The organism is Tenacibaculum caenipelagi, assembly GCF_004363005.1.
GTDB lineage: Bacteria > Bacteroidota > Bacteroidia > Flavobacteriales > Flavobacteriaceae > Polaribacter > Polaribacter caenipelagi.
On record NZ_SNYH01000004.1, the window covers coordinates 115,344 to 230,686 of the forward strand.

The window sequence follows — 115,343 nt, forward strand, 5'->3', positions numbered from 1 at the left end:
CTAAGCGTCCCGCGTTATTCACTAAAGTAATAGAGGTAACGTCCAGTTCTTTAATTTCATCTAGCAGCATTTTAAACGTATTGTGCGTTACTTTGGTGTCTGATAAATCAACAGGTACCTGTGTAACATTTTGCAAATCAGCAATACTTCTCGATAACGAGTATACTTTGTAGTTTTCTTGTGCATATTTTTCGGCTAAGGCTCTACCAATTCCTTTACTGCCTCCGGTGATGATAATGATGTTCATAACAGTAAAAATAAGGAAATATAAGTAAACGTCATAGCGAGGAGTGATAACGACGTGGCTATCTCAAAGTCGACATAAAGATTGCTTCACTGTGTTCGCAATGACGATTGTGATTTGTCATTACAAGGAATGAAATGACGAAGTAATCTTTTAGTAGGGAGTGAGGTACTCAAAAGAATGAGATTCCTCATTTCATTCGGAATGACGGTTACAAGTTGTCATTTCGAACCAAGCGATAGCGAAGTGTGAGAAAACTCAGGATTCAGCAGAGTTAAATCTTATAAAGGAGTATTTGTAACTCTAAAAGGTATCTGTGACTTCATTGAGATAGATTCCTCCTTTTGGTCGGAATGACGAGGAACGTTATAGCGAGGAGTGGTAACAACGTGGCTATCTCATAGTCGACACAAAGATTGCTTCACTATTGTCCGCAATGACGGTTGCTAGTTGTCATTTCGAAGGAGGTACGACTGAGAAATCTTATAATTGATTGTTTTTGACTTTAAAAGGTATCCGTAACTTCATAGGGAGAGATTCCTCCCTTCGGTCGGAATGACGTATAGATTAGATTATTTGAAGAATTCCTTAGAATTTTCCCAATGTACATCCATTTCAGCGAGGGTCATATCAGAAAGTTGTTTCCCTTCTTTTTTAGCCGCTTCTTCTAAGTATTGAAAGCGATTGATGAATTTTTTGTTGGTTTTTTCCAGTGCATTTTCAGGATTCACTCCAATAAAACGAGCGTAGTTAATCATGGAGAACAAAACGTCTCCAAATTCTTTTTCTATTTTCTCTTGATTGTTGTTTTTGATTTCGTCGTTCAATTCAGAAAGCTCTTCTTGAACCTTTTCCCACACTTGATGTGGCTCTTCCCAATCAAAACCAACGCCAGCAACTTTATCTTGAATGCGGCTTGCTTTTACTACCGCAGGTAAACTTTTAGGAACCCCTTCTAAAACCGACTTTTTTCCTTCTTTTAGTTTTAGTTTTTCCCAGTTTTGTTTTACTTCTTCTTCATTTTCAACAACTACGTCACCATAAATATGTGGATGACGGTCAATTAATTTGTCAGAAATTGAATTGGCAACGTCTGCAATATCAAAAGCCTGTTTTTCGCTACCTATTTTAGCATAAAAGACGATGTGCAAAAGCACATCGCCTAGTTCTTTTTTTATTTCGTCTAAATCGTTGTCTAAAATAGCATCTGCTAATTCGTAAGTTTCTTCAATAGTTAAATGACGCAAACTTTGTAGGGTTTGTTTTTTATCCCACGGACACTTCTCACGAAGGTCATCCATAATGTCTAACAAACGATTAAAGGCGGCTAACTGTTGCTTACGAGTATTCACGATTTAGGCTTCTTCTGCAGTTGTTTCTTCAGCTTCAACTAAGGTACTAAAATCAAAGTTAGCTTTTGCTAACGTGTTGTACCACTGAATTACTTTTTTAATGTTAGAAGCATATACGCGTTCTTGATCAAAATCTGGTAAAACCTCTTCAAAATACTCCGTTAATTTAGCAGCACTTTCTTTGTGAGAGATTGCTTCTTTACCATCTTCTTTATCAGAAATGTTTTTAAATACACGCGCTAAAGATACTTCTTCATCATATGTATAAATAGCAATGTTTTCTAATAAACTTACATTGTGAGTAGCTGTGATAGGAAAGCGTTTACCATCAACAACCGATTTTACGATAACGCCTGTTTTGGTTTGTGATAAAATTTCATATAAACCTGGTTTACCAGTAACAGCTATAATTTTGTTAAATTCCATGTCTTACTGTTTTAGTGTGTGTATTATTATTTCTTAGCATTTGGAAAACGCATACGATACCCCGCATTTACTTTTCCTTTCGAAATGTTCTCTAATTTCTTTTTAATTAATCTTTTCTTTAAAGAAGAAAGTTTGTCGGTAAACAAAATACCCTCAATATGATCGTATTCATGTTGAAAAACACGTGCAGGTAATCCGCTTAAGGTTTCTGTGTGTTTTTCAAAATTTTCATCTTGATATTCAATAGTAACGGTTTCTTGACGAAACACATCTTCATTAATGGTAGGAATACTTAAACATCCCTCGTTAAAAGCCCATTCATCACCTTCTTCTTTAATGATTTTTGCATTGATGAATACACGATTAAAGTCCTTAAAGTAATTTTTCTCTTCTTCACTTAAATCTTCATCTTCAGCAAAAGGAGAAGCATCGATTATAAATAAACGAATATCCTTTCCTATTTGTGGAGCCGCTAAACCAAGACCATTTGCATTGTACATGGTTTCTCTCATATCGGCAATTAGTTTTTCTAACTGCGGATAGTCTTTATCGATTTCTTTTCCTACTTTACGTAACACGGGATCTCCGTATGCAACAATGGGTAAAATCATCTACTTTTAATTTTTAAGAGTGCAAAAATACAAAGAAAGCTCTGTGTTAGAAAATTTATTTGTTGTACAAATACGATTGTAAGATAATTGTAGCGCTAATTTCGTCTACTAAAGCTTTATTTTGTCGTTGTTTTTTCTTTAAACCGCTATCAATCATTGTTTGAAAAGCCATTTTTGAAGTAAAACGCTCATCAACCCGTTTGATAGGAATAGAAGGGATTGCTTTTTCAAGTTTTTCTAGAAAAGGAAGAATAAGAACTTCACTTTCACTATCAGAATTGTCCATTTGCTTAGGCTTACCAACTAAAAAGAGCTCTACATTTTCTTTTTGGGTATAGTCTTTTAAAAATGCTAACAATTCAGAAGTGTTTACTGTAGTTAATCCTGATGCTATGATTTGAAGCTCATCAGTAACAGCAATTCCCGTTCTTTTTTTTCCAAAATCTATGGCTAGTATTCGCCCCATTAAAAAGTTTTTTACAAAGGTAGCTAAATTAAACAAGGAAGAAATATCTGTTTAAAAAATGTATCTTCGCAGTATATTTTGAAAGCAGTTTTATTTTTGCTGAAAATTTAAATTTAAGATGACAGAATTACAATCAATTATAGAAAAAGCGTGGGATAACCGCGATTTGTTAAAGGAAGGAACTACTATAGACGCTATTAGAAAAGTAGTGGATTTATTAGATGCTGGAGATTTACGTGTTGCTGAGCCAACTGACAATGGATGGCAGGTAAATGAATGGGTGAAGAAAGCAGTAGTGTTGTATTTTCCAATTCAAAAAATGGAAACTTTAGAGGCTGGTATTTTTGAATATCACGATAAAATTCCATTAAAAAGAGGTTATGAAGCGAAAGGAATTCGTGTGGTGCCTAATGCAGTAGCACGTCACGGAGCTTATATTTCAGCAGGAACTATTTTAATGCCAAGTTATGTAAATATTGGAGCTTATGTTGATGAAGGAACCATGGTTGATACTTGGGCAACAGTAGGTTCTTGTGCACAGATAGGTAAAAATGTTCACTTATCAGGAGGAGTAGGAATCGGTGGAGTGTTAGAACCTTTACAAGCAGCACCCGTAATTATTGAAGATGGTGCTTTTATAGGATCTCGTTGTATTGTTGTTGAAGGAGTTAGAGTAGAGAAGGAAGCTGTTTTAGGAGCGAATGTGGTATTAACGATGAGTACTAAAATTATTGATGTTACAGGTGATGAACCAGTTGAAATGAAAGGAGTTGTTCCTGCACGTTCTGTGGTAATTCCAGGAAGTTATACTAAAAAGTTTGCAGCAGGAGAATATCAAGTACCTTGTGCTTTGATTATAGGAAAACGTAAGGAAAGTACTAACAAGAAGACTTCGTTAAATGATGCTCTAAGAGAGTATGATGTAGCGGTTTAATAAAATATAAATGAATAAATCAGTGCTACGCTTTTTAAGAAAGCTTACTTTTTTGCCTCAAAAAACGTTTTTACCCTTTTTGTACGAATACTATACAGGGAAAAAATTGAATTTGAAAAATCCGCAAGAGTTTAATGAAAAAATTCAGTGGTTAAAAGCATTTTATCAACCAAAAATATTGAATATTTTGGTTGATAAATATGCCGTTAGAGAATACGTTTCAGAGAAAATAGGAGAGGAATACTTGAATGAACTATATGGTGTTTACGATTCGTTTTCTGAAATAAATTTTGAGGAGTTGCCTGAGAAATTTGTCTTAAAAGCAGTACATGCAAGTAGTTATAATCTTATTTGTACGGATAAAAGCAAGTTAAATTTAAACAAGGTAAAAAAGAAAGTAAAGAAGTGGCAAACCGCAAATCAGTATTATAGAACAGGACAAGAATGGGCCTATAAAGATGTGAAACCTAGGTTGATTGCGGAAAAATACCTTAAAGATGAAGAAAGAGATTCTTTAACAGATTATAAATTTTATTGTTTTAATGGTAAAACAACTTTTCTTGAAGTTCATCTAGACAGGGCAGACAATCACAAAAGAGCCTTTTACGATTTTGATTTTAAACAATTGCCTTTTAGGTATGTTTCTTTAGAAAAATCTATTAACGAAGAAATCCACAAGCCAGCAACATTAGAAAAAATGATAGAACTTTCTGAAAAGCTATCGGTTGGTTTTCCTTTTGTCCGAGTGGATTTTTATTCTGTAAAAAATAAAATTATTTTCGGAGAGATGACTTTTTATCCTTCTGATGGAAGAAAAGATTTTTATCCTGAAGAATACAATAAAAAGATAGGTGATATGATTAAATTACCTGACTTAAAAGGGAGAAAAGTCATTACAGAAATAGAGTAGAGTTAACTTATTTGAAAAGGAATATGCAAATAGATGCAGTAATTACTTGGGTTGATGGTAAAGATGAGCTTCATCAACAAAAAATGTTACCTTATTTAGAAAATAAAGAGGTAGTTAGTAACAAAAATTTTAGAACCAGATTTGACCAAGTAGAAGAGATTAAATTCACAGTTAATTCAATTATAAAGTTTGCACCATTCATTAGAAATATTTTTATCGTAACGGATAATCAAACGCCGAAGTTTCTTAAAAATAAACGAGAAGGAGAATATACCAATGTTTTTGTGGTTGATCACCAGCAGATTTTTAAAGAAGATATTGAGTTTTTACCAGTTTTTAATTGTCGACCTATAGAAACAAAACTCTACGACATTCCAAATTTATCAGAACATTTTATCTATTTTAATGATGATATGTTTTTATTGAAGGAAGTAAAAGTTTCAGATTTTTTTATTGATGGTAAACCAGTAGTTAGAGGAAAATGGTTAAAATTCAATGAAAACATTTTCTACAAACGTTTATTCAATTCAGAAAAGAAAAAGAAACGAGCAGGACATAAAAAAGCACAAGAAATGAGTGCTAAGTTGGTCGGTTTTAAAAAATATTACAAGTTTCATCATACACCTTACCCTTTGAGAGTTTCTACATTCAGAAACTTTTTTAAAGAAAATAAAGAGATTGAAAGACTCAATATAAAACATAAATTCAGAGATTCAGAACAATATACACCACAAGGATTGGCAAATCATATTGAAATTAAAAACAAAACAGCGGTTTTAAAAAATGATTATCAACTAGTGTATTTTCAAAACTATAAAAAATCTTTTGTTTGGTTAAAATATAAATTGAATACGTTAACTAAACGAAAAGATAAGTTGTTTTTAAATATGCAGAGTTTAGATCAATGCCCTAAAGACAAACTAAATTATGTGCTTAATTGGTTAGAAGAAAGGTATACGTTATGAATATATTAGACGATATAATAAATAACTTAAAGGCAAATAAAACGATTCTTTATCCAACTGATACAGTTTGGGGACTAGGTTGTGATGCAACTAATGAAAGTGCTGTTAAGAAAATTTACCAATTAAAAAATAGGGAAGAATCGAAGAGTCTAATTATTCTGGTTGATTCTATTGAGATGTTGCAAAACCATGTTGAAAATATTCCTAAAAAAGCTTTAGAGATTCTAAAAAAAGCAGAAAAACCTACAACTATTATTTATAATAACCCAAAAGGATTGGCAGCCAATACAATTGCGTCTGATAATACGATTGCTATTCGTATTCCAAAGGATGAGTTTTGTATTCAGTTAATTAAAGAATTTGGAAAACCTATTATTTCTACTTCGGCAAATGTAAGTGGAGATCCCACACCAAAATCATTTTCAGAAATTAGTGAAGCAATTTTAAAGAATGTAGATTATGTGGTAAATTTGCACCAAGAAAAAGTAGCAGAAAAGTCTTCAACCATTTTAAAAATTGAAGGTGATGATGTTATTGTGATTAGAGAATAATTGTATGCAAGAACAATATTTTAAGGAAGCAATTTCCGCAGAAATATTTCAATATATATCCCAAGCAGCTAACGAATTACAACTAGAAAGCTATGTAATTGGCGGGTTTGTACGTGATTTTATTTTAGAACGAGGAACAGCCAAAGACGTTGATGTAGTGGCAGTAGGTAGCGGTATAGAGTTAGCTCAAAAGGTAGCAGGATTACTACCTAATAAACCTAAAGTTCAGGTGTTTAAGACATACGGAACAGCAATGTTACGTTTTCAGGACGTAGAAATAGAGTTTGTTGGGGCGCGTAAAGAGTCGTATTCTGAAGATAGTAGAAACCCTGAAGTTTCAGAAGGAACTTTACAAGATGACCAAAACCGAAGAGATTTTACGATTAATGCACTAGCATTGAGTTTAAATAAAGATGATTTTGGATTGTTACTTGATCCTTTTGGGGGAATTGCAGATTTAGAAGCAAAAATTATTAGAACTCCGTTAGATCCAGATATTACTTATTCTGACGATCCGTTACGTATGATGCGTGCTATTCGATTTGCTACTCAATTAAATTTCAAAATAGAAGAACACTCACTAAACGCAATTACAAAAAATGCTTCTAGAATAGATATTATTACTCGCGAGCGTATTGTAGTTGAGCTGAATAAAATTTTAGAATCTCCAGTACCTTCTCTAGGTTTCTTGTTATTAGAAAAAACCGGGTTATTAGAGAGAATTTTACCAGAGTTAATTGCTTTAAAAGGGGTAGAAGAGGTAGAAGGACAAAAACATAAAGATAATTTTTATCATACTTTAGAAGTAGTTGATAACATAGCTAAAAATACTGAAGATGTCTGGCTTCGTTGGTCAGCATTGTTGCACGATATAGGTAAGGCACCAACCAAACGTTATCACAAAAAAATAGGTTGGACTTTTCATTCTCACGAATTTGTAGGTTCAAAAATGGTGCATAAATTGTTTAAACGCTTAAAAATGCCATTGAATAATAAGATGAAATTTGTTCAAAAAATGGTGATGTTAAGCTCTCGTCCGATAGTTTTAGCAAGTGAAGTAACTGATTCTGCTGTTCGTCGATTAATTTTTGATGCAGGTGATGATGTAGAGTCATTGATGACTTTGTGTGAAGCAGATATTACGACTAAAAATCCGAAGAAATTTAAGCGTTATCATAAAAATTTTGAAATTGTTCGTGAAAAAATTAAAGAGGTAGAAGAGCGCGATAGAGTTCGTAATTTCCAACCTCCAATCACTGGAGAAGAAATCATGAAAACTTTCAACTTACAACCTTGTAGAGAAATTGGTCAGATAAAAGAAGCAATAAAAGAAGCTATCTTAGATGGTAAAATTCCAAATGAGCACGATGCTTCGTATCAGTTTATGTTAGAAAAGGGAGCACAATTAGGATTAAAATTGAATCAATAATAAAGAAAGATAATAAATAAATAAAAAAGAGAAGCATTAGCTTCTCTTTTTTATTTATTATCCTAAAGATTGCATTTCTACAAGCTTTTTATAAGTTCCACTTTTAGATATGAGTTCTTCATGAGTTCCTTGCTCAACAATTTTTCCTTTTTGCATAACAACAATCATATCCGCTTTTTGAATAGTAGATAAACGGTGCGCAATAACTACAGAGGTTCTATTCTGCATCATTTTTTCCAATGCATCTTGTACTAACTTTTCAGACTCTGTATCTAAAGCGGAAGTTGCTTCGTCTAAAATCATTATTGGAGGGTTTTTAAGTACTGCACGGGCAATACTCAAACGTTGTTTTTGCCCACCTGAAAGTTTATTTCCGCTATCACCAATATTGGTGTCATAACCATTAGGTAGATCTTTTATAAACTCGTGTGCGTTGGCAATTTTAGCAGCTTCAATAATTTCTTCATCACTCTTACCTTCAATACCTAAAGTGATATTGTTTTTTATAGTGTCGTTAAATAAAATAGAATCTTGAGTAACTAAGCCTTCTAGTTGACGTAGTGAATGTTTTTTAATGTTTGTTATATCTGTTCCATCTATTTTGATAGCCCCTTTATTAACATCGTAAAAGCGAGTTAATAAATTAGCGATAGTAGATTTTCCACTTCCAGATTGTCCAACCAAAGCAACCATTTTTCCTTTAGGAATAGTTAAAGAAAAATCTTTTAAAACATAATTATCTTCGTATTTAAAAGATACATTTTCTATTGCTATTTCAGTATCAAAAGTCTTTTTATCAATAGCATTCGGAGCATCTTTTAAAGGGTTTTCAGTTTCTAAAATTTCTAAAACACGTTCAGCAGCAGCATTTCCTTTTTTAACACTGTAACTAGCTTTTGAAATAGCTTTTGCTGGAGTTAAAATATTATAAGCTAATCCCATATAAGCGATAAAATCTTCACCGTTTAGAGAGCCATCTATTAAAACCAACCTACCTCCATACCAAAGTAATACAGCAATTACTCCAATACCTAAAAATTCGCTGGCGGGGCTTGAGAGATTGGTACGATTAACCAAAGTGTTTGAAAAATGATAAAAACGACTAGTTGAAGCTTCAAACTTTTTTTGAAATTCTTTTTCAGCAGTAAAACCTTTAATAACTTTTAAACCTCCCAAGGTCTCTTCTAGCAATGATAAAAAATACCCTTGTTCTTTTTGAACACTATCAGATTTTCTTTTTAAACTTTTACCTATTAAAGAGATTACATAACCAGATATAGGAATAAAAATAAAAACAAAGATGGTTAGTTTAACGCTAATTAAAACCATAGCAACTATGGTAAATATAATCGTTAAAGGTTCTCTAACAATCATGAGTAATATTGATAAAAAAGAATGCTGAATCTCCAATACATCAGTACCAATACGTGCCATAGTATCTCCTTTCCTCTTTTCAGAAAAATAAGAGATAGGTAACTCTATAGTTTTTTTGTATAAATCGTTTCGAATATCTTTTAAAACACCATTTCTTAAAAAAGTAATAAAGTACATGGCTAAGTAATTAAAGATATTTTTAAAGAAGAAAGTTACAATGACTAAGCCAACAACTACCATTAAGGCTTTTGATTTATCATCTCCAGCTATATTTGTAATATGGTATGAAATAAACTCTTTAAAATAATTTATAGTATCAGCAATTCCTTTAAATGTAGGCTCGGTTGTTACTTTAGGAGCTGTTGGTTTAAATATAACTTCTAGCATTGGCATTAATACCAAAAAAGAAAGTGTAGAAAAAAAGGCATATAAGATATTAAAAAGTATGTTTAAAAATCCATATTTTTTGTACGGAATAGCATATCTAATAATCTTTTTAAAATAGTCCATTATAGGTTTAATTCTTTAATAATACGTTGAATTTTAGTGTCAAGCTCTTTTTCTACTTCTTTAGCATTTGATATATCATTTAATTTACTCTTAACACTAAAGTAAAATTTAATTTTTGGTTCAGTACCGCTTGGTCGAGCAGCAATTTTAGTTCCATCTTCAGTTTGGTAAATTAATACGTTTGATTTAGGGATATCAAGGGTAGTCTCTTCACCAGTTAGTAAATTTTTTCTTATTGAAGATTGATAATCGTATAGGTATTCAACTTTGGCACCATCTATTTCAGTTAATGGGGTGTTACGTAACTCAACCATCATTTGTTTGATTTGTAGCGCACCGTCCATTCCTTTTTTTACTAAAGAAATGAGGTGTTCTTTGTATAAATGATGACGTGTGTATAAGTTCAATAATTCTTCATAGAAAGAACTATTATTGGCTTTTGCATCAGCTGCAATTTCACAAGCAAGTAGGGCAGAGGTAACCGCATCTTTATCACGCACAAAATCACCTACCATATAACCAAAACTTTCTTCACCACCACCAATAAAATCAAGTTCTGGGTGGTCTTTAATCATTTTTGCTATCCATTTGAAACCTGTTAAACCAACTTTGGTTTCAACCCCATAAGAATCTGAAATTTCATTGACTAAATTGGTAGAAACTATCGTGGATCCTACAAATTGTTTTCCGTTTAATTTTCCTTGTTTTTTCCAATCGTTGATTAAAAAATCGGTCATCATGCTCATAGTTTGATTTCCGTTTAACAAGGTCATGTTTTCATCTAAATCTCTAACAGCTATTCCAATTCTATCCGAATCAGGGTCTGTTCCTAATACAATATCAGCATCAATTTTATTAGCTAAATCAACTGCCATTTTAAGAGCTGCTGGTTCTTCAGGGTTTGGAGATTCAACAGTAGGAAAATCACCATCAGGTGTAGCTTGTTCTTCAACAATATGAACCTGTGTATATCCTGCACGTTTTAAAACTTCAGGAATTAACTTGATAGATGTTCCATGTAACGAAGTAAATACAATTTTTAAATCTTCACGTCCTTTTATATCAAAAGTTCCGTTAGCTAAAGAAGCTTTCCAAAAAGCTTCATCAATTTCGTTTCCGATAGAAGTTATCAATTCTTCATTTGCATTGAAATTGATTTCAGAAAAAGCTAACGAGTTTACTTCGTTGATAATTTCAGTGTCTTGTGGAGGTACAATTTGCCCACCATCATTCCAATACACTTTATATCCGTTATATTCTGGTGGGTTATGTGAAGCTGTTAACACAATTCCTGCGTCACACCCTAAATGATTTACTGCAAAAGACAATTCTGGAGTCGGACGCATATCTTCAAATAAAAAGACTTGAATGTTATTTGCGGATAGTACATTAGAAACCACTTTAGCTAACCATTCACTATCGTGACGACAATCGTAACCGATAGCAACTTTTAATTCTTTAGTTGGATATGTTTTGTGTAAATAATTACTCAATCCTTGAGTAGCTTTACCTAAAGTGTATTTATTGATTCGATTGGTGCCTGCACCTACAATACCACGCATTCCACCTGTTCCGAATTCTAAATTTTTATAAAATCGGTCAGCTAAATCTTCAGCATTGGTATTGATTAATTGCTGAATTTCTTGTTGTGTTTCAGAATCAAAGGTGTCAGAAAGCCACTGTTTAGCGTTGTTTAAAATCTCTTTCATGTATCAAATTAAAAAACGTACAAAAGTACGGGTTTAAAAATTCAATTGTTCTCTTATTTTGTAATGTTTCTGTTGTGGATTGCTCTTAATAACCAGTTCACCTAAGAAGCCAGCTAAAAATAATAAAGTACCTAAAATCATAGAGGTTAGAGCTATATAAAACCAAGGGTTACTAGTAACTAATATTGTTTTAACACCTGCTGAAAGATGGTATATTTTCATAACTCCAATGTAGAAGGCAGATAAAAAACCAAAAATAAACATTAAAGTCCCCCATAGGCCAAAAAAGTGCATGGGACGTTTTCCGAATTTTGAAAGAAAGGAAATAGTAATTAAATCAAGAAAACCATTAATAAAACGATCCATACCAAACTTGGTAATTCCATATTTACGAGCTTGGTGTTGTACTATTTTTTCATCAATACGATTGAACCCTTCATTTTTAGCTAATACAGGAATATATCGATGCATTTCTCCACTGACTCTAACTGCTTTAACAACTTCATTTTTGTAGGCTTTTAAACCGCAATTAAAGTCGTGTAATTTTAATCCCGATGTTTTTCGAGCTGCCCAATTGAACAGTTTAGATGGAATATTTTTAGTAACGACATTGTCGTAGCGTTTTCTCTTCCATCCAGAAATTAAATCGAAATTATCTTCAGTGATTAAACGATATAGTTCAGGAATTTCATCAGGACTATCTTGTAAGTCAGCATCCATGGTAATTACCACACGTCCTTGAGCTAAGCCAAAGCCAGCATCTAAAGCTTGAGATTTTCCATAATTTTTTTGAAAGCGAAGTCCTTTAACAGATTTATTTTTTACCGATAATTCTTCAATAACACTCCAGGAAGTGTCTGTACTACCATCATCTATAAAAATAAGTTCATATAAAAACCGATTGGATTGCATAACTTTTGCAATCCAATCGTGTAATTCATGTAAAGATTCTTCTTCGTTAAGAAGTGGTATTACTACCGATATATCCATGATAATATTTTCAATATTAAAAAAGGTAAAGTTACAAAGTATTAAGTTTCCTTGAAACTTTTTATTTTTTTAAATGGTTTTTAATATTGGTTTTCTTCTGTTTTTTTCATAATAGCACCAGTTATAGCTGAGACTACAAATCCTAGAAAAATGTAAAATAAAAAACCTAAAGCATCTCCAATAAGAGTTCCTTGAAATTTAGATTGCATAGCTAGTTGATTATCAGTTTGTTCGTCTGTTAAGCCAGCATCTAATAACTTTTGAGTTTGGAGTTCATTTAATTGGTTATAGAAATCTGGTTCAATAAGACCAGTAAAAATATGACTGTAGACAATACTTATTAAAGCGCCAACAGTAATGACACCAATACCTATTTTTAAAGCTTCTCCCCAAGTTAAAAAAGAATTATTATTCTTTTTAAATTTTTTAATAGCTAAAATTGGGAAGGCAATAATACATACAGCTAATACAACCATGTTAATTATTCCACCTACAGTATCGAAAGTCATTCCTAAAGCGTAAATTATAAGGTTAGTTAAAACTATAGCCCCTCCATAAATTAACCCGTAATTTAAAATAATGTTTTTACTGTTTACTTGATTTTCCATTGTATGAATTTAGTTAGTGATACAAATATATTCTTTTTAATATTACGTTTATTTAATACAGTTAGAAAGTAAAAAATATAAGTAACAAACTATTAGTATTCAAAAACTTAGAAATGTTACAGTTTTTTTATAGAAAAAATGTTGTTTTTTATCAAAAAATGATTGTAAATTTGCATCGGCAAGTCCTACACAACCAGCTCCCTTTGAATCCCCCAGGGCGGGAACGCAGCAAGGGTATTAGGTCGTAGCGGTGTGATGTAGGTAGCTTGCCTTTTTTTGTACCCAATAGTTTCGTTTATTCTTCTTCCTCTTTTAAATTAAAATTACTTCTAGGGTGATGTAATTCAATAACTTTTTTAAGATAGCTGTTATCTAAATGCACATAAATTTCAGTCGTAGTAATACTTTCGTGCCCTAATAATTGTTGAATAACACGTAAATCAGCACCATGTTTTAGCAAGTATGTAGCAAAGGAATGTCTAAGCGTATGTGGACCGATACTTTTTTTAAGGTTAATTTTTAAAGCTAATTCTTTTAGAATAATAAAAATCATTTGACGTGTGAGTCGCTTTCCTCTTCTGTTTAAAAAAACAATATCTTCGTCTTCTTTTTTTGGAGTAATTTCAGATCTAATCTCATCAATATAGAAGTTTAATCTTTGTATAGTTGTAATATGTATTGGAACAAATCGGTATTTATCACCTTTTCCTAGAATACGAATATAACCTTCATCAAAAAATAAATCTGATAGTTGTAAATTAATGAGTTCGCTTACACGAAGTCCACAACTATATATGGTCTCAATAATAGTTTTATTGCGCTCTCCTTGTGGATGACTTAAGTCGATAGCAGCAATTAAATCATCAATTTCTTCCTTTTCTAATGTATCTGGAAGTTTTCGAGTAATGTTAGGGCTTTCAATTAAATCGGTAGGATTATCTTTCCTATAATCTTCAAAAACTAAAAAATCAAAAAAACTACGAAGTCCAGAAATTAATCGAGCTTGACTACGGGCATTGATTTTTTTACTGGTTTCGTAAATAAATTGTTGAACGTTTTCTTGAGTTATGTATATCGGAGAAGGAATGGCATCTAAATTTTCAAGAAACAAAGCTAGTTTTTTTACATCCCTTTGATAGCTATCTATTGAGTTCTTAGAAAGACCTCTTTCAATTTTTAAAAAATTAACATAATCTGATGTAGCTTGTTTCCAGTTCATTATAAAAAAGGCGTGTTTTTTTGGAAAAAAAATAATTAAAAAATAAAAAAATAGAATTATTTTCGCCGCTCAAAAATAAAATTATAAAATTAAAAATTATGAAAAAATTATTATTAGTAATTGCTATGGTTGCTACAGGTTTTACAGCTAATGCACAAGAAGCTAACGGACAAACAGAAAAAGGAAAGTGGTTAATTGAAACTAATACAGGTTTTGGTGCAGGTCATATAGCTAACACAGGATTTTATTTAGCTTCTAGTGATGGAAATACTTCTTGGGGTGTTGGTGCAGAAGGAGGTTATTTTATTGCTGATGATTTGGCTATTAAAGCAGGTTTAGGTTATAATGATAATAGTGAAGCCTTTTCTTATAAGGTTGGAGCTAAGTATTATATCAATAGTATGATTCCTGTACAAGCTGATTTATCTGGATATAGCGTTACTGGGGCTTCGCCAATGTGGTTAGGTATTCAAGGAGGTTATGCTATCTTCTTAGGAGATAATGTAAGTGTAGAGCCAGGTTTAAGATATAATTATGGTATTGGAGATGCTGAAGATAATAATGTGTTCCAATTAAACATTGGTTTTGCATTACACTTCTAAGAAGCACTCAAAAAATAAACTTTAAAAGGAAGCAATTTTGCTTCCTTTTTTTATACAAGAAAATTTAAAAAAAACTATTTTTACCTTGTAGAAACATACCAAATGAAAAAAATAATCATAATCAACGGACCTAATTTAAATTTATTAGGAAAGCGTGAACCAACTATTTACGGATCAAACTCTTTTGAAGATTTTTTTAAAGAGTTAAAAAGTAAACATTCTAATATTGAATTAGAGTATTATCAATCTAATGTTGAAGGAGAGTTGATTAATAAATTACATGAAGTGGGTTTTGATTATGATGGTGTTATATTAAATGCTGCTGCTTATACGCATACCTCTGTAGGAATTGGTGATGCAGTTAAAGCTATTGAAACACCAGTAGTAGAAGTGCATATTTCAAATATACATGCTCGAGAAGAATTTCGTCATGTGAGTTATATAGCACCTAATGCTAAAGGAGTTCTTTTTGGATTTGGGCTACAAGGCTATGAATTAGCACTTCAAAGTTTTTTGTAAATACCAATAACGCATTCCTAATAGTGCAAATAAAGGAATCATAGGATAGGTGTATAGTTGTATTTTGGTAAGCCATACTATTGGAGTCAGAGCTAAAAAAACTAATAAAATTTTGATGTAAAAATGAATCCACTTTGGCGGATTTTTTTTCAATAAGAAGAAAGCTACAAGTATATTTGGAGCGAAAGCCCATAAAAAATTAAAATTATTAGGTGCGGTTGAGTGGTTGGTAAAGAACCATAAAAAAACAATTAACAACCCTAATGTTCCTGTTATAAAAAGTAGAGAGAAATCCAACCATATGGTTCTTTTGGAGTTTTTTATGTCTTTGTAAGTTATACATAACCCTAATAATGAGGATAATAAAATAGCAAGAAAAGGACTAAAAGCATCGCTTTTAGATTGTTTTTCTTCAAAATCTAACAATACATTTGTTTTTTGTACTAGGTTTTCTTCTTTTCCATCTTTAATAATTTTTGAAGCTTTACAGGCTTCAAAAACATAATCAGGTAAGTATAAATATTCTATAGGAGTAGCGGTTTTATCTAACCTACTTCCTAAAGCAATATTTATACCTAAACTCCCCCAAGTATTTGGATTAATTTCTTTATTCATTAATTGTCTTAACGATAAACTTTCAGAAACAAAATCATCTTTAAATATTAAATTATCACCTGCCACTTTTTGAACAATGTCACGAGGTCTGGTAGCACAATTGTCAAAAAAAGGATCATAAAAATAGCTTGCGTTTTCTGGTTCAGCATTTGTTTCTAAAAATTGAAAAAACTCATTTTTTTGTTGTTGCGTTAAATTTAAGATTTGTTCTTTAACCCAACGTTCATCCTCTTGTGAGCTCTTTAAGGATAAATAAAAAGGATAACGAGCCAATTTATATTTCATAAACCCTTTGGTGAAGTTTAAATAAAAATTAGGATCGTCAAAATCGAAAATACCGTAATTATATATTAAATCTAGTTGTAAAACAGGGTCTTTTACTCTAATGGCGGTATGCCCAAATTTTTCGTACAACGCTTCCCCTGGCCCTGAAGTTATAATACTAATTTGAGAAAATTTAGATAAACCCAGTGTATTGGTCTTTTGAGAAAAACTAACATAGATATTCAATAAACAAAGGAAAAATAAAGCGTATTTTTTAATCATCGTATAAATCTAACAAGATTGATATAGGTATTTACAAATATCATAAATCCGATTAATATAACTATGTATTTTTGAGGTTATTGTTTAAGTCTTTATTCCAATAGTTTCTTGAATAAATTTTGAAATACGTTGTTCTAACCATTTATTATCATCGTTAGAAAATGAAGTCAAAAAACCAACATGACCACCATAATTAGGGGTTAATAGATGAAAGTTTTTAACTTCCTTTGCTTCTTTGAAAGGATAACATTCCTCTGATAAAAAAGTGTCATCTAATGCATTTATAAGTAGTGTCGGTACTTTTATTTCAGGAATGAAAGGTTTAGCACTTGCTTTTTCCCAATAATCTTCAGAACTTTTAAAGCCAAAAACAGGAACTGTATATTGTTTTTCTAGGTGTCGAAATTTACTAGCCTTAAATAATAATTCTTTATCGAGTTTAAATTCTGGGAACTTTTCAGCTTTTTGTAAGAGTTTTAACTTCATGGTACGTAAAAACTCATTCATATAAATCTTGTTTTTTAGTTTGTTTAACTCTGCTTGAGAAGATGTTAAGTCAATAGGAACAGAAACAGCGATTCCCCCTTTTACGATAGATGGAATGTTATTAAACTCGCCTAAGTATTTTAATGTTAAGTTACCTCCTAAACTAAAACCAACAATAACAATATTATCATATTGATAATTTTTTTGCAGGTGTTGAATAATAAAATGAACATCATCAGTTTTTCCACTATGATAAGTTTCTAAAAGTAAATTATCTTCTTCGCTACAACCTCTTAAATTCATACAAACAGTATCCAAACCAATTTCATTAAGATAATTAGAGGTGGTGATCATGTAATTTGATTGTGAACTTCCTTCCAGCCCATGAATTAATAGTACTAAAGTTTCCGAACCAATGATAGAAAAATCTAAATCGATAAAATCAGCATCCCATGTAGTAATTCTTTTTCGTAGGTAATTAATCGTGTCTTTCATGAATAAAGGGCGATATACCGTGCTGAAATGTGCATTTTTAAAAGGGAAAATCGGTGAAAATATATCTGAAATAATAGGCATAATATTTCGTTATAGCATTTTAAACAAATATGACAAAAAATAGCGAAAATGTAAAACTCATCAAATGATTTCTTATTTTAGCTGTAAATTATGAGTACTATGAATGTCAAAAAATATATTCCAAATTTATTAACCTTAGGAAACTTATTGTGTGGTACAATTGCTACTATTTTTGCGATTAAAGGAGATTTTTTTGCCACGGCAATTTTGGTGATGACTGGAATTGTTTTTGATTTTTTTGACGGTTTTGCAGCTAGAATGTTACATGTACAAGGCGAATTAGGAAAGCAACTGGATAGTTTAGCAGACATGGTGACAAGTGGAGTAGTACCTGGAATTGTAATGATGCAGCTTTTAATAAACGCTTTAAATGTTGATGCAGTAGGTTATTTTGGAATAGATATGTATGGAGCTACAGGGAGTAACCTACCTTATATTGGATTAATATTAACTTTAGGAGCAGGATATCGTTTAGCAAAGTTTAATATTGATGAACGTCAATCTGAAAGTTTTATTGGGGTGCCAACCCCAGCAATGAGTTTGTTTGTGATTTCATTGCCTTTAATTGTAGAATATGCAAAGGATTCGTTTCTAGTAGGTTTGATTTTAAACCCGTACTTTTTGATTATAATTACAGTACTATTTACTTATTTGATGAATGCCGAAATTCCTTTGTTTTCATTGAAATTTAAAAATTTCTCTTTTAAAGATAATGTCATTAAATATGTGTTTTTAGCATTGTCTGTAGTATTATTAGTGACATTGAAAATAGTAGCTATACCTCTAATTATTCTTTCATATGTGGTGCTATCTATAGTAAATAATTCAGATAAAAGAGTTTCATCGTAATTAGAAAAGAAATTATAATATTTATTTTTAAGGATAAAAATAAAAAACACGCTAATTAGCGTGTTTTTTTATGATGTTATTCGAAAGATTATTCTAATTGAATTTTTTCTTTTTTAGCTCAAAATCTTTACCGAGGTACACACGACGTACAGTTTCATCTTCGGCTAATTCTTCAGGAGTTCCTTCTTTTAAAATGCTACCGTTATACATTAAATAGGTTCTGTCAGTAATAGCTAATGTAGCTTGCACATCGTGATCAGTAATTAAAATTCCGATGTTCTTATTTTTCAATTGGGCAACGATTCCTTGAATGTCCTCAACAGCAATAGGATCTACCCCAGCAAAAGGCTCATCTAATAAAATAAACTTAGGATCAGAAGCTAAACAACGAGCTATTTCAGTTCTACGACGTTCACCACCTGATAATAAATCACCACGGTTTTTACGAACGTGTCCTAGGCTAAATTCATCAATAAGTTCTTCTAAACGTTGTTTTCTTTCAGTTTTGGTTCTATCTGTAAATTCTAAAACCGACATGATATTATCTTCAACCGATAATTTCCTGAAAACTGAAGCTTCTTGTGCTAAATAACCAATTCCTTTCTGAGCACGTTTGTACATTGCATCGGTAGTGATTTCTTCATCATCTAAAAAAATATGCCCATCATTTGGTTTAATCATCCCTACTATCATGTAAAATGAAGTTGTTTTACCAGCTCCGTTAGGACCCAATAATCCGATAATTTCACCTTGTTCTACTTCTAATGAAATACCTTTTACAACTTTTCTACTACCGTAAATTTTTTGTATGTTATCTGCTCTTAATTTCATGTATGTTTTACTAACTGATGCCGCTAAAATAGTACAAAACTGTAAGCTAACGGTTTAATAATTTGTTAACTATTTTCTTCTAGAGCTTCCCAAAATTCTACTGCTCTTCGTAAATGAGGAATAACTATGGTACCGCCAACTAATGTAGCAATACTCATCGTTTCCATCATTTCTTCTTTGGTAACCCCGTTTTTATAGGCAGTTTCCAAATGATATGCGATACAATCATCACAACGTAATACAGCTGAAGCAACTAACCCTAATAGCTCTTTTGTTTTTACTGGTAAATGCCCTTCTGCGTAGGCATTAGTATCTAAATTAAAAATACGTTTTATAACCTTGTTGTCTGCTGCTAAAATTTTCTCGTTCATTTTAGCACGATACTCATTAAACTCTTGGACTTTTTGTGACATTTTTTTGTTGTTTTTTAATTACGAACTTTGAGACATAAATACTCATTTCATATAAAATCATGATGGGTACCGAGACAATAACTTGGCTGGCCACATCTGGAGGTGTAATAATTGCTGATAAAACTAATACTAAAACTAGTGCATGTTTACGGTATTTTCTTAAAAATTCAGGAGAAATCAATCCTATTTTAGAAAGGAAATAAATTACTACAGGAAGCTCAAAAAATATAGCTACTCCAAGTAAAGTATTTGTTATAAGACTAATATATGCTTCTAGTTTAAAATTATTTTCAATAGCATCTGAGATTTCAAAATTATAAAAGAAATATACAGACATAGGTAAAATAACATAATAACTAAATAAGATTCCTAAAAAGAATAAGAAAGAAGAGGTAAAAATAAATCCTTTAGAGTTTCTTTTTTCACTTTCGTGAAGACCAGGAGCTATAAAACGCCAAAACTCCCATAAAATATAAGGAAAGGCAACTACAAAACCTAAGATTAAAGAAGACCAAATTCCTGTCATTAACTGCTGTGTAGGATTTAAAGCTTGTAGTGTTTGCTTAAAAGTAATATTACAAAAATTACTATCTATTCCAATTGCAGAAAAGGTTTTACAAAAGAATTTATAGGTGGCAAAATCAGGCTTTAAATGCGCTAATAAAATCTCGTTAAAAACAAAGTTAATGTTAGCAAAAATAACAATTGCTACAATAAAAATTGCAGCAAAACTTCTTACTAAATGCCATCTCAATTCTTCAAGATGGTCTAAAAAAGACATTTCTTTCTCTGCCATCTTAGAAAATTCCTTCTTTTATTAAATCGTGTAAATGAACCACACCTACATAGTTATTGTCTACATCGGTAACTAAAATTTGTGTGATATTGTTATTCTCCATAGTCTCTAAAGCTTCTACAGCCATTGCATCTACATCAATTGTTTTTGGTGTAGTACTCATAATATCAGCAGCTCTAAGTTCGTCAATTTTCGTAGTTTTACTTAACATTCTACGAATATCACCATCAGTAATAATTCCTGTTATTTTATCATTGTTATCTACAACAGCTGTGACACCTAAACGTTTTTCAGAAATTTCAACAATCACTTTGGTCACCTTATCAGTACTCTTTACTTTTGGTAGTTCGTTGTTTTGGGTTAGGTCAGAGACACGCAAATACAAACGTTTTCCTAAAGCTCCTCCAGGATGATATTTAGCAAAATCACTACTGCTAAATTCTCTAAGGTCTAATAAACAAACAGCTAAAGCATCACCTAATACTAATTGTGCGGTTGTGCTAGTTGTAGGAGCTAAATTGTTAGGGCAAGCCTCTTTTTCAACATATGAGTTCAGTAAAAAGTCAGCATTTTTTCCTAAAAAAGAATCAGGGTTTCCTGTAATAGCAATAATTTTGTTTTTTGAATTCTTAATTAAAGGTACTAAAACTTTAATTTCAGGAGTATTTCCACTTTTTGAAATACAAATAACAACATCATCATCTTGTACATTTCCTAAATCACCATGAATGGCATCTGCTGCATGCATGAAAACTGCAGGGGTTCCTGTCGAATTAAATGTAGCTACCATTTTAGTAGCAATATTTGCACTTTTACCAATACCAGTTACTATAACTCGTCCTTTAGAATTATAAATAAAATTAACAGCCTTAGTAAATGAACTATCTAATAAATTTGCTAAATTAGCAATAGCATTACTTTCTAAAAGTATAGTTTCTTTTGCGGTTGAGAGAATAGCGTTTGCGTCTTTCAAGTTAAAAAAGTTTTTAAGTAAATTTTAAAGTGTAAAAATAGGAATATTTAAGAAGAAATTCTTTTTTAATAAAAAGAAAGTTTCTGCTTTCAAATGTTCGGAATTTTTGTAAATTAGCTAGCATTTTTAATTTTTGATATTAGAAGATGAATAAAGAGCAGACGGATTTATATGGATCATTAAAAAAAATCTTTGGATTTAATCAATTCAAAGGATTGCAAGAGGACGTAGTTAACAGTGTATTAGAGAATAAGAATACATTTGTAATTATGCCAACTGGAGGTGGGAAATCACTTTGTTATCAGTTACCGGCCTTAATGAAAGAGGGAACAGCAATTGTAGTATCGCCTTTAATTGCCTTGATGAAAAATCAAGTTGACGCCATTAGAGGGATTTCTGAACAGCATGGAATAGCTCATGTATTAAATTCTTCGTTGAATAAATCGGAAGTTACGCAAGTAAAATCGGATATAGAGGAAGGAATTACTAAGCTACTATATGTTGCACCAGAATCTCTGATTAAAGAAGAGTATGTTGACTTTTTACGAAAGCAAAAAATATCATTTGTAGCGATTGATGAAGCGCACTGTATTTCTGAATGGGGGCATGATTTTAGGCCTGAATACAGAAATTTGCGTAACATTATTAAGCAAATAGATAATGTGCCTATTATTGGTTTAACTGCCACTGCAACAGAAAAGGTTCAAGAAGATATCTTGAAGACTCTTGGTATGACAGATGCTAATGTGTTTAAAGCATCCTTTAATAGAGCGAACTTATTTTATGAAGTACGCCCTAAAACAAAAGACGTAGAGAAAGATATCATTCGATTTATAAAGCAACGAATAGGGAAATCTGGAATTATCTATTGCTTGAGCCGAAAAAAGGTAGAAGAAATTGCACAAGTTTTACAAGTAAATGGTATTAATGCTGTTCCGTATCACGCAGGGTTAGATGCTAAAACTAGGGTAAAACATCAAGATATGTTTTTGATGGAAGATTGTGACGTAGTTGTAGCAACTATTGCCTTCGGAATGGGAATTGATAAACCAGATGTACGCTACGTAATTCACCATGATATACCTAAAAGTTTAGAAAGCTATTACCAAGAAACAGGAAGAGCTGGGCGAGATGGAGGAGAAGGTTATTGTTTAACATTCTACTCATATAAAGATATTGAAAAGCTCGAAAAATTTATGGCTAATAAGCCTGTTGCTGAGCAAGAAGTAGGGCATGCACTATTACAAGAAGTTGTTGGGTACGCCGAAACGTCAATGAATAGGCGTAAATATTTGTTGCATTACTTTGGAGAAGAATTTGATGAAGTGAATGGAGAAGGTGCTGATATGGATGACAATATGCGTAATCCAAAGAAAAAACATGAAGCTAAGGATGAAGTTGTAACATTATTATCAGTTATAAAAGATACTAATGAGATGTATAAGCCTAAAGAAATAGTGAATACTATTATAGGTAAAGAAAATGCTTTGTTAAATTCTCATAAAACGAATGAACAACCTTATTTTGGTATAGGGAAAGCTAAAGACAACCATTATTGGATGGCTTTAATTCGTCAAGTGTTAGTTGTAGATTTAATAAAAAAAGAGATAGAACAATATGGCGTTTTAAAAATAACACCAGAAGGAGAGGAGTTTCTGAAAAATCCAACTTCTTTTATGATGACAGAAAATCATGTGTATGAAACTTCAGATGACGGTACGATTATCACAAATGAAAAATCTGCTGGTGGAGGTGTAGATGATAAGCTAGTTACGATGTTAAAAGATCTTCGTAAAACAGTAGGAAAACGTTTAGGAGTACCTCCTTTTGCTGTTTTTCAAGATCCTTCATTGGATGATATGGCCCTTAAATATCCAATTACTTTAGATGAATTAGCAAAAGTTCACGGTGTTGGTGAAGGTAAAGCAAAAAAATATGGTAAAGATTTTGTAGCATTAATAGCCAAGTATGTAGAGGAAAATGATGTAATGCGTCCTGATGACTTAATTGTTAAAAGCACAGGGGTTAACTCTGGATTAAAGTTATACATCATCCAAAATACAGATAGAAAATTACCATTAGAAGATATAGCCAGATCTAAAGGTTTAGAGATGCCTGAATTAATTAAGGAAATGGAGGCAATTGTATTTTCTGGAACAAAATTAAATATTGATTATGCAGTTGATGATTTGTTAGATGAAGATCAGCAAGAAGAGATTCATGAGTATTTTATGGAGGCTGAAACCGATAAAATTCAAGATGCTTTAGATGAGTTTGATGGAGATTATGACGATGAAGAGTTGCGTTTAATGCGTATAAAATTCACAAGTGAAATTGCCAACTAAAAACAAACAATATGCAAGCAAGTACGTATTTGCATTTTAATGGAAACTGTAAAGAAGCTATGACTTTTTATGCAGATGTATTAGGAGGTGAAATTACTATGTTATTGCCGTTTAGAGAAGCACCAGAGGAATTGTGTAAAAATTTACCAAAAGAAGCACTAGATTTAACGATGCATTCTACATTAGTAGCTGGGGATATTACAATTCAAGCATCGGATTTTTTTAATGAAAAAGAAACTTTTAATTCCGGGAACAATTTTGCAGTTAGTATAAGTGCAGATGATGAAGAGCAAGCAGTAGCAATTTTTAATGGACTTTCAGATGGAGCCTCAGTTATGATGCCTTTTGAAAAAGTTTTCTGGGGAGGTAAGTTTGGAATGTTAAAAGATAGGTATGGTGTAAGTTGGATGATTTCATTAGACGAAACATAATAAATTCAAAAGCCTGAATATAAAAACGATAAAAATATGGACGCAAGAGGTTTAACTCTTGCGTTCTGTTTTTATTGGAATTACATTAGAATAAGATGTAAAATAGGGGTCACTAGTATATGGTGTACGACAAATACAAAAAATGCTAGTTATCTATTGTAATTTTATCAATGGTAGTAGTAGAATCACATCGTATAACATATAAACTTATATGTTTTAAGCTATCTTTCCCGGTAATAAAATATTCTGCACAAGGTTTTACACGTGGTTTACTCTTTCCAAAATTCACATCACCATGAGTTAATATTGAAGAGATTGTACTAGTGTCAATTTTAGAATTTATTAATATTTGTTGTGCTTCGTCAGAAAACAAACGTTTTTTAATTCTAATAGTTTTTAAGGTACGAGCATCCATACCATAATCAAAAGAAACATCTTTACCTTTCCAAATGAAAAGTACAACAATAGATCCTAAAGCTAAACCAACTAAGTAATACCCAAAACGTTTTAACCACTGCATAATTTATAATTGAGGAGCAAAAGTAAGAAAATGATACTTATAAAATTAATAAATTAATATCTCTGTAAGGAAGGTCAAACCAGTCAGCTACCGTTTTGTTGGTTAAAATTCCATGATAAAAATACATTCCGTTACGCAAACTTTTGTCAAAGCGAGCAGCATTTTCAAAACCGCCTTCTTCAGCTATCTCTAATAAATAAGGAGTAAATATATTGCTAATTGATACCGATGCTGTTCGTGAATACCTTGAAGGAATATTAGGTACACAATAATGAATAATTCCGTGGTTAGTAAAAGTAGGTTTACTATGAGTGGTGATTTTTGAAGTTTCAAAACAACCACCTCTATCTATACTTACATCAACTATAACGGCACCATCTTTCATTTGTTCTATCATTTCTTCGGTAACAATTATAGGTGAACGATCTTTACCTCTTATGGCTCCAATAGCAACATCACAACGCATTAAAGCTTTTAATAAAGTTTTAGGTTGAATTGTTGATGTATATATAGGAGAAGATATACAGTTTTGAAGTTTTCTTAGTTTTGTAATTGAGTTGTCAAAAACTTTCACTCTAGCTCCTAATCCAATTGCAGATCTAGCTGCAAATTCGCCAACTGTACCGGCACCTAAAATAACAACATCACTAGGAGGTACTCCACCAATGTTGCCTAATAACAAACCATTACCTCCATAAGAAGCCGTCATAAGTTCTGCAGCAATATGCATAGAAGCAATTCCAGCAATTTCACTTAATGATTTTACAATAGGGTATACACCATGTTCATCCTTAATATAATCAAAAGCAATCGCAGTAATTCGTCTTTTAGCTAAAGCTTCAAAATACTTTTTATTTTGTGCTTTTAGTTGTAAAGCAGAAATTAAAACTGTTTGAGGGTTTAGCATTTGAATTTCATCCAATGAAGGAGGTTCGACTTTTAATACAATATTACAAGCAAAAGCTTCTTTTACATCGTACGATACTTTTGCTCCAGCATCAGAATATTCTTTGTCACTATAATTAGCGCCATCACCTGCACCAGTTTCAATAACCACTCTATGTCCATGCGCAACTAAAGCAGCAACGGCATCAGGGGTTAAACTAATACGCTTTTCTTCAAAGTGAGTTTCTTTTGGTAACCCTATAAAAAGTTCGCCTTTTTGCTTTTTAATTTCAAGCATTTCGGTTTGTGGCATTAACTGCTCTTTGGTAAAAGGTGAGATAGAACCCATTTAGTTAGTTTGTTTTTAATTGAATGTTTCGTAGACCATTTTCTAGTAAGCTAATTGATATAGCGACAGTATCTAAAGGTAATAAATTTTTAACATTTTCAGGCCATTCTACTAAACACCAATTATTATTGTGTAAATAATCTTCAATACCCATATCGTAGGCTTCCTCTTCATTATTTATACGATAAAAATCAAAATGGTAAACTGTTTCGTTTTTATTGGTTTTGTACTCATTAACTAAAGAAAAAGTAGGAGAGCTGGCAATATCTTCAACCCCTAAAACTTTACATATTTCTTTTATTAAGGTAGTTTTACCAACTCCCATTTCTCCATAAAAAAGTAATATTTTATGAGGAGCAGTAGCAATAATTTCTTTTGCTATTGCGGTTAATTCGTTAAGTGAATAGTTTTTGTTCATAAGTAGCAAAAATAATGAAGAAATGCCTGTTAATAAAATTTACTTTTCGCTTACTTAGGAGAATAAACAGCACAAGGAATAATCATTTCTTCCAAAGAGATTCCGCCATGTTGATAGGTGTTTTTATAGTATTTTACAAAGTGATTATAATTGTTAGGATATGCAAAAAATAAATCTTCTTTTGTGAAGATAAAAGGGCTATTAATAGCTACTGAAGGTAAAAATATTTCTTTTGGATTTTTAACAGCATATACATCTTTATCTTCATAACTTAAACTTCTACCTGTCTTGTAACGAAGATTTGAACTGATATTTTTATCACCAATTACTTTAGTTGGGTGTTTACAGTTTATTGTACCATGATCGGTGGTAATAATTAACTTTTGACCCAATTTTTGTGCTTTTTGAATGATTTCATACAAAGGAGAGTTTTTAAACCAGCTTACGGTTAATGAACGGTATGCTTTGTCGTCACCAGCTAATTCTTTAATAACTTCCATTTCGGTTTTGGCATGTGAAAGCATATCTACAAAATTGTAAACTACAGCAGTCAGATCATTTTGTTTTGTTCCGTTGTAATTATCAGCTAAATCTTTTCCACTTTTTAATGAAACTATTTTGTAATATTCATGCTTGATGTTTAGTCCTAAACGTTTAATTTGACTTTCCAAAAACTCAGCTTCAAATAAGTTTTTCCCACCTTCTTCTGTATCATTTTTCCAGTAATCTGGATGTCTTTTTTCCATTTCAGAGGGCATTAATCCAGAAAATATGGCATTTCGTGCATATTGGGTAGCGGTAGGTAAAATACTGTAATATGAATGCTCTTCTTCTTTCTTATAATAATTATTAATAAAAGGCTCTAAAACTCGATATTGATCATAACGAAGATTATCAATTACAACCCATAGAACTCCTTGCTCTTTTGAAAGGTTAGGAACTATGTAATCTTTAAATAGCGTATGAGAGAAAGTTGGTTTATCGTCACCTGTTAACCAATTTTGATATTTTTTCTTTACGAATTTGAAAAACTGAGAGTTTGCTTCAGATTTTTGAGACTCTAAAATTTCTAGCATTCCGGCATCATTAATGTCTTCTAACTCAAGCTCCCAATGAACTAATTTTTTATATAAATCAATCCATTCTTCATAAGAATTTACCATAGCTAAGTCCATAGAAATTTTTCGAAACTCTTGTTGGTAATTTGAAGTAGTTTTTTCTGAAACTAAACGAGAATGGTCTAAATTCTTTTTTAAACTTAATAATATCTGATTAGGGTTTACTGGTTTAATTAGGTAGTCTGCAATTTTAGAGCCAATGGCCTCTTCCATAATATATTCTTCTTCGCTTTTAGTAATCATTACTACAGGAAGGTTTGCGTTTTTTTGTTTTATGGCAGACAAAGTTTCTAACCCTGAAATACCAGGCATATTCTCATCTAAAAAAACAATATCAAAATTGTTGTTTTCAACTAAATCTATAGCATCAGTACCATTGGTACACGTTGTTACCTGGTAGTTTTTCTTTTCTAAAAATATAATATGAGGTTTTAGTAAATCTATTTCATCATCAACCCACAAAATGTGTATGTTTCTCATCATAATTTTTATCTAATTTTCTACTTAAATAACGGCTAAAAATAGTTTTGTTGTGTTTATAAAAGCTAAAAATACGTTAATTAAACTCTTGTTAATTTGGTTTTGTAGATAAATTATGATTTTTTTGCTTAAAATTCAAGGATTTATACAGTTTACAGATGCCAAAAACAAACAAATTGAAGATTATTAACGATCCTATTTATGGATTTATCTCTATTCCTAACTCATTAATTTTTGATATTATAGAGCATCCGTACTTTCAAAGATTACGTAGAGTGACACAAATGGGGCTATCAAATTTAGTATATCCTGGTGCCAATCACACACGTTTTCACCATGCAATTGGTTGTATGCATTTAATGCAAAAAGCTGTACGTGTTTTAAGAATGAAAAATGTTGAAATTTCAGATGATGAAGCAAATGCTTTATATATTGCAATTTTATTACACGATATAGGACATGGGGCTTTTTCGCATGCATTAGAGCATAGTATTGTAAATGGTATTACACACGAAGAAATTTCGCTAAAGTTTATGAAAGCTTTGAATGAAGAGTTTGATGGAAAGTTAACCTTAGCTATTCAAATTTTTGAAGGTAAATATGATAGAGCGTTTTTATATCAATTAATATCAAGCCAATTAGATATAGATCGTTTAGACTACTTAAAAAGGGATAGTTTTTTTACAGGTGTAGCAGAAGGGAATATTTCTTCAGATCGTTTAATTGCAATGATGAATGTTGTAAATGAAGAGTTAGTTATTGAACAAAAAGGAATTTACTCGGTAGAAAAATTTATTATAGCACGCCGTTTAATGTATTGGCAGGTGTATTTACATAAAACAGGGTTAGTTGCAGAAAATGTTTTAGTAAATATATTAAAAAGAGCTAAAGAGTTGGCCATGAAAAATGTTGAATTGCCAGCAAGTACATCGCTAAAATATTTTTTATATACTCCAATTACAAAAGAGAATTTTTCTAAAAAAACGCTACAAATATTTTCTGAGTTAGATGATTATGATATTCTTTCTGCGATTAAAGAGTGGAAAAATCATGAAGATTTAGTACTTTCTACATTAGCGAGAATGATTATTGATAGAAATCTTTTAAAAGTGGAGATTCAAGAAGAACCGTTTACCAATAAGTATATCGGTAAAAAATGCATGAAGCTTCAGAGTTTACTAAATATTGACGAAAAAGAAGCGGAGTACTTTGTTTTTTCCGATAAGATAGAACATCAAGCATATAACACGAATAAGCCTATAAAAATATATTCTAAAAAAGGCAAATTAAAAGATATAGCTAAAGCGTCAGATCAACTAAACCTTAAAGCTTTAACAAAACCAGTAGTGAAATATTTTTTGTGTTATCCTAAAAAAATAATGTAGTTTATTTTTGAAAACAGACTATAACAAGAGGTAATTAAACAAAAATAATTACTTTTGCACTTAATGAAATTTACAGCAAAACAAATAGCCGATATTTTAGAAGGAGAGATTGTAGGAGATCCAAATGCTGAAGTATCTAAACTTTCTAAGATAGAAGAAGGCACAACAGGTTCTTTAACCTTTTTGTCAAACCCTAAATATAACTCCTTTATATATACAACAGAGGCTTCGGTAACTATTGTTAATAAGAGCTTTGTTCCTGAAAAGGAAATTGCGACAACTTTAATAAAGGTAGAAAATGCATATAAATCATTTTCGAAATTATTAGAGTTTTACAATGAAGTTAAAAATAATAAAGTAGGAAGAGAAAATCCTCATTTTATTGCTGATTCTGTTACTATAGGTGATAATGAATATATAGGAGCTTATGCTTATATAGGAGAAAATGTAGTATTAGGAAATAATGTGAAAATATATCCTAATACTTACATAGGAGACAATGTTACTATTGGTGATAATACCGTTGTTTTTTCTGGTGTAAAATTATATTCAGAAACAGTTATAGGTAAGAATTGTAAAATTCATTCAGGAACAGTAATCGGTGCCGATGGTTTTGGTTTTGCCCCAGATGAAAATGGAGAATACAAAGCAATACCACAAATAGGAAATGTTATAATAGAAGATAATGTTGATGTTGGTTCTAATTCAACTATCGATAGAGCAACTTTAGGTTCAACTATTATTCGTAAAGGAGTAAAGTTAGATAACCAAATACAAATAGCTCATAATGTTGAAATAGGAAAAAATACGGTAATCGCTTCTCAAACAGGAATTGCAGGGTCAACTAAAATAGGAGAAAACTGTATGATTGGTGGACAAGTAGGAATTGTTGGTCATATAACTATAGGAGATAATGTGAAAATACAAGCCCAGTCAGGAATAGGAAAAAGCTTAAAAGACAATGAAGTAGTGCAAGGCTCTCCTGCATTTGGTTATTCAGATTACAGTAAATCATATGTGCTTTTTAAAAACTTACCAAAGTTAGCATCTACAATACATAAAATAGAAAAAGAGTTGAATGCTCAAAAAATAAATGATGAGTAAGAAACAAAAAACAATAAAGAACGAAGTTACGTTATCAGGTGTAGGATTACATACTGGTAATGAAGTTACAATGGTTTTTAAACCAGCACCAGAAAACCACGGATTTGCTTTTAAACGCGTTGATTTAGAAGGTGAACCAGTAATAGAAGCAAAAGCTGAGTATGTAACAAATACACAAAGAGGAACAAACCTTGAAAAAAATGGAGTTCAAATACAAACTTCAGAACATGTATTAGCAGCTGCTGTAGGTTTAGATATTGATAATTTACTTATTGAAATTAATGCTTCTGAGCCGCCAATTATGGATGGTTCATCTAAGTTTTTTGTAGAAGCTTTAGAAAAAGCAGGTATAGTAGAACAAGAAGCTGAAGTAGAAGAGTATGTTATTAAAGAAGTAATTTCATATAAAGATGAAGTAACAGGTAGTGAGATTATTATAATGCCATCTGATGAGTACCAAATTACCACTATGGTAGACTTTGGAACTAAAATTCTTGGAACTCAAAATGCAACATTAAATACAATTTCAGATTTCAAAGAAGAAATATCAGCAGCAAGAACATTTAGTTTTTTACATGAAATTGAAATGCTGCTTGAAAATGATTTGATTAAAGGAGGTGATTTAAACAATGCTATTGTTTATGTTGATAAAGAGTTATCAGACAATACAATGGAAAAACTTAAAGAAGCCTTTAATAAAGATAATATTACCGTAAAACCAAACGGAGTTTTAGATAACTTAACATTACATTGGGCTAACGAAGCTGCACGTCATAAATTGTTAGATGTTGTAGGTGATTTAGCACTGATAGGTACCCGTATCAGAGGTAAGGTAATAGCAAATAAACCAGGACATTTAGTAAATACAACATTTGCAAAGAAGTTGTCTAAAATCATTAAAAAGGAAAAACGAAATAATATTCCTTCTTATGATTTAAATAAACCACCATTAATGGATATCCATAAAATAATGGATATTTTACCTCACAGACCTCCTTTTTTATTGATTGATAGAATTATTGAGTTATCTGATAAGCACGTGGTTGGAATGAAAAATGTTACTATGAATGAAAATTTCTTTGTAGGACATTTTCCTGGAGCACCTGTAATGCCAGGAGTTCTTCAAGTAGAAGCAATGGCACAATGTGGAGGAGTTTTAGTGTTAAATACAGTTCCAGATCCAGAAAATTATTTAACATATTTCATGAAAATGGACAATGTTAAATTCAAACAAAAAGTATTACCTGGAGACACATTAATATTTAAAAGTGAACTAATTACCCCTATAAGAAGAGGTATTGCTCATATGCAAGCTTACGCATACGCAAATGGAAAATTGGTATGTGAAGCTGAATTAATGGCACAAATTTCAAAAGTAAAATAATATGAATCAACCACTTGCGTACGTACACCCTCAAGCAAAAATAGCTAGAAATGTAGTTATTGAGCCTTTTACAACTATTCATGCAAATGTAGAAATTGGCTCAGGAACATGGATTGGTTCTAATGTAACTATAATGGAAGGTGCGCGCATCGGTAAAAATTGTAGAATTTTTCCAGGAGCTGTAATCTCTGCTATTCCTCAAGATTTAAAATTCAATGATGAAGATACTATAGTAGAAATAGGAGACAATGTTACGATAAGAGAATGTGTTACTATTAACAGAGGTACTTCAGATAGAATGAAGACAGTTATTGGCGATAATTGTTTAATTATGGCGTATTGTCATATTGCACATGATTGTAAAGTGGGAGATAATTGTATTTTTTCAAATAATTCAACTTTAGCAGGGCATGTTACAATTGGAGATAATGTGGTATTAGCAGGTATGGTAGCGGTGCATCAATTTGCTTCTGTAGGAAATCATGCTTTTGTTACAGGTGGATCATTGGTTCGTAAAGACGTGCCTCCATTTGTAAAGGCTGCAAGAGAACCATTATCATACGTAGGAATTAATTCGGTTGGATTAAGAAGAAGAGGTTTTACTACTGAAAAGATTAGAGAAGTTCAAGATATATATCGAATTTTATTCCAAAAAAATTATAACAATTCTCAAGCGATAGACATTATTGAGGCTGAGATGGAAGCAACATCAGAGCGTGATGAGATTATCCAGTTTATCAAAGATTCACATCGCGGAATAATGAAAGGATATTTTAAATCAAATTAATTATTAAAATTGCACTGGCTAAAATAGCGCAATATATAAAGATCAAATAAATGGCAACAACATCAGATATTAAAAAAGGATTGTGTATAAAATTTAATCACGATATCTATAAAGTTATTGAGTTTTTACATGTAAAACCTGGTAAAGGTCCAGCTTTTGTGCGTACAAAATTAAAAAGTGTTACCACAGGAAAAATTTTAGATAATACGTTTTCTGCAGGACATAAAATAGAAGACGTTCGTGTTGAAACACATAAATTTCAATATTTATATCCAGAAGGAGATGTGTATCACTTTATGAATACTGAAGATTATAATCAAATTACACTTCAAAAATCAGTATTGGACGCTCCAGATTTAATGAAAGAAGGAGAAGTTGTAACTGTTTTAATTAATACTGAAGATAATATGCCATTATCTGTAGAGATGCCATCACATGTTATTTTAGAAGTAACTCATACTGAGCCAGGAGTTAAAGGTAATACAGCTACAAATGCTACTAAACCAGCCACTGTAGAAACAGGAGCAAGAATTAATGTACCTTTATTTATTAATGAAGGAGATAAGATAAAGATAGATACAGAAAAAAGCGCATATACAGAGCGTATCAAAGAATAAATTTAATATTCCCGCTTTAGCGGGAATTTCTTTTTAAAGATGAAATTCAAACAACCTCAAACATTAGAGCAAATTGCAGCTTTATTAGAAGTAGAATTTGTTGGAGCTAACGATTTCCCTATCACAGGAATTAATGAAATTCATGTGGTAGAAGAAGGAGATATTGTTTTTGTAGATCATCCTAAATATTATAATAAAGCATTAAACTCTGCAGCAACTACGATTTTAATAAATAAAAAAGTAGAATGCCCAAAAGGGAAATCTTTATTAATTTCAGATGATCCATTTAGAGATTTTAATAAGATAACTAAATATTTTAATCCATTTATAGCTTCCAAAAGCAGTATAGCAGATTCTGCTATTATTGGAGAAGGAACCATAGTACAGCCTAATGTATTTATAGGAGAAAATGTAGTAATAGGTAAGAATTGTTTAATTCATGCGAATGTATCAATCAATAATAACTGTGTACTTGGAGATAATGTAACAATCCACGCCAATACAGTTTTAGGAGCAGATGCTTTCTATTATAAAAACAGACCAGAAGGTTTTGATAAACTAATTTCTGGAGGTAGAGTAGTACTTGAAGATAATGTAGATTTAGGAGCTTCTTGTACTATTGATAGAGGTGTTACAGGAGATACATTAATTGGAGAAGGAACAAAAATTGATAATCAAGTTCATATAGGTCACGATACGGTTATTGGTAAAAAATGTTTAATAGCAGCCCAAACTGGTATTGCAGGTTGTACAGTGATAGAAGATGAAGTGACAATTTGGGGGCAAGTAGGTATTACCAGCGGATTAACTATTGAAAAAGGAACGGTTTTAATGGCTCAAACTGGAGTGTCTAAATCTCTTAAAAAAGGTATATATTATGGAACTCCACAACGAGAATACCGTCAAACACTAAGAGAAGTTATCTATTTAAAAAATGTAACAAATCAAGACAAAAAGTAACCTTAAATAAATTGTGAAAACTCAATTAAAAGATTATTTTTGTCTGTCTTAAAAAATAAATAAAAAGCAAACCAATGAGTGTTTTAGTAAATAAAGATTCAAAAATTATAGTTCAAGGTTTTACAGGAAGTGAAGGAACTTTCCATGCTGGTCAAATGATTGACTACGGTACCAATGTTGTTGGAGGAGTAACTCCAGGTAAAGGAGGTCAAGAGCACTTAGGAAAGCCAGTATTCAATACAGTAGCTGATGCCGTTGAAAAAGCTGGAGCTGACACTTCTATTATTTTTGTACCACCAGCATTTGCTGCTGATGCTATAATGGAAGCTGCAGAAGCAGGAATCAAAGTAATCATTTGTATTACTGAAGGAATTCCTACTGCTGATATGGTAAAAGTTAAAGCTTATATTGATCAATTAGATTGTACTTTAGTTGGACCTAACTGTCCAGGTGTAATTACTCCTGAAGAAGCTAAAGTTGGTATTATGCCAGGATTTATTTTCAAGAAAGGTAAAGTAGGTATTGTTTCTAAATCTGGAACTTTAACGTATGAAGCTGCAGATCAAGTTGTAAAACAAGGATTCGGAATTACTACAGCTATTGGTATTGGAGGAGATCCAATTATTGGAACTACTACTAAAGAAGCAGTAGAGTTATTAATGAATGATGATGAAACTGAAGCGATCGTTATGATTGGTGAAATTGGAGGGAATTTAGAAGCTGAAGCTGCTCGTTGGATTAAAGCTGATGGAAATAGGAAACCAGTTGTTGGTTTTATTGCAGGTCAGACTGCTCCAGCTGGTAGAACAATGGGACATGCAGGTGCTATCGTTGGTGGTGCTGATGATACAGCACAAGCAAAAATGAAAATTTTAGCAGAAAATGGAGTACACGTTGTTGAGTCTCCTGCTAAAATTGGAGAAATGGTAGCTAAGGTTTTAGCTTAATTTTCTTCTTTTTAGAAAAAATGTTAAAAATCATTAGTTCATTTTGAACTAATGATTTTTTTTAATAGTATTGTTACTAATATTAATTTAAAAATTGAATAAATGAAATTAAGTAAAGTTAAAAATTTAGGAAAAGAATTATCAAAAAAAGAATTAAAATCATTAAATGGAAAAGGAACATATTATTATCAATGCGCTGATGGTATGACTGGATCCATTAGAAATATTGAAGATGGAGATGTAGTCGCTAACCCTTGTAAAGGACATGGAGGAATTATTAATTAAAAACTACTATTCGTTAATTACCAATTATGTATTTAGCATAGTTTTATAAAAAAATATTATTTAAAAAACCGCTGAATTTTCAAATTCAACGGTTTTTATTTTAATCAAAAAATTATTAATGAAAACGATTAAATTGCTATGTATTAGCGTGTTGTTTATAACTAGTATAAGTTGTAAGCAAACAACAATTTCAGAAAAAGAAGTAAAGACAGAACAACACAAAGATGTGAATGGTTTCAGTTATGAAACCGTAACAAATGACCCAACAGGTTTACGTTTATACACATTAGAAAATGGGCTTAAAGTGTATTTAAGTAAAAATACGGATGAGCCTAAAATTCAAACGTACATAGCTGTTAGAGCAGGTTCAAATTACGATCCTAAAGAATCTACAGGTTTAGCTCATTATTTAGAGCATATGGTGTTTAAAGGAACCCATAAAATTGGAACTTTAGATTGGGAGAAAGAGAAAGAATACTTAACTAAAATTTCCGATTTATACGAACAACATAGAGCAGAGGAAGATCCAGATAAGAAGTTAGCAATCTATAAAGAAGTAGACAAAGTATCTTTAGAAGCTTCTAACTATTCTGTAGCAAATGAGTATGATAAAATGACTGCTTCTTTAGGAGCAGAAAGAACTAATGCTCATACTTCATTTGAAGAAACGGTGTATCATAATAAAATACCAGCAAATGAATTGAATAAGTGGTTAGATTTAGAGAATGAACGTTTTAGCACGTTAGTATTACGTTTATTTCATACAGAATTAGAAGCTGTTTTTGAAGAGTTTAATAGAGGGCAAGATAATGATGGTTGGAAAACTTACTTTGCATCGTTAGATGGCTTATTTCCAAAACATCCTTACGGTCAACAAACTACGATTGGTACTGCTAAACACCTAAAGAATCCTTCGATGGTGGATATACACAACTATTTTGATAAATACTATGTGCCAAATAATATGGCGATAGTATTAGTAGGAGATTTAGATTTTGATGCGACAATTAAAAAAGTTAATGAAACTTTTGGAAAGTTTGAAAAGAAAGAATTAGTTCACCCAACATTGCCAAAAGAAGAACCAATTACAGAACCAGTTGTTAAAGAGGTTTTTGGACCAACTTCTGAATCGATTTCCATAGCATATAGATCTCAAGGTGTTAACACTGAAGAAGAAAAATTTGTAACACTTTGTGATATGATTATGGCTAATGGTAATGCAGGTTTAATAGACTTAAATTTAAATCAAAAGCAAGCAGTACAAAGAGCTAGTTGTTATCCTACTTTTAATAATGATTATGGGTATCATACCTTTACAGGGAGACCAAAATCAGGTCAAACTTTAGATGAAGTTAAAGATTTGTTGTTAGAACAAGTAGAAAAATTAAAGAAAGGAGAGTTTGATGAATGGATGATAGAAGCAGTTGTTAATGATTTAAAATTAAGCCAAACACGTCAGTACGAGAATAATACAGCTTTAGCTAGTGCATATTTTAATGCATTTATCCACCATGAAAATTGGGAAGATAAGGTGAAGTTTTTAGATGATTTGAAGAAAATATCTAAACAAGAGTTAGTTGATTTTGCGAATAAGTTTTATCAAAATAATTATGTTGTTGTTTACAAACGAAAAGGTGAAGATAAAAATATAGTAAAAGTCCAAAATCCAGGGATAACTCCTGTAAATTTAAATAGAGGCAACAGCTCAGAATATGTAAAAGCTTTTAATGAGGTAAAGTCAGCACCTTTACAACCAAAATTTATTGATTATAAAACTGCTATAAAAGAAACTAAAACGGCTAATAATATTACAGTTTCTTATGTTTTAAATGAGAATAATGATTTATTTGATTTGAATATCATTTTTGACATGGGGAAAGACAACGACAAAAAGTTAAGTCTTGCTGCTGGTTATTTAGAATATATAGGAACTGATAAATATTCTGCCGAAGAAATCAAAAAAGAGTTTTACAAGTTAGGTGTAGACTACTATGTAAGTGCTCAAGATGATAAAACTTATGTAGGTTTACGAGGTTTAAAAGAGAATTTACCTAAAGGATTAGAATTGTTAGAACATTTATGGGATAATGCAAAAGCTGACCAAGAAGCATATGACAAGTATGTTGAAAAAATTTACAAAGGTCGTCAGGATGGAAAAACTCAAAAAGGAAATATTCTTTGGAATGGATTATATAGTTTTGGAAAGTATGGAGAAAATTCTCGCTTAAGAGATATTATGCAGGTTGACGAGTTAAAAGCAATCAATCCAGAAGAGCTTATAAATATCATTAAAGAAATGAAAAATTATAAGCAACGCATTTTCTATTATGGTAAAGATGTGGAAGAAGCGGTTACAGCACTAAACAGTCATCATAAAATTTATGGAGAATTAAAAGACTATCCAGAAGCAAAAGAGTATGTAGAAACTAATACTGGTGGAAATGTTTTTTATACTGATTATGATATGGTGCAAACTGAAATGTTATTTTTAGCAAAAGGAGAGCCTTTTAAACCAGAAAATTTAGCAGCTTCAACATTATTTAATACATATTTTGGTAGTGGATTATCATCAATAGTTTTTCAAGAAATTCGTGAATCTAAATCGTTAGCTTATTCAGCTTTCGCAGCTTATAGCAATGCAAAAGAAAAAGATGACCCTAATTATGTAATGGCTTATATTGGTACTCAGGCAAATAAGTTAGAGCAAGCTGTTGATGCTATGATGGATTTAATGAATAATATGCCAGAGGCTGAAGAACAATTTAATGCAGCTAAAGAAGCTACCTTAAAGAAAATAGCCGCTCAAAGAATTACAAAGTCTAATATCTTTTGGTCGTATGAAAGGTTAAAAAAACTAGGTATTGATAATGATAATAGAGAGGAAATGTACAATACCATTAAAGATATGACCATAGAAGATTTGAAAGCATTTTTTGATAAAAATGTAAAAGGAGAATCATATAATGTTATGGTTATTGGAAATAAAAAAGATTTGAATGTAAAATCATTACAAAAACTAGGAAAAATAAAAGAGTTAGATGTAGACTATTTATTTAATTACGTTAATGAGAAGAAAATCAAATCATAAAAAGAATTAAAGTTTAATCGATATAAAATCCTGTTAAAGATTATTTTTTAGCAGGATTTTATTTATATATTTGACCTGATAAAACAACTAATAAATGAAACTTTTAGAAAATAAAACTGCAATTGTTACAGGTGCTACCAGAGGAATTGGTAGAGGAATTGCCTTAGAGTTTGCAAATCAAGGATGTAACGTTGCATTTACTTATAGCTCTTCTGTTGAAGCAGCAACAGCTTTAGAAAATGAGTTAAAAGCATTAGGAGTAAAAGCAAAAGGATACCAATCAAATGCAGCTGAGTTTGATGCTGCACAAGAGTTAGCTAAAAATGTTTTAGAAGAATTCGGAACTATTGATGTATTAGTAAACAACGCAGGTATTACAAAAGACAATTTGTTAATGCGTATTTCTGAAGATGATTTTGATAAAGTAATTGAAGTAAATTTAAAATCTGTTTTCAATTTAACAAAAGCAGTAATTCGCCCGATGATGAAACAACGCGCAGGTTCAATTATCAACATGAGTTCAGTTGTTGGGTTAAAAGGAAATGCGGGTCAAGCAAATTATGCAGCTTCAAAAGCAGGGATTTTAGGATTCTCAAAATCTGTAGCTTTAGAGTTAGGATCTCGTAACATTCGTAGTAATGTTGTTGCTCCTGGTTTTATTGAAACTGAAATGACTGCAAAACTAGATGAAAAAGTTGTTGAAGGTTGGAGAAACGAAATTCCTTTAAAAAGAGGTGGTACTCCTCAAGATATTGCAAATGCTTGTGTATTCTTAGCATCTGATATGAGTTCTTATATTACTGGACAAACATTATCTGTTGACGGAGGAATGTTAACCTAGAAAATATTTATTTTTAATAAAAGCCAAAAGTCCTGTATTTAATTGATACAGGACTTTTTTATTTGAGGGGTCAATTTGGTAACCAAGTTTTTAAGGGGACTTGGTAACACGTAGGGGAAATTTTTAGAAATCTATAATTCGGGGGAGATTTCTAATGGTCGAAATCAAATATAAAGGGGTTTTGATTTCTCGGGTTTGGGGGAATCTTTATATCATTATTTTTTTTTATAATCTTCAAAGGTACCATCGTCATATAGAACCAAAATATTTTTTATTTCTCTAAAAGCGACAGATTCTTTCTGTTTTGAATGACTCTCTGAGAATTGCGTATTTGATTTTTTTTCGGGTTCTTGGTCAAATACAGGATTTTCAGTAAACAGAGAAGGAGCCTCATTTTTCTCTATATTTATCTCTTTCTCTTGACTTTTTGTATTTGGAGGAAAACTACCTTTACCATATACTAACCAATTCAAGTCAACTTCATCAAAAGCCGTTTCAACTTTTATAATAAAATCTAAGCTCGGTTTATTTCTTCCTGATAATAGGTGAGAAATGCTAGATCTTGGTACATCAATTTTATCTGCAAAATTCGACGCCGATAAATTGTAATAATCTAATATCTGTTTTAGTCTTTCTATCATTTGTTTACTTCTGTAAACACTAGGGGTTGTTTACAGTTGTAAATATATGCTGTTTTATAATTGTAAACAAGAAAAAAATGATTTTTTTTCATATAAACCATAAACCAATCCATAAAACACTTCAAATAAATACATGTAAACAACTAAAAAACAAAGAGTTATAATGTTTTGATAAAGAAAAACTATTAAATCGGTAAAAAAGAGTAATCACAAGTGTAAATTGTAAATATTCGCCCTGCTTCTGTTTACTAATGTAAATAAGCTGCCAAAGTAATAGTTAAAATACTTTTTAAACCTATTAATTACTGGTTCTAAGGACCTAGATAACCAAATAATGCTAGATTTATCTAGAATGATTAGTTTCTTTTTAGATTTAGCTTTATTTTTTGATAATCAGCATGTAAAAACCATGAAGTTTATATAATTACTTTAAACTTTATCGGCTTATAAACTCTAATAGTTATAAAACGATGATTTGGGTTATATTAAGATAAGTACTCTTGAAATAGTTCTAATTCTAGGAGTTTATTACAATTGTAACTGATAATTCATTGTTAACAAGTGTAAAATATAGAATTTTAAGTTTACTTTTGTAAAAAAAAGAAAGCACCCTGTTTACAGAGTGCTTTTTTATAGTTGAGAATGTAGTATTCTACTTATTTTTTATTCTCTATCCATTTTCTTGCATTAACAAAAGCTTCTAACCATGGTGAAACTTCATCTTTTCTGTCTTGTGGATAATAAGCCCAGTTCCATTGGAAAGTAGAACGTTCAATATGTGGCATTGTTACTAAATGACGACCAGTTTTATCACACATCATTGCAGTATTATAATCAGAACCATTTGGATTGTTAGGGTATCCTTCATATCCATACTTAGCAACAATGTTATAATTGTCTTCAGTTTCTGGTAAATTGAATTTTCCTTCTCCATGTGAAATCCAAACTCCTAATTCAGTTCCTGCTAAACTAGATAACATTACTGAATTATTTTCTTGAACTTTTACAGATGTAAACGAACTCTCATGTTTTTTAGACTCATTGTGAAGCATCTTACCATGTTCGTTATGCTCTGGATTGATTAATTCCAATTCCATAAACAACTGACATCCGTTACAAATACCAACAGAAAGCGTATCTTCTCTTTTGAAGAAGTTTTTCAAAGCAGTGTTAGCTTTTTCATTATATAAAAATGCTCCGGCCCATCCTTTTGCTGAACCTAAAACATCTGAATTAGAAAAACCTCCAACAGCTCCAATAAATTGAATATCTTCTAAAGTTTCACGACCAGAAATTAAATCTGTCATATGAACATCCTTCACATCAAAACCAGCTAAATACATAGCATTTGCCATTTCACGTTCTGAGTTTGAACCCTTTTCGCGAATGATAGCAGCTTTTGGTCTGTTAGTTACAGTACCAAAAGTATCTGCAAGTTTTCCTGTGAAATGAGTTGGGAATGTATATTTTAATGGTTGGTTTTTATAATTATCAAAACGATCTTTAGCTAAACCATTAGCCGTTTGCTTTTGATCTAATAAATATGAAGTTTTATACCAAGTATCTCTTAATTCAGCAATTGATAAAGCAAAAATATCAGATCCATTCTTAATATTTAATCGATCAGACTCAGTTACCGAACCAATTTTAAAGAATTCAATATTATTATCAGCTAAAGTTTGTTCTACAGAAGTATCAGCTGCTTGGAAAACAATTCCTGAGTTTTCAGCAAATAACAATTTAATACTATCAGCTTCATTTAAAGCAGATAAATCTAAATTGGCACCTACATTTACATCCGCAAAGCACAATTCTAATAGGGTAGTAATCAATCCTCCAGATGCAACATCGTGACCAGCAACGATTTTTCCTTCCTTAATTAAATTTTGTAAAACATTAAATGCCGATTTAAAGAACTCATTATTAGTAATAGTAGGAGCAGAGTTACCTAATTTGTTTACTATCTGTGCAAACGAACTTCCTCCTAATTTAAAATCATCTTGTGATAAGTTGATATAATAAATGTTTCCTTTGTTTGGTTGTAAAACAGGTTCTACTACTTTAGTAATATCATTACAGTTAGCAGCAGCAGAAATAACTACCGTTCCAGGGGAAATTACTTCTTCATTCGGATATTTCTGTTTCATTGATAAAGAATCTTTTCCTGTTGGAACGTTAATTCCTAAATCAATAGAAAAATCAGAAATAGCTTTTACTGCTTTGTATAAACGAGCATCTTCACCTTCATTTTTACAAGGCCACATCCAGTTTGCTGATAATGAAACCGATTGTAAACCTTCTTTTAAAGGAGCCCATACTATATTCGTTAAAGCTTCAGCGATTGAGTTTTTACTTCCAGCTTCAGGATCAATCAATCCAGAAATAGGAGAGTGTCCAATTGTAGTAGCAATTCCTTCTTTACCTTTATAATCTAATGCCATTACACCGACATTATTCAATGGAATTTGTAATGAACCAACACATTGTTGTTTTGCTACTTTTCCACCAACACAACGGTCAACCTTATTAGTCAACCAATCTTTACAGGCAACAGCTTCTAATTGTAAAACTTGCTCTAAATATTGAGTAAAGTTTTCTTTAGAATACTCAACATTAGCATAATTACGATTTACTGCTTTATCAGTCATAATCGTTTTTGGAGAACTTCCAAACATATCTTCTAAAGCTAAATCCATTGGCTTGTTACCATTGGTTTTAGATTCAAAAGTAAAACGGTGGTCACCAGTAACCTCACCAACAGTATACATTGGTGAACGCTCACGTTCAGCAATCTTATTAAGAGTATCAATATGTTTTTCAGCAATCACTAACCCCATACGCTCTTGCGACTCATTTCCAATAATCTCTTTATCAGATAGAGTAGGGTCGCCTACAGGTAATTTATCTAAATCGATTTTTCCACCAGTATCTTCCACTAATTCTGATAAACAGTTTAGGTGTCCACCAGCTCCGTGATCGTGAATAGAAACAATAAAGTTCTCATCACTTTCTACCATACCACGAACCGCATTTGCAGCACGTTTTTGCATTTCAGGGTTTGAACGCTGAATTGCGTTTAATTCAATTCCTGAAGAAAATTCTCCTGTATCAGCAGAAGAAACGGCAGCTCCTCCCATACCAATACGGTAGTTTTCACCACCTAAGATTACTATTTTATCTCCTTCTTGTGGAGTATCTTTTAAAGCTTGTTCTTTTTTACCGTATCCAATACCACCTGCTTGCATAATAACTTTATCGAAACCAAGTTTGCGAGCATCTTCTTCATGTTCAAAAGTTAATACTGAACCACAAATTAATGGCTGTCCGAATTTATTACCAAAATCAGAAGCACCGTTTGAAGCTTTGATTAAGATGTCCATTGGAGTTTGGTATAACCACTTACGCTCATCCATTCCTTTTTCCCAAGGACGGTTCTCTTCTAAACGAGAATAAGAAGTCATGTAAACAGCAGTACCTGCTAAAGGTAACGATCCTTTTCCTCCAGCTAATCTATCACGAATTTCACCACCTGACCCTGTAGCAGCACCGTTAAACGGTTCAACAGTAGTAGGGAAGTTATGTGTTTCAGCTTTTAAAGAAATAACTGATTCAAATTCTTTCGTTTCGTAAAAATCTGGTTTGTCAGCACTTTTCGGAGCAAACTGTTCTACCGTTGGTCCCTTAATAAAAGCTACGTTGTCTTTATAGGCAGAAACAATATCGTTAGGATTTTGTTTAGATGTTTCTTTAATTAATTTGAATAAAGAAGTAGGCATTTCTTCACCATCAATAACAAAAGTTCCGTTAAAAATTTTATGACGACAGTGTTCTGAATTTACTTGAGAGAATCCAAATACTTCAGAATCTGTTAGTTTTCTCCCAATTTTAGTAGCAACTTCTTCTAAATAAGCAATTTCTTCATCATTTAAAGCCAAACCTTCTTGCTCATTATAAGCGGCAATATCATCAATTTCTAAAATTGGTTCTGGTTGAATATCAATGGTAAACGTGTTTTGATGTAAACCATTAAATTTTTGAGAAATCATCGGATCAACATCAGAAAAATCATCAGCTACTGCTTCAAACTCTTCTATTCGGATAATTCCAGAAATTCCCATGTTTTGTGTTATTTCAACAGCATTGGTACTCCATGGAGTAATCATTGCTGCTCTAGGCCCAACAAAAAAGGCGTCAAGAGACACCGCATTTATTTTCGGTTGGTTGCCAAATAACCAAGTTAATTTCGAAATTGTTTCAGATGTTAATTCTTCTGTTGTTTGAACAGCAAAAACCTTGCTGTTTACGTTTCCAAAGAAATGAATCATTATTAGTTGTGTTTGTGTGTGTTTTTGAAAGGTGTAAATTTAATTCTTTTGAATGAATTAGAGGTGTAAAAAAAGCAGCAAAATTTTGCTGCTTTTAACTAATTTCTTTCAGGTGTTCGATTGCGTTCTATTTTCCCCTTTTTTACAGCTTTGTAGTTTTCGTAACAGTTTAGCACTGCTTCAATTATCTGTAAATCACTTGCTTTTTTTATAAAGTATTCAGAATAATTACAATCAGAAAGTAGCTTATTTAGTTCAGCTCTGTCCATTTCTAAGTATTCCATCATTACCTCACGATCAAACTTACCTGCTAACATTTTACGTAAATCATCTTCCTTTTTAAGCTTCTTTAGTTTTTTAAGTTGCTTAGGTTTACTGCCAAAAAGGTTATAGACCATATCTACAGGGTTTAACAACTTAGCAATAGGAGAGGAAATTTTTTGAGGTCTTCCAACTTCGTAAGTTTGTGGTAAACCGTTAATATGTATTCTTGTGAAACGATCTTTAGGAACTTGTTTTACATCCACTTCTAATACGCCAATTAATTTTGTAGATTTAATAACAATTTCTTTTACTTCTTCAGGTTTTTCTTCTAAAGAGATTACAACTTCATTCCCTTTTAAAAGGTCGTTGGTAACTTTTAATTTTATGGAAGCATATCCTAAATAAGAAACTAAAACAGTGTCATTTGTTTTAGCTATCAAATTAAATAAACCATCTTCGTTAGTAATTGTACCAACAACACTATTTAGATTTAATAAATGAGCTGCACTTAAAGGTTTTTTAGACTCTGAGTCTATTATTTGCCCTTTTAGTTTGTCTTGCGCTTGAATAGATATACTAAATACTATTGCTGCTAGGAATAATAATTGTTTCTGCATAGGGCGAAAATAAGAATAATAGGCTTTGGACTCGTTAATATTTTGTGAAATTATTTTTCTTAAAAAAAACTATGTTTTTTTAATGAAAACACAAAAAAAATAATACAAAAAATATAGATAGTTAAAAAAGTAAATAAAAAAGTAGGGAAAACGTATTTAAAGATGTTTAATTACTCCTCGAGGTCTTAATTAAAGCAATGTTAAATTAAAAAACAAATAAATGAAAAATCTAAAAATACTTGGATTAACCCTTTTTTCAATTATTTCATGTCAAAAAGACGATTTATTAAATAATTCCGAAATAAATTCTAGCACAGAACAAATAGCTCAATTTATAACACCAGATGCACCTGATGGTATGCATAATTTAAATATTAGTGAACTACATGATAATATGTCTTCTAATGCTAAAGGAGTAGCTATGGAAGAGAATTGTGTTGATAAAGAAATATCATTTACTCAAACAGATTCAGATTTTTTTATTCTAGACGCCAATAGTTCTTTGTTATGGCCTGGTAACTTGGTAGCTGCAAGATCTATACAAGATGGAGCTCCGGTGTCTATACCTATTTATGGAGAAGACAGGAATCCTGTAGAGGTAAGAGTTAATGTGTTATCAGGAACATCTGCTTCTACTTCAAGAACTATTGAAGCTCCAACACCAGGAAAAGTTCAAGACAATTTAAACGCTATTTTAAATGCATATTATAAAAGTGAGGCTAATTTTCCTGCTAGTTTTGATATTAGTATTCAAAGAATTCATGATGAAAAACAGTTTCAACTTTCTTTAAATGCAGGATATTCTGGACCTAGTGTAAATGTGTCTGGTAGTTTTGGGGTAGATTTTTCTTCTCAAAAAACTAGGTATGCAGTTACTTTGAAACAACGCTTTTTTACAGCTTCAGTATCTCCTAAAGAAGGAATTATAGGTAAAAATGGATGGTTTAATGATAATGTTTCTCCAGATAGATTAAAACCTTATGTTACTGATTATTTAGAGGTAAGTGAAGATCAACAAAATCCGTCTTCGTATATAGAATCAGTAACTTATGGAAAGCTGTATACGTTAATTTATGAATCAAGTAGCAGTGCTAAAGAAGTTGAAGCAGCATTGAATTTTGCTTATAAAACAGTAGGAACACAAGTAAATGCAGAATTAAAAGCACGATATAAATCAATTTTCAGTGAGTCAACTGTTAAAGTAAAACAATTAGGAGGAAATGCTACTTCAGGTATTGCATCATCTTTAGCTGCCATGGCTAATAATTTAGATAGGGTTGTTGACTTTTTGAAAGAAGGAGCGGAGGTATCAGTTGATAATCCAGGATATCCAATTTCTTATAAAGTAAATTACACCTATGATAACAGACCTTTTAAAGTAAGTTCAAATCTAGAGTACGTTATCAGAGAATGTGATTTAGTGTATTATGATAAAATAAGAGTAGACCCAACAGATGTTGCGCTATATGGAAGCGATCATGGAACTAGTGGAGCTGAGCTTTTTGGTAGATTTTATGTAGAAAAGTATGATCAAGAATTAGGATCTTGGTATTTAGCAGGAAAGAAAATTTATTGGGGGTTCGGAATTGAAGAGCATGTAGGTTTAGATTATTATAAGTTTAGCCAAAAAAGAAGCGTAGCCGATGGAGAAGTAATTGACTTTATGGTAAAGGCAAAAGCAGGTGAACGCTTTAGAATAGTTTCTGTAGTAGGAGAGTGTGACTCTGGGTGTTATGTTTATAGAGATGGAGTAAAGGCTTATAATGAGTATGAATATAATCTTAGTTCAAAAAAATGGGAAGATTATACAAAGCATAATCCGTATGTAGATAATTATACAGTAGGAGATGGTTTTCATAATCAAACATGGAATGGTGTAAGAACCATAGTTCAAGGAGATACTTGTTATTTAGATTATAACACATACATTATAAACTAAATAATTCAGTACAAGATTAATGCAAGGAGGCTTCTTAAGCTTCCTTGTTTTTTTATGAAATTGATATTATCTGAGTTTTATAGAAATAGAAAAGCACAATACAAAAATGTATTGTGCTTTTTATTATGTGCACGTAACAGGAGTCGAACCTGCACTTCCGTTGGAAACAAGCCCCTCAAGCCTGCGCGTCTACCAATTCCGCCATACGTGCGTAAACTAAAAAAGTTAAGCAAATGCTTAACTTTTTGTGACCGGGCTGGGGCTCGAACCCAGGACCCTCTCCTTAAAAGGGAGATGCTCTACCAACTGAGCTACCCGGTCATTGCTTCTTTGTGAAAGCGGTTGCAAATATACAACTGTTCTTTAAATCTAAAAAGCTTTTTTATAATATTTTTTACTCATATTTGTAACTGCTTAATTATTAGTTTATGAAAATTGTATTACTAGGGTACATGGCCAGTGGAAAATCTACTATTGGACGATTTTTAGCAGAAAAAATGCAAATTTTGTTCATTGATTTAGATGCTTATATTGAAGAAAAAGAGAATATGTCAGTGTCAGAAGTGTTTAGTGAAAAAGGAGAGATTTATTTTCGAAAGCAAGAACATGTATACTTAAAAGAACTTCTTAATAAAGAAGGAGACTTTGTTTTGTCTTTAGGAGGTGGTACACCTTGTTATGCAGGAAATATGAATGTGTTACAAAGTTTTACAAATGTGAAGTCTGTGTACTTAAAAACATCTATTAATACTGTACTAGAAAGATTAAAAAATGAAAAAGGGCAGCGACCACTTATAGCAGGCTTAGGTAAAGATGAGTTAGCTGAGTTTATTGCCAAACATTTATTTGAACGAAGTTATTACTATAACCAAGCTACCTATACACTAACCGTAGACAATAAAAGTGTTGAAGAAACTACCGTAGCGTTACAAGAATTATTAGCTTAAATATGCTATAGTTTCATCGCTTTTAAATTCAACTACAACGTGTTCTTTAATAGAAGTAGATAAAGAAATGCCTTTAAAATCTGCTTTAACAGGGTATTTTTTGTGATTTCTATTAACTAGTACCGCTGTTTTGAATCGTTTTAAAGGAACTTCTAAGAAATGTTTTACACCATATATTAACGTAGTTCCTGAATTTAAAACATCGTCAACTAATACCAGCGCCTTGTTTTGATATTCATTGTTGCTAATAGAAGTAGTAATAGGACTAATGGGATTCTTTTTATCAATAGAAACTTTACAAAGCGTTACTTTTAAAGGAGAAATTTTATTTAAAGTAGCAGAAATTTTTTCGGCAAGAAAATAACCGTTATCAGCAATACCTGCAATAATAATTTCTTTTTCATCATTATTACTCTCGTAGATTTGGAAAGCTATTCGGCGGATTTTTTGTTCTACTTGTGTGTTGTTTAAGATAACGTTATTAGTATTGGTCATTTTTTCTTTCAGTTTTAATAAAGGAATTACAAATTAACATCATTTTTGTTAGAGTCATCATAATAATCGTCAATATCACGTCGATCTTTTTTGGTAGGTCGCCCAGTTCCTTTTTTACGGTAGTAATCTTTTGAATATTTTAATAACTCTGTTTTTTCAAATTCCTCTTTTGGAGTTAAATCTTTCCTGTATAAATCGACTAGTTTAGCACTCACACGGTTAGAAGGGAGGTCTAGAACCTTTATTTTATAATTGATTTGGTTTTTACGGATGATAATTTCTTCATTTCCAAAAACTTCCTTTGAAGGTTTGAGGTTAGTTCCATCTATCTTTACATGCCCCTTTTTGCAAGCATCTGTGGCAATACTTCTGGTTTTAAATAAGCGAATACACCACAAATATTTGTCAATTCTCATATAAAAAGTTAATTTTTATTGTTTCGTTTTTTACAAAGGTATAAAAATGGTAAATTGCGCGTTAAAATTCCAAAATTAAATGATAAAATTTAAACATCTATTTTATACCGCTATCCTTGGTACTCTTTTGTATTCTTGTGGAAGTGATAGTAACTCTGCAGTTGATAATTTTGACCATGAGGCTCAGGCTGTAATTGATAATGATTCTTTAGTGGCCTTTTTAAAGAATAACTATTACAATGCAGAGTTGGATTCTGTTAAAGTTATAGATAATGGGCAAACATCTTTATTTGATGATAATAAGTTGATTACTAAAGAAGTTGTCGAAAGTGATATTAATTATAAACTATATTATTATGTCAACAGAGTAGGAAGCCCAAGTGTAGATAAAGGTTTTCCTACTGTAATGGATTCTGTTTATGCTAAATACAAAGGGCAAAGAATTAAAAGAAAAGATAGTTTAACTTCTGATTTTGATAAAGGTACTACTTGGTTTTCTTTAAATCAGGTTGTTAGAGGTTGGACTCATGCTTTTATCCATTTTAAAGGAGGAGATAATGTTACTGATAATGGACCTATTAACTATGAAAATGGAGGAAAAGGAATTTTATTTATTCCTTCAGGTTTAGGTTATAGAAATAGTGGAAGTAGAGATGGAGCTATTAAGCCAAATGAAAATTTACTTTTTTATATAGAATTATGGGATTTAGTACAAAATACTGATGATGACCAAGATGGAGTGCCTTCTATTTATGAAGATACAGATGGAGATGGAGATCCTAGGAATGATGATACAGATGAAGATTTTATCCCAAATTATGCAGATACAGATGATGATGGTGATGGTGTTTTAACTAAGAATGAAGATAAAAATGGAGATGGAAATCCTGCAAATGATTTTAATGATCCAAATAATCCAACGATACCTGATTATTTAAATAGAGATATTAGAATTAAATATTAATAATAAAAAAAAACCGAAGTGAAAACTTCGGTTTTTTTTTATTTAAATAATTTTTAGAATCTGTACGAAAGTCCTAAAATAATTTGATTTACACGAGTATCAAAATTTACGTTTTGACTAGCGTTGTTGTCTACAAAATTTGCTTCGGTATCAGATAAAGCTCTTTCCCAACGAACATCAAATCCTAATTTACCTAATTCAACACCAGCACCTAATTGTAAGCCAACAGAGAATCCATCAGAATCAACTTGTTTTAGTTCGTCAATATCGAAATCAGAATCTAGAATATATTGAAAAGAAGGTCCAGCAAAAGCATGTGCTATTTTTAAGAATTTCATTCCTACTAAAACAGGAATATCTATTTTTTGAAATTTATAAGTGGTCGCTTGTGCTTGAAATCCTGTTGGTTCATAGGTAACTTCATTACTTAATTGAGTATATACCAATTCAGGTCTTAAGTATAGATCTGTAACAGGTAAGTTTATACGTAACCAAGCACCAGCATGAAACCCTGTTTTACTCTTAGCTCCACTTAAAGCATCATTTTTTACATCAGAAAAAGAATCTGAGTTGTAGTTGATACCAGCTTTGATACCTCCTTGGATTTGACTTTGTGCAAATTGAGCTCCTCCTATGAAAAGGAAAATCATTAAAACTACTTTTTTCATTTGTTTTAAATTTATTTATTAATAATTGGGGTTAAAATTTACTTGTATAAAAAAATACATCACCTTAAACCTTAAAAGTGATGTATTTATTGTTAACAATATTGAGTTTATTTTCTAGAAATAACTTTCTCTACAGCTTTAACTATAGCTTCGTCATTTAATCCGTATTTCTTCATTAACTCAGCAGGAGTTGCAGATTCACCAAAGCTATCGTTTACAGCAACAAACTCTTGTGGAGTAGGGTTGTTTGTAGCTAAACAACGAGCTACGCTTTCTCCTAAACCTCCATATTTGTTGTGTTCTTCGGCAGTAACTATACAACCTGTTTTAGCAACAGATGTTAAAATAGCTTCTTCATCTAAAGGTTTAATAGTGTGTATATTTATTACTTCAGCAGAAATACCTTTTTCTTCTAGTTGCTCTGCGGCTTGTAAAGCTTCCCAAACTAAATGACCCGTTGCTACAATAGTAACATCAGTACCTTCGGTTAGTTGAATAGCTTTTCCAATTTCAAAAGGTTGGTCTGTCATAAAAACAGGAACGCTAGGTCTACCAAAACGTAAGTATACAGGTCCTTCATGCTCAGCAATTGCTAAGGTAGCTGCTTTGGTTTGGCTATAATCACAAGTATTAATTACTGTCATACCTGGTAGCATTTTCATTAGCCCTATATCTTCTAAAATTTGATGCGTTGCTCCATCTTCACCTAAAGTTAATCCTGCGTGAGAAGCACAAATTTTTACATTTTTATCAGAATACGCGATTGATTGACGAATTTGGTCGTACACACGACCTGTAGAAAAGTTAGCAAATGTACCAGTAAAAGGAATTTTACCTCCTATTGTTAATCCAGCAGCAATTCCCATCATATTCGCTTCAGCAATCCCAACTTGAAAGAAACGTTCAGGATGGTTTTTGGCAAACTCATTCATTTTTAAAGAGCCTGTTAAATCTGCACATAAAGCCACCACATCAGGATTTGTTTTTCCTAATTCGGTTAAACCATCACCAAACCCAGATCGGGTATCTTTTTTTTCAGTATAAGTATATTTTTTCATCAGTTTGTGTTGTATAAATACGTGTCAAAAATAATCTTTTATAAAAAGGTAACCTTATAATTTTGATAATTCTTTATAAAGTTTATGAACAGGAAATCCCATAACATTAAAATAACTTCCTTCTATTTTTGTAATCCCTATTTTACCAATCCATTCTTGAATTCCATATGCTCCTGCTTTATCAAAAGGTTTGTAGTTAGTTATATAGTAATTTATCTCTTCATCAAGTAGTTCTCTAAAAGTAACAGTTGTTGTGTCGTTAAAGACATGTTGAAAGGATTTATTAGTGATGCATATAGAGGTAATTACTTTGTGTGTTGCGTTAGACAATTCTTTAATCATATTGAATGCCTCTTCATAGTTTTTAGGTTTGCCTAAGGCTTTATTGTTTGACCAAACAATAGTATCGGAAGTTATTAAAAGATCATTTTCTTGTAGTTCAGATTTGAAAGGAGAAGCTTTTAAAGTAGAAAGATAATCTGTTATTTCAGCCTGTTTTAATTCTTTAGGGTACACTTCTTTTACTTCTTTTATTTTCACAGTAAAAGGGATGTCTAAACTTTTTATTAATTCTTGTCTTCGTGGAGAGTTTGAAGCAAGTATGATTGTGTATTTTGAGAGTTTATTCGATAACATGTTTAAAGTAATAGCCAACCACAGGAATACTTGCTAAAGCAAGTAAAAATATAAATTGATTTACGGTGTATAAAAACTTATAATTTTTAATATCTGAGGCATTTATTAAAAGGTAAATATAGTATAACTGAGGTATATTGCCTAAAAGGATTATAGTACTAAAAATAAACCTATTTTTAATAAAAGTAATAGCAATAGAAAAAATTAAAACCCAAGTGATAATAGATAATGCCAAAGCAATGTTTTTGGCTCTTTTTCTACCTAATAAAATAGGAAGCGTCTTTTGATTGTGTATGTTATCCTCATTAGTATTAATTATATCAACAATAATTTCTCTTGAAATATTACCTAAAAACGATATTAAAACATAGAGCATCGTTACCATTTGTAGTTTAAAAAACAAATTCCATTGACTAGGGGATAAGTTTGTGGGAAAATCAAACCACCATAATGATAATACAGCAAAAGGTTTAAGAAAGGAAGTAATAATACCGCTAAAAAAGTTTTTGATAGGGTTGTTTTTTGAGTACAGTATTACAGCTATTGGACAAAGAATGAAAATTAATCCATACCAGGGTTTATGAATTTTAAAAGATAGGATAAAACCAACAGAAACTCCCAGAATTAATAAATAAGAAGAGTTTATTTTTACTTTTTCTAAAGGTATTGATATTTTGCTTTTCTTTTGTTGGTTTCTATAAAAAAAACTGATTAAATATCCTGAGGCTAATAATAATGCGCTAGAAATAGAAAGAAGCCCTAAATCGAAAAATGAAAGTGTGGTTTTAAAACTGTAACCACATAAAAAGCAAAACTTAAATAAAAATAAAATGAGAATAAAATATACGATTTTCTTCCATTGAATAATGCTAAAAAAAGTATTATTCATTAATTAAAAGCCTTTTTTATGCGGGCTAAATCACGTTTACTGTCACGCTCTTTAATAGTTTGTCTTTTGTCATGAGTTTTCTTTCCTTTTGCAAGAGCAATTTCTAACTTAGCCCAACCATTTTCATTTATGAACAAGCGTAAGGGTACTATAGTATTCCCTTTTGATTCTACTTCTTTTTCAAGTTTTCTTAATTCTTTTTTATTGAGTAGTAAACGACGCTCACTTTTCGGTTTGTGATTATAATGATGTCCGAAGGCATATTCTTCAATATACATATTTACGACAAAGAGTTCTCCTTTATCGTTAAACTCACAAAAGCTTTCTGTAATTCGAGCTTTACTTTGACGTATTGATTTTATTTCAGTACCAGTAAGTTGAATTCCTGCTGTGTACTTATCAAGTATCTCGTATTCAAAACGAGCTTTTTTATTCTGTATGTTGATGTTTTTTTGCATAAATGGAACACAAATATAACTATAATTTTAAGTTGTTAAATAAAATTATTAAGCTATGATTTAAGTCATATTTTTAGGAGGTGAAGGAAGGTAGTTTTGTTCAAAATTAAAATTTATAATTATGAAGAAAATTATATTAAGTATTGTATTAGGAATGTTATTTTTTAGCAATGTAAATGCTCAGGAAACCAACAAAGTAGAAGACTTTAAAAAATGGCAAACTCGCTTTAGATGGGTGAGTGTTTTACCAAATGAATCTGCAACAATAGGAACCATTGGGGGAAATGTTGAAATAGGTGAAAATTTCATTCCTGAACTTGATTTTACGTATTATTTTACCGAAAACATAGCTGCAGAATTAATTTTAGGAACAACTAATCACGATGTTAAGGTCATAAACACAGCTTTAGGCAATGTAGATTTAGGAGATGTTTGGTTATTACCTCCAACTTTAACCTTACAATATCATTTTAATGTAAACGATTTTAAACCTTATGTGGGAGCGGGGGTAAACTATACTATCTTTTACAATGCAGATCCAGGAGCAGTTGTAGATGTCGATTATAAAAATGGGTTTGGATACGCTCTTCAGTTAGGTTTTGACTATGATTTAGATGATACCTGGTTTTTGAATGTAGATGCAAAATATGTAGGACTAAGTACAGATGTAACTGTTGATGCAGGTATTGCAACTGTTCCTGCTGAAGTAGATATTAATCCTTTATTGATAGGTTTTGGGGTAGGGATAAGATTTTAATTACACTCAAGAGAAAATATTTTAAGAGCCGCAATTTGCGGCTCTTTCTGTGTTTAATTTTCATACGATAAAAACGTGCCTAAAAATGAAATCTACTCAACCTTAATTAGTTTTGCAGGCTTTGGTTTTGCTTCTTCTAACTTAGGAATCGTAATTTTTAATTCGCCATTTTCATAAGCTGCCTTTATTTTTTCACTATCTACAATACCTTTTGGTAGTGTAAAACTTCTTTTAAATGACATGTAGCTATACTCTTTTCGTGTATAATTGTCATTATGGTTCTCTTGACTTTCTTTTTTCTCTGATGAAATTGTTAGAATGTCGTTTTCAAGATGAATCTTAAAATCTTCTTTACTCATTCCAGGTGCTGCAACATTCACCATAAACTCATTTTCAGTTTCTTTAATGTTTACAGCAGGTAATGTGGTGTTGGTGTCAGAGAAGTTAGTAGCCGACCAATCTCTTAAAAATTCATTAAAAACATTAGGAAATGCTGGGAAATCTGTTCTCTTTAATAACATAACTTTACTTTTTTTGGTTAAACATTAATTTTAATGTTATAGTTCAAAAAAAATACCAATTTAAAAAAGCGACATTTTTTCATTGTAGGAAATGAAAAAATGTCACTTTTTACCTGGTTTACAGTGGTTTATGTTAGTTTTTAATTAAGTCGGTTTGATTTCTAAAGACTAATTCATCATCAAATGCGTCTAATAATATAATACTATCGGTAGTTACTTTTCCGGATAAAATTTCTTTAGATAGTTGATTTAAAACTTCTTTTTGAATAACACGTTTTACAGGACGTGCACCAAATTCAGGTTGATATCCTTTAATAGCTAAATAAGCAATGGCTTCATTGGTAGCATCAAAAGTTATGTTTTGTTTTGCAATCATCTTTTTAACGCTATTCAATTGTAGTTTTACAATCTCTTTAATGTTTTCTTCTGATAGCGGAGTAAACATAATAATATCGTCAATTCTGTTTAAAAACTCAGGTCTTACAGATTGTTTTAATAATCCTAAAACCTCTGTTTTGGCTAATTCCATAGTTGTATGGATGTTGCTTTTCATATTATCAAATTTCTCTTGAATAATATGACCTCCCATGTTAGAGGTCATGATAATGATAGTGTTTTTAAAATCAGCAACACGACCTTTATTATCAGTTAGTCTACCTTCATCTAATACTTGTAGTAGAATGTTAAAAGTATCAGGATGTGCTTTTTCAATTTCATCTAATAATACAACAGAATAAGGTTTTCTACGAACCGCTTCTGTTAATTGTCCTCCTTCATCATATCCTACATATCCTGGAGGTGCTCCTACTAATCTACTTACCGAATGACGCTCTTGGTATTCACTCATATCAATACGAGTCATTGCATTTTCATCATCGAATAAATATTCAGCTAATGCCTTGGCTAACTCTGTTTTACCAACTCCAGTAGTACCTAAGAATAAGAATGAGCCTATAGGTTTATTTGGATTTTGTAATCCAGATCTTGAACGACGTACTGCATCAGAAACTGCTTCGATAGCTTCTTCTTGACCTACCACACGTCTGTGTAGCTCATCTTCTAATTTTAGTAATTTTTCACGTTCAGATTGTAGCATTTTAGTTACAGGAATCCCTGTCCATTTTGCTACTACTTCAGCAATGTCATCATAGGTAACCTCTTCTTTAATTAGAGAGTTTTCTTGCTGATTTGCTAAAACTTCCTGTTGTTTATCAAGTTCTTCTTGAGCATCTTTAATTTTACCATAACGTAACTCAGCAACCTTACCATAATCACCATTACGTTCGGCTTTCTCGGCTTCTAGTTTGTAGTTTTCAATATCTATTTTTAAACTTTGAATAGTATCTACAATACTTTTTTCCGATTGCCATTTCGCATTAATTTCATTACGCTCTTCTTTTAGATTTGCTAAATCAGCATTTAAAGATTTTAACTTAGTTTCGTCATTTTCACGTTTAATTGCTTCAATCTCAATTTCTAATTGCATAATCTTACGATCCAGTACATCTAATTCTTCAGGTTTCGAATTGATTTCCATACGTAATTTAGAGGCAGCTTCATCCATTAAATCGATAGCTTTATCAGGTAAAAAACGATTGGTAATATAACGTTGTGATAATTCTACAGCACCAATAATAGCTTCATCTTTAACACGAACTTTGTGGTGTGCTTCGTATTTGTCTTTAATACCACGTAAAATTGAAATAGCGCTTTCAGTATCAGGTTCGTCTACCATCACTTTTTGAAAACGACGCTCTAAAGCTTTGTCTTTTTCAAAGTACTTTTGGTATTCATCTAGCGTAGTTGCTCCAATTGCTCTTAATTCGCCACGAGCTAAAGCAGGTTTTAAAATATTGGCCGCATCCATAGCGCCTTGCCCCCCCCCAGCACCTACTAAAGTGTGGATTTCATCAATAAATAATACAATATCTCCTTCCGATTTAGTTACTTCTTTTACTACTGATTTTAAGCGTTCTTCAAATTCACCTTTATATTTAGCTCCAGCAATTAAAGCTCCCATGTCTAAAGAAAAAATTTGTTTATCCTTTAGGTTTTCAGGAACATCACCACGAATAATACGGTGTGCTAGCCCTTCTGCAATAGCGGTTTTACCAGTACCAGGCTCTCCTACAAGAATAGGGTTGTTTTTTGTTCTACGAGATAAGATTTGTAACAAGCGTCTAATTTCTTCATCACGTCCAATAACAGGGTCTAATTTTCCGTCCTGCGCTAATTGATTTAAATTTTTAGCATATTTATTTAAAGAATTGTAAGTTTCCTCGGCACTTTGAGAAGTAACACGATTCCCTTTACGTAATTCTTCAATTGCTGCTGTTAAGCTTTTTTCTGTAACACCTTGGTCTTTTAAAACTTGTGCTATTTGACTTTTTGACTTAAAAATACCTAAGATTAAGTGTTCAATAGAAACATATTCATCGTTCATTTTTTTTGCGATGATAGCCGCTTCGTTGAGTGCTTTATTAGCTTCACGAGAGAGCATTAATTCAGCACCGGTAACCTTAGAGAAACTTTCTATTTGTTTGTCTAAAACTTGCTGTATAACATCAATATTTATGTTAAGTTTTTTTAATATAAATGGTAATACATTTTCGTCAACTAAAAGTAGTGCTTTAAAAATGTGCTCGTTTTCTATTAAGTTGTTACCATAACTTTGCGCTAATTGTTGCGCCTGTTGTATGGTTTCTTGGGATTTTATTGTATAATTGTTAAAATTCATATCGTTTATTTTTTATCAGAGAAAGTCAAAATCAATACCATCTTTATTTTTTTATTTAAAAACGCCATTTTGTCTTTAAAACACAGGTGATTGCTGACTTTTTGACTGCTTTAACTTGTTTATAATATAACCGATATTAAATTAATAAATATATAGGAATGTTGAATAGTTTTTTTAACTCTATGAAGAGTAATACTTCAAAGAAGGAATCTTTTATAAATTGGATTCCATTAACGGATATAAAACAATTAGGAGAAATTAAAATTCAGTCAGAAAATGAACCTATAGTAATCTTTAAACATTCTACCAGATGTGGTATTAGCAGCATGGTAATAAAACGTTTTGAAAATAGCTTTGATGAAGAGTTGAAAAGTTTTAAAATGTATTACTTAGACTTGCTTAGTTATAGAGAAATATCGAATGAAATAGCTCATTCATTTCATGTAATACATCAATCTCCTCAGTTATTGGTAATTGAAAAAGGAAAGGTGGTAACTCATGCTTCTCATTATGATATAGGTCAAGTAGATTTGAAAAAAATCTAAAAAAACTCCCAATTTTAGTGGGATTTCCTTAAATACCTCGTATTTTTGCATATTTCAAAATTATAGAGATTTGAGTAACGAAACAGCAACTTCACAACCCAAGAAAGGAAAAAATTTATACGATTATCAAAAAGAAGCATTGCACAAAATTTTTAAAAGTTTTGAAGATGCTCCAGAAAACTATCACTTATTATACCAACTTCCAACAGGAGGTGGTAAAACGGTTATTTTCTCTGAAATAACCCGTCAATACTTAAAACATCATCAAAAGAAAGTATTGATAATGACACATCGAATTGAATTATGTAAGCAAACAGCAAGAATGCTTAGTGAATTTGGTGTTGAAAATAAAATTATTGATAGTAAAGCGAGTTTAGATGATCAAGATAGATATGATTGCTTTGTCGCGATGGTAGAAACATTGAATAATCGTTTAAACGACGATATGTTAGATATTTCTGATGTAGGTTTGGTAATTATTGATGAGGCACATTACAATTCATTTACTAAATTATTTAAGTTTTTTGAAAAATCATTCTTACTAGGAGTAACTGCTACACCTTTAAGTTCGAATATAAAGCTTCCAATGAAAGACAATTATGATGAGCTAATTGTTGGTGAAAGTATTGGTTCTTTAATAGAAAATGAATACTTGGCTAAGGCAAGCATATACTCTTATAATGTAGGATTAACTTCGTTAGAAGTAGGTGCAAACGGAGATTATACCGTAAAATCATCTGAAGATTTATATACCAATACTGATATGCTTTCTAAGCTGTTACAAGCTTATGAAGAAAGAGCCAAAGGAACTAAAACCTTGATTTTTAATAATGGTATTAACACATCATTACATGTGTTTGATACTTTTAAAAGAGCAGGGTACCCTATTGCTCATTTAGATAATACAAATACAAAAAAAGAACGCGATTTAATCTTAAAGTGGTTTCATAAAACTCCAAATGCGATTATTACTTCAGTTAGTATTTTGACAACTGGGTTTGATGAGCCATCAGTACAATCAATCATTTTAAATAGAGCTACAAAATCGTTAACTCTGTATTATCAGATGATTGGTCGTGGTTCTCGTATTTTTCCAGGAAAATCAGAATTTAATGTAATTGATTTAGGAAATAACTTTCATCGTTTTGGACCTTGGGGAGCCGATTTAGATTGGCAAAAGATGTTTAGAGCTCCTAATTTCTATTTAGATAATTTATTGTCTGATGAAGAGATTGAAAGTGAGTTCAGATATGAATTACCGGCAGATGTAAAAGCTGAATTCGCGAATTCAGAAGACTTATATTTTGATGTTAAAAAAGTTTATAGAGATACTATACAAGGAGGAGAATCTTCAAAACGAGTATTAGAAAAATCAATCGAGCATCATGCTAAAATGTGCGTAGAAAACAGTGAAGATGTTTTTGATGCATTAATTTTGGCAAAAATGTTAGGAGGAGATATTGATGATAGAATTTATAGATATTCTAAATGTATCTCTAAAAGTACCCATAATTTTATTGATTGGTTACAAGATGACTACCGTAAAAAATTAAATACATATTTACGTAGTAATTTTGATGAAGTGTATGAACAAATTCATGGACATCCACCACCAGAAGAAGAGTAAAATAAATAATGACAAAAAAATCCAGTTCGAAAGAACTGGATTTTTAGTATATACTATTTTGCTAGATTTATTCTTTTGCAGGTAAAACTTTACCAGAACATTCACCAAAACCAATACGAACGTTATCATTCTTGCAATAACCACGCATAATTACGGTGTCATTGTCATTAATAAATTTACGTTCACTACCATCGTTCATCTTTATAGGATTCTGACCTCTCCAAGTTAATTCTAACATAGAACCAAAACTATCTTTTGTAGGACCAGAAATAGTACCACTACCCATCATATCACCAGCATTTACAGGACATCCATTAACAGTATGATGTGTTAATTGTTGTACCATAGTCCAGTACATATATTTAAAGTTAGAATTACAAACTACAGTTTCTTCTTTACCTTCTGGTTGAATAGCCATTTGTAAGTTAATATCGTAACTATCTTTTCCCTCTTTGCGTAAATACGGTAAAGGCTCATATACTTGTTTAGGGTTGTCTACTCTAAAAGGCTCTAAAGCATCTAAGGTTACAATCCAAGGAGAAATAGTAGATGCAAAGTTCTTACCTAAGAAAGGGCCTAAAGGCACATATTCCCAAGCTTGAATATCACGAGCAGACCAGTCATTAAACAACACTAATCCAAAGATATAATCTTCAGCTTCATCAATAGGAATTCTATCTCCTAAATCATTAGCTACAGTAGTTATAAAAGCCATTTCTAATTCAAAATCTAATAATTTTGAAGGACCAAAATTAGGGGTTGTTTCTCCTTCATTTGGTCTTTGTTGTCCAATAGGACGACGGATTGGTGTACCAGATGGAACTATAGAAGAACTTCTACCATGATAACCAATAGGAATTTGTAACCAGTTAGGGAATAAGGCATTTTCAGGATCTCTAAACAAGCTACCTACATTAGTAGCATGTTCTTTACTTGCATAAAAATCGGTATAATCACCAACAGATACAGGAAGTTGCATTTCAACTTCATCCATTCTAAAGATTATTTTGTCTTTATGTTCAGCATTGTCACGTAAATCGGTATTTTCAGCATCAAAGATATCAGCAATTCTATTGCGAACTAAACGCCATGTTTTACGTCCATCGGCAATAAAATCATTTAAAGTATCTTGCAGAAAAATATCATCTGTTAAAGGAATACCTTTAAAGTATCCTAATTGATGTAAAGCACCTAAATCGATAGCGTAATCACCAATCCTTGTACCAATGGTTATTATATCATCTTTTGTAAGAAAAACCCCAAAAGGTATATTTTGAATAGGAAAATCTGAGTTTTCTGCAACAGATAACCAAGATTTTCTATTCGGATTATTAGCAGTTATTTCCATTTATCGTTTTGTTATATTTTCATCAAACCTACATATTTTTTTCAATTTACCCCAAAAAGATGAGTAAAAAAAATGCGAAAGTGTTTTTGTAAATACTTCTTATAAAATCCGTAAAAATTGAAGAATAAAATTAGTACTTTTGACCACTTTATGTAACAACACACAACATGCAAAAAGATCATCAAATATTTGATTTAATTCAAGAAGAAAAAGAGCGTCAGCTACACGGATTAGAGTTGATTGCTTCTGAAAATTTTGTAAGCGACCAAGTAATGGAAGCTCAAGGATCGGTTTTAACTAATAAATATGCTGAAGGATATCCAGGGAAACGTTATTACGGTGGATGTGAAGTAGTAGATATCGTAGAGCAAATAGCAATTGATAGAGCAAAAGAGCTTTTCGGAGCAGAGTATGTAAACGTACAACCACATTCTGGAAGTCAAGCGAATACTGCTGTTTTTGCTGCATGTTTACAACCAGGAGATACTATTTTAGGATTTGATTTATCTCACGGAGGACACTTAACACATGGATCACCAGTAAACTTTTCTGGTAAGTTATACAATCCAGTATTTTATGGTGTAGATAAAGAAACAGGATATATTGATTATAAACATTTAGAGCAACAAGCTAACGAACATAAACCTAAATTAATTATTGCAGGAGCCTCTGCGTATTCTCGTGATATTGATTTTAAAAAGTTCAGAGAGATTGCTGATAGTGTAGGTGCTATTTTAATGGCAGATATTTCACATCCAGCAGGATTAATAGCAAAAGGGATTTTATCAGATCCGTTACCACACTGTCATATTGTTACTACAACAACTCATAAAACCTTACGTGGACCTCGTGGTGGTATGATTATGATTGGAAAAGATTTTGAAAATCCTTTCGGGTTAAAATTAAAATCAGGAAAATTAAAGAAAATGTCAACGTTGATTAATTCTGCGGTTTTCCCAGGAAATCAAGGGGGACCATTAGAACATGTTATTGCTGCTAAAGCAATTGCTTTTGGTGAGGCATTGACAGATGAGTTCTTAGAATATCAAATTCAAGTAAAAGAAAATGCACAAGCAATGGCGAAAGCATTTGTAGCTAAAGGATATGAAATTATTTCTGGAGGTACAGATAACCATTGTATGTTAATTGATTTACGTAACAAAAATATTACAGGAAAAGCTGCTGAAGAAGCGTTAGGAAAAGCTGAAATTACTGTAAACAAAAACATGGTTCCGTTTGATACTGAATCACCATTTGTAACTTCAGGAATTCGTTTAGGTACTGCTGCTGTTACTACTCGTGGTTTAAAAGAAGCTGATATGGAAGTAATCGTTGACTTAATTGATGAAGCGTTAATGAATGCCGATAATGATGATGTATTAGTAGCAATAGGAGAGAAGGTGTACGATTTAATGCATGACAGACGTTTATTTGTAATGTAAGAAGAAGGTAGAACCTTTTGATAAGTATAAAAAAAGGCGTTCTAAATTATTTAGAACGCCTTTTTTGTTATTCGTCATTGTCTTGAGCTCGTTCAAGAATTTTTTCAGGAAGTGCTTTTTTAGCTTTTGCTCCCATTTTCTTAAGTTTTTCTACACTTGTAATTAAGTTTCCTCTACCTTCTACTAGTTTATTCATAGCAGCTGCATAATCGGCTTTAGTACCATCTATTTTCTTACCAATATTCACTAAGTCGGTTAATAAGCCTTGAAATTTATCATATAAAGCACCTGCTTGACGTGCAATTTCTAAAGCATTACGTTGTTGTTTTTCGTTATTCCACATAGTGTCAATGGTACGTAACGTAGCCAATAGCGTGGTTGGAGTAACAATTACAATATTTTTTTCAAAAGCTTTATTATACAACGTATTGTCTTCGTTTAAAGCTACCGCAAAAGCAGGTTCAATTGGCACAAAAAGTAACACAAAATCAGGAGATTCTATTTTGTAAATATCTTCATATTTCTTTTCAGAAAGCTGCTCTACGTGACGTTTTAATGAATTTACATGCTCCTTTAAAAAACGTTCTTTTTCTATATCATCCTCAGTGTTTATAAATTGCTCATAAGCGGTTAGAGATACTTTAGAATCGACAATCATTTTTTTGTTGTCTGGTAAATGAATCACTACATCGGGCATAATACGTTTACCTTCTTCATTAGTAAAAGACTGTTGCACAAAATACTCACGGTCTTTTTCTAAACCAGATTTTTCTAAAACGCGTTCTAAAACCAATTCTCCCCAATTTCCTTGGGTTTTGCTGTCTCCTTTCAAAGCTTTGGTAAGGTTAATGGTTTCTTTACTCATTTGAGCATTTAATTCTTTTAATCCTAATAATTGTTCTTTTAAAGCAGAATGCATCGAAATACTCTCTTTTTGAGAGTCTTCAACTTTCTTTTCGAAGGTTTGTATTTTTTCTTGAAGTGGATTTAAAATATCCTTAATATTCTTTTTATTTTGTTCTGTAAACTTATTCGATTTTTCGTCTAAAATTTTATTGGCTAAATTCTCAAACTCTTTAGTGAACTTATCCTGTAGCTTTTCTACTTCCTCTTTGTTTTCATTCAATTTTAGCTGTAGATTTTTCAACTCTTCATTTTTTCTAGCTAATTCAATAGCCGAAAATTCTTTTTCACGACGAATTTCTTCTGTTTCCTTAGATTTTTCAGTAAAACGTTCTTGTACTTCCTTTTTTTGGAATTCTAAATTCGCTTGATGATTTTGTAGTGTAGCAATTTCTTTTTCTAAATCAGTTGTTTGCTGCTTAAACTTTAATTTAGAAAATAAGTTTCCGATAATAAATCCAATAGCTAGGGTACTAATAGCAATTAAAATAATTAAAAGAGTGGTATTCATTAGGATGTTTATAAGTTTATAGGATGAACAAATATAGGACAAGATAGGTTAAAATTATTTGATTTTTATAAGGAAAACCGTATCATTGACTTTTATAACTATCGAAATGATATCTAAATTTATATTTCACAAAGTTTTAGGCTGGAAGCTGGTGGGCGATTTTCCAAGAGATTTAAAAAAGTATGTGGTTATTGGAGCACCGCATACAAGTTGGAAAGATTTTCCCATCGCTATTTTAGCAAGAAACACATACGGTGTTAAAGTCAATTTTATAGGAAAGGCTTCGTTATTTAAACCGCCATTCGGATTTATTTTTAGAGCGCTAGGAGGTTCTCCTGTAGATAGAAGTAAGAGCACTAATAAGGTAGATGCGATAGTGAATTTGTTTAATCAGCATGACGAATTTCGTTTGGCGTTATCTCCTGAAGGAACTCGAGCGAAAATAACAGAATGGAAAACGGGTTTTTACTATATAGCAAAAGGAGCTAAGGTACCGATTGTAATGTTCGCTTTCGATTTTGAAAACAAACAGATTAAAGTAGCTCCACCATATTATCTCACAGATGATATGAATACGGATATGAACCATATTTACGATTTTTACAGAGGTATTAAAGGGGCAAAACCAGAATTATTCTCAGTACCAGATAACGAGTGAAATAAACGTTAAAGAGCCTTGTTTTTTTGAAAATTTCATAAGATTTGAGTATCTTGTAGAAGGTTTAAAACAAGGAGATATGAGAAAGTATAGTATATTGATTTGTATGGTTTTTATTCTGTTTAGTTGTGCTTCTTCAAAAAATACCACTCAAGCAGAGATAGATAATTTAAAAACTCTTATTCAAAGTAAAACTTTTGAAATAGAGTCAGAGTGGGCTGAACCTCAAGTAACCTATGCAATGACACAAATAGCCAATGCAGGAATGTTACCAACAGGTAGTAATGCTGGGAATATAAGTTTGATAGGAAATAGCAATTTTTTTAGAATGAAAGGGGATACTGTTGCGGCGTATTTGCCTTATTTTGGTGAACGACAAGCAGGTGGTTCTTATGGAGGAAGAGATAGTGGAATTGAATTTGAAGGAGTTCCTAAAGATTTAGTAATATCTGAGGATAAAGAGAACAGTTACAAAATCAATTTTAAAATAAAAGATAAAAATACAACGACTGAAAATTACAATGTTGTAGTTCGAGTATATCCTAGCTTATCTAGTACTATTTATGTAAACAGTACTCAAAAGCGTTCTATAAGTTATAGAGGTAGAGTAATCGCTAGTACAGAAAAATAAACATATTCAATAAAGTTGTGGAAATGTATAGAATACTATATTTTACTACTTCTTAAAACTAGCTATGGAATTACATAATTTTAAAAAGTTTCTTATTGAAAAGGGAGGGTTATTTGAAGAAGATTTTTTTCAGATACAGTCTTTTATACAAACAAAAAAACTCTCAAAAAGCGAATTTTTATTAAAACAAGGAGATATTTGTTCTCATTTCTTTTTTGTAGAACAAGGCTTGCTCCGTATGTATGCTTTAAATGAAGAAGGGAAAGAGAATATTTTACAATTTGCTACCGAAGGTTGGATTGTGAGTGATAGAGGGAGCGTGTATTTTCAAGCACCTTCTACTTACTATATTGATGCCGTAGAAGATACGTTAGTTGTAATGTTAGACGAGCATTTTATAGACCAAGTTTCAAAAGTCAATTCAAGTTTTAGAAAGCAAAATGAACATCTATTACAAAATCATATTCGTCATTTATACAAACGTATTAGTCAATTATTAGGAGCATCAGCCAAAAATCGCTATTTAAATTTTGTAAGCATGTATCCAGATATTATGTTACGAGTTCCACAATGGATGATTGCTTCGTATTTAGGTATTACACCAGAAAGTCTCAGTCGTGTTCGTAAAGCTTTAGCTGAAGAAAACTTCAAACCACACAAATAATACTTCTTACCATAGGTCAATGTATACCTTTTTTTGTTGCCGTAATTTTACAGTAAATAAAAAAGGATTTATTATGAGACATTTAAAAACATTAGTTGTAACAAAAAATACAACAATGCCTAAAATTTTGAATTGGCAAGTTTCAACTGTTAGTAATGTCGAAACAGCCATTGAAAAATTATACCAACAAACATATAAGGTTTTAGCTATTTCAAAAGATACTAAAGAGATAGATAAAAACAAACTGCAAAAAATTATTACGGTATTATTCCCAGAAGCGATTATTGTAGAATACAAAGATGAAGCAGCACTTTCTAAAAGTGTAAAACAAGGATATTGGTCTAAAAACAAACCAGAAATGAAACGTAATTATTTGGATAACTCATTTGAAATGAAGTTGTCCTGTAGTTTAAATTAATTAAAAGAAAGGATTTTAAAATGAAAACAAGAAGTATAGAAAAAGTAGTAAAACCAGGAACTCCACATTTTGTAGGAGATGGATTTAGAGTACATAATTTTATTCCCGGAACCTCAACGATGCAACGTATGGATCCATTTATCATGTTAGATTATAATTCGAAATATAATTTCCCTCCAACAGATAAACCAAAAGGAGTGGGAGTTCACCCTCATAGAGGATTTGAAACCGTAACGATTGCCTATAAAGGACGTGTTGAGCATGGAGATAGCGCAGGAGGTGGAGGAATTATTGGAGAAGGAGATGTACAATGGATGACAGCAGCTTCAGGAGTTTTACATAAAGAGTTTCATGAAACTGAGTGGAGTAAAACAGGAGGAGAGTTTCAAATGGTACAACTATGGGTAAACCTTCCTGCAAAAGATAAAATGAGTCCGCCAAAATATCAAGCAATAGCAAACGCTGAAATGGCTAAAGTACAATTACCTGAAAATATAGGGGAAATAGAGGTAATTGCAGGAGAATATGAAGGTAATAAAGGACCAGCATCAACATTTTCACCAGTAAATATGTTTAATGTAAGGTTGAAAAAAGAAGCGAAAACACAATTGACATTTCCTGCTCATTATACTACTTCAATTTTACCTGTTGAAGGTAGTGTAAGGGTAAATGAAGTGACGGATGTTTTACAAGATCACTTTATACTGTTTGCAAATGATGGAGATACATTTACAATAGAAGCTTTAGAAGATACAATTGTATTGGTATTAAGTGGAGAACCGTTAAATGAACCTATTGCAGCTTATGGACCTTTTGTAATGAATACTCAAGAGGAGTTGGTTAAAGCATTTCAAGACTTTAATACAGGAAAATTTGGGTATTTAGAAGATTAATAAAACCAAAAAGCAGCTAACCTACTAGCTACTTTTTATATTTAATATCATTTATTACTTAAGCACAAGATACTGTAACTGTATGAGTATGTCCACCACCAGAGGTTGAGGTAACATTAATAGAGTTGTTATTTCGTAAAGATGAAAAGTTTGCAGTAGTTACTGTTATTATATGATTATGATTGGCACTACCTTGTATTGAATAGGCTTTATCTATTCCTGCTTGTATATCTTCTTTAGAGACATTTAAGGAATGTCCATGATTACGATCAATAGAGTTATTGGTACCATTATTTAAACAATTACCAGTAGGAATTGGAATTGGATTTTGGCTTGACTCATTACCAGTATCTGATGAGCACCTAACAAATATATAAGCAGGTAATGTTATTAGTATTGTAGCTAATATTTTTTGAATAAATGTTTTTCTATTCATAAGTTAAGTATAATTAGTAAAAGCAAAAACAGCTTTTTTTAAAAAGCTGTTTTTGTTAATGTTATTTAAGCACAAGATACTGTAACTGAATGTGTATGTCCGTCATCGTTAGTAGATCCAACGGTAATAGAATTATTACTTTGTAAAGAAGAAAAGTTAGCGGCTGTTAAAGTTACAGTATGGTTGTGAGAGGAACTCCCTTGAATCGAGTACGATTTTTGTGCTCCTGCTTGAACATCTTCTTTAGAAACTGTTAAAGTATGTCCATGATTAGCGCTAATGGTACTATTGGTTCCATTATCTATACAGTTACCAGATGGAGTTGGATCTGGATCTGGGTTCGGATTTGGGCTTGGATCATTATCTGAACCAGAGGAGCACCCTACAAGCATATAAGCCGGTAATGCTATTAGCATTCCTGCTATAGATTTTTGAATAAAGGTCTTTCTGTCCATGGTGTTAGTGTGTTGATATTTAGTTAAATATACTTAAAATATAAAAGAATTCAAAATAAAGACAAACACAAATTCTAAAGAATGTATAAACAAAATGTTTCGTAAATTACATGAGCAAAGATTAATTAGAATTAAAAAAGAAAATTATAGCATGTCAAATACAAAGTTAATTATAGAAGAACGAGCTGCTAATATTGGTAATTTTATTGTGGGACGTCTATTGCCATTTAGACAAAAACGAATGGTAGGGCCGTTTATTTTTATCGATCATATGGGACCCGTGAGTATGAATAATAAAGAGAATTTAGACATTGCTATGCATCCTCATATAGGAATATCGACCCTAACTTTTTTGTTTGAAGGAGCTATTTTGCATCGTGATAGTTTAGGCACTGAAATAGAAATTACTCCAGGAGCAGTTAATTGGATGACAGCGGGAAAGGGAGTAGTACATACAGAAAGAACCCCTGAACATTTAAGGAATTCAACTAAAAAGCTTCATGGATTACAAATATGGGTAGCTTTACCTATAGAAGAGGAGCAATGTGAACCATCTTTTGCACATGCTTCGGCTTCAGAACTTCCTAGTTGGGAATATGAAGGAATACATTTTAAACTCATAGCAGGAAAAGCTTTTGGAAAACAGTCGCCTATTCCTGTCTATAGTCCATTGTATTTTATAGAAATAAAATCAGATGAAGAGAAAACAGTATCTATAGGGGAGCATTTATTTGGGGAGAGTGCTTTATATATTTTAGAAGGAAGCATTACTAGTGATGGACATACTTATGAAGCGAAACAGCTATTAGTAGCTAAGGATAGTACTTTATGCGCTTTTACTATTTCTGAAAATTCGACTATCTATATTTTTGGAGGAGAACCTTTTTCTGAAGAACGTTTTATCGAATGGAATTTTGTAGCCTCTGATAAAAAACTAATAGAACAAGCAAAAGAAAATTGGGAAAAAGACAAGTTTCCATCAGTACCTAATGAAACAGTTAAGATTCCCTTACCAGAACCAAAGCGTTTTGGGGGATAAATATGTATTAATAACATAAAGTTAAATTATATGAAAACTGGTAGATTAGAAGCATTTAGTGATGGTGTTTTAGCCATTGTAATTACTATTATGGTGTTAGAGATGAAAGCACCAGAAGACACAACATTTAAAGGATTGCTATCGGTAGCTCCTGTATTTATTAGTTATCTATTAAGTTTTATATACTTAGGTATCTATTGGAACAATCATCATCATTTATTGCAAGTTACAAAAAAGGTAAATGGAAGTATACTATGGGCTAATTTGCATTTATTGTTTTGGTTGTCATTAATTCCTTTCACCACAAGTTGGATTGGTGAACATGGTCATTATAATGAGGCTTTACCAGTAGCTACTTACGGATTTGTTTTGCTTATGAGTGGCATAGCTTATTTTATACTAGAACGAGTTTTAATTAAGTATCATGATGACAATTACCCTTTATCAAAATTGTGTAGAAAGGGAACTAAAGATTATATATCCATGATAATATATCTTTTAGCGGTACCAATTTCTTTTGTAAATACTTGGATTTCAATTGCATGTTATATAGCTGTAGCTTTGATGTGGTTAATGCCAGAACGAAAGTTAGAAGAATTAATGGAAGAGTTAGAAAAATAATAGTAAAAAATAAGGTTTTACCGTACTAAAAGTAAGGCTTTTTAGAGGTTGTTTTTTTTTTATAGGGGTACTTTAGAGCCTGATAAAAAAAGATTTTTATTATTAACCCCAAAAAAAAGTTTTACGATGAAAAAAGCAATTTTAAAAGTAGAAGGAGTTCAAGAATTAACAAAAACAACTTTAAAAAACGTTAAAGGTGGAGTAAAACCAACTCAATGTGGAGGAGATGGTTCTTATATCTACCAAAATGGAGTAAAAGTATGTTGTTATCAACCTTCTACTATGAATTATATTTGCTAAAATATAATTTGCTTTAAAAAAGTGATACTATAAAGTTTTCCTTTTATAAAGCTGCTTAAACGATTTAATGTTTAAGCAGCTTTTTTTATTTAAGAGTTATTTTTATTACAATCCTAGTTCATCCATTTTCTTCTTTTCATATCTACTATCTTCAGCAGGATAGCGTAATTTACCTTTGTAGTTTTTAGAATCTTTAGCCAACGCGTATATTAAACTCTCTCCAGCATTATTTGGAGATTCATTATAGATAGGATCTGTATAGGCTTCTTGTGTTGAAATAACCTTCCAACCTTTCTTTTTAAATAGCTGAATTAGATCATCCATAAATAAGGCAGCAGCAAAATTATGATGCAATAACAGGTTATGTTTAATATGTCTTCCTGTAAGTTCAAAAGCTAATTTTTCATAAAATTGAGCACAATTCCAAAGGTGTTCAAGGTAATATTCTTTATACTTGTTGAGGTCGAAAGTAGGATCAGTACGTAGCTTTTTGATTAAACGACTGTCAATATACCAATCAGAAGCATCAATAGTAACGTATCCGTTTTTATAGTTTTGTTCTTTTAAGAAATTACGAAAAGCTTTAATTTTTTCTTTTGTATTGCCTTCCTTAAGATATGGAAATCGAAAGTATTTTTGATAATTAGAATACTGTTTAATAAGGCTATCATTTTTTAGTAATTCATTTTTAAATTGTTCAAAAGTTACTTTAGGACTATTATAATTTGGATGTGTATAGGTGTGATTGGCAATACTATGTCCGTCATTATTCCAAGACTCTAATAAATGTTTTCCTCGTTCACTGTCTTTACCTTTTCCAGTAACAAACAAAGTAGTTTTTACATTGTTATCTTTTAATTTATTTAACAACATGGCATTCCATTTTTCAAAAGAATAGCCAGGTCTGTCACCCAAAGTACCATCATCAAAAGTAAAACAGATAGACTGTGCGTATAATGAATTCTGGAGAAAAATAGCTAGCAGTATACTTACTAACTTAATTCGTAATATGTTTTTAATCATTGTATTGTAATTATTTTAAAAATGTAGCTAAAAAAAACTCCCATAAAATCAATGGGAGAATTGCTTTAATAAAAAGAGTTTGTAGATTATTCTTTGATGAAGTTTATAGGGTTTACTTGTGCTTCTTTATAATGTACTTCATAATGTAAGTGTGCGCCTAAAGATGCACCTGTATTACCAACATATCCAATAATATCTCCCTTTTTGACAGATTGATTTTTGGTAACGTTGAATTTTTGTAGGTGTGCATACCATGTTTGGTACCCATCGCTATGTTCAATTACAATTAAGTTCCCCCATTTGTCTTGGTCAGCAGCTTTGGCAATAACTCCATCCGCAGTAGCAACAACAGGTGTTCCTATAGGCGCTTTAATGTCAATGCCATTATGCATCATTTTTTTTCCATTTTTTAATGGATTTCTTCTCTTTCCATAGGTACTACTGATGTCTTTTTTACTTTTCCCTTGCACAGGAAAAAGAGTGGGAGGATCAAGGACAAACTCCTTAGCTAATTGTGGAGTTGTACTAGGTAAGAGTTTTTCAGTTGTGTTTGGCTTCGTAAATGCCAAACAAAGACTTGCAGCACCCATAATGAATACTGAGTAGGTGAGTTTGTACACCTTAGCCGTAGGCTTCCTTGTGATCATATCTATTCGCTTTTTGATTACTGATTGATTAAAATAACTGTATAAGCTATTTGAAGTTGCTGTTTCTTTTTCAATGTTTTGTAAAAGAACCGCTAAGTAGTTAGATGTTTTGGTAGCTCCATTTAATACCCAACTATCTGCTTGATATTCGTGTACAGCTTTTAACGATTTACGATACCTATACACTAGCGGATTGAACCAAAAGAATACAATATAGATTTCAGCAAGTAGCACATCTATAGAGTGTTTTAATACTACATGTGCTTTTTCGTGTTCAACTATTAATATATTTTCTGAAGGATTTATATGCTTAGAAATGAATATCCAATTAAAGAATGAAAAAGTATTGGTATGATTGGTGTGTATTAATTGAACATTACCGTTATGTGTAACTTTTGATTGCTGTTTTAATTGAAAAAGTAACCAAATTGAATGTAGCATGCGTAAGAATACCAACGAGCTAACTAAGATGTATAAACCGAAAAGGATAGTTTTAAAATTATAGGCTTTTGTACTTGTTTCTTCAATAGTATCTACCAAGACAGTCTCGCTATTTGCTATAAATTCATTGAATTGAGGAATTTGTATTATTGTTGAGGGAGCTTTCAACGTTAGTAAGTATGATAGCGGAGCTAACAAAGCAACAACAGGCATTAAAAGCAATGAGAATCGGTTGATTTGATGAAAAGTAACTTTACTACTAACTATAATATAGAGTACGTATAAACAAGAAAACACAAGGCTACTTTGAACTAAATAGATAAAAAAACTAGTCATTCTTTTCTTTTAAGGTTTCTATTTTATTTTCAATAAGATTTTTTATTTCCTCTAACTCAGTAAGATTAAAATCTTCGTTTTCTGTAAAGAACATGGCAAATTTGCTTTTAGAGCCACTAAAAAAACTACCAATCACATTTTTAAAATGCTTTTTAAAATACTGCTCTTTAGTAATGGTAGGTGAGTACTGTCGTACTTTACCAAAGGTTTCGAAATTGAGAAAACCTTTTTTTACCAAAACACGTACCACTGTAGATATGGTTGTATAGGCTGGTTTAGGTTCAGGAAATTGCTCTACAATATCTTTTAAGAAAGCTTTGTCTAGCTTCCATATATATTGCATTATTTGTTCTTCAGCTTTTGTTAGTTCGTTCATGTAGCAAATATAGTATTATTTGTATTACTACAACTATAGTTATAGTAACAAAACTATTTTTATAGTCGTTAAAATTTTGTTAAGCGATTATGATACTTATCTGTCTTGTAATAAACGAAGAGCTAGAGTATAAGGTAGGTGAAAAGGGATGAAATTTAACTCAACAGTTTATCGATATTCATTTTGTACATTTTTCCAATAGGAATAACATGATCTCCTATCAAAATTCTATTACCTTCTATACTATTAATATACCTTTTGGTTACAGCAAATGATTTATGTACTTGTAAAAAATCACTTTCTGGTAGAGATTGTAATACATCGGATATCTTTTCTCTTATAGTAACCGTATTATTAGTGGTAACTATTTTTGTGTAGTTTCCGGCAGCTTCTATATATTGAATGGTATTAAGTGTAACTTGAATATACTTTTTATTGCTACGAAGAAAAATACTACTGGGGGTTTCAGTATTATTTTTTTGGACGTTTTGTATTTGAGTATTTTGTGGAGTACCAATTACTTTATTTACAGCTTTTAAAAAACGTTCAAAACCAAAGGGTTTAAGTAGATAATCAACTATATTAAGCTCGTAACCTTCAAGGGCAAATTCCTTGTAGGCTGTAGTAACTATTACCTTAGGAGGAGAAGTTAATGTTTTTAAAAACTCAAAACCTTTTAGTTTAGGCATATTTAGGTCAAGGAAAATTAAATCTACTTGATGTTTGTTTAAATACTCTAAAGCTTCAATAGCATCATAACAATGCTTTTTAAATTCCATAGTAGGTAATAAATCGCAATAGCCTTTAATAATATCGTGGGCAATATGCTCATCGTCTACAATAATGTACTTAATCATAGGTTTGTAATATTTAGTTTAGCTAAATAAATATCATCAGTTTTAGAAGTCGTTAATGTATGATTTTTAGGGTACACTAACTCTAATCTTCGCTTTAAGTTTTGCAAACCGATGCCTTCTTCTTGACTTTCTTCAGTCACGTCAAAATTATTCTCAATTTCAAAATTTATCGCATTTTGATGAGCTGTTAAATTTAAATGCACATAAGCGTTCTTTCTCAAGTTTTCTACTCCATGCTTAAAAGCATTTTCTAAAAGAATAATAAAAAGCAAGGGCATTACTTTATAATCGTTATCTGTTATATCAATATTGAATTGTATATCAATAGTTTTATGATAACGCATTTTATGAAGTTCGATATAATTTTGTAGATAGGTTACTTCTTCAGAAAGTAAAACCGTGTCTTTTTCACCATCATAAACACTATAACGCATCATATCGGAAAGCTTTAAAATAAGCTCTTGGGCTTTTTTAGCATCTTTACCTACCAGACCATAAAGGTTGTTAAGTGTATTAAAAAAAAAATGAGGATTGACCTGACTTTTTAGATGCATCAACTCAGTTTTCGTTTTTTCATTTTTTAAACGAATAATCGATTTTATTTGTTTAAACAACCAATAAAAGAAAGTAAAGAATAACACTAAAAAATAGAGCGTTATAAATTCTACAAAGCCTTCTAGCTTACCAAAAGTGTCATTAAAAACAACAATGATAACACCTATTAAGACAAGAGATATTCTATAAACACGCTTTATAATAGCCTTCTTTCTATCCGTAATTCTAAAATTCATAAGTCAATATTAGTCAAATAAAATACGCCTCACAAATTAGTTGACAAACATCTCTTTTGTGTGGATAAAAATGTGGTTAACTGTGATAAAATACTTTTATAGCCTACAGTACCATTTGTATCACATAGCACTGTAGGTTCATCACATAACTTTTAATAGTAGAAAGGGTAAGGCTAGGTTTGTTCAATATCAATTAAACAATTAAAAAATGAACAGTTTAACCATTAAAAATTTAAGTAAAACCTATGCAAATGGTGTAAAAGCACTACAAAATGTATCGTTAGAAATTCCTAAAGGAATGTTTGGTTTACTAGGTCCTAATGGAGCAGGAAAATCAACGTTAATGCGAACGATTGCCACTTTACAAGATGCTGATGAAGGATCTGTATTACTTGATGATCTAAATGTTACAAACAATAAGAATGCAGTGAGAAGAGTACTAGGTTATTTACCACAACAGTTTGGTGTATATCCAAAAGTATCTGCTGAAGCGTTATTAAATCATTTGGCAGTATTAAAAGGAATAACCAATAAAAAGGAGCGAGATGAACTGGTAAAAGCATTATTAAACAAAACAAACTTATATGAGGCAAGAAAACGAAATTTAGATGGTTATTCGGGAGGAATGAAGCAACGTTTTGGTATTGCACAGGCGCTACTTAATAGCCCTAAATTACTTATAGTTGATGAGCCTACTGCGGGATTAGATCCTGCTGAACGTAATAGGTTTTACAACTTGTTAAGTGAAGTTGGTGAAAATACGATTGTCATTTTATCAACACATATTGTAGAGGATGTTAAAGAATTGTGTACCAATATGGCCATCATCAATCAAGGACAAGTGGTATTAAAAGGAAGTCCTTTAAAACTAATAGAAAACTTAGAAGGAAAAGTATACCAAAAAACAATTAAAAAGCAAGAATTACAGCAGTATAAACAAGAGTATAGGGTTATTAATGAAAAGTTATTCCTAGGAAAACCTATCATAAATATTGTAAGTGAATCCGACCCAAAGAATGGATTCACACCAATGTCTGCCGGATTAGAAGATGTGTATTTCTCACAAATTAATAACTATTAATACAGGTAAAATTATGTGGTACGAAATATTCAAATTTGAACTAAAATATAGAGCTAAACGCCCAGAAACGTATGTGTTTTTTGTATTTCTCTTTTTGTTTTCAATCGTTGGTGTCGATTTTGTTTTTCAAGGAGTAGAAATTGGATTGATGAAGAAAAATAGTCCATTAATCATTGCTAAAACCATGGGAGCAATTACAGGGATTTTTATGATTATGGCATCTATGATTATGGGAGTTCCTGTACTTCGCGATTATCAGTATAATATAGAAGCTTTGCTGTTTACAAATCCCATTAAAAAAAGAGATTATTTATTAGGACGATTTTTAGGTTCCTTTACTGTATTGTTTATCATTTTTAGTGGAGTTTTATTTGGTATGATGGTAGGTGAACATATGCCTTGGCATAAAGACATGTTACCCTTTAATGCAGTTACCTATATACGATCGTTTACAATTATAGTCTTTCCCATACTGTTTTTTGGAGCTAGCCTATTTTTTGTATCTGGAATGTTGAGTAGAAAATTGTTAGTTGTTTACACACAAGGAATCATTTTATTTGTTGTCTTCTTACTAACTAAAGCGGTAACAAATGAATTTTTACAAGCTATTTTAGATCCTTTTTCGTTAACTACTTTAACACAAGTAGCTAAAGATTTATCGGCCGTAGAACGCAATGTTTTTGAAATATCATTTAGTGGGGTGGTGTTGTACAATAAATTGTTTTGGAGTTTGTTAGGAGTAGTTGCCTTATTTATTGGTTATCGTAAATTTTCGTTTAGCTTATTAACTAAAATGCCAAAACGAAAAAGAGTAGAGTTAGAGAAAAAGTCAAAAAGCTCTGCAAAAACAAACTACTCAATTCCTAATACAAACATCAATCATAGTTTTAAATCTCAGTGTTTACAGTTGCTAAAGCTTTCTCAATTTTATGTAAAATCATTATTGAAAGAAACATCATTTTGGGCAATTGTGATTTGTGGAATCATCATCATTTTAATTAATTCTGTGAATTTAGGAACTGTTTACGATGTAGATAGTTATCCTGCAACCTATTTTATAGTAGAAGAACTACAAGAAATGTCGATGTATTTTTTTATCATCATTCTGATATTTTACTCGGGAGAACTTATCTGGAAAGAACGCACTGTTAAACTGAATTTGATATACGATGCTACCTCGATTTCAGATGTGGTTGCTTTTACCAGTAAATTTATTGCTCTTATTGTTATTTATATGGTATTGATGTTGAGTTTGATTGCTACAGGAATCTTGTTTCAGGTGGCTAATGAATACTATCAATTTGAATTAGCTATTTATTTTTACGGATTCTTTGTAGAAATTCTACCTTTCTTAATACTATACACCTTTGTAGCCTTTTTCTTCCAAGCAATTAGTAATCATAAATTTGTGGGTATCTTTTTAGTCCTACTATTTTTTATCGCGAATATTGCTTCAGAACACCTAGGATTTCAACACAGTTTATACAAGTTTGGGGGTAAGACTCTAGGTACGTATTCAGAAATGAATGGTTATGGTCATTTTTTACAACCTTATTTGTGGATTAAAGCCTACTGGTTGGTATTTGGTATCATATTGTTAATCATTAGTGCATTATTAATAACAAGAGGAACAGAAGCTCGTCTTATAACACGCTTTAAAGCTTTAAAATACCGTATAACAAAGCCTTTGAAACAGTATTTAATTGTTGCAGGAATGCTTTTCATAGGTATAGGAAGTTATATTTTTTACAATACCAATGTTCTTAACGATTATTGGACCAATTCTGAACAAACAGCTTTTAGAGTTAACTACGAAAAAACCTTAAAACCTTTCGAATACCTTCCGCAACCAAAAATTACAGCAGTAAACTTAAAAGTAGAACTGTACCCTAAAACAAGAACTTACAGTGTTGAAGGTTATTATATGCTGAAAAATACGTTTGATAAGCCTATCAATGAAATTCATATTCAAAAATTAATAGCATCACATGTACAGTTAGACTCTGTAACCTTTGATGGTGCTACGACAAAAAGTACTCCGTACAATCCATTTGAATATACTGTTTACACCTTATCAGAGGGATTACAACCTAACGATTCTATAAAGATGAGTTTCAAACAAACCTATAACCCAAAAGGATTTACCGATGAAAGCATGAAAACTCATATCGTGAACAATGGAACGTTTTTTAACAATGAGGAATTTCCTACAATAGGTTACAATAGAAAGTATGAGCTTCGAGATACAGACGAACGAGCTAAATTTCAGCTAAAACCAAGATTGAATAAGGTTAGGAGGGAAGATACTCATGAACTTGTAAATGCACGTTCAGGAAGTGATTCTGACGGAATATACTTCGAAATGATTATCGGGACAGCTTCAGATCAAACAGCGGTGGTTCCTGGAAATTTAATCAAGCAGTGGAAAGAAGGAGAACGCAACTATTTTCATTATAAAATGAACCAGCCGATGATTAATTTTTATAGCGTTGTTTCCGCTAAATATACTACTGTAAAAGATAAATGGCTGTATAAAGACAATGCGGTAGATTTAGAAATTTATTACCATAAAAAACACAATTACAATCTAGATAGAATGATGCTTTCTATGAAAAAATCGCTCGATTATTTTAGTACTCATTTCAGTCCATATCAGTATAAACAACTACGTATTATGGAATTTCCTAGGTATGCAGAGTTTGCGCAGTCTTTTCCGGGTACGATTCCGTTTTCTGAAGCAATTGGTTTTGTGTTGGATATTGATGACGAGAAAGATGTAGATATGGTATTTTATGTAACGGCACATGAAGTGGCGCACCAATGGTGGGGAATGCAGGTAGAAGCTGCTAATGTGCAAGGAAAACACATGATTTTAGAAACCTTAGCACAATACGGAGCCTTAATCGTGTTAAAAAACAATTATCCGAAGGAAAAAGTAACACAGTTTTTAACATATCAAGAAGAAACCTATAATAGAGAACGAAAGAAAACTAAAATCCAAGAACCTTCTTTAGCATTGGTAGGAAATCAAGACTATGTTTATTACAACAAAGGTGCTTTGGCAATGTACATATTACAAGATAAAATAGGAGAGGATAAGGTGAATTTGGCGTTACAACGATTTATTGAAGATTGGAATACCTACAATGGAAAAATAAAAGCAACTACAAACAAATATGCTACAACGAAGGATTTATTACACTATTTAAAAGAAGTAACTCCTAGTTCGTTGCAATACCTTCTTTATGATTTATTTGAAACAGTAAACAGCAAAGAAATCGTTTTAATGAAAAAAGAATTGATAGCAGAAGAACAATAGTATTAGCTGGCTATTTTTTAAACATGTTCCATTAATGTTTTACAATTTTAATGGAACATTTTTTATGAGATAAAGTTGGTTAGTAGCAAAAAACACACATAATTCACTGAAAACTACGGGTATCCGTAATGTAACACTTGGTGATTTTTATTATATTTAAACTTTCCTCTTTGAATTAAGGAGTAATAATTTCTAAAGAGTATTAGAAAAAGAAAAGGTAATAATATGGAAAATCTATTTTGGAAGATCTACAATGCTAATTCTGAAGAAGAGCTGGCTAAAATTATTGAAAGTGAACCAATTTTTAAGGATAGAAAAAATTGGAGACCTTATGGGGGAATTGAAGGAAATTTTGGAACTTTTGAAGCTCAGCAAAATAATGCTATTCCAGCTTTAGTCGAAAAAATTACTAATTCTATAGATGCAACTTTAATTAAAGAGTGTAGAAGTTTAAAAATAGATCCTAAATCTAAAGATGCTCCTAAAACTATGAATGAGGCTGTAGAAAAGTTTTATGGTGTACCAAATGGGGAGATTAGTGAATTAGGAAATATTAAAAGAAGAGAATTAGCTGAAAATATTCAAATAATTGCAACAGGAGGTAAAAGACAGCCTTGTATTACTATTTATGATTCAGGAGAAGGTCAGATACCCAGTGAGTTTCATAATACTTTTCTTTCGTTACACAAAGGAAATAAAGCGAACATTCATTTTGTACAGGGTAAGTATAATATGGGGTCTACTGGAGCAGTAGTTTTTTGTGGAGAAAAAAAATATCAATTAATAGCCTCTAAAAGAAATAAGGTTATTAATGGAAATAAAAATCCTGAATTCGGTTTTACTATTGTTAGGAGACATCCCTTAGATTCATTTGACAATGATAATAACGTAACTACAACTTGGTATGAATATTTTTGCCCAGACAATAAGATAGCTTCATTTGAAATTGAAACTATAGATTTAGGTTTATTAAATAGAAATTTTGAATATGGATCTATAGTCAAGTTATATTCTTATCAGCTTCCTACAGGGTCTAGAGGTGATATATCTACAGATTTATACCGAGATTTAAATCAGTATTTGTATCATCTACCTATACCTATTGCAGTATATGAAAAAAGAGAGCATTATAAAAGGAAAGGTGTAAATAAAGTGGTTGTTGGAAATAGGACTAGAATAATCAATAATGCAAAAGATAATGTTGAAAGGAATATTCGGTTTGATTTGAAATCAAATCTAGGTGATTTTATTATTCCAATAGATGTAATAATTTTCACCTCTAATGTTGATCACAGAGAATTTATAAAAAATAAATCTATTGTTTATACACAAAATGGTCAAGTTCATGGTTTTTATGGTCAGTCATTTATATCACAAGATTTAGGGTTTCAATTAATTAAAAAGCATACTTTAATTCATGTTGATTGTACTAATATTCCAACTGAAGTTAGACAAGATCTTTTTATGTCCAACAGAACACATCTACGAGAAGGGCTTAAAACAGAATTATTAAAAAATGAGATTGTGTCCCTATTGAGATCTAGTACAGAATTAAAAAGAATAAATAATGATAGAAAAGATTCTCTTTTAAGAGAAAGTAAAACAGATAAAGATTTATTAGAAAATTTTTTATCTAATTTACCTGTTGATAAGGATGTTGTTAATTTATTAAAAAGAAACGGGTCTTTAGATTTTTTAAAGTTGAATGGTAAAAAAACTAATGGTAATCATAGGTCTAAAAAGGTTGCACAAAAGAAACTTAATAGGTTTCCTTCTATTTTCAATCTTAATTTGAAAGAACAAAAGAACGGAAAAGTATATAAAACAATACCTCTAAATTCTAATGGTAGAATTACTATTGAAACTGATGTACAAGATGATTATTTATTTAGACCTGTAGAGAAAGGGCATTTCGAAATTCAAGTTTTACAAAAGAGAAAGAAAACAGATAAACCAGTAAATCCAGTATTAAATCTTTTCCCAAATGATGTTACGGATATTTTAACGGTAAACAAAGAAGGACCTACTGATGGAACAATCAAGTTATTAATAAAACCAAATGAACAAGCTCAAGTAGGAGATGAAGTAGAAATAAAAGCAAAATTAAGTGCTCCAGGAAGAGATTTTCAATGTGTTTTTAATGTTAAAGTTGATGAAAAAATTAGTAAACCAAAGACAAAAGAAAAAACACCAACAGAAACTTTTCCAAATCTTCCAACACCAAAAAAAGCTTATAAGGATCCAATAGATGAGAGTTGTTTGGCTTGGTCTCATGAAGATCTTAATTGGAATGGATATGATATTGTTAAAGTGATCCGAGGTGAGGAAAATAACGAGATGATTGTTGAAGGAATAATAATAAATATGGATTCTTATGTGTTATTAAATTTTATTTCGAAGAATAGTATCAAATCTGAAAAAGAATTAAAATTTATAAAAGATAAATACTTTTTATCTATATACTTACATTCATTATTTTTATTTAGTATAATGCAAAAAATGCAAAGAGAAGATAAGAAGTTAAGTCAAATTGAAATGGAAGATTTTATATCTAATCTAATAAAACCTTATGCAAATTTCCTCTTATATGAAAATTATCAAATTGAAAAACATGCATTTAGTGAATAATTATGATGGCATCTTAAAACTTTAGTTGATATATAAGTATTACTTAAACGACTTAAATACTATATGATTATTAATAAAAAAAAAATTGTCCAAATAGCAGTTTCTAAACTTGAAAAGGTTTTAAGTGAATTAAAAACTTGTGCATTACAAGAGAAAGGTAAACATGTTATTAAAAGTAATGAGTTGTTTAAAGACACAGCTAAATCACAACTGCTAACTAATTTCAATTATGATAAAGACCGTTATGTATATCTTATCAGGTATTTAGCTACTGAAGATACATCTGATAAAATAAAAAAAGCGTTTGAAGATTTTAGTTCAAAAAATACTCCCAAAAGAAAAGGAATAACATTTAATCTTTCAAAGTATAATAAGCATCATAATTCAAAATATCTTTACGTAGGGACGTCTAAAAAGTTAAAAAATAGAATCAAACAACATTTAGGGTTATCATCTAGTAAACAAACCTATTCTCTACATTTAATTCACTGGTTTCCAAAACAAATAGACTTAGAGATAATTATCATTAAAGTATCTTCAGAAAATAAAATGGTTTTTGAATCAATTGAGCAAGCTTATTGGGATAGCTGTAAACCTTTATTTGGTAAAAGAAGTGGTCTTTAATACAACATCTTCACTTTCTCCTTATAGGTTTGCCCAATAGGAATTTCAATAGCGCCAATTTCAATATCAAGGTTGGTATAGGCGGTTATTTTATCAATCGCTACAATATAAGACCTGTGTATCCTAATAAACTGTGAAGTTGGTAGTTGCTGTTCAATACTCCCAATATTTGATTTTACAACCAGTGTTTTTTCTTGGGTATGAATTTTAACATAGTCTTTTAAGCTTTCAATATAAAGAATATCAGCTAACAACACTTTATGTATTTTTTTATTAATGTTTACATGTATATACGCTGTGTTGTTGTGCTTAATAGAGAGAGGCATATGAGCTATACTATCTGATTTTTGATAATACTTTTCAATCGCTTTAAAAAAGCGAGTAAAAGATATAGGCTTTAAGAGATAATCAACCACATCATACTCATAGCTTTCTACCGCATATTCTCTATATGCCGTGGTAAGGATAACTTTTGGGAGCTCTTTTTTTGTTTTTAAAAATTCTAAACCTGTAAGAACTGGCATTTGAATGTCTAAAAAGATCAAATCAACTTTTTGATTTGCTAGTATGCTAGAGGCTTCTATAGCACTATAACAAGTCCCTACAATTTCAACGTCAGGTAGCATACTAATGTGCTTTTTTAATAACTCAATTGCTGGTGGTTCGTCATCTATTAATAAACATCTTATAGCCATAGTTATATTGTTTTTAGTTGAAGTTTTAGGTTGAAATCGTTAGTGGTATCTTCAATTGTTAATGTGTGCTTATTTGGGTATAACAAGTTGAGTTGTCGTTTAATATTGCTCAATCCAATTCCTTCTTTATAAGAATCATTTATCGTTCCTTGTAAATCGTTGTTTTTAGTGTTCCAAACATCAAAATAAATAGCGTCTTGATCGGTATGTATCGCTATTTTAATTGTTGGATTGGTTAAATTACCACTGGCTCCATGTTTAAAAGCATTTTCAATAATAGAAAGTAGTAACAAAGGAGCTATTTGCTTATTAACAATAGCTTCGGGTTTGTGTAATTCAACGTGTAGACGCTCTCCATAGCGTATTTTTTCAAGGCTAATATAGTTTTCAATACATTTTATCTCTTCATTGATATCAATAAAACTAGCCTGACTTTTATAGAGTACGTAATCTAAAATTTCAGATAGTTGTAAAATCATATCACCAGCTTTGGGTGAATTAGTAATAACAAATGAGTAAAGATTATTAAGCGTATTAAATAAGAAATGTGGATTTAATTGCGCTTTTAAATATTTTAATTCGGTGTCTAATTTCTCTTGGCGTAATAACAACAAGCGATCTTTTTCTTGTTGCTGTTTTTGATGTGTTTGATATCCGTAAATTAATAGGGCAGGGGTATAAAACATTAAGGTTTTAGAGAGATAGCTTAATAAGTTGAAAACATGCATTTCATACCCATGTAGAATATTCAAAATTAATTTGAATAAAAATACAAGTGTAAAGGAAGTAAGTACAAACGTTAAGATAAACAAAGCGTATTTTTTTGTACTTAAAAACCGAGGAACTTGCCAATAGTTAAGCGTATAGGCAGCTGCTATATAAAAAGGGAATTTGAGCCCATTATTTTTAGCATAGTATATAAAGTACTCGCTGTTGCCACTATAAGAAAGAATATAAATAGCGAATAATGCTATCCAGAAGGTGAAATGTTGCAGTATTCTGCTTTGAGTATAGATTTTATATAGTTTCATAGGTTTTAAAAATAGGAAATTAAAATTTACAAGTAGTAGTTAATCTCTAAACAAGTAATACCAGTATATAAATAGCTGTAAACGGTATATAAATAAAAACACCGATGAGTTAAGGTTATATAGCGACTAATAGCTTTAGTTCTTCTATTTCCTTACAAAACAAGCTGTTTTGAGGCTTAATTCGTGATATAATTCAAACGAAAATAATATCATGAACTTTATTAAATCGCTAGTATTAGTAATTGTATTGTGCTGCTTTTCTTGTAGCAACGCACAGCAAAAAGAACGATTAACAATCCAAAAACCACATGTTGAGAATAACAACTCAATAATACTTGCTAGTAAGGTAAAATTATATAGCAAACGGCTAGGAGAGGAGAGAGAACTTTTGATTTCTCTACCTGAAAATTACGATCAAGAAATACAGAATTACCCAGTAATTTTTGTGATGGATGCTGATCATGTAGCAATGTTTGAATTAACACGTTCAATTAACAACCTATTAGCGGAAACAGATTTTATGCCCAAGAGTATTATTGTGGGACTTACCAATAATGGGAATTTAAACAATCGCTTTCAAATGACTTCAGGAGCCAATAGAGGTAGCGGGTTTTATGAAAACAAAGCATCTGATTATCTTCATTTTTTACAACATGTTGTGATACCTTATGTAAAAATGAATTACCGAGTAGCAAATCACAAAACTATTATAGGCTTATCACCATCAAACGGTCCTTTACATGAAGCTTTTTATAATCAACCTAATATTTTCGATTCGTATATATTTTTAGCAGCTGATTTATATTTTAATTATAGCAAAAGCCAATCGAAAGGAGAAAAGCTGATGGAGGCGATGAAAGATAAATCGCACCCTAAAGCTACAGTTTATTTAGGAATGGGAAGTAAAGATGTTGATTTCAATCAGAAATGGGGAACGCAATTTTCGGAGTATGAGGCGCAACTAACAGCAGCGAAGAATGAAAATATTCGCTTTAAGTTTGATATTATAGAAGGTGACGGACATTATGAAATGGCTGTTAAAGGAATAAAAAATGCTTTTAAGCATATATATTCAGAAGACATATGGAACAGACAGAATATTTACCATGTAGATAGAGGTAATACTCCCATAGATATCAAAAAACACTTCGACCGTCTTTCTGCACATTACGGTTTTGATATATTTCCTCCAGAATCTAAAATAGAAAGTCAAACACGTGCTTTACTGCGTTGGGGTAGTTCTGAAAACCTTAAAACAGCGAGTACCTTATTAACACAAGCAATTGAATACTACCCTAATTCTGCAAGTTTGCATTTGATTTTAGCTGAAGCATACCAAAAAAGTAATGATACCAATATGGCAAAACGATATTTGAAAAAAGCTATAGAATTAGCAAATAAGTTTACAGTAAAAAACTACCATTGGTTTTCAAAGAAGGTCACAGAATTAAACGAATAGGTAGCAAATGTTTTTCTCAAGAATGTTCCATTAATGTTTTACAATTTTAATGGAACATTTTTATTTGATGAACAGTACTGAGTAAAACTAAAATTACCGAGAACAGTTAAGTTTGTGAAATACCGCATTTTAATAATTAAACAACTATGTAGTTAACTAACTATTTTTTAGTATCTTTACAATACTAATTGTAAAAAATGGAAAGAGATTTTATTAAAGAGCTTGGATATAAAGCGTTAGATAATAGACTTAAACGTATTAGTGATAGAATGACACATGATACGAGAAAATTTTTTAAACAAATAGATATAGATATTGAACCGAGTTGGCATTTAGTATTTAAATTATTAAAAGAGGAGGGCATGCTTACCATGGCAGAAATTGCTCAACAGCTAGGTTATACACATCCATCAATGGTGGTTATGCTTAAAAAGATGACAAGCAAAGGTTATATCGTTTCTGAGAAAGACACTATTGATAAAAGAAAACAAAACATAAAGTTAACTCAAAAATCTCTTGATCTATTTCCTGAATTAAAACAAATATGGGACAGTTGTGAAAATGCTATTTATAAAATGCTTAAAGAAGACCTCTCAATAATTAAACATCTTGATGAAATTGAAGCTTCGTTAAAAGCTTGTTCTTTTAATGAGCGTTTTTATAATGAATATCAAAAATCTAAAAATGAAAACACATAGCAAACCAAAACAAAATGATGCTGAACTATCAAGAAGAGGTATGGTTAAAACTTTAGGATTGGGGTTAACATTTGTTACGCTTCCTTCCTTTATGTCTTCGGCTATGACCGAAGTTTCGGTAGAGGCATTAGATCATGGAGAGCAGATTATTCCCATAACAGAAAGAGAGTTAGTAGATATGCAAAAGTTTATTGAAGATTGTATTGCGGCAAACAAAGAATCTAATCCTCAAGAAGCAGTTAAAGAGGTATTGGCAAGAGGCGTGTCAAATCCGTCAGCAATGTTAAAAGCGATAGGAGCTCCAACTGAAGCTGGGTTAAAAGTATTTCTTCGATCTAAAGAACTAACTATTTTCGCTGCATCATGGACACCTCAAATGAACCTTATGCCACATAATCATCTTATGTGGGCAAACATAGGTATTTATACAGGAAGAGAAGACAATATAATTTGGAAGCGAAGTGAGAATAAGTTAGAGGCTGATGATGTAAGATGTTTATTTGCAGGTGATGTAGCTACGCTAGCTACAAATGCAATTCATTCAGTAACAAATCCGTTGCAAAGATTTACAGGTGGACTTCATATTTATGGTGGAGATTTCTTTGCTACTGAGCGCAGTCAGTGGGATCCAGAAACACTTAAAGAAGAGCCTTCAAATGGAGAAGTTATACGTAATATTTTCAAGAAAGCAAATGAGCAATTGTATAGAATAAAAAACGATTAGTATTATTCAATAAAAAATTATGATGAAAAGAAAGTTAATATCAAGCGGAAGCCCATATGAAGACATTATCGGTTTTAGTCGCGCTGTACGTGTAGGACCTTATATAACAATTGGAGGAACAGCTCCTATAGATGAAAACGGAAACACAGTAGGAGTTGGAGATATTTCATTACAAACCCAACAATGCTTAGAAATTATTAAAAAGGCGTTAGAAAAAGCTGGTTCAAGTTTAGAGGATGTGGTTAGAACTCGATTATTGTTAACGAATATCGATGATTGGAAAAGTGCAGCCGAAGTAAAAGCATCTTATTTTAAAACTATTAAACCTGTTGATACCATTATGCAGGTATCTCGTTTTATAAATCCAGATTGGTTAATAGAAATAGAGGTAGACGCTATTGTATCTTCATAAAACCTCACTTAAAGCATAGTGGTGTGCTATTACACTTTTCTAATTTGTAGGAATGACTATATCTTTTAAGATTTTTCTTCCTGATTCGGTAACATTTCTTCAGGAAAAGGGAATAGGATTGTTGAGTTTTTCTCTGCTGCTATATTTGATAGTGTTTGGTACAAACGTAGTTTAATAGCCGAGGGTGATTGATCTATAAGTTTACCAGCCTCCAAAAGTTTTGCAGCTGCCTGTTCTTCGGCCAAAGCAAGAATAATGCGGGCTCTTCTAGAACGTTCTGCTTCTGCCTGATTTGCCATCATACGACGCATATTTTCAGGTAATTGAATGTCTTTTATTTTAACATCATTTATTTCAATTCCCCATTCTTTAGTTTCCAACTCTACAATTTCCTTGATGTTTTTTCCCATTTCTTCTCGTTTAGAGAGTATGGTATCTAATTCAACTTTACCGCAAACATCCCTAAGTGCTGCCTGTGCTAATTGTGTAATTGCAAACTTGTATTCTTCTACCTCTAAAACGGCACGTTCAGGGTCATAAATTTTAAAGAAAACAACCCCATCAATACTACAAGGCACATTATCTTCAGTCATCACTTCCTGAGAATCTATATTAAAAGTAATCACCCGAACATCAACAATTTGTATGGTTTCAATAAATGGAATAATCCATCTAAATCCAGGATTTAAGATTTTAATGTATTTTCCAAATCTGAATTTAATTGCTCTTTTATATTCAAAAATTATACGGATTCCGGCAAGTAAAAATATGATTAAAATACCGAAAAGGATTGTAAATTTATTCATGACTCTTGAGTGTAGTGAATACTGTTGCATACTTAAATAAAAAGTTTGTAAAACCAAGAGGAACAGGCTTCTACTTTTAGTATCGTGAATTGTACTTACTTAATAAATACAATGAAATGCTCTTTATAAATTTACAAAATTTTAAGAGAACAGAAGAGTATTTTTAATAGTATTAGTTTTTTATATTATTGATAAGTAAGTGATTAGTTTGTGAAAAACACTAAATCAATGCTTATTTGATAGCTTTTGTTAAAGTTTACACGAGTCTAATTTTTTACGGTTTACCCTTACTTTTTTTATGATTTTTAGGGATTCTTCTAGGTTTTAGTGGTTTAAATTTGAAAAAACATAAATTTTATATCATGATAAAAAGCATTTTAAATTTGGGTTCGATTTTAAATAAATCAGAGCAAAAAAACATTAATGGAGGTCTTCAGTATGATTGCGATCCATCTAAACCTGAGCCATGTCAATTGCCAACTTGGGGTAATTTTACTGTTGAATGTATTAATAATAGATGTGTTTATACTGAAATAACTCCTTTTTAAGATATTTCTTTAGATACAACAACAGCAAACATTGTTTGCTGTTGTTGTGTGTTTCTTATTATAAATTTTATAAAGTACTAGACATTAGAATTTCGAGCTAAAAGGATAATATTCTATTGTATAAAGAATGTGGAGATTTATTATTTTGTTGGTTTGCAATCGAATGAGTATTGATAAAAAAAAACAGTATTGTCTTTTTCATAAGTGTTTAATGGTTGAAATCCACATTTCTGCATAACTCTTATAGACCCAATATTATCTCTTTCTATGCCGCCTGATATTGATTTAATATTACCCGAATTTTGGCATTTATACACCAAACCCTTTATTAATTCAGTACCTAAACCTTTTTTCCAAAAGGATTCCGATAGCAAGTAGCCAAATCTTATATCGATTAAATTATTTTCTAAATAGATTGGAAAGAGAAATATAAACCCAATCATTTCAGAAGTGTCTTTTGTCTTAACAATTAAAAAAACACTTTCTTTATTTCTTTCTTTAACCCATTTTTTAGCAGTTGATAATGTATTAATATTTTGCCATCCTTTGGGTAGTGACTTTGTAACATTAGGGGTTAATATTTTAGTCACGTTTATAAAAAAGTCTTTTTCTAAATCATTTTTTGGGTTAGAAAATTTAGAGATGGTTAAACGTTGTGTATCGAAGTTGAAATTTGTTAGTGAGTCAATCATTATTTCCATTTTTCATTTATTATCTGATGCGTAATAGCAGCTCCAACTTCACTACCTTCAGCAACAGAAGAAGCGACACCACTCCATCCTGTTCTTGCATCACCAATAATATAAACCCCTTTAACTTCGGTTTCTTTGTTATCATCCACTTTATAAAGTTCCATTCCAAAATGACCATTTTCAGTTGGAATTTTCATTTTTTTAGCGAAATCGGTACTTTCAATAGATTTGGTATCAGGTAAAAAACCACCTTCGCTTTCAATTATAGTACCATCAATAAGTTCAATACCTGTAAGCTGACCTTTCGTTGAAATAAGTTTTTTAATTTTCTTTTCAACTAGGAGTATTCCATTGTTGTTAAGATCATTTATTAAGTCTTTATCCGTTACTTTTTCGCCATTTGTAAAGACAGTAACATGCTTTGACCAATGCGAGATAGTTTTTGAAAACATTGGAGCCATAACAGCATCGCCAATTACAGCCAACTTTTTGTCGGCCATTTCAAAGCCATCACAAAAAGGACATGGATAAACAGATTTACCATAAACGTCTGTTAAGCCCTCAATACCAATCTCAGCAATGTTGTCTTTATGTCCTGTTGCGATGATAACTCGTTTAGCAGAATACATGTTGTGTTCAGTTTCAACAGAAAAGTTATTGCTTTTATTCTTTACAACATTTATTGCCTTTTCTTTTTTATAATTTACGGCTATATATTTTCTCAATTGTTGTTTGGCTACTTCTAATATTTCAGCAGGATGTTTTCCATCCTGAGTTAAAAATCCGTGAGAATGAGTCGTTACACCGTTTCTAGGTTTTTCGGTATTAAGCACCAATGTTTTTATTCTACTTCTACCTAATACTAAGGCTGCACTCATTCCTGCAGGTCCCCCTCCAATTATTATAACATCGTATTCCATATTTTTTATTTTTTAAACTGTAAATTATTCGTGAAAATCTATCTTCTAGGTATTAAGAATCTAATAGATATTAATATTCTTTGATTGAAAATTTTTCTATATCTCACTTATTTTCAGAGTGATTTGTAATAGCATTGAAATAAGATATCCAAGCCATTTCAGTAACATCTTTTATGTTTGAATCATTTTCATTAATAAGATTTATAGCAGTATTAATTGTAGAAAAATAAAGGTTTTCTATCCAATTAATTGTAAGTTGAGGGTTAAATAAGCCATTGTCATTTAGAGTTTTTAATAAGTCTCTAAAAATTTGCATCATTTTTTTAAATTCAGAAGATTCATCTTCCATTCCTTTATAGTTCTCTCGGAAATTATATAAAAAGCGAAATTGATAACCACTTTTAATATCACACAAAAACATTGTATAAAGTTGAGTCCTTGGGTCAGGAGAAGATTGTATGGATTCTTCAGTTTTTTGTAAACAAAGACCACTTGCATAATCAATTATTTCTGCAATAAGTTCAGATTTACTACTAAAATATCGATGAAGAGTTCTTCTACTTAAGTTGATAGATTCAGCAATTTCTTCCATTGAAGCGTTTGGATCTTTACTAAATGCTTTAATTGCTGCAGCTATAATTTTAGTTTTAGTATCATTCATAATGTCTCAATTATGTGACAAAGATATGTGTGTCTCATTAATGTGACAAATCTATATTGTTAAACTTATTTAAAAAATAACATCAAGTAAATTTATATATGAGAAACTTAATAGGACTTTTATACGATGACTTATGGGTAGGAGATAAGGGAAACACAATATGTATGTGGAAGAAAGGTTTAATATATTGACTTCTTCCAGATTAGCAAAGTGTTTAAAACCACTTCGCTTTTATGTCTTTGTATTTAGTTCTCCCGATAGGAATACGAGTCCCATTTTTCAATTCGGCCATATATTTGCTTCCAGATTCAACAATAATTTCTTTCATCTCAGATACTTTTATCAAGTATGATTTATGAATGCGTTCAAAAGAAGGTGATAACAGCTGTTCTAGTTTTTCGAGTGACTTATCATGCAATTCTTTTTTCCCACCTGCAAGAAAGAGTTCTGTATAAACACCAGCTCCTTTAACATAAAGCACATCTTCAGTAGGTATAAGCTGCATTTTGTGTCGTTTTTTTACAGCTAAAAATTTAATTGCATTTGTAGCTACTTTTTCTTTTGTATTAACCCGATTTAAAGCTTGCTCTAACCGATCTCTATTAAAGGGTTTAGGAACAAAATCTAAAACCCCATATTCAAAAGCAGTAATTGCCTGATCTTTATAGGCAGAAATAATAATTGTATGAAAAGATTCTGAAACTACCGTAGTAAGCAGGTCAAAACCACTGTCACCGTTAAGGTTTAAATCCAGAAGGACAAGATCCAACGAATTATTTTCAATGAACTGTAATGCTTCATGAAGTGTATTCGCATACTTTAACGATTGTAAGGTATCGCCCAAAATATCACGAGTCATTCGTTCGATTCTTTTGGCAATTCTTGATTCATCTTCAACAATTAAAATGTTCATTTTTCTTAAGAGTATATTTTTATAGTGTTTTTCCAACCATGATTTACGGGTTCTGAAGTAAATTCCCATTGCTCTTGATAACTCTCTGTAAGTCGAGCTTTGATATACTTTATCCCAGTACCTTCATTTTTAGTATTCGCTTTTTGTCTCACAGGAGCAGCAAAGGTTAAAAATGTATAACATTTATAATCTTTATTCGATTCAAAAATGAGTTTAAATTGAATACTGTTATCTTCTAGAGGTAAGCTGTGCGTAATTCCATTTTCCAATAGCGTATGAAGAATCCCAGGCGGTATTTTTTGCTCAACATCGATACCTTCTTCTTCCCAAGCATAGTCAATCTCTTTCCGATATTCCATAATTTTAAGATGCGAACGGCAAAGTGCAATCTCTTGGGTAATAGGTATTAATGTTTTATTTTCTATCTGATTAAAAAGATCAAATTCTTTAGCTAATGCTTCTATGAACAAAACACCTTTATCAGGTGCTTCTTCTACCCAATCTATCAATGAGGTTAGCGTATTCATGAGGAAATGAGGTTGAATGTTCTTTTTGAGCAATTCCAAGCGTAAACGAGTAGATTGCACGAGAGAATTCTCATAAGCCAATCGTTGTTCTTTGATTCTGAGAGAAAGTAAATAAAACATTCCAAGAAGGATAAGACTGAAACCTGCAAAAAGACTTTTGTTAAAAGGAGCGAGAAAGGCTATGGGCAATGATAAAAGAAAGGTTAACATTACCAGATGCGCACCTTTCATCTTTTTATAAACTCCAAACGTCACTATCCCAAATGAAAACACCCACATACTAAAAACCATATTATTAGCCGTTAATTCGTAGACATATCTCGATAGGAAAAAAAATAATAAAATAGCACTATAAATAATCAGCAATAGTTTTCGTTTTGGGAATGGAAACTGCATAGAAAAATAGAACGGAATTAAAAAAGAAATACTAAGCATAAGAAAGCTTATAACCCGTAATCGCGTAACATGCATACTGTAATGGATAGGCACATAGGTTTTCATAAACTCTGCTAATATTAAACCAAAAAACAAAAAACAACTGATACTAAATATTAGTGTTGCATACTCCTTTTTATGACCTAAAAATAGAAATAGAAAATATATCGATGCAATAAGAAATGCTCCTGCAAAAATGTGCATGTAAGAAGTTTCAATAAGTCGGTCAGTTAAAAGGTCATCATAATAATCAATATCCATATCCCATATACCTGCGTGATCTCCAAAATAAAGAAGGCTTGCACGAATAGCTAACAAGTGTTCTCCCTGTTGCGTCAGATGCGTCGGAATGCTATGAGTAGTCCACAAACTCCCTTCGGGTCCCAAAATTACTTCTTGTCCCGGATTCCCATTTTTACCGATCAAAACTCCATCCCAAAAAACTTCGTATTCTCCATAGACATGCAATTGAATACCATAAGGATGCAATGATTCAGGAGTCTTTAAAATAGCTATCGGAGTTCTAAACCAGAAAATCTGACCATCTTCCATAAAAGGTTTTCGTGTCTTCCAATCCTGATCATTCCAATTTTTTGTAGCCCACTCTTGTTGATCTCCTACTTTAAATACTGTTTTATGTTTTTTGAAAACAGGCTTTTGAGCGCAAGAGCTCGCTAAAAACAATAAGCATATTAAAAGTAAATTATACCAAGGTCTTAAGTTCATTTATATTGAATTACAGACGCAAGATAATCATTATAACATGTCTTCTTAGAGCTGTTTATTAAACTATAGAGCAGTTCATATAATTTAGATATCATAAGTGAGATAAAAAAGTATTCTTTGTAAGAAACAAAGCCATTTTGATAGTTATAAAAAATATTTGAAGCTAAATATACTTAACGAATAACGTATACACCCAACATTTACATTTAACCTAATTTTTTTTTAAAACTAAATATGCTCAACAGCTAAAAAAAGTATAACTAATGAAAAATATTTTCTCAATTCTTTTAATCATCATTCTTTTTCAATCATGTAAAGGAAAATCAACTACTGAAACTACAATTGACTTGACAAAAAAGGTGGAAAATGGTCTTACAACTCCGGTATACATAGAAGGAGATTCAACATGGTCTATAGAAGAACGTATGAAACACTATGGAATTCCGGGTGCAAGTATAGCAGTAATACATAATGGTAAAATAGTGTGGACAAAAGGCTATGGTGTAACTGATAAAGAAAGTAACACTCCTGTAACAGAGCAAACACTTTTCCAAGCAGCATTAATTAGCATGCCGGTAACTTCATATGGAGCATTAAAGCTTGTAGAACAACATAAAGTAAGCTTGGATGAAAATATTAATAGTTATTTGAAATCATGGAAATTACCAGACAATGAATTTACCAAAGAAAAGAAAGCCACCATACGAAATTTGTTAAATCATTCTGCTGGTATAAACCTCCACGGAATTCCTGGATATAGCACAGACTCAGCTATACCAACACTTATAGAGATACTAAATGGAACTCCTCCAGCTGCAAACGACCCAGTCTTCGCAAATAAAGAACCTGATGAAAGTATTTATGTTTCAGCTGCTGGCTATGAGATTATTCAACAAATGATGATAGATATTGAAGGTAAAACATTCCCAGAAATCATGAATGATTTAGTGTTGCAACCTTTAGAAATGAACAATAGTACGTTTAATCAATCGCTTACCACAAAGCAGTTAACATTGGCAGCAACAGGTTATTTGGCTGATGGATCTATGGTAAAAGGTAAAAGGTATCATTACCCAGGAATGGCTTCAAACGGATTATGGACAACTGCAGAAGACATTGCGAAATTTATAATCCACATACAGCAGACCCTAAAAGGTAATCGTAGCAGAGGATTATCAAAAAATATGACGGAATTAATGGTCACTCCATATGGAAAAAGTAGTTATGGGACATGGTTTCAATATGGGTTGGGAATTCAACAACTTAACAAGAAAGATGATCTTTATTTAAGACATTGGGGATGGAATAGGGGGGTTTATGCTGAAATAATGGCTCATAGAGACAAAGATTATGGTGTTGTTGTACTAACTAATTCTACTTTTCCAGCTTTTAATGCAGAAGTAATACGTGCTGTTGCCCAGGCTTATGAGTGGGATAATTATGTGCCGGTACATAAAAAAGTGGAAATAGAACAATCTCTAGTTGACGAAATCAAAGGTAGGTATGAAGGTGATGATGTGATTGTAGAAGTGTTTCAAAAGGATAATCAATTGTTTGCCAAAAATATACTTGACGAAAAAGCGGAAGAACTAATCAAAGTATCAGACAGCATTTTTGTGAGAAGAAATGCTAGTCGATTGATACAATTTAAACCAGATTCTGAAAATGAAACGGTCAATTTACTTTATTTGGATAGAAATAATGGAACCATTGCTGCATCACTGGTTAAGCGCAATAATTATAATAAAAGACCAGTGGAGTTTCTTCTTGAAGGAGATTTTGAAGAAACTCTTAATGCCTATAAAGTTTTATTGGAACAAAATCCTACCCATCCTACAGTTACTGAGGATTACTTAAATGAGCTTGGTTATCGTTTTTTCCACGAGGATAGAATGGCATTATCACAAAATGCTTTCAAAGTGAATATGATGCTCTATCCAGATAGTTTCAAAGTATATGACAGCTATGCAGAAGCCTGTATGAAAGTAGGGGCAAATGATCTTGCAATTTTAAATTACACTAAATCACTTGAATTAAATCCTCTTAATAACCGTGCGAGGCATAAGCTTAAGGAATTACTAAAAAGTGAATAAAACAAAAGGAGAAAACATGAAAATGAAGCAACTATTAATATTAACAGGGGTTATATCGTTAAACATTGGTTTTGCTCAAGAAAAAAATGATATAACTTTAAAACCTCAAACTATCGAAAGACAATATCTTGGTCAAAAGCCACCAGGCTTAGTTCCAGAAATTTTTGCGCCTGGAATTATTTCAATTGACAGCCTTATTGAAGGTTCAATTACTTTTAATAAGGAAATGAACGAGTTGTTCTTCCAACGTAGAGAACGAGAGGAAAGCCACAATATTTATACAATGAAATTAATCAAAGGTAAATGGTCAACACCCAAACAGGCATTTTTTTCTACTAACAAGAAGTATTTAGACCTGCATCCTCGATTTAGTCCGAATGGAGATCGACTTTATTTTGGAAGTACGAGACCGCTTAACGACTCAGTAAAATCATCAGGGCTACATCAATGGTATATTAAAAAAGGTAAAAGTGGATGGGAAGACCCTGTTCTTTTATCAGAAAAACTCTTTGAAAACGAATGGATTATGTGTGTAAATTCCACAGAACAAGGTAATTTATATTTTAATTCTAAAGAGAAAGAAGAAAAACTAGAGGATGAGGGAATTTATTACTCAGTGAATCAGGGAGGTGAGTATTCAAAATTAAAAAAAATGAGTAACAAAATAAATGCTCCAGGTAAATGGATAGCTCATCCTTACATAGCTCCAGACGAAAGTTATATTATCTATGATGCTGAAAGAACATCTAAATATGAAAATGGTGATTTATATATTAGTTTCAACATAAATGGTAGTTGGACAAAGTCTTATAGTTTAGGTTCAAAGATAAATACAGAGAAGAGTGAAACAGGTGCAACTGTTTCTCCTGATGGAAAATATTTGTTTTTTTCTAGGGGAGTTATAAGAACGAGAGAAGATGGAAGCACTTATTGGCTGACAGATACCTATTGGGTAGATTTTGTTCAACTAAAAAAAGAACTTATGGAAGAAAATATACTTAATAACTAAGTATTAGTTCTAATTAATAACAACCAAAACTTACATAATGAACAAATTATATTTTATTATGGCATTAACATTAATATCATTTTTTAATGCTTGCAATGTTAAAAAACAAGCTTCAAAAGATAGCAATCCACCAACTGTAGAAAGCCCTTATCTAGGTCAAAAACCACCTGGTTTAACACCTGAACCTTTCGCTCCTGGTATTGTTACGACAAACGGATGGGAAGTTAGTGGTGTCTTTACACCAGACCTAAAAGAATTCTATTTTATTAGAGAAGGAGAGAAGGGGGTACAGCAAGAATTTGTTGTGATTCAATACGAAAATAATCAATGGAAAGATTCCGTTATATCGCCTAGGGTTGGTACTCCTTTTATTTCTCCCGATGGTAAAACGATGCATTTGAGTAAACGTTATAAGGAACGCACTACAGATGGTAAATGGTCAGAGGTGAAAACTCTAAATCTTCCTTTTAAAGACTTGCCAATTATGCGTCTTACGGCTTCGACTAAAGGCACTTATTTTTTTGATGAGTTCAAATCAGATTTCACAGGTGATATTCGATATTCACGATTTATGGATGGGAAATATGAAGAACCAAAACTACTTAACAGTAAAATTAATAGCGGAAAAAGCTTTCATCCCTTTATCGCACCAGATGAGTCGTATCTTATATTTGATGGAAAAAGAGAAGATGGATATGGCGATTCTGATATCTATATATGTTTTAAACAACAAGACGATTCATGGGGTGAACCTATTAATATGGGGGATAAGATTAATACAGACGCTTGGGAAGCTCTCGCTTGTGTAACGCCAGATGGTAAATATCTTTTTTTTAATAGAAATATGGGCTCAAAAGACTACGAAAATGTAGATATATTTTGGGTTAGTGCACAAGTTATTGAGAATCTTAAACCCATGAAATAAGTTGAATGTATTATGTTAGATATAAATAAAAAGTATCCATTTAGGATGCTTTTTATTTTGTAATAAATATTTTTAAATTTTTATATCTATTTGGATATTATGAAGTTATGTTAGTATTTATGTTAATAAGATGTTGATAACATGTTATTAATAGGTTAGTAAAAAAAAATAAGTAGTTGTTTATCAGTTTATTAAAAATACTATGTTTGTATAGATACTGAAAACTAATAGTCTAGGGTAATCATTTGCTTGATTTTTATTAATAGGATTAATTTTTAGTTTTGCGAATGATTTTTTTCATGTGTAATTAAAAGTCGGGGGACAACTAATACACATGAACAGAGAGTAAAAACCTTCTTTAAGAAGGTTTTTTTTGTTTTAAAATAACACTCTTTGCACGAAATCGAGAGTATCGAGATTAACGAATTCCTATTTGTTTAAATAGCAAATAATAAGTAAACGACAATGAGAGGGAAGTGAACGTGTGTAAAAATCGTCAGTTTATAGTAAAATTAAAGGTTATTTTATGAAAGCTAACGAATATTTTTTATGCTAGGACGTAGGAGGGAAGCATAATGTATGGAATGGGTTAATTAGCTATAAACCTAATTTTTGTTTTACTTTTTTTAAATAATAATCAAGTTGGTAAGTTTTATCATTTAGTTCTTTGGCTTTATTAAAATTTTTCAAAGCTTTCAGATATTCCTTATTATCATAATGATAAACCCCTAAATTCAAATAACAATAAGAGTTCATACCATCAAGAGTCATTGATTTTTCTAAATCAGCAAGACCATCTTCTTTTAAACCTAGTTTAATTTTTGCGTACCCTCTATTGTTTAATGCGTAAGCAAAATTTTCTTCTAAAGAGATAGCTTTCTCGAAGTCTTTTATTGCATTTTCATAATCTTCCATTAGATTAAAAGTGTAACCTCGATTATTTAAAGCATTACTATTATTAGGTTCAATTTCAATAGCTTTATTATAATCATTTATTGCTTCATCATAATTACCAGAAAAAGATTTTATTAGTCCTGAATTTATATAATCAATTGAGTTATATGTCTTTTTAAACTTACTACTGTATAGGTCATCTACTCTTGATGCATTATCATAATCTTCAATTTGTAAATAAGCACTAATTAATATTTGATAGATAACCTCCTTTTTATAACCTTTATCAAGCACTTTTTCAAAAAACAACACGGCTAAATCATATTCTTTATTATTGTAATGTTTACTTCCAATATTATATTCTTCTGGTAGGTTTTTAAATTGTATTAACTCAAGGATTTGCTTACCATCATTATAAACACTAGTCCCGTTATGAAGCTCAATAGGCTTACTATTTGGTATAATGTTTAAAAAAAAATCATAATAAGTCGAGACATTAAAAAAGAATAAAATAATTTTAGCATTATCATTTATATTACTAAAAAAAACTAAGTAGGTTAAAATTAATGATAATGATAAAGAAGCTAATGGTCCCATTAAAACAATAAATATTTGTTTATTTATTGAAAGTATTTCCTGCTCTAACACGCAAAGTCCAATTTTCCAATCAAAAGTTTTTTTATTAAAGAATAGTTCTATCCTACCAATAGTAACTTTAAAACTTTCTTTTGGATCGCCATAAGAACCTAGATATAAGGTTACTTTCTTGTCAGTAAATAGAAGTGCTGGTATGCCATGACCTAATTCATGTATTAAAGTTGAAAGTGGTCTTAATATTACAGTAAAAAAGAATATGAAAATTAAATAATAAAAAAATAGCATATGTTTTTTAACTTCTTAAATTTCGAATATAGTCTAATTTATTTTGGTATACATAACTTATTGAAAACTACGGAAAACCGTAGTTAAATACTTGTCGTTTTTTGGTATATTTAAACTCTCCCTTTTATTAATTATAGTAATAAAAAATAATTAAAGTTTCTGAATTTAGCTCAGGAATGTAAATAATCTTATACCAATAATTGAAATGAAATTAAAAAAAATCAAACTCAAAAACTTCAAAATGCATGAAAGCAAGGAGTTTGAATTCAACGACGATGTAAACATAATTGTAGGAGACAATGAATGCGGTAAGAGTTCATTACTTGAAGCAATTGAAATATGTCTCAACTTTACTTATAGAGGAAAGCCTTTGAATTCTGAACTGACGACAGATTTGTTTAATGAAAAGTGTATTAAAAAATATTTAGATGGAGATAAATCCCAAAATTCTTTACCTGAAATTAAAATAGAGGCATATTTAGAAGGAGATGCAAACCTAAAAGGGACTAATAATGATGACAAAGATGATACTGAAGGAATCTTTATAAGAATTTTCTTTGATGATGATTTAACAGACTCTTATTCTTCGTTTATTAAAAAGCCTGATGATGTCAAAACATTACCTATTGAATTCTATAAAACTGAATGGTATAGTTTTGCATGGAATAGATTAACTTTTCATAATAAAAAAGTTAATTGTTTATTCGTTGATCCTTCAAGATTGCATCCAACTTATGGACGCTCGAAATATATTAATAGCATTATAAATGCTACTTTGGAAAAGCCAGAAAGATCTATTTTAAATTTAAATTTTAGGCAATTAAAATCTCGATTTGATAACGAAGAGAAAGTTATAGAGATTAATAAAGGATTAGATGTAGAAAATGATATTACAAGTAAGAATTTAAAAATTACTACTGATATTGGCGGAAAATCGAGTTGGGAAAGTAATTTAGAGTTAACAGTCGACGATGTTTCATTTAATCAAATTGGTAAAGGTGAACAGAACCAAATTCAGATAAAATTAGCTTTACAAAATAAAGCAGATGATGTTGATATAATAATGTTGGAAGAACCTGAAAATCATCTTTCACATATAAATTTAGTTAAGTTAATTAGTTATATTGAAAAGAAAAATAATGATAAGCAATTGTTCTTAACAACTCATAGTTCTTATGTGTTAAACAAGTTAAGTATTAATAAGTTATGTCTTTTGTCAAGTGAGTATTCCCGTTTAGGAAATATAGATAAAGAAACTATTAAAACTCTTAAAAGATTTCCAGGTTATGATACTTTAAGAGTTATACTAGCGGAGCATCCTATTTTAGTTGAAGGTCCTTCTGATGAGTTAATACTAAAAAAAATATATTTAAAGAAACATGGATGTTTACCAGAAGAAAATGGTATAGATATTATAGTCGTTCGTGGTATTGGTTTTAAAAGCTATTTAAATGTAGTCAAGCCATTAAAACATAAAATAAGGGTAGTAAAAGATAATGATGGAAACTATAAAAAAAATATTCATGATTGGTCTCTAAATTATAAAGATTGCGATTTCATAACATACTACTCTGACAAATCCAATGATTCAAATTCGTTAGAACCTGCTATTATCAATTCAAATTCAGATTCAGAAACAAATTTAGATAAGCTCGCAAAAGTAATGCTATCCACCCAAACTTATAATAAATACAATAAAATTAATGGATTGGATAAAAAAAAGGAGTTTTTCACTCAATGGTACGATGGAGAAGATAGTGGTAAAAAGAAAGTTGATTCAGCAATAAGGATATTCGATAACAATGAAGAAATAAAGTTTCCAGATTATTTAACTAAGGCCGTTCAATATGAGTAATAAATTAGTTCTCGCAAGTGCTGGAGCTGGTAAATCTCAAATGATAGTTAAAGATGCTTTAGACCTTGTTAAAGACTCAAGCAGCAAAATTTTAATTCTAACTTATACAGAGAATAACCAGAAAGAAATACTAGATAAAATTTGTATAGAGAAAAAATATTTGCCATCTAATATCTACATAAAAGGCTGGTTTTCATTTCTTTTAGAAGATTTAATAAGGCCATATCAAAATTGCATTTTTGAAAACCGAATTTTAGGTGTTTTCTTTAATCCATCAGACCCTCACATGAGAAACGGAAGAATGATTTCAGGACGTGGAGAAAAAGTAGGTAAAATGTATAATGAACTTCATTATTTAACTAAGAATAAAGACAGAGTACACACCACATATATTTCAAAGCTTGCTTCAAGAATTAATAAAGAATCCAAAGGAAAACCAATAGCTCGTTTAGAGCAGATTTATGATTCAATATTGATAGATGAAGTACAAGATTTAGTAGGTTGGGATTTTGACCTAATTGAAAAATTGAGTAAGTTGGAAACATTATCAATTACATGCGTAGGTGATTTTAGGCAAACTATATATACTACTAATATAGGAACAAAACAACCAAAAACTAATATTGAAAAATTAAATAAGTTCAAGAACCTTGGCTTTAGTATAGAAAATTTAAATATTAGTTGGAGATGTGTACAATCTATTTGTGATTTTGCAGATAAGGTACACTCAGCTGAAGGAATTTATAAGAAAACTGAATCGATGAATACAGATATACCAAATGAATATTTAAAGCATTTGGGAGTTTTTGCTATAAAACAAGAGCATGTCAAAAATTATTTAGAATTATATAAACCTGTGATTTTAAGAGTATCAAAGAGTACTCAAAAAGAATTATGCAAGGGAAATTCTAATGTAAATTTTGGAGCATCAAAAGGATTAGGCTTTGAAAGAGTTTTAATTATACCTACAGATAAACAAAAGAAATTTTTATTGGGAAATTATAATGTATTTGATAAAGACAAAACGGAGAAAGCTAAAAGTTCGTTATATGTAGCTATTACTCGAGCTAAATATAGTGTTGCATTTATATATGATGATGAAGATGAGCTTATTGATTTAGAAAGATGGCTACCGAATTAACCTCATAAAACTTTGGTTAAAACAATAGGCGAGTGGAGCGAGCATATTTTAGAGGGTAGTTAAAGTTTTTCTTAGTATTTCTAGAAGTTTAAGAAGTTTTTTTAGTAATCTGGTTAGTTGCAATGTTTCCTAAAATAATAGCATAACGAACCGTTAAATGAGACCTTAAAAAGATCCACGGATTTAATTTCTATTTTACATAATATTTTAAAATAATATTGTTGTGAAAATAAGAAATACAAAGCATTCACATAAAGGTGAATTATTGATACTAAAGGCATTTACTTTTAAGTAACGTGATTATAGCTACAAATGTGTAAATACATTCACGAACATAAAATTTTAAATTAACTCGTGAGTAAATATTTTTCCTTATATTTTAAAATAATATTGTTGTGAAAAAAAGAAATACAAAGCATTCATATAAAGGTGAATTATTGATACTAAAGGCATTTACTTTTAAGTAACGTGATTATAGCTACAAATGTGTAAATACATTCACGAACATAAAATTTTAAATTAACTCGTGAGTAAATATTTTTCCTTATAAATCTAAAATTGTAATCCGTGAGAATCGCGTATTTGAAATTTTAATGAACCAAGTACTAAATATTTTAAAAAATTAAGAAATTCATAAGTCACAATTTCTTTACACACAATATCTGTCGATATAACTCTAAAGACGTTATATCTGATATTATGTGTAAATAGCCTGAAAAACGGCTATACAGAAATTACGATACAAAATGTACTATAATTAATATTATGTTAAATAGTGTGTTTCGAACTCTAAAAAAATAAATAAAATTTAATTCCTTCTATTTCCTTATTACTGTTGCTTTTAGCCAGATAAACTGCCCTGTTTTTTGTTTAGAGAGCAAATTATTGTGGTAGGGTAATTTTTAATATTTCTGTTTAACTAATATATCCGCGGAACAAAGATTAAACAATTATTAAAAATTTAAACATTATGAAAAATATTAAAAGAATATTCATCTTTCTTTTTGTTTGCTTATCAATTTTCGCGGTAAACGTATCGTGTAGTAACGATGATAAAATAGTACCTCCTACCGATTCTACCGATACCTCAGGGTCAGATGGTGATACAGATTCAACTAATGGTCAAGTTGAAGGTAGCGAGGGTGAAATTACTTTATACAAAGTAAATGGAGACGACATCTCTAAAGTACAAGATTACAAGGTAAAAGATAAAGATTTAGAGTATCAAAAAGATGTAGCTAAGCATAAAGAGATCTGGGAGTTGGTTAAGAAAATTGTTCCTGCCGATCAAAGAAAAAAAATGGGAGAATTTTTAATTTACAACGGAGAAGTTACAGGAAGTGCTGGTTTTGTTATTGAAATTAAAAAAGACTTATCTGTTTGGCAAATGGGAATTGCTATCAATTATGCTTACGAAGGTGGTTTTAATGCAGGAGGTGAATTGGCCTACACAATAATTCACGAATTTGGGCATGTACTAACCTTAGATAACACTCAATTAGATGCAGCTGTAACTCAAGAGAATTGTAAAAACTACTTCCCTGGTGAAGGATGTGCTTTAGAAAACTCATATATAAACGAATTACATGCTAAATATTGGAATGACATTTGGAGCGAGTATCAAGATGCTAAAAAAGATGAAGCAGCACAAGCACAATTTTATGAGAAGTATAAAGAAAGATATGTAACTCAATATGCATCAACCAATCCGGGTGAAGATATTGCTGAAGTATTTGCCACTTTCACTACTCAAAAAGACAAACCAGAAGGAAAAACAATTGCAGAGAAAAAAATACTGTTAATGTATAACAGAAGCGAATTGGTTGCTTTTAGAGATCATATTAGAAAGAATTTAGCACTTAGAGGAAAAGGAAATGCGCTAGCGTTTGAATTACCACAACCAGGAATGTGGAAACAAGCAAACACTTTTGGTAATCCGCACAAAACTAAATGCAGAAGACATTAGTTTAATAATCTGGCACTCTTAGATATTCAGTTATAAAACTTCTAAGAGTGCCGTTTTTTTTTAAATAAATTATGAAACACATAGTATTAGTATTAATAGCAATAGCATTAACCAGTTGCTCAAGTTCAAAAAACATTAAAGAAGATGCTCTTTTGTATTTTGGTAAAACCCAGTGTTTAGGAAAATGCCCTGTTTTTGACATGTATCTTTTTGAAGATGGTAAAGTTTTATACGAAGGATTTAAAAATGTGACTTTATTAGGAAAACATGAGTCTAAAATAACAACAGAAGAAATTAAAGACATAAAACAAAGGTTAGAAAAAATAGATTTTTCTGCTAAAGAAAAATTAACAAGAGATATACCCAATACAGTCTTAAAATTCAAAGGAAAGAAGCTAATAGCACAGAATAATGAAGAGATAAAAGACTTATTAATCTTACTAGAAAAAATTAAATTATAATTTTTTTAACAAAAAAGGTAGGGTAAATTCAAAGATTCCTGTTTAAGTATAGTAAGATGATATTAAGCTATAAGACGCTGTTAGGAATAGACCCCTTCACTTTTTATAATTTTCACGTAATAACTTTATTCTAAGCAGCGTCATTTTCATTATACATTCATGATATTGTTTGTTTAAAAAGGCTATTTATAATAGCCTTTTTTTATTGATAATACAGACTTCAAACAAAATAAAGGCAGTACTTTTGCCTAATGCAAAAAAATGATCAGTCGAAATTAGAATTTATAGCTTTAATGGCTTCATTAATGTCATTAGTAGCTTTATCTATAGATGCATTATTACCCGCATTAGAACAAATAGGAATTAGTGTTAATATTCAAAAAGAGTCTAGCAATAATCAACTATTGATTACTATGATTTTTTTAGGATTGGGATTTGGACAGTTAATTTCTGGGCCTATTTCTGATAGTTTAGGACGCAAACCCGTAATTTATGGAGGTTTCATACTCTTTGTAATTGCTAGTTTTATATGTGTAAGTGCTTCAAGCATAGAAATGATGGTTTTAGGAAGAGTTTTACAAGGAGTTGGTCTTTCTGCTCCTCGAACCATAAGCATTGCTATGGTAAGAGATAGTTTTAGTGGTAATTATATGGCTAAAATTATGTCGTTTATTGTAGTAATTTTTATTCTTGTTCCTGTGGTAGCACCAGCTTTAGGAAAACTCATGTTAGACACTTATGGTTGGAAATCTGTATTTTATAGCCAATTGATTTATGGAGTAATAGTAATGATTTGGCTGTGGAAACGTCAACCAGAAACACTTAAAGAAGTCAATAAGGTTACTTTTTCTTTTCATTTATTTACTGACGGATTAAAAGAGTTTATAAAATTTAAGCAAGCCATAGTTTTTACTCTGATTTCAGGATTTATTACTGGTTCATTTATGGTGTACTTAAGTGCTTCTCAGCAAATTTTTCAAGAACAATATTTATTGGTAGATGAGTTTCCTTACATTTTTGCAGGTTTGGCTATTTCGGTAGGATTCGCTACTTTTTTAAACGGATCATTTGTAATGAGATTTGGTATGCATAGACTCGTGTCATTTTTCTTAATCATTTTTACTGTTGTTCCTATAGCATATATCGCCTTCTTTTATCAGCAAGCTAACCCGAGTGTAGAAATATTATTGGTATTTTTTGCTTTACAGTTTTTTGCTCTTGGTTTTTTATTTGGAAATCTTCGTGCTTTGGCAATGCAGCCAGTAGGACATATTGCAGGAATTGGAGCAGCGATTAACGGATTTGTGTCTACTATTATGGCAGTACCTATCGCAACTTTTATAGGTAAATATGTGGTAACCACCACCCTCCCACTTTTTATGGGCTTCTTTGTTTGTGGAGTCTTATCGTTGATATTGTTAAATTTTACAAAATTAAAACCAGTAAATAATTAAAGTAATGAGTGTAGATATTCTTTATGAAGATGATTTTATTCTTTGTGTATCAAAACCGAATAACATAGTAGTACACCACGCACATCATTCTAGAAATGTAGTCGAAGAAGATTCGTTATTACAAATATTACAACGACAGTTTAATCAAAAAATGTATCCCATACATCGTCTTGATAGAAAAACATCTGGAATTATATTACTAGCAAAAGAAAGCGGTTTTGTAGCAAAGTTTCAAGAATTGTTTACAAACAATCAAATACAAAAAACGTATTATGGTATTGTTAGAGGGCATGCTCCAGAAACCAAGGTTATCGATTCTCCAGTAAAAGGAAGAGATGCTAATGTATATAAAGATGCAGAAACACATTTGTGTACGATAAAAACAGTTATAGTTGATATTCCGGTAAAACCATATGATACTTCTAGGTATAGTTTGGTAAAACTGCAGCCAAAAACAGGAAGATTGCATCAGTTGCGTATTCATATGAATAAAATAAGTCACCCATTAATTGGTGATCCAAAGTATGGAGATAAAAATCACAATACGATGTTTATTGAAAATTTTAACTGTGAAAATCTTTTTTTGCATGCGTATTCTTTGGAGTTTGTACATCCGTATTCAAATGAAAAAACAGAGATTATTGCTGATTTTCCTGACGATTGGAAAATTATTTTTAATGAATTTAATTGGAGTTTATAAGAGATTAATTAGTTAACACTCTGTACTTCTACTCTATTTACAGAATATTAACAAGTAAGTAAAAACTGTTAATATTTAAACATCGCAAAATATTTTCGTTTTTTTAACGATTTGTTAATGGATTGCTTAATTAATTAACTTTTCATTATAATTTAATTTAAGAAAATGAAAAATTTAAAACCCTTCATCTTAGCAATTACGGCATCAATGTTAATGGTTAGCTGTAGTGACAACGAAACCAATACTATTGACGACGCAAATGCTAAATTATTTGCATCCCATTCTCATGAAACATGTAGCTATATTGATAGTTACTGGGGATCAAATGCTTACATTAGTTCTACGATTGTAAATCAATCGGAAACTAATTTTATTAAAAACCAGAATGTAAAAATAGCTGACGTTTTTAACATCAGTACTATTCCATTATATTTTGCAAAAGGTTCTGGTACTGCCAATGCCATTTCTTATGGTAGTGGATACATTATTTATGGAGAAGAATTATACAACATGGCTCTAAGCCAAGGAGGTAGAATTTCTTGTGCCATGGTACAAGCCCACGAAGTTGGTCACCAATTACAGTATCAAAACAATTTACCTACAAGAAGAGAAAGTACAGCAAGAGCTACTGAATTAGAGGCAGATGGTTTTGCAGGATACTACATTAAAAAACCTAATGGTTATAATGCTACTTGGACTCAAGCTTCAGCAGCTTATAATTTTGCAGCTTCAATCGGAGACTATAACACAACTAGTTCAGGACACCACGGTACTCCTGCTCAACGTCGTTCTGCTTTCCGTTTAGGGTATTTATTAGGAGATTATAATTTGAGTGTAAGTAGTTTTGATTACAATTTCTTTTACTATTATGATAATTATGTATTGCCTGGAGCTTTGCGCCAACACTTAGAAAAGCCAGCTGATATTGATGAAGATTTACATAACTTTATCTTATCAAAAATGGAAGAGTTGAGAAAAATTAATTCTGGAGAAATTTCAGAAGAAGAATTTGAAAAACTATAAAAATCAATAACTAAAACGAAAAATAAAAGTTAAGTTAATTAATAAGCAATAAAAAAGGGTTACAAATTTTGTAACCCTTTTAATTTTATATGCTATGATTAAGATTAAATATCTTTAAATATAGCATGCATTAAGCGTTTTTTATCATTGATACTTTCTTCAAGAGCAATCATAGTTTCTGTTCTGTTTACTCCATGAATATCATCTATTTTATAAATGATATTTTTAGCATCATTAGTATTGCGAGCTCTTAGCTTACAGAAGATGTTATATTTTCCTGCAGTAACATAAGCTACAGTTACATTAGGGATTAATCTTAAGTTATCTAAAACATGTTGAGTCATTGATGTTTTTTCTAAAAAAACTCCTACATGAGCGATAAACGAATACCCCATTTTTTCATAGTTCAAGGTTAAAGTAGACCCCTGAATAATTCCTTCGTCTTCCATCTTTTTTACACGTACATGAATAGTACCTGCAGACACTAATAATTTTTTTGCAATGTCTGTAAAAGGTGTACGAGCATTCTCTATTAAAATGTCTAAAATTTGATGATCAATTTCATCGAGTATGAACTTCTTCATTATTTTTGTTTTCTTCAAGTAATATTGCTAAAATATAGTTTTTTTCTAAAAAAAATAAGTTTTATTTAAGGAAAAAAGAATTTTTAACTGTTTTTTATGAATTCTTTATGAGCTAAAAATAAAGATAGATCCCCTTCCTTTTCTTTGTTTAAAACCAGTGCAAATTTACCATTTTCTACACTTTCTGCATACTGAAAAGCGACATCTTTTTGATTATTTTTTGAACGATAAATCACATCGTAGAAGTTCTTGATATTGTTAGGAATAGAGAAATATTCTTGATAATTTTTAAAATTTTCGTTGATAGAAATATGGTGTATTCCCTGTAATAACGCGTAAAAATTATATTTTCTTACTACTTCTCTGTCGTAATCATCGGCAAAATGACCCGCTTCAATTAAAATGGTATTATGCCCTAGTTTTTGAAAATTATCTCCTGTAGCAGTAGGATAAAATTCGTCTGTATAACGACCTACTTGGTTAGGTATCATTTTTTGCAGTAATTCATTCATAGAAATGATTACATTCATGGTTTCTTTTCTTCCTTCTGTAATTTTTCGAGTTTCTTCTTCCGAAGGTGCTAAAAAAGATATTGTTGCAGGATTGGTTGTGCCATTTACTCCAAAAATGGTTCTTTGATCATGTAAATTGAAACAAAATACTGGATTAAATTCATCTAAAACCTTACGTAATAGTTTACTTTCTTTCGCTTCTTTTGCTACGGCATCTCTATTTAAGTCTACATCATTAGCATTTACTCGAGTATATGCTTGTGCTCCATCAGGATTTAACATAGGAATAATTGTAATGGTACAATTATCTAAAATTGTTCGAGTAATCTCGTGATTAGGAAAGTGTTGTACAAAATTTAAAAAATCAAAGACAGCTTTGGTTCCTGTACTCTCATTTCCATGCATTTGACTCCAAATAAGGACTTTTTTTGGGCCCTTACCTAGTTTTAACTGATAAATAGCTCTCCCCTCTTCTGATTCTCCAATTACTGTTGTTTGAAGTCCAGATTCTTTCAATTTCATATACAAAGGCTCTATATCTGCTAAGGTTATCCACCTACCAGATATAGAGTTTTCTTTAAATTTTGTATAGTTATCCTCTAAAAAGGAAGTGCTTATGTGTTTCATATTATAATAAAAACCAATCAGCTACGAGTTGTTTTTCAATAGGTTCTACCGTTTTGTGAACATAATCGTTTTTAGCCATGTCGTATTGATAGTCTTTTGCCCATTCTTCAATATTATCGGCTAATGTTCTTAACGAATCGCAAATGAATTCTACTTCTTCATTAGTAATTGTTGGATGTACAGACAAACGTACCCAACCTGGTTTTTCGGTATTACAACCTTCTAAAATCTGTCCTTTTATTTCGTTTGATCTGGTTTGATCTACATTTAATAAGAAGTGTCCGTAAGTTCCTGCACAAGAACAACCGCCTCTGGTTTGAATACCAAAACGATCGTTTAATAATTTTACAACTAAATTGAAATGGTATTTTTCAAAGTAAAAAGAAAAAATACTCAAACGATCTTTATGATTTGGAGCCAAGATTTGTACCCCTTCTAAACTTTCTAAACAATTAAAAATAACAGGATTTATCTCATCTTCACGTTCCTTTATTTTATCAGTGCCCATTTGGTCTTTTACCTGAATGCACAAAGCTATTTTTATAGTTTGTAAAAAAGCAGGTGTACCTCCATCTTCACGGGTTTCTACATCATCAAAATAATCGTGTTGTCCCCAAGGATTGGTATAACTTACAGTCCCTCCTCCTGGGTTGTCAGGAACCATGTTTTTGTATAACTTCTTATTAAAAATTAATACTCCTGAACTTCCTGGTCCTCCTAAAAATTTATGAGGAGAAAAGAAAATAGCATCTAAATATTCATCTTCATTTTCAGGATGCATGTCGATATCAACATACGGAGCAGAACAAGCAAAATCTACAAAACACAACCCACCATATTTGTGAATTAATGAAGCTACTTTGTGATAGTCGGTTTTTATACCCGTTACATTAGATCCGGCTACAATTGAAGCAATTTTAATAGGTCTATCCAAATACTGTTTGATAGTTTCTTCAAACTTATCTAAACATACTAAACCTTCATCGTTACATGGTACAACTACAACATCAGCTATGGTTTCTATCCATGATGTTTGGTTAGAATGGTGTTCCATATGGCTAACGAACACAATAGGTCGTTTTTCATCAGGAACTTGTGTATTCTCTTTTAAGTTTTCTGAAACTTTTAAGCCTAAAATACGTTGAAATTTGTTAACAACTCCTGTCATACCAGAACCTTCAGTAATTAACACATCATCTGCCGATGCATTTACGTGGCGTTTGATAATGTTACGAGCTTCATGATAAGCTAAAGTCATGGCAGCTCCTGAAGTAGAAGTTTCAGTATGTGTATTGGCAACAAAAGGACCAAACTTATTTAAAAGCTGTTCTTCTATTGGGCGATATAATCTTCCACTAGCAGTCCAATCGGTATATATCATTTTCTTTTCACCGTAGGGTGTTTGGAAAGTTTGGTTTATACCTACAATATTTTTTCTAAATTTTTCAAAATACTGTTCTAATTCCATAGTTTAAGTAGTTGTTTGTGGTGCTAAAATTAGCAGTATACCATTAAGTAACCCAAAATAATTACAATATTAACGTATTTATAACATTTGTGTATTACAACCTGAATTTACCTCCTAATAAAATAGTGTTTTCTAAGAAGTAAAAACTTTGAGAAGCCTTATCAGCTGGGTTGTATGTTGTTTTTATATCAGACATATATATGTAGCCTCCTTTTAAATCTGCTTGAACATAAAAATGCTTTAAAAAAGCGATGTTTACACCTGCAGCTATTGAGGTTCCGTAACCTGATAAATGAAACTCATCATGTCTTTCCATACCTAATAAAGTAGTATTTGTTCTAGGATATAAAACACCAAGACCAAGACCTTCGGTTAAGTTGATTTGTAAGTTTTCTAAATTTAACCCAAACCAGTGACTTACATCGTCAAAACGTTTTACTTCTACATTTACGTAGTTTAAACCATCCGTATGCTCAAAACGTAAGAAATCAGCCGCTAAATTGATTGTTTCATTGTTATAATTACCATCATAAGTACTTCCTGTACTTATATATCCATCAATCTTTACATCTTGATCAGCAATCATTACATATTTCATATGATCTACACCAATAGAAACTGTATAATTTTCTTTAAAGAAATATCCTATTCTATAGTTGTTTTGAGGTATGGTAACTCTACTTGGATTAAAGTAATCGTTAAAAGAGAATTTTGTTTGTCTATCTTGAGCTTTTACATTGTATAAAGTGAAATCGTAATTTTCTCCTTTAAAGTGAATGTCTGAGTCAGTGTAACTAGCCCAGTTCCATCCCCAAACTACAAAGAATTTTCCTTTATTGGTTACTTTTTTCTTTTGAACGATTTCTTCGTTTTTATCCTGTGCTACAATTGATGCTGAAGCTATTAGCATCAATAAACTTACGATTTTTAATTTCAAGAGGTTATTGTATTATTTGTTCTATTTCAGTGATAAATCTTTCTGCTAAAGTATCTGCGTTTTCTTGGCTTGTACTTTCTGTATAAATTCTAATAATTGGTTCTGTATTCGATTTGCGTAAGTGTACCCATTCTTCTGCAAAATCTATTTTCACACCATCAATCGTATTTACATCTTCATTTTTGTAGTTATTAGCCATGGTTTCTAAAATCTTATCGACATCTATTTGTGGTGTCAACTGGATTTTATTTTTGCTCATAAAATAACTTGGATATGAGTCTCTTAATTCTTTACACGACATTTTTTTGTGTGCTAAGTGTGATAAAAATAAAGCTACACCTACTAACGAATCACGTCCGTAATGAGATTCTGGATAAATGATTCCTCCATTTCCTTCTCCTCCAATTACCGTATTGGTATCTTTCATCATTTGAACAACGTTCACTTCTCCTACTGCACTTGCCGTATAGGTTCCGCCATGTTTTTCGGTAATATCTCGTAAGGCTCTTGAAGACGATAAATTAGAAACGGTGTTTCCTCCTCCTAATTGCCCTAATACATAATCGGCACAAGCAACCAATGTGTATTCTTCACCAAACATAGAGCCATCTTCAGAGATCAATGCTAAACGATCTACATCTGGATCTACCACTATACCTAAATCAGCTTTTTTCTTTACTACTAATTCAGAAATATCAGTCAAATGCTCTTTTAAAGGCTCTGGATTGTGAGGAAAGTGTCCGTTAGGTTCACAATACAACTCTATACATTTTACCCCTAGCTCTTTTAATAAAGCAGGAATAGCAATTCCTCCAGTTGAATTTACACCATCTACCACTACTTTAAATTTCGCTTTTTTAATGGCTTTTTTATCAACTAAATCAAGGTTTAAAACTTCTTTGATGTGCTTTTTTATGTAGTTTTTCTTTTTTCTATATAAGCCTAAATCGTCAACTTCAGCAAACTCAATAGTCGCATCATTTTCTGCAATTTTTAATATTTCTGCCCCGTCTTCGCCGTTTAAAAACTCTCCTTTTTCATTTAATAATTTTAAAGCATTCCATTGTTTAGGATTGTGAGAAGCAGTTAAGATAATACCTCCATCAGCTTTTTCTAAAGGAACAGCTACTTCAACAGTAGGTGTTGTAGATAAACCTAAGTCAATCACATTAATTCCTAATCCGACTAAAGTATTAGCCACTAAGTTACTTATCATTTTCCCCGAAATACGGGCATCTCTACCAATAACGATGTTTATTTTTTCTTTTTCGGAGTTTTTATTTTTAATAAAAGTTCCGTAAGCTGCTGCGAATTTTACAGCATCTATAGGAGTCAAATTATCACCTGTATTTCCGCCTATGGTACCTCTAATACCTGATATAGATTTAATAAGTGTCATGTTCTTTTTTATTAGACAGCAAATATAAAATTTATGATTCACTTGGTTACTACGAACTTTTAAATACCTTCAAAATATTAATTTCAAAAAGATATATTTGCAGCGTTATATAAAAATGTATTATGGAAAATAAAATTGAAAAAGATGTTATGAATTGCTCTTTTTGTAAAGAGCAAATTGAAAAAGAAGTTGTTTTTTGTTCAAATTGTGGACATCCAGAAAATGGGACAGACAAAGAGAGAGCTCAGTTTTTTGCAAAAAGAGCAATGGAAAAAAGCAAGAATATTGATGCAGGTGAAAAAATTAAGTCTGCTAGGAATACCTTATTTGTTCTATGTGGAATTATGATTGTATATGGTTTTATTTATTATTATTCTACAAAAAGTATTCTTGATTTAGGAGTGAATTTTTTTGTTGCTTTAATTTATTTAGCCTTAGCCTTTTGGTCTGAAAAAAAACCTTTCATTGCTTTATTATCAGGACTATTATTGTACCTAACACTAATAATAATTTCAGCTATTATTGACCCTACATCGATAGTTAAGGGAATACTTTGGAAATTTCTTATCATTTCATACATAGGTAAAGGATTATATTCAGCTTTTGATTTACAAAAGGTTAAAACTGTAAACCCTAACTTGTAGAATGAATCAATGTGGAAACTGTAAAAAAAGATATGAAACTAATGTAAATTTTTGTTCTACTTGTGGAAATCAATTATTAGAAAAGAAAAGTAATGTAATAGATTTTATTATAGCTTTTTATGTATCTATAATTGTATTTATAGGGCTATCTTTTTTTATTTATGATGGTTATAAAGAAAATATTTGGGTTGAAATTCTAGTAGAGAGTTTATTTATCTCTTTAGTTATTGGTTTTTCTTTAGTAAGGAGAAAGGAGATGTTACAGTTATATAAATTTCCTAAAATTAATAAGGGCCTTTTATCTCTGTATATTTTAGTAACTATAGTCAATTCTTTTTTAGTTTATTATGGAGTTGAGTTTGTTAATAGTTTTATTAATGATGTTTCTTTAAATTCCTATGAAAGTTATTTATATTTAGATTACCCATTTTTATGGGCTTTAATATTTATAGCGATACTTCCACCGATATTTGAAGAACTTGCTTTTAGAGGTTTTTTATTTAATTTATTAACCGAAGTAACATCGGTTAAATCAACAATAATAGCAACTTCTTTGTTGTTTGCTCTGGTGCATTTTTCATTTATATCCTTAATTTGGATTTTTCCTTTTGGTTTGTTTTTAGGCTATTTAAGGTTTAAATATGATTCTTTATGGTTACCTATGCTAATTCATTTTATACATAACCTCTGTGTTTTACTAGTTGATTATTATGTTTTTAATTCATAAAAAAAACCGTTAAACTTTACAGCTTAACGGTTTTTAATTTTTAAGAAGTTGTTAGGATTATTTTCCTTCCATTTTCTTCTTTAATTCAGCTAATCCACCGATATCTCCTAAAGTAGTTTTTTCTACTTCTTGAGCTTTAGCAGCAGCTGCTTTAATGTTCTTTTGCTCTTCTTCTCTAAAGATAGATGTGTGAGAAGCAACAATTCTACGGTACTCTTTACTAAACTCAGTTACTTGGAACTTAGCCTCGTCACCTTTAGTTAATTTACCTCCGTCTTCTTTTTCTAAGAAACGAGTTGGAGCGAAAGCTTCAACACCATCAGCAAATACTACAGTTGCACCTTTATCATTTTTCTCTTTAATAGTACCTTCGTGGATAGATCCGATAGCATACGTAGCTT

At 31.2% G+C, this 115,343-nt stretch carries 111 protein-coding genes, 2 tRNA genes and 1 other RNA gene (2 of these 114 cut by a window edge); 56 read left to right on the plus strand and 58 right to left on the minus strand.

Annotated features, from left to right (window positions below; genetic code table 11):
• From DFQ07_RS09305 to ruvX, 5 genes are all read right to left on the minus strand, one after another.
• A protein-coding gene (locus tag DFQ07_RS09305; protein WP_133536135.1) for a (S)-benzoin forming benzil reductase crosses the window boundary here: on the minus strand, positions 1-247 show its start. It extends 479 nt beyond the left edge of the window; only the first 247 of its 726 coding nucleotides appear in the window; the start codon lies at positions 245-247; its stop codon lies off the left edge, out of view.
• A 569-nt stretch (positions 248-816) separates the two neighbouring features.
• Positions 817-1,596 carry a nucleoside triphosphate pyrophosphohydrolase gene (gene mazG / locus DFQ07_RS09310; RefSeq protein WP_133536137.1) on the minus strand — a complete coding sequence of 260 codons (780 nt, stop codon included), beginning with the start codon at positions 1,594-1,596 and terminating at the stop codon, positions 817-819.
• 3 nt (positions 1,597-1,599) lie between these two features.
• Positions 1,600-2,022: a DUF5606 family protein gene (locus DFQ07_RS09315; RefSeq protein WP_133536139.1), complete on the minus strand. Its 423-nt coding sequence runs from the start codon at positions 2,020-2,022 to the stop codon at positions 1,600-1,602.
• Positions 2,023-2,048: 26 nt separating this feature from the next.
• Positions 2,049-2,633: a peptide deformylase gene (gene def / locus DFQ07_RS09320; RefSeq protein WP_133536141.1), complete on the minus strand. Its 585-nt coding sequence runs from the start codon at positions 2,631-2,633 to the stop codon at positions 2,049-2,051.
• Between the two features lie 55 nt (positions 2,634-2,688).
• Positions 2,689-3,099, minus strand: a complete 411-nt coding sequence (gene ruvX, locus DFQ07_RS09325; RefSeq protein WP_133536143.1) for a Holliday junction resolvase RuvX — start codon at positions 3,097-3,099, stop codon at positions 2,689-2,691.
• A gap of 118 nt (positions 3,100-3,217) precedes the next feature.
• Between ruvX and DFQ07_RS09330 the strand changes: the two genes are divergently transcribed.
• The 5 genes from DFQ07_RS09330 to DFQ07_RS09350 are packed head-to-tail and all read left to right on the plus strand — an operon-like array spanning position 3,218 to position 7,888.
• Positions 3,218-4,033, plus strand: a complete 816-nt coding sequence (locus DFQ07_RS09330; protein ID WP_133536145.1) for a 2,3,4,5-tetrahydropyridine-2,6-dicarboxylate N-succinyltransferase — start codon at positions 3,218-3,220, stop codon at positions 4,031-4,033.
• A gap of 10 nt (positions 4,034-4,043) precedes the next feature.
• A complete protein-coding gene (locus DFQ07_RS09335; RefSeq protein ID WP_133536147.1) occupies positions 4,044-4,943 on the plus strand; it encodes an ATP-grasp fold amidoligase family protein in 900 nt (299 codons plus the stop codon).
• Positions 4,944-4,966: 23 nt separating this feature from the next.
• The gene (locus DFQ07_RS09340; RefSeq protein ID WP_133536149.1) at positions 4,967-5,908 is read left to right on the plus strand and encodes a Stealth CR1 domain-containing protein; all 942 of its coding nucleotides are present in this window, start codon (positions 4,967-4,969) and stop codon (positions 5,906-5,908) included.
• Complete coding sequence (locus DFQ07_RS09345; RefSeq protein ID WP_133536151.1) at positions 5,905-6,459, plus strand: L-threonylcarbamoyladenylate synthase; 555 nt, start codon at positions 5,905-5,907, stop codon at positions 6,457-6,459. The genes DFQ07_RS09340 and DFQ07_RS09345 overlap by 4 nt, the downstream gene beginning before the upstream one ends.
• Before the next feature lie 4 nt (positions 6,460-6,463).
• Positions 6,464-7,888 carry a CCA tRNA nucleotidyltransferase gene (locus DFQ07_RS09350; protein WP_133536153.1) on the plus strand — a complete coding sequence of 475 codons (1,425 nt, stop codon included), beginning with the start codon at positions 6,464-6,466 and terminating at the stop codon, positions 7,886-7,888.
• Positions 7,889-7,945: 57 nt separating this feature from the next.
• Here DFQ07_RS09350 and DFQ07_RS09355 read toward each other — a convergent pair whose 3' ends face one another.
• The 4 genes from DFQ07_RS09355 to DFQ07_RS09370 form a co-directional block, all read right to left on the minus strand.
• On the minus strand, positions 7,946-9,772 hold the full coding sequence (locus DFQ07_RS09355) for an ABC transporter ATP-binding protein (RefSeq protein WP_133536155.1): 1,827 nt from the start codon (positions 9,770-9,772) through the stop codon (positions 7,946-7,948).
• A complete protein-coding gene (locus DFQ07_RS09360; RefSeq protein ID WP_133536157.1) occupies positions 9,772-11,481 on the minus strand; it encodes a phospho-sugar mutase in 1,710 nt (569 codons plus the stop codon). Before DFQ07_RS09360 ends, DFQ07_RS09355 begins: the two co-directional genes overlap by 1 nt.
• 33 nt (positions 11,482-11,514) lie before the next feature.
• Positions 11,515-12,471: a glycosyltransferase family 2 protein gene (locus DFQ07_RS09365; protein WP_133536159.1), complete on the minus strand. Its 957-nt coding sequence runs from the start codon at positions 12,469-12,471 to the stop codon at positions 11,515-11,517.
• Positions 12,472-12,551: 80 nt separating this feature from the next.
• Positions 12,552-13,079: a DUF4199 domain-containing protein gene (locus DFQ07_RS09370; RefSeq protein ID WP_133536161.1), complete on the minus strand. Its 528-nt coding sequence runs from the start codon at positions 13,077-13,079 to the stop codon at positions 12,552-12,554.
• A 176-nt stretch (positions 13,080-13,255) separates the two neighbouring features.
• On the opposite strand from DFQ07_RS09370, the gene ffs reads away from it, so the two are divergent.
• Positions 13,256-13,354: signal recognition particle sRNA small type (gene ffs, locus DFQ07_RS09375), an RNA gene on the plus strand.
• Between the two features lie 20 nt (positions 13,355-13,374).
• Here the strand turns inward: ffs and xerA are convergent.
• Entirely contained in the window at positions 13,375-14,298 is a 924-nt protein-coding gene (gene xerA / locus DFQ07_RS09380) for a site-specific tyrosine recombinase/integron integrase (protein WP_133536163.1), read from the minus strand.
• A gap of 98 nt (positions 14,299-14,396) precedes the next feature.
• Here xerA and DFQ07_RS09385 point away from each other — a divergent pair, with 98 nt between their 5' ends.
• A complete protein-coding gene (locus tag DFQ07_RS09385; protein ID WP_133536165.1) occupies positions 14,397-14,900 on the plus strand; it encodes a hypothetical protein in 504 nt (167 codons plus the stop codon).
• Positions 14,901-15,002: 102 nt separating this feature from the next.
• Positions 15,003-15,419, plus strand: a complete 417-nt coding sequence (gene aroQ / locus DFQ07_RS09390; RefSeq protein WP_133536166.1) for a type II 3-dehydroquinate dehydratase — start codon at positions 15,003-15,005, stop codon at positions 15,417-15,419.
• Here the strand turns inward: aroQ and DFQ07_RS09395 are convergent.
• Together DFQ07_RS09395 and DFQ07_RS09400 are read right to left on the minus strand one after the other, a co-directional pair.
• Positions 15,396-16,580, minus strand: a complete 1,185-nt coding sequence (locus DFQ07_RS09395; protein ID WP_133536168.1) for a lipoprotein N-acyltransferase Lnb domain-containing protein — start codon at positions 16,578-16,580, stop codon at positions 15,396-15,398. The two genes, aroQ and DFQ07_RS09395, sit on opposite strands and share 24 nt — an antisense overlap.
• Before the next feature lie 84 nt (positions 16,581-16,664).
• Complete coding sequence (locus tag DFQ07_RS09400; protein WP_133536170.1) at positions 16,665-17,642, minus strand: YheT family hydrolase; 978 nt, start codon at positions 17,640-17,642, stop codon at positions 16,665-16,667.
• A gap of 99 nt (positions 17,643-17,741) precedes the next feature.
• Here DFQ07_RS09400 and DFQ07_RS09405 point away from each other — a divergent pair, with 99 nt between their 5' ends.
• Positions 17,742-18,491 carry a CDP-alcohol phosphatidyltransferase family protein gene (locus DFQ07_RS09405; RefSeq protein WP_133536172.1) on the plus strand — a complete coding sequence of 250 codons (750 nt, stop codon included), beginning with the start codon at positions 17,742-17,744 and terminating at the stop codon, positions 18,489-18,491.
• 93 nt (positions 18,492-18,584) lie between these two features.
• Here DFQ07_RS09405 and lptB read toward each other — a convergent pair whose 3' ends face one another.
• The 4 genes from lptB to DFQ07_RS09425 form a co-directional block, all read right to left on the minus strand.
• Positions 18,585-19,322: an LPS export ABC transporter ATP-binding protein gene (gene lptB / locus DFQ07_RS09410; protein ID WP_133536174.1), complete on the minus strand. Its 738-nt coding sequence runs from the start codon at positions 19,320-19,322 to the stop codon at positions 18,585-18,587.
• Between the two features lie 65 nt (positions 19,323-19,387).
• Positions 19,388-19,735 carry a carboxymuconolactone decarboxylase family protein gene (locus tag DFQ07_RS09415; RefSeq protein ID WP_133536176.1) on the minus strand — a complete coding sequence of 116 codons (348 nt, stop codon included), beginning with the start codon at positions 19,733-19,735 and terminating at the stop codon, positions 19,388-19,390.
• A complete protein-coding gene (gene tatC, locus DFQ07_RS09420; RefSeq protein ID WP_133536178.1) occupies positions 19,710-20,531 on the minus strand; it encodes a twin-arginine translocase subunit TatC in 822 nt (273 codons plus the stop codon). The genes DFQ07_RS09415 and tatC overlap by 26 nt, the downstream gene beginning before the upstream one ends.
• A gap of 1 nt (position 20,532) precedes the next feature.
• On the minus strand, positions 20,533-21,504 hold the full coding sequence (locus tag DFQ07_RS09425) for a KpsF/GutQ family sugar-phosphate isomerase (RefSeq protein WP_133536180.1): 972 nt from the start codon (positions 21,502-21,504) through the stop codon (positions 20,533-20,535).
• Positions 21,505-21,650: 146 nt separating this feature from the next.
• Between DFQ07_RS09425 and DFQ07_RS09430 the strand changes: the two genes are divergently transcribed.
• Positions 21,651-23,849, plus strand: a complete 2,199-nt coding sequence (locus DFQ07_RS09430) for an ATP-dependent DNA helicase RecQ (RefSeq protein WP_133536182.1) — start codon at positions 21,651-21,653, stop codon at positions 23,847-23,849.
• 11 nt (positions 23,850-23,860) lie between these two features.
• Positions 23,861-24,280 carry a VOC family protein gene (locus DFQ07_RS09435; RefSeq protein WP_133536184.1) on the plus strand — a complete coding sequence of 140 codons (420 nt, stop codon included), beginning with the start codon at positions 23,861-23,863 and terminating at the stop codon, positions 24,278-24,280.
• Between the two features lie 145 nt (positions 24,281-24,425).
• On the opposite strand, the gene DFQ07_RS09440 is transcribed toward DFQ07_RS09435, so the two are convergent.
• Genes DFQ07_RS09440 through porX form a run of 4 tightly spaced genes read right to left on the minus strand, consistent with a single transcriptional unit; the run spans position 24,426 to position 28,050 of the window.
• Complete coding sequence (locus DFQ07_RS09440; RefSeq protein WP_133536186.1) at positions 24,426-24,800, minus strand: DUF4258 domain-containing protein; 375 nt, start codon at positions 24,798-24,800, stop codon at positions 24,426-24,428.
• A 37-nt stretch (positions 24,801-24,837) separates the two neighbouring features.
• The gene (locus DFQ07_RS09445; RefSeq protein ID WP_133536188.1) at positions 24,838-26,034 is read right to left on the minus strand and encodes an alanine dehydrogenase; all 1,197 of its coding nucleotides are present in this window, start codon (positions 26,032-26,034) and stop codon (positions 24,838-24,840) included.
• Between the two features lie 4 nt (positions 26,035-26,038).
• Complete coding sequence (tsaE, locus tag DFQ07_RS09450; protein ID WP_133536190.1) at positions 26,039-26,452, minus strand: tRNA (adenosine(37)-N6)-threonylcarbamoyltransferase complex ATPase subunit type 1 TsaE; 414 nt, start codon at positions 26,450-26,452, stop codon at positions 26,039-26,041.
• 50 nt (positions 26,453-26,502) lie between these two features.
• On the minus strand, positions 26,503-28,050 hold the full coding sequence (porX, locus tag DFQ07_RS09455) for a T9SS response regulator signal transducer PorX (RefSeq protein ID WP_133536772.1): 1,548 nt from the start codon (positions 28,048-28,050) through the stop codon (positions 26,503-26,505).
• Positions 28,051-28,208: 158 nt separating this feature from the next.
• Between porX and DFQ07_RS09460 the strand changes: the two genes are divergently transcribed.
• From DFQ07_RS09460 to fabG, 10 genes are all read left to right on the plus strand, one after another.
• A complete protein-coding gene (locus DFQ07_RS09460) occupies positions 28,209-29,435 on the plus strand; it encodes an HD domain-containing protein (RefSeq protein WP_133536192.1) in 1,227 nt (408 codons plus the stop codon).
• 63 nt (positions 29,436-29,498) lie between these two features.
• On the plus strand, positions 29,499-30,539 hold the full coding sequence (lpxD, locus tag DFQ07_RS09465) for a UDP-3-O-(3-hydroxymyristoyl)glucosamine N-acyltransferase (protein ID WP_133536194.1): 1,041 nt from the start codon (positions 29,499-29,501) through the stop codon (positions 30,537-30,539).
• Positions 30,532-31,923 (plus strand): bifunctional UDP-3-O-[3-hydroxymyristoyl] N-acetylglucosamine deacetylase/3-hydroxyacyl-ACP dehydratase, encoded by a 1,392-nt coding sequence (locus DFQ07_RS09470; RefSeq protein WP_133536196.1) that lies wholly within the window; start codon positions 30,532-30,534, stop codon positions 31,921-31,923. Before lpxD ends, DFQ07_RS09470 begins: the two co-directional genes overlap by 8 nt.
• 1 nt (position 31,924) lies before the next feature.
• A complete protein-coding gene (lpxA, locus tag DFQ07_RS09475; protein WP_133536198.1) occupies positions 31,925-32,710 on the plus strand; it encodes an acyl-ACP--UDP-N-acetylglucosamine O-acyltransferase in 786 nt (261 codons plus the stop codon).
• 50 nt (positions 32,711-32,760) lie between these two features.
• Positions 32,761-33,327 (plus strand): elongation factor P, encoded by a 567-nt coding sequence (gene efp / locus DFQ07_RS09480; protein ID WP_133536200.1) that lies wholly within the window; start codon positions 32,761-32,763, stop codon positions 33,325-33,327.
• Positions 33,328-33,366: 39 nt separating this feature from the next.
• The gene (locus DFQ07_RS09485; protein ID WP_133536202.1) at positions 33,367-34,287 is read left to right on the plus strand and encodes a UDP-3-O-(3-hydroxymyristoyl)glucosamine N-acyltransferase; all 921 of its coding nucleotides are present in this window, start codon (positions 33,367-33,369) and stop codon (positions 34,285-34,287) included.
• A gap of 74 nt (positions 34,288-34,361) precedes the next feature.
• Positions 34,362-35,234, plus strand: coding sequence for a succinate--CoA ligase subunit alpha (sucD, locus tag DFQ07_RS09490; protein ID WP_133536204.1), 873 nt, complete (start codon positions 34,362-34,364; stop codon positions 35,232-35,234).
• A gap of 102 nt (positions 35,235-35,336) precedes the next feature.
• Positions 35,337-35,519 carry a hypothetical protein gene (locus DFQ07_RS09495; RefSeq protein ID WP_133536206.1) on the plus strand — a complete coding sequence of 61 codons (183 nt, stop codon included), beginning with the start codon at positions 35,337-35,339 and terminating at the stop codon, positions 35,517-35,519.
• Between the two features lie 118 nt (positions 35,520-35,637).
• A complete protein-coding gene (locus DFQ07_RS09500) occupies positions 35,638-38,607 on the plus strand; it encodes a M16 family metallopeptidase (RefSeq protein WP_133536208.1) in 2,970 nt (989 codons plus the stop codon).
• A 94-nt stretch (positions 38,608-38,701) separates the two neighbouring features.
• Positions 38,702-39,448 (plus strand): 3-oxoacyl-[acyl-carrier-protein] reductase, encoded by a 747-nt coding sequence (gene fabG / locus DFQ07_RS09505; RefSeq protein ID WP_099214341.1) that lies wholly within the window; start codon positions 38,702-38,704, stop codon positions 39,446-39,448.
• Between the two features lie 215 nt (positions 39,449-39,663).
• On the opposite strand, the gene DFQ07_RS09510 is transcribed toward fabG, so the two are convergent.
• From DFQ07_RS09510 to DFQ07_RS09520, 3 genes are all read right to left on the minus strand, one after another.
• A complete protein-coding gene (locus DFQ07_RS09510; protein WP_133536210.1) occupies positions 39,664-40,089 on the minus strand; it encodes a helix-turn-helix domain-containing protein in 426 nt (141 codons plus the stop codon).
• Between the two features lie 656 nt (positions 40,090-40,745).
• Positions 40,746-44,414, minus strand: coding sequence for a phosphoribosylformylglycinamidine synthase (purL, locus tag DFQ07_RS09515; protein ID WP_133536212.1), 3,669 nt, complete (start codon positions 44,412-44,414; stop codon positions 40,746-40,748).
• A gap of 98 nt (positions 44,415-44,512) precedes the next feature.
• On the minus strand, positions 44,513-45,295 hold the full coding sequence (locus DFQ07_RS09520) for a carboxypeptidase-like regulatory domain-containing protein (protein ID WP_133536214.1): 783 nt from the start codon (positions 45,293-45,295) through the stop codon (positions 44,513-44,515).
• A gap of 220 nt (positions 45,296-45,515) precedes the next feature.
• On the opposite strand from DFQ07_RS09520, the gene DFQ07_RS09525 reads away from it, so the two are divergent.
• On the plus strand, positions 45,516-47,234 hold the full coding sequence (locus DFQ07_RS09525; RefSeq protein ID WP_133536216.1) for a thiol-activated cytolysin family protein: 1,719 nt from the start codon (positions 45,516-45,518) through the stop codon (positions 47,232-47,234).
• 128 nt (positions 47,235-47,362) lie between these two features.
• Here DFQ07_RS09525 and DFQ07_RS09530 read toward each other — a convergent pair.
• Positions 47,363-47,445, minus strand: a tRNA-Leu gene (locus tag DFQ07_RS09530).
• A 37-nt stretch (positions 47,446-47,482) separates the two neighbouring features.
• Positions 47,483-47,555 (minus strand) — tRNA-Lys (locus DFQ07_RS09535).
• 107 nt (positions 47,556-47,662) lie between these two features.
• On the opposite strand from DFQ07_RS09535, the gene DFQ07_RS09540 reads away from it, so the two are divergent.
• Positions 47,663-48,181 carry a shikimate kinase gene (locus DFQ07_RS09540; RefSeq protein ID WP_133536218.1) on the plus strand — a complete coding sequence of 173 codons (519 nt, stop codon included), beginning with the start codon at positions 47,663-47,665 and terminating at the stop codon, positions 48,179-48,181.
• Here DFQ07_RS09540 and DFQ07_RS09545 read toward each other — a convergent pair.
• Positions 48,173-48,676, minus strand: coding sequence for a phosphoribosyltransferase domain-containing protein (locus tag DFQ07_RS09545; protein ID WP_133536220.1), 504 nt, complete (start codon positions 48,674-48,676; stop codon positions 48,173-48,175). The two genes, DFQ07_RS09540 and DFQ07_RS09545, sit on opposite strands and share 9 nt — an antisense overlap.
• Before the next feature lie 26 nt (positions 48,677-48,702).
• Positions 48,703-49,092 (minus strand): RNA-binding S4 domain-containing protein, encoded by a 390-nt coding sequence (locus tag DFQ07_RS09550; RefSeq protein ID WP_133536222.1) that lies wholly within the window; start codon positions 49,090-49,092, stop codon positions 48,703-48,705.
• Between the two features lie 79 nt (positions 49,093-49,171).
• Here DFQ07_RS09550 and DFQ07_RS09555 point away from each other — a divergent pair, with 79 nt between their 5' ends.
• Positions 49,172-50,056 carry an FKBP-type peptidyl-prolyl cis-trans isomerase gene (locus DFQ07_RS09555; protein WP_133536224.1) on the plus strand — a complete coding sequence of 295 codons (885 nt, stop codon included), beginning with the start codon at positions 49,172-49,174 and terminating at the stop codon, positions 50,054-50,056.
• A 53-nt stretch (positions 50,057-50,109) separates the two neighbouring features.
• Here DFQ07_RS09555 and DFQ07_RS09560 read toward each other — a convergent pair whose 3' ends face one another.
• From DFQ07_RS09560 to smpB, 5 genes are all read right to left on the minus strand, one after another.
• On the minus strand, positions 50,110-50,724 hold the full coding sequence (locus DFQ07_RS09560) for a porin family protein (protein ID WP_133536226.1): 615 nt from the start codon (positions 50,722-50,724) through the stop codon (positions 50,110-50,112).
• Positions 50,725-50,831: 107 nt separating this feature from the next.
• The gene (locus tag DFQ07_RS09565; protein WP_133536228.1) at positions 50,832-51,782 is read right to left on the minus strand and encodes a transketolase family protein; all 951 of its coding nucleotides are present in this window, start codon (positions 51,780-51,782) and stop codon (positions 50,832-50,834) included.
• A 54-nt stretch (positions 51,783-51,836) separates the two neighbouring features.
• A complete protein-coding gene (locus tag DFQ07_RS09570) occupies positions 51,837-52,418 on the minus strand; it encodes a Maf-like protein (protein WP_133536230.1) in 582 nt (193 codons plus the stop codon).
• Complete coding sequence (locus tag DFQ07_RS09575; protein WP_133536232.1) at positions 52,405-53,307, minus strand: UbiA prenyltransferase family protein; 903 nt, start codon at positions 53,305-53,307, stop codon at positions 52,405-52,407. The genes DFQ07_RS09570 and DFQ07_RS09575 overlap by 14 nt, the downstream gene beginning before the upstream one ends.
• Positions 53,307-53,765 carry an SsrA-binding protein SmpB gene (gene smpB, locus DFQ07_RS09580; protein ID WP_133536234.1) on the minus strand — a complete coding sequence of 153 codons (459 nt, stop codon included), beginning with the start codon at positions 53,763-53,765 and terminating at the stop codon, positions 53,307-53,309. The genes DFQ07_RS09575 and smpB overlap by 1 nt, the downstream gene beginning before the upstream one ends.
• A 121-nt stretch (positions 53,766-53,886) precedes the next feature.
• On the opposite strand from smpB, the gene DFQ07_RS09585 reads away from it, so the two are divergent.
• Positions 53,887-54,522 (plus strand): OmpW/AlkL family protein, encoded by a 636-nt coding sequence (locus tag DFQ07_RS09585; RefSeq protein WP_133536236.1) that lies wholly within the window; start codon positions 53,887-53,889, stop codon positions 54,520-54,522.
• 92 nt (positions 54,523-54,614) lie between these two features.
• Here the strand turns inward: DFQ07_RS09585 and DFQ07_RS09590 are convergent, their stop codons facing one another.
• Complete coding sequence (locus tag DFQ07_RS09590; RefSeq protein ID WP_133536238.1) at positions 54,615-55,043, minus strand: Hsp20/alpha crystallin family protein; 429 nt, start codon at positions 55,041-55,043, stop codon at positions 54,615-54,617.
• Positions 55,044-55,176: 133 nt separating this feature from the next.
• On the minus strand, positions 55,177-57,780 hold the full coding sequence (gene clpB, locus DFQ07_RS09595; protein WP_133536240.1) for an ATP-dependent chaperone ClpB: 2,604 nt from the start codon (positions 57,778-57,780) through the stop codon (positions 55,177-55,179).
• A gap of 182 nt (positions 57,781-57,962) precedes the next feature.
• On the opposite strand from clpB, the gene ytxJ reads away from it, so the two are divergent.
• Both ytxJ and DFQ07_RS09605 read left to right on the plus strand, forming a co-directional pair.
• On the plus strand, positions 57,963-58,325 hold the full coding sequence (ytxJ, locus tag DFQ07_RS09600) for a bacillithiol system redox-active protein YtxJ (protein ID WP_243743957.1): 363 nt from the start codon (positions 57,963-57,965) through the stop codon (positions 58,323-58,325).
• Between the two features lie 70 nt (positions 58,326-58,395).
• Complete coding sequence (locus DFQ07_RS09605) at positions 58,396-59,952, plus strand: DEAD/DEAH box helicase (RefSeq protein WP_133536244.1); 1,557 nt, start codon at positions 58,396-58,398, stop codon at positions 59,950-59,952.
• Positions 59,953-60,019: 67 nt separating this feature from the next.
• Here the strand turns inward: DFQ07_RS09605 and fahA are convergent, their stop codons facing one another.
• Complete coding sequence (gene fahA, locus DFQ07_RS09610; RefSeq protein ID WP_133536246.1) at positions 60,020-61,300, minus strand: fumarylacetoacetase; 1,281 nt, start codon at positions 61,298-61,300, stop codon at positions 60,020-60,022.
• 167 nt (positions 61,301-61,467) lie between these two features.
• Here fahA and glyA point away from each other — a divergent pair, with 167 nt between their 5' ends.
• Positions 61,468-62,742: a serine hydroxymethyltransferase gene (gene glyA, locus DFQ07_RS09615; protein ID WP_133536248.1), complete on the plus strand. Its 1,275-nt coding sequence runs from the start codon at positions 61,468-61,470 to the stop codon at positions 62,740-62,742.
• A gap of 67 nt (positions 62,743-62,809) precedes the next feature.
• Here glyA and rmuC read toward each other — a convergent pair whose 3' ends face one another.
• Positions 62,810-64,156, minus strand: a complete 1,347-nt coding sequence (gene rmuC, locus DFQ07_RS09620) for a DNA recombination protein RmuC (protein WP_133536250.1) — start codon at positions 64,154-64,156, stop codon at positions 62,810-62,812.
• 100 nt (positions 64,157-64,256) lie between these two features.
• Between rmuC and DFQ07_RS09625 the strand changes: the two genes are divergently transcribed.
• The 5 genes from DFQ07_RS09625 (at position 64,257) to DFQ07_RS09645 (ending at position 67,420) form a co-directional block, all read left to right on the plus strand.
• The gene (locus DFQ07_RS09625) at positions 64,257-64,814 is read left to right on the plus strand and encodes a 1-acyl-sn-glycerol-3-phosphate acyltransferase (RefSeq protein ID WP_133536774.1); all 558 of its coding nucleotides are present in this window, start codon (positions 64,257-64,259) and stop codon (positions 64,812-64,814) included.
• 79 nt (positions 64,815-64,893) lie between these two features.
• Entirely contained in the window at positions 64,894-65,445 is a 552-nt protein-coding gene (locus DFQ07_RS09630) for a DUF4251 domain-containing protein (RefSeq protein ID WP_133536252.1), read from the plus strand.
• 64 nt (positions 65,446-65,509) lie between these two features.
• Positions 65,510-66,109: a Crp/Fnr family transcriptional regulator gene (locus DFQ07_RS09635; protein ID WP_133536254.1), complete on the plus strand. Its 600-nt coding sequence runs from the start codon at positions 65,510-65,512 to the stop codon at positions 66,107-66,109.
• Between the two features lie 73 nt (positions 66,110-66,182).
• Entirely contained in the window at positions 66,183-66,527 is a 345-nt protein-coding gene (locus DFQ07_RS09640) for a hypothetical protein (protein WP_133536256.1), read from the plus strand.
• A 20-nt stretch (positions 66,528-66,547) separates the two neighbouring features.
• On the plus strand, positions 66,548-67,420 hold the full coding sequence (locus DFQ07_RS09645) for a pirin family protein (protein ID WP_133536258.1): 873 nt from the start codon (positions 66,548-66,550) through the stop codon (positions 67,418-67,420).
• A 58-nt stretch (positions 67,421-67,478) separates the two neighbouring features.
• Here DFQ07_RS09645 and DFQ07_RS09650 read toward each other — a convergent pair whose 3' ends face one another.
• On the minus strand, positions 67,479-67,856 hold the full coding sequence (locus DFQ07_RS09650; protein WP_133536260.1) for a hypothetical protein: 378 nt from the start codon (positions 67,854-67,856) through the stop codon (positions 67,479-67,481).
• A gap of 65 nt (positions 67,857-67,921) precedes the next feature.
• On the minus strand, positions 67,922-68,311 hold the full coding sequence (locus DFQ07_RS09655; RefSeq protein ID WP_133536262.1) for a hypothetical protein: 390 nt from the start codon (positions 68,309-68,311) through the stop codon (positions 67,922-67,924).
• Between the two features lie 151 nt (positions 68,312-68,462).
• On the opposite strand from DFQ07_RS09655, the gene DFQ07_RS09660 reads away from it, so the two are divergent.
• The 3 genes from DFQ07_RS09660 (at position 68,463) to DFQ07_RS15595 (ending at position 70,271) form a co-directional block, all read left to right on the plus strand.
• Positions 68,463-69,350, plus strand: a complete 888-nt coding sequence (locus DFQ07_RS09660) for a pirin family protein (protein ID WP_133536264.1) — start codon at positions 68,463-68,465, stop codon at positions 69,348-69,350.
• A 30-nt stretch (positions 69,351-69,380) separates the two neighbouring features.
• A complete protein-coding gene (locus tag DFQ07_RS09665; RefSeq protein ID WP_133536266.1) occupies positions 69,381-69,971 on the plus strand; it encodes a TMEM175 family protein in 591 nt (196 codons plus the stop codon).
• Positions 69,972-70,097: 126 nt separating this feature from the next.
• The gene (locus tag DFQ07_RS15595) at positions 70,098-70,271 is read left to right on the plus strand and encodes a hypothetical protein (RefSeq protein ID WP_166627761.1); all 174 of its coding nucleotides are present in this window, start codon (positions 70,098-70,100) and stop codon (positions 70,269-70,271) included.
• Positions 70,272-70,376: 105 nt separating this feature from the next.
• Here DFQ07_RS15595 and DFQ07_RS09670 read toward each other — a convergent pair whose 3' ends face one another.
• The 5 genes from DFQ07_RS09670 to DFQ07_RS09690 form a co-directional block, all read right to left on the minus strand.
• Positions 70,377-71,294, minus strand: a complete 918-nt coding sequence (locus tag DFQ07_RS09670) for a polysaccharide deacetylase family protein (RefSeq protein WP_133536268.1) — start codon at positions 71,292-71,294, stop codon at positions 70,377-70,379.
• 86 nt (positions 71,295-71,380) lie between these two features.
• The gene (locus DFQ07_RS09675; protein ID WP_133536270.1) at positions 71,381-72,718 is read right to left on the minus strand and encodes a M23/M56 family metallopeptidase; all 1,338 of its coding nucleotides are present in this window, start codon (positions 72,716-72,718) and stop codon (positions 71,381-71,383) included.
• Positions 72,711-73,094: a BlaI/MecI/CopY family transcriptional regulator gene (locus DFQ07_RS09680; RefSeq protein ID WP_133536272.1), complete on the minus strand. Its 384-nt coding sequence runs from the start codon at positions 73,092-73,094 to the stop codon at positions 72,711-72,713. Before DFQ07_RS09680 ends, DFQ07_RS09675 begins: the two co-directional genes overlap by 8 nt.
• A 155-nt stretch (positions 73,095-73,249) precedes the next feature.
• The gene (locus DFQ07_RS09685; protein WP_133536274.1) at positions 73,250-73,951 is read right to left on the minus strand and encodes a LytR/AlgR family response regulator transcription factor; all 702 of its coding nucleotides are present in this window, start codon (positions 73,949-73,951) and stop codon (positions 73,250-73,252) included.
• On the minus strand, positions 73,948-74,742 hold the full coding sequence (locus tag DFQ07_RS09690) for a sensor histidine kinase (RefSeq protein WP_133536276.1): 795 nt from the start codon (positions 74,740-74,742) through the stop codon (positions 73,948-73,950). Before DFQ07_RS09690 ends, DFQ07_RS09685 begins: the two co-directional genes overlap by 4 nt.
• 208 nt (positions 74,743-74,950) lie before the next feature.
• Between DFQ07_RS09690 and DFQ07_RS09695 the strand changes: the two genes are divergently transcribed.
• The 4 genes from DFQ07_RS09695 (at position 74,951) to DFQ07_RS09710 (ending at position 82,394) form a co-directional block, all read left to right on the plus strand.
• The gene (locus DFQ07_RS09695; RefSeq protein WP_133536278.1) at positions 74,951-75,823 is read left to right on the plus strand and encodes an ABC transporter ATP-binding protein; all 873 of its coding nucleotides are present in this window, start codon (positions 74,951-74,953) and stop codon (positions 75,821-75,823) included.
• A gap of 13 nt (positions 75,824-75,836) precedes the next feature.
• Entirely contained in the window at positions 75,837-79,142 is a 3,306-nt protein-coding gene (locus DFQ07_RS09700) for a M1 family aminopeptidase (RefSeq protein ID WP_133536280.1), read from the plus strand.
• A 225-nt stretch (positions 79,143-79,367) separates the two neighbouring features.
• Positions 79,368-81,770 carry a hypothetical protein gene (locus DFQ07_RS09705; RefSeq protein WP_133536282.1) on the plus strand — a complete coding sequence of 801 codons (2,403 nt, stop codon included), beginning with the start codon at positions 79,368-79,370 and terminating at the stop codon, positions 81,768-81,770.
• Positions 81,771-81,833: 63 nt separating this feature from the next.
• On the plus strand, positions 81,834-82,394 hold the full coding sequence (locus DFQ07_RS09710) for a GIY-YIG nuclease family protein (RefSeq protein ID WP_133536284.1): 561 nt from the start codon (positions 81,834-81,836) through the stop codon (positions 82,392-82,394).
• Here the strand turns inward: DFQ07_RS09710 and DFQ07_RS09715 are convergent.
• A complete protein-coding gene (locus DFQ07_RS09715) occupies positions 82,391-83,089 on the minus strand; it encodes a LytR/AlgR family response regulator transcription factor (protein WP_133536286.1) in 699 nt (232 codons plus the stop codon). The genes DFQ07_RS09710 and DFQ07_RS09715 overlap by 4 nt on opposite strands.
• A gap of 2 nt (positions 83,090-83,091) precedes the next feature.
• A complete protein-coding gene (locus tag DFQ07_RS09720; RefSeq protein ID WP_133536288.1) occupies positions 83,092-84,120 on the minus strand; it encodes a sensor histidine kinase in 1,029 nt (342 codons plus the stop codon).
• A 211-nt stretch (positions 84,121-84,331) separates the two neighbouring features.
• Here DFQ07_RS09720 and DFQ07_RS09725 point away from each other — a divergent pair, with 211 nt between their 5' ends.
• The 4 genes from DFQ07_RS09725 (at position 84,332) to DFQ07_RS09740 (ending at position 87,413) form a co-directional block, all read left to right on the plus strand.
• Positions 84,332-85,579: an alpha/beta hydrolase-fold protein gene (locus tag DFQ07_RS09725; protein WP_133536290.1), complete on the plus strand. Its 1,248-nt coding sequence runs from the start codon at positions 84,332-84,334 to the stop codon at positions 85,577-85,579.
• A gap of 197 nt (positions 85,580-85,776) precedes the next feature.
• Positions 85,777-86,277 carry a MarR family winged helix-turn-helix transcriptional regulator gene (locus DFQ07_RS09730; protein ID WP_133536292.1) on the plus strand — a complete coding sequence of 167 codons (501 nt, stop codon included), beginning with the start codon at positions 85,777-85,779 and terminating at the stop codon, positions 86,275-86,277.
• Entirely contained in the window at positions 86,264-87,001 is a 738-nt protein-coding gene (locus tag DFQ07_RS09735) for a hypothetical protein (protein ID WP_133536294.1), read from the plus strand. The genes DFQ07_RS09730 and DFQ07_RS09735 overlap by 14 nt, the downstream gene beginning before the upstream one ends.
• A 19-nt stretch (positions 87,002-87,020) precedes the next feature.
• The gene (locus tag DFQ07_RS09740) at positions 87,021-87,413 is read left to right on the plus strand and encodes a RidA family protein (RefSeq protein WP_243743958.1); all 393 of its coding nucleotides are present in this window, start codon (positions 87,021-87,023) and stop codon (positions 87,411-87,413) included.
• Between the two features lie 65 nt (positions 87,414-87,478).
• On the opposite strand, the gene DFQ07_RS09745 is transcribed toward DFQ07_RS09740, so the two are convergent.
• From DFQ07_RS09745 to DFQ07_RS09770, 6 genes are all read right to left on the minus strand, one after another.
• Entirely contained in the window at positions 87,479-88,219 is a 741-nt protein-coding gene (locus tag DFQ07_RS09745) for a slipin family protein (protein WP_133536298.1), read from the minus strand.
• Positions 88,220-88,907: 688 nt separating this feature from the next.
• Complete coding sequence (locus tag DFQ07_RS09750) at positions 88,908-89,459, minus strand: GNAT family N-acetyltransferase (protein ID WP_166627762.1); 552 nt, start codon at positions 89,457-89,459, stop codon at positions 88,908-88,910.
• Positions 89,459-90,379, minus strand: a complete 921-nt coding sequence (locus DFQ07_RS09755; RefSeq protein WP_133536303.1) for an NAD(P)/FAD-dependent oxidoreductase — start codon at positions 90,377-90,379, stop codon at positions 89,459-89,461. The genes DFQ07_RS09750 and DFQ07_RS09755 overlap by 1 nt, the downstream gene beginning before the upstream one ends.
• Before the next feature lie 103 nt (positions 90,380-90,482).
• Complete coding sequence (locus DFQ07_RS09760; protein WP_133536305.1) at positions 90,483-91,040, minus strand: TetR/AcrR family transcriptional regulator; 558 nt, start codon at positions 91,038-91,040, stop codon at positions 90,483-90,485.
• A gap of 214 nt (positions 91,041-91,254) precedes the next feature.
• Positions 91,255-92,022: a LytR/AlgR family response regulator transcription factor gene (locus DFQ07_RS09765; protein ID WP_243743959.1), complete on the minus strand. Its 768-nt coding sequence runs from the start codon at positions 92,020-92,022 to the stop codon at positions 91,255-91,257.
• Positions 91,959-93,641: a histidine kinase gene (locus DFQ07_RS09770; protein WP_133536307.1), complete on the minus strand. Its 1,683-nt coding sequence runs from the start codon at positions 93,639-93,641 to the stop codon at positions 91,959-91,961. The genes DFQ07_RS09765 and DFQ07_RS09770 overlap by 64 nt, the downstream gene beginning before the upstream one ends.
• A 263-nt stretch (positions 93,642-93,904) precedes the next feature.
• On the opposite strand from DFQ07_RS09770, the gene DFQ07_RS09775 reads away from it, so the two are divergent.
• Genes DFQ07_RS09775 through DFQ07_RS09785 form a run of 3 tightly spaced genes read left to right on the plus strand, consistent with a single transcriptional unit; the run spans position 93,905 to position 97,668 of the window.
• On the plus strand, positions 93,905-95,734 hold the full coding sequence (locus DFQ07_RS09775) for a serine hydrolase domain-containing protein (RefSeq protein ID WP_133536309.1): 1,830 nt from the start codon (positions 93,905-93,907) through the stop codon (positions 95,732-95,734).
• Between the two features lie 22 nt (positions 95,735-95,756).
• A complete protein-coding gene (locus tag DFQ07_RS09780; RefSeq protein WP_166627763.1) occupies positions 95,757-96,743 on the plus strand; it encodes a TolB family protein in 987 nt (328 codons plus the stop codon).
• Positions 96,744-96,780: 37 nt separating this feature from the next.
• Positions 96,781-97,668 (plus strand): TolB-like translocation protein, encoded by an 888-nt coding sequence (locus DFQ07_RS09785; RefSeq protein WP_133536313.1) that lies wholly within the window; start codon positions 96,781-96,783, stop codon positions 97,666-97,668.
• Positions 97,669-98,265: 597 nt separating this feature from the next.
• Here DFQ07_RS09785 and DFQ07_RS09790 read toward each other — a convergent pair.
• Positions 98,266-99,444: a tetratricopeptide repeat protein gene (locus DFQ07_RS09790; RefSeq protein WP_133536315.1), complete on the minus strand. Its 1,179-nt coding sequence runs from the start codon at positions 99,442-99,444 to the stop codon at positions 98,266-98,268.
• 205 nt (positions 99,445-99,649) lie between these two features.
• Between DFQ07_RS09790 and DFQ07_RS09795 the strand changes: the two genes are divergently transcribed.
• From DFQ07_RS09795 to DFQ07_RS09825, 7 genes are all read left to right on the plus strand, one after another.
• Positions 99,650-101,299 carry an ATP-dependent nuclease gene (locus DFQ07_RS09795; RefSeq protein WP_133536317.1) on the plus strand — a complete coding sequence of 550 codons (1,650 nt, stop codon included), beginning with the start codon at positions 99,650-99,652 and terminating at the stop codon, positions 101,297-101,299.
• Positions 101,292-102,440 (plus strand): UvrD-helicase domain-containing protein, encoded by a 1,149-nt coding sequence (locus tag DFQ07_RS09800; protein ID WP_133536319.1) that lies wholly within the window; start codon positions 101,292-101,294, stop codon positions 102,438-102,440. The genes DFQ07_RS09795 and DFQ07_RS09800 overlap by 8 nt, the downstream gene beginning before the upstream one ends.
• 970 nt (positions 102,441-103,410) lie before the next feature.
• Positions 103,411-104,406, plus strand: a complete 996-nt coding sequence (locus tag DFQ07_RS09805) for a zinc-binding metallopeptidase (RefSeq protein WP_133536321.1) — start codon at positions 103,411-103,413, stop codon at positions 104,404-104,406.
• Positions 104,407-104,477: 71 nt separating this feature from the next.
• On the plus strand, positions 104,478-104,867 hold the full coding sequence (locus tag DFQ07_RS09810; RefSeq protein ID WP_133536323.1) for a DUF6438 domain-containing protein: 390 nt from the start codon (positions 104,478-104,480) through the stop codon (positions 104,865-104,867).
• A gap of 251 nt (positions 104,868-105,118) precedes the next feature.
• Positions 105,119-106,321 (plus strand): multidrug effflux MFS transporter, encoded by a 1,203-nt coding sequence (locus DFQ07_RS09815; protein ID WP_133536325.1) that lies wholly within the window; start codon positions 105,119-105,121, stop codon positions 106,319-106,321.
• A gap of 4 nt (positions 106,322-106,325) precedes the next feature.
• Entirely contained in the window at positions 106,326-107,021 is a 696-nt protein-coding gene (locus DFQ07_RS09820) for a pseudouridine synthase (RefSeq protein ID WP_133536327.1), read from the plus strand.
• Positions 107,022-107,186: 165 nt separating this feature from the next.
• Positions 107,187-108,044, plus strand: a complete 858-nt coding sequence (locus DFQ07_RS09825) for a neutral zinc metallopeptidase (protein ID WP_133536329.1) — start codon at positions 107,187-107,189, stop codon at positions 108,042-108,044.
• A 104-nt stretch (positions 108,045-108,148) separates the two neighbouring features.
• Here the strand turns inward: DFQ07_RS09825 and DFQ07_RS09830 are convergent, their stop codons facing one another.
• The 5 genes from DFQ07_RS09830 to glmM all read right to left on the minus strand — a co-directional run bounded on the left by DFQ07_RS09830 (position 108,149) and on the right by glmM (position 113,571).
• Positions 108,149-108,628 carry an Lrp/AsnC family transcriptional regulator gene (locus DFQ07_RS09830; protein WP_133536331.1) on the minus strand — a complete coding sequence of 160 codons (480 nt, stop codon included), beginning with the start codon at positions 108,626-108,628 and terminating at the stop codon, positions 108,149-108,151.
• 83 nt (positions 108,629-108,711) lie between these two features.
• Positions 108,712-109,767 carry a M14 family zinc carboxypeptidase gene (locus DFQ07_RS09835; protein ID WP_133536333.1) on the minus strand — a complete coding sequence of 352 codons (1,056 nt, stop codon included), beginning with the start codon at positions 109,765-109,767 and terminating at the stop codon, positions 108,712-108,714.
• Between the two features lies 1 nt (position 109,768).
• Complete coding sequence (locus tag DFQ07_RS09840; RefSeq protein ID WP_133536335.1) at positions 109,769-111,235, minus strand: aminotransferase class V-fold PLP-dependent enzyme; 1,467 nt, start codon at positions 111,233-111,235, stop codon at positions 109,769-109,771.
• Positions 111,236-111,329: 94 nt separating this feature from the next.
• On the minus strand, positions 111,330-112,145 hold the full coding sequence (locus DFQ07_RS09845; RefSeq protein WP_133536778.1) for a hypothetical protein: 816 nt from the start codon (positions 112,143-112,145) through the stop codon (positions 111,330-111,332).
• Between the two features lie 31 nt (positions 112,146-112,176).
• Positions 112,177-113,571: a phosphoglucosamine mutase gene (gene glmM / locus DFQ07_RS09850; RefSeq protein ID WP_133536337.1), complete on the minus strand. Its 1,395-nt coding sequence runs from the start codon at positions 113,569-113,571 to the stop codon at positions 112,177-112,179.
• A gap of 122 nt (positions 113,572-113,693) precedes the next feature.
• Here glmM and DFQ07_RS09855 point away from each other — a divergent pair, with 122 nt between their 5' ends.
• Both DFQ07_RS09855 and DFQ07_RS09860 read left to right on the plus strand, forming a co-directional pair.
• Positions 113,694-114,215: a zinc ribbon domain-containing protein gene (locus DFQ07_RS09855; protein WP_133536339.1), complete on the plus strand. Its 522-nt coding sequence runs from the start codon at positions 113,694-113,696 to the stop codon at positions 114,213-114,215.
• Position 114,216: 1 nt separating this feature from the next.
• Entirely contained in the window at positions 114,217-114,942 is a 726-nt protein-coding gene (locus DFQ07_RS09860) for a CPBP family intramembrane glutamic endopeptidase (protein ID WP_133536341.1), read from the plus strand.
• A gap of 57 nt (positions 114,943-114,999) precedes the next feature.
• Here DFQ07_RS09860 and rpsA read toward each other — a convergent pair whose 3' ends face one another.
• On the minus strand, positions 115,000-115,343 hold the 3' portion of the coding sequence (rpsA, locus tag DFQ07_RS09865; RefSeq protein WP_133536343.1) for a 30S ribosomal protein S1. Its footprint extends 1,426 nt past the window's final position; 344 of the gene's 1,770 nt are visible here — the last part of the coding sequence; its start codon lies beyond the right edge, outside the window; its stop codon occupies positions 115,000-115,002.

Excerpts from the sequence above, each read along its gene's own strand:
- DFQ07_RS09315 (WP_133536139.1), bottom strand. The coding sequence starts at position 2,022 with ATGGAATTTAACAAAATTATAGCTGTTACTGGTAAACCAGGTTTATAT.
- def (WP_133536141.1), bottom strand. The coding sequence starts at position 2,633 with ATGATTTTACCCATTGTTGCATACGGAGATCCCGTGTTACGTAAAGTA.
- ruvX (WP_133536143.1), bottom strand. The coding sequence starts at position 3,099 with ATGGGGCGAATACTAGCCATAGATTTTGGAAAAAAAAGAACGGGAATT.
- DFQ07_RS09330 (WP_133536145.1), top strand. The coding sequence starts at position 3,218 with ATGACAGAATTACAATCAATTATAGAAAAAGCGTGGGATAACCGCGAT.
- DFQ07_RS09335 (WP_133536147.1), top strand. The coding sequence starts at position 4,044 with ATGAATAAATCAGTGCTACGCTTTTTAAGAAAGCTTACTTTTTTGCCT.
- DFQ07_RS09340 (WP_133536149.1), top strand. The coding sequence starts at position 4,967 with ATGCAAATAGATGCAGTAATTACTTGGGTTGATGGTAAAGATGAGCTT.
- DFQ07_RS09345 (WP_133536151.1), top strand. The coding sequence starts at position 5,905 with ATGAATATATTAGACGATATAATAAATAACTTAAAGGCAAATAAAACG.
- DFQ07_RS09350 (WP_133536153.1), top strand. The coding sequence starts at position 6,464 with ATGCAAGAACAATATTTTAAGGAAGCAATTTCCGCAGAAATATTTCAA.
- DFQ07_RS09355 (WP_133536155.1), bottom strand. The coding sequence starts at position 9,772 with ATGGACTATTTTAAAAAGATTATTAGATATGCTATTCCGTACAAAAAA.
- DFQ07_RS09360 (WP_133536157.1), bottom strand. The coding sequence starts at position 11,481 with ATGAAAGAGATTTTAAACAACGCTAAACAGTGGCTTTCTGACACCTTT.
- DFQ07_RS09365 (WP_133536159.1), bottom strand. The coding sequence starts at position 12,471 with ATGGATATATCGGTAGTAATACCACTTCTTAACGAAGAAGAATCTTTA.
- DFQ07_RS09370 (WP_133536161.1), bottom strand. The coding sequence starts at position 13,079 with ATGGAAAATCAAGTAAACAGTAAAAACATTATTTTAAATTACGGGTTA.
- xerA (WP_133536163.1), bottom strand. The coding sequence starts at position 14,298 with ATGAACTGGAAACAAGCTACATCAGATTATGTTAATTTTTTAAAAATT.
- DFQ07_RS09385 (WP_133536165.1), top strand. The coding sequence starts at position 14,397 with ATGAAAAAATTATTATTAGTAATTGCTATGGTTGCTACAGGTTTTACA.
- aroQ (WP_133536166.1), top strand. The coding sequence starts at position 15,003 with ATGAAAAAAATAATCATAATCAACGGACCTAATTTAAATTTATTAGGA.
- DFQ07_RS09395 (WP_133536168.1), bottom strand. The coding sequence starts at position 16,580 with ATGATTAAAAAATACGCTTTATTTTTCCTTTGTTTATTGAATATCTAT.
- DFQ07_RS09400 (WP_133536170.1), bottom strand. The coding sequence starts at position 17,642 with ATGCCTATTATTTCAGATATATTTTCACCGATTTTCCCTTTTAAAAAT.
- DFQ07_RS09405 (WP_133536172.1), top strand. The coding sequence starts at position 17,742 with ATGAATGTCAAAAAATATATTCCAAATTTATTAACCTTAGGAAACTTA.
- lptB (WP_133536174.1), bottom strand. The coding sequence starts at position 19,322 with ATGAAATTAAGAGCAGATAACATACAAAAAATTTACGGTAGTAGAAAA.
- DFQ07_RS09415 (WP_133536176.1), bottom strand. The coding sequence starts at position 19,735 with ATGTCACAAAAAGTCCAAGAGTTTAATGAGTATCGTGCTAAAATGAAC.
- tatC (WP_133536178.1), bottom strand. The coding sequence starts at position 20,531 with ATGGCAGAGAAAGAAATGTCTTTTTTAGACCATCTTGAAGAATTGAGA.
- DFQ07_RS09430 (WP_133536182.1), top strand. The coding sequence starts at position 21,651 with ATGAATAAAGAGCAGACGGATTTATATGGATCATTAAAAAAAATCTTT.
- DFQ07_RS09435 (WP_133536184.1), top strand. The coding sequence starts at position 23,861 with ATGCAAGCAAGTACGTATTTGCATTTTAATGGAAACTGTAAAGAAGCT.
- DFQ07_RS09440 (WP_133536186.1), bottom strand. The coding sequence starts at position 24,800 with ATGCAGTGGTTAAAACGTTTTGGGTATTACTTAGTTGGTTTAGCTTTA.
- DFQ07_RS09445 (WP_133536188.1), bottom strand. The coding sequence starts at position 26,034 with ATGGGTTCTATCTCACCTTTTACCAAAGAGCAGTTAATGCCACAAACC.
- tsaE (WP_133536190.1), bottom strand. The coding sequence starts at position 26,452 with ATGAACAAAAACTATTCACTTAACGAATTAACCGCAATAGCAAAAGAA.
- porX (WP_133536772.1), bottom strand. The coding sequence starts at position 28,050 with ATGAGAAACATACACATTTTGTGGGTTGATGATGAAATAGATTTACTA.
- DFQ07_RS09460 (WP_133536192.1), top strand. The coding sequence starts at position 28,209 with ATGCCAAAAACAAACAAATTGAAGATTATTAACGATCCTATTTATGGA.
- lpxD (WP_133536194.1), top strand. The coding sequence starts at position 29,499 with ATGAAATTTACAGCAAAACAAATAGCCGATATTTTAGAAGGAGAGATT.
- DFQ07_RS09470 (WP_133536196.1), top strand. The coding sequence starts at position 30,532 with ATGAGTAAGAAACAAAAAACAATAAAGAACGAAGTTACGTTATCAGGT.
- lpxA (WP_133536198.1), top strand. The coding sequence starts at position 31,925 with ATGAATCAACCACTTGCGTACGTACACCCTCAAGCAAAAATAGCTAGA.
- efp (WP_133536200.1), top strand. The coding sequence starts at position 32,761 with ATGGCAACAACATCAGATATTAAAAAAGGATTGTGTATAAAATTTAAT.
- DFQ07_RS09485 (WP_133536202.1), top strand. The coding sequence starts at position 33,367 with ATGAAATTCAAACAACCTCAAACATTAGAGCAAATTGCAGCTTTATTA.
- sucD (WP_133536204.1), top strand. The coding sequence starts at position 34,362 with ATGAGTGTTTTAGTAAATAAAGATTCAAAAATTATAGTTCAAGGTTTT.
- DFQ07_RS09495 (WP_133536206.1), top strand. The coding sequence starts at position 35,337 with ATGAAATTAAGTAAAGTTAAAAATTTAGGAAAAGAATTATCAAAAAAA.
- DFQ07_RS09500 (WP_133536208.1), top strand. The coding sequence starts at position 35,638 with ATGAAAACGATTAAATTGCTATGTATTAGCGTGTTGTTTATAACTAGT.
- fabG (WP_099214341.1), top strand. The coding sequence starts at position 38,702 with ATGAAACTTTTAGAAAATAAAACTGCAATTGTTACAGGTGCTACCAGA.
- DFQ07_RS09510 (WP_133536210.1), bottom strand. The coding sequence starts at position 40,089 with ATGATAGAAAGACTAAAACAGATATTAGATTATTACAATTTATCGGCG.
- purL (WP_133536212.1), bottom strand. The coding sequence starts at position 44,414 with ATGATTCATTTCTTTGGAAACGTAAACAGCAAGGTTTTTGCTGTTCAA.
- DFQ07_RS09520 (WP_133536214.1), bottom strand. The coding sequence starts at position 45,295 with ATGCAGAAACAATTATTATTCCTAGCAGCAATAGTATTTAGTATATCT.
- DFQ07_RS09525 (WP_133536216.1), top strand. The coding sequence starts at position 45,516 with ATGAAAAATCTAAAAATACTTGGATTAACCCTTTTTTCAATTATTTCA.
- DFQ07_RS09540 (WP_133536218.1), top strand. The coding sequence starts at position 47,663 with ATGAAAATTGTATTACTAGGGTACATGGCCAGTGGAAAATCTACTATT.
- DFQ07_RS09545 (WP_133536220.1), bottom strand. The coding sequence starts at position 48,676 with ATGACCAATACTAATAACGTTATCTTAAACAACACACAAGTAGAACAA.
- DFQ07_RS09550 (WP_133536222.1), bottom strand. The coding sequence starts at position 49,092 with ATGAGAATTGACAAATATTTGTGGTGTATTCGCTTATTTAAAACCAGA.
- DFQ07_RS09555 (WP_133536224.1), top strand. The coding sequence starts at position 49,172 with ATGATAAAATTTAAACATCTATTTTATACCGCTATCCTTGGTACTCTT.
- DFQ07_RS09560 (WP_133536226.1), bottom strand. The coding sequence starts at position 50,724 with ATGAAAAAAGTAGTTTTAATGATTTTCCTTTTCATAGGAGGAGCTCAA.
- DFQ07_RS09565 (WP_133536228.1), bottom strand. The coding sequence starts at position 51,782 with ATGAAAAAATATACTTATACTGAAAAAAAAGATACCCGATCTGGGTTT.
- DFQ07_RS09570 (WP_133536230.1), bottom strand. The coding sequence starts at position 52,418 with ATGTTATCGAATAAACTCTCAAAATACACAATCATACTTGCTTCAAAC.
- DFQ07_RS09575 (WP_133536232.1), bottom strand. The coding sequence starts at position 53,307 with ATGAATAATACTTTTTTTAGCATTATTCAATGGAAGAAAATCGTATAT.
- smpB (WP_133536234.1), bottom strand. The coding sequence starts at position 53,765 with ATGCAAAAAAACATCAACATACAGAATAAAAAAGCTCGTTTTGAATAC.
- DFQ07_RS09585 (WP_133536236.1), top strand. The coding sequence starts at position 53,887 with ATGAAGAAAATTATATTAAGTATTGTATTAGGAATGTTATTTTTTAGC.
- DFQ07_RS09590 (WP_133536238.1), bottom strand. The coding sequence starts at position 55,043 with ATGTTATTAAAGAGAACAGATTTCCCAGCATTTCCTAATGTTTTTAAT.
- clpB (WP_133536240.1), bottom strand. The coding sequence starts at position 57,780 with ATGAATTTTAACAATTATACAATAAAATCCCAAGAAACCATACAACAG.
- ytxJ (WP_243743957.1), top strand. The coding sequence starts at position 57,963 with ATGAAGAGTAATACTTCAAAGAAGGAATCTTTTATAAATTGGATTCCA.
- fahA (WP_133536246.1), bottom strand. The coding sequence starts at position 61,300 with ATGGAAATAACTGCTAATAATCCGAATAGAAAATCTTGGTTATCTGTT.
- glyA (WP_133536248.1), top strand. The coding sequence starts at position 61,468 with ATGCAAAAAGATCATCAAATATTTGATTTAATTCAAGAAGAAAAAGAG.
- rmuC (WP_133536250.1), bottom strand. The coding sequence starts at position 64,156 with ATGAATACCACTCTTTTAATTATTTTAATTGCTATTAGTACCCTAGCT.
- DFQ07_RS09630 (WP_133536252.1), top strand. The coding sequence starts at position 64,894 with ATGAGAAAGTATAGTATATTGATTTGTATGGTTTTTATTCTGTTTAGT.
- DFQ07_RS09635 (WP_133536254.1), top strand. The coding sequence starts at position 65,510 with ATGGAATTACATAATTTTAAAAAGTTTCTTATTGAAAAGGGAGGGTTA.
- DFQ07_RS09640 (WP_133536256.1), top strand. The coding sequence starts at position 66,183 with ATGAGACATTTAAAAACATTAGTTGTAACAAAAAATACAACAATGCCT.
- DFQ07_RS09645 (WP_133536258.1), top strand. The coding sequence starts at position 66,548 with ATGAAAACAAGAAGTATAGAAAAAGTAGTAAAACCAGGAACTCCACAT.
- DFQ07_RS09650 (WP_133536260.1), bottom strand. The coding sequence starts at position 67,856 with ATGAATAGAAAAACATTTATTCAAAAAATATTAGCTACAATACTAATA.
- DFQ07_RS09655 (WP_133536262.1), bottom strand. The coding sequence starts at position 68,311 with ATGGACAGAAAGACCTTTATTCAAAAATCTATAGCAGGAATGCTAATA.
- DFQ07_RS09660 (WP_133536264.1), top strand. The coding sequence starts at position 68,463 with ATGTCAAATACAAAGTTAATTATAGAAGAACGAGCTGCTAATATTGGT.
- DFQ07_RS09665 (WP_133536266.1), top strand. The coding sequence starts at position 69,381 with ATGAAAACTGGTAGATTAGAAGCATTTAGTGATGGTGTTTTAGCCATT.
- DFQ07_RS15595 (WP_166627761.1), top strand. The coding sequence starts at position 70,098 with ATGAAAAAAGCAATTTTAAAAGTAGAAGGAGTTCAAGAATTAACAAAA.
- DFQ07_RS09670 (WP_133536268.1), bottom strand. The coding sequence starts at position 71,294 with ATGATTAAAAACATATTACGAATTAAGTTAGTAAGTATACTGCTAGCT.
- DFQ07_RS09675 (WP_133536270.1), bottom strand. The coding sequence starts at position 72,718 with ATGACTAGTTTTTTTATCTATTTAGTTCAAAGTAGCCTTGTGTTTTCT.
- DFQ07_RS09680 (WP_133536272.1), bottom strand. The coding sequence starts at position 73,094 with ATGAACGAACTAACAAAAGCTGAAGAACAAATAATGCAATATATATGG.
- DFQ07_RS09685 (WP_133536274.1), bottom strand. The coding sequence starts at position 73,951 with ATGATTAAGTACATTATTGTAGACGATGAGCATATTGCCCACGATATT.
- DFQ07_RS09690 (WP_133536276.1), bottom strand. The coding sequence starts at position 74,742 with ATGAATTTTAGAATTACGGATAGAAAGAAGGCTATTATAAAGCGTGTT.
- DFQ07_RS09695 (WP_133536278.1), top strand. The coding sequence starts at position 74,951 with ATGAACAGTTTAACCATTAAAAATTTAAGTAAAACCTATGCAAATGGT.
- DFQ07_RS09700 (WP_133536280.1), top strand. The coding sequence starts at position 75,837 with ATGTGGTACGAAATATTCAAATTTGAACTAAAATATAGAGCTAAACGC.
- DFQ07_RS09705 (WP_133536282.1), top strand. The coding sequence starts at position 79,368 with ATGGAAAATCTATTTTGGAAGATCTACAATGCTAATTCTGAAGAAGAG.
- DFQ07_RS09710 (WP_133536284.1), top strand. The coding sequence starts at position 81,834 with ATGATTATTAATAAAAAAAAAATTGTCCAAATAGCAGTTTCTAAACTT.
- DFQ07_RS09715 (WP_133536286.1), bottom strand. The coding sequence starts at position 83,089 with ATGGCTATAAGATGTTTATTAATAGATGACGAACCACCAGCAATTGAG.
- DFQ07_RS09720 (WP_133536288.1), bottom strand. The coding sequence starts at position 84,120 with ATGAAACTATATAAAATCTATACTCAAAGCAGAATACTGCAACATTTC.
- DFQ07_RS09725 (WP_133536290.1), top strand. The coding sequence starts at position 84,332 with ATGAACTTTATTAAATCGCTAGTATTAGTAATTGTATTGTGCTGCTTT.
- DFQ07_RS09730 (WP_133536292.1), top strand. The coding sequence starts at position 85,777 with ATGGAAAGAGATTTTATTAAAGAGCTTGGATATAAAGCGTTAGATAAT.
- DFQ07_RS09735 (WP_133536294.1), top strand. The coding sequence starts at position 86,264 with ATGAAAACACATAGCAAACCAAAACAAAATGATGCTGAACTATCAAGA.
- DFQ07_RS09740 (WP_243743958.1), top strand. The coding sequence starts at position 87,021 with ATGATGAAAAGAAAGTTAATATCAAGCGGAAGCCCATATGAAGACATT.
- DFQ07_RS09745 (WP_133536298.1), bottom strand. The coding sequence starts at position 88,219 with ATGAATAAATTTACAATCCTTTTCGGTATTTTAATCATATTTTTACTT.
- DFQ07_RS09750 (WP_166627762.1), bottom strand. The coding sequence starts at position 89,459 with ATGATTGACTCACTAACAAATTTCAACTTCGATACACAACGTTTAACC.
- DFQ07_RS09755 (WP_133536303.1), bottom strand. The coding sequence starts at position 90,379 with ATGGAATACGATGTTATAATAATTGGAGGGGGACCTGCAGGAATGAGT.
- DFQ07_RS09760 (WP_133536305.1), bottom strand. The coding sequence starts at position 91,040 with ATGAATGATACTAAAACTAAAATTATAGCTGCAGCAATTAAAGCATTT.
- DFQ07_RS09765 (WP_243743959.1), bottom strand. The coding sequence starts at position 92,022 with ATGGGAATTTACTTCAGAACCCGTAAATCATGGTTGGAAAAACACTAT.
- DFQ07_RS09770 (WP_133536307.1), bottom strand. The coding sequence starts at position 93,641 with ATGAACTTAAGACCTTGGTATAATTTACTTTTAATATGCTTATTGTTT.
- DFQ07_RS09775 (WP_133536309.1), top strand. The coding sequence starts at position 93,905 with ATGAAAAATATTTTCTCAATTCTTTTAATCATCATTCTTTTTCAATCA.
- DFQ07_RS09780 (WP_166627763.1), top strand. The coding sequence starts at position 95,757 with ATGAAGCAACTATTAATATTAACAGGGGTTATATCGTTAAACATTGGT.
- DFQ07_RS09785 (WP_133536313.1), top strand. The coding sequence starts at position 96,781 with ATGAACAAATTATATTTTATTATGGCATTAACATTAATATCATTTTTT.
- DFQ07_RS09790 (WP_133536315.1), bottom strand. The coding sequence starts at position 99,444 with ATGCTATTTTTTTATTATTTAATTTTCATATTCTTTTTTACTGTAATA.
- DFQ07_RS09795 (WP_133536317.1), top strand. The coding sequence starts at position 99,650 with ATGAAATTAAAAAAAATCAAACTCAAAAACTTCAAAATGCATGAAAGC.
- DFQ07_RS09800 (WP_133536319.1), top strand. The coding sequence starts at position 101,292 with ATGAGTAATAAATTAGTTCTCGCAAGTGCTGGAGCTGGTAAATCTCAA.
- DFQ07_RS09805 (WP_133536321.1), top strand. The coding sequence starts at position 103,411 with ATGAAAAATATTAAAAGAATATTCATCTTTCTTTTTGTTTGCTTATCA.
- DFQ07_RS09810 (WP_133536323.1), top strand. The coding sequence starts at position 104,478 with ATGAAACACATAGTATTAGTATTAATAGCAATAGCATTAACCAGTTGC.
- DFQ07_RS09815 (WP_133536325.1), top strand. The coding sequence starts at position 105,119 with ATGCAAAAAAATGATCAGTCGAAATTAGAATTTATAGCTTTAATGGCT.
- DFQ07_RS09820 (WP_133536327.1), top strand. The coding sequence starts at position 106,326 with ATGAGTGTAGATATTCTTTATGAAGATGATTTTATTCTTTGTGTATCA.
- DFQ07_RS09825 (WP_133536329.1), top strand. The coding sequence starts at position 107,187 with ATGAAAAATTTAAAACCCTTCATCTTAGCAATTACGGCATCAATGTTA.
- DFQ07_RS09830 (WP_133536331.1), bottom strand. The coding sequence starts at position 108,628 with ATGAAGAAGTTCATACTCGATGAAATTGATCATCAAATTTTAGACATT.
- DFQ07_RS09835 (WP_133536333.1), bottom strand. The coding sequence starts at position 109,767 with ATGAAACACATAAGCACTTCCTTTTTAGAGGATAACTATACAAAATTT.
- DFQ07_RS09840 (WP_133536335.1), bottom strand. The coding sequence starts at position 111,235 with ATGGAATTAGAACAGTATTTTGAAAAATTTAGAAAAAATATTGTAGGT.
- DFQ07_RS09845 (WP_133536778.1), bottom strand. The coding sequence starts at position 112,145 with ATGCTAATAGCTTCAGCATCAATTGTAGCACAGGATAAAAACGAAGAA.
- glmM (WP_133536337.1), bottom strand. The coding sequence starts at position 113,571 with ATGACACTTATTAAATCTATATCAGGTATTAGAGGTACCATAGGCGGA.
- DFQ07_RS09855 (WP_133536339.1), top strand. The coding sequence starts at position 113,694 with ATGGAAAATAAAATTGAAAAAGATGTTATGAATTGCTCTTTTTGTAAA.
- DFQ07_RS09860 (WP_133536341.1), top strand. The coding sequence starts at position 114,217 with ATGAATCAATGTGGAAACTGTAAAAAAAGATATGAAACTAATGTAAAT.